Source organism: Roseovarius albus (assembly GCF_900172335.1).
GTDB lineage: Bacteria > Pseudomonadota > Alphaproteobacteria > Rhodobacterales > Rhodobacteraceae > Roseovarius > Roseovarius albus.
Window position 1 is genome coordinate 110513 of record NZ_FWFX01000007.1, and the last position, 92785, is coordinate 203297.

The following is a 92785-nucleotide window of genomic DNA, read 5'->3' on the forward strand; positions in this document are numbered from 1 at the left end:
ATCACGCCCGTTTCCTGAAGACGCTTGATCCGCCGCCATGTTGCGGGTTGCGAAAGGTTTAGTTTACGCCCGATCTTGCTGGCGCTTTGGGTGGCATCTTCGATCAATTCACGCAGGATGAGGTGGTCAGTGCTGTCCAGTTCGATCATAAGGGCAGTACCTCGTCTGATTTCAGGTGGGCAACGTGCATCAAGGCTTCAATGTCCGCGATGTGGGGTAGGGTTAGAATGCTGCTGCGATAGATGCTTTGATAATGCGCCATGTCGCGCGCAATCACAGATAAGCGCACATCGACCCGACCCAAGAAGGTCTGGATCTCGACCACATGGGTGATCGCGCGCGCCTCGAGGATGAATTCATCAAAAGCGCGAGGATTGGTCTTGTCGAGAGTTATGCGAAGCGAGACCTCTACCTCGTAGCCTAAAGCATGCCAGTCTATCACTGCACGATTGGCGCGGATAATGCCTGCAGCTTGCATCTTCTCTAGTCGCCGGGCACAAGTTGCCGGTGTTACATTGGCCAGTTCTGCCAATTCTGCTGGGCCAAGGGTTGCGTCATGCTGATAGTGGCGCAAGATTCGGCGGTCGGTATCGTCAAGCATTAAATTTTACCATTATTGAGTAAATGAGAATAATTAATCCACAAAACGTGTAATTTCAATAAATATTAAAATCTCTATCACCGCAAAAGCGCTAAATTGACCTCATCAAGACCCGATATGTCAAAGGAGACGGAAATGCGCGTCTATTATGATCGCGATTGCGATGTAAACCTGATCAAAGAGAAAAAAGTGGCCATCCTTGGCTATGGTTCCCAAGGCCACGCCCACGCGCTGAACCTGCGCGATTCTGGCGCGAAAAACCTTGTTGTTGCCCTGCGCGAAGGCTCGCCAAGCGCGAAAAAAGCCGAAGCCGAAGGCCTGACCGTTATGGGTATCGCCGAAGCGGCAGCATGGTGCGACGTCATTATGTTCACCATGCCTGATGAGCTGCAGGCAGAAACATACAAGAAATACGTTCACGACAACATCAAGCCGGGTGCCGCGATCGCATTCGCCCACGGCCTGAACGTACACTTTGGCCTGATCGAGCCAAAGGCCGGCGTTGACGTGATCATGATGGCGCCCAAAGGCCCAGGCCACACTGTACGCGGCGAATACGTCAAAGGCGGCGGCGTGCCTTGCTTGGTTGCTGTTGAAAACGACGCAAGCGGCAAAGCGCTTGAAGTTGGTCTGTCTTACTGTTCCGCTATCGGTGGCGGCCGCTCGGGCATCATCGAAACCAACTTCCGTGAAGAGTGCGAAACTGATCTCTTTGGTGAGCAGGCGGTTCTCTGCGGTGGCCTTGTTGAGCTGATCCGTTGTGGATTTGAAACACTGGTCGAAGCTGGCTACGCACCTGAAATGGCCTATTTCGAATGCCTGCACGAAGTAAAACTGATCGTTGACCTGATCTACGAAGGCGGCATCGCCAACATGGACTACTCGATCTCCAACACCGCGGAATATGGCCAGTACGTTACAGGCCCGCGAATTCTGAAGTACGACGAAACCAAAGCACGTATGAAAGAGGTTCTGAACGACATCCAACAGGGTAAATTCGTTCGTGACTTCATGCTGGAAAACGCGGTTGGTCAGCCAACCATCAAAGCGTCACGTCGTCACAACGATGAGCACCAGATCGAAGCAACCGGTGCAAAACTGCGTGGCATGATGCCCTGGATTTCTGCTGGCAAGCTTGTGGATCAGGAAAAGAACTGATCTTCAAGACATGAAGTTGATGGGGCATCCGGCAACGGATGCCCTTTTTGTGGAAAGGCCCCTGGATATGCAGACCATCGCCCCAATCAATTGGATCAAGCTTGCCATTCTTGGTGTGATTTGGGGGGCGTCGTTTATGTTCGTTACCATAGCGTTGGAAGGCACGGGGCCTTTGTTTCTGGTCGCGACACGCCTGTGTTTGGGGGCGGCATTTTTGCTTATGATTATTCGTGCCAAGGGTGTGAGTTTGCCCGCACGCAAAGGTGAAAACGCAGGGAAAATTTGGGTATTCATTCTGTGCATGGCATTGCTGTCAAATGCGCTGCCCTTTGCGTTGCTGTCTTGGGCGCAGGAATCTGTGGCCTCGGGCTTTGCCGGGGTCTGTATGGCGGTTGTGCCACTATTCGTATTGCCCTTGGCGCATTTTCTGGTGCCCGGTGAGGCGATGAAACTGCGCCGATTTATTGGATTCGTCATTGGCTCAATCGGCGTCATGGTTTTGATCGGGCCTGCTGCTTTCAATTCGACCGGAAATGAATTGGAAACACTGGCGCGTCTGGCTTGCGTCGGGGCCGCATGTTGCTATGCGCTGGGCTCGATCTGTACCCGCCTTTGCCCGGATGTGGACCGTTGGTCCTTGGCCGCCGCGACACTGGTTGTTGCGGCCCTGATCTTCACGCCCTATGCGCTGATCGCCGAAGGTCTGCCGCAAAACCTGACAGCCACAAGTGTCCTGGCTTTATTGTATCTGGGCATCTTCCCAACCGGCGTTGCCCAAATCCTGCTGGTGCAAGTGATCCGCGATGCGGGGCCTGTCTTTATGAGCTTGGTGAATTATCAGGTGCCGATCTGGTCAATTGTATTCGGAGCCGTGGTCTTGCTTGAACCCTTACCACCCAGCTTGTTACTGGGCATGGGGCTCATTCTTGGCGGTGTTGCCCTCAGTCAGCTTGGCGCGCTTCGGCGTTTGTTTGGCAGGGGGCGAAAGACGGGTTTTATTGAATAAGTGCAGCTCAAGAGCAGTTTATATTGAATTTAAATTCTAAAACATCGAATATGAATAATTCTGTCGTCTTTGGCAATCGACGTTCAAGCACTCCATTTCGCTTTTTTGGGGCAGATTTTTGCATCGTCTCTTGAGCGCGTGTTACGACCACTGATGCAACAGGCGCTCTTGTTAAGACACAGATCCAAGTGTTGAGGCTTGCCACAGTTTCAGGGCCTCATTGGTCTCACCCACGTCATGCACGCGCAAGATTTGCACCCCTTGCGCCACACCAGCTAGTGCTACAGCAATGGAGCCGGGCGCACGGTGGCGGGCTTCTTCTGCGCCACCAATTGTACCGATAAAACGCTTGCGCGATGCCCCTAGAAGGATTGGGCAACCAAGGCTGTGAAACAAAGCCAGATTTTGCAAAAGCATCAGATTGTGGTCCAGCGTCTTGCCAAAACCGATGCCCGGATCGGTGATGATTTGGCTGCGCGGTATGCCAAGCCCGACCAGCACGTCAATGCGATCAGACAGATAATCATAAATATCCAGCGCAACATTGTCGTAACGCGGGTCATTTTGCATAATCTCAGGCGTACCCTGAGCGTGCATGACACAGACCGGCAGGTTTTGTTGTGCACAATAGGGGGCAAGGTCTGGATCGAATGTAAATCCAGCGACATCGTTCACCAGATTTGCCCCAGCTTTATGCGCTGCGCCAGCAACGGGTGCTTTGCGGGTATCGATTGAAATCGGCACGTCAGAATTTTTACGAATGGCGCTAATCACGGGTGCGGTGCGGTTGATCTCTTCAGTGATGTCTACTTCTTCCGCACCGGGACGAGTGGATTCCCCGCCGATGTCGATGATCACAGCCCCATGCGCAATCATCTCTTGCGTACGTGCCATCGCTGCTGCGGGGGCATTGTACTGACCACCGTCAGAAAAGCTGTCTGGGGTGACATTCAGGATGCCCATTAATTGTGGGCTGTCCAGCTGTAGCCTGGCAATATCGGTACGGGGTGCCGTCATGCGCGACAAAATCTCGGCGGGCGTGTCCTCTGCCGCAATTACCCGCGCAGGCGCATCGCGGTGAATCTCTTCGACCTGATCAAACCAAAGCCATCCCCCGGCCAACGTATAGGCACCAGAGGGGCGAGCGCGATCAGAACGGGGAATAGGACGGTAGTAGATCATAGACCTGATTGCGCGATGTCCTGAATGAGCACGGGAACCGGCGAGGCCTTCGGAGGTGCCACGCCAATAAGCAAAAGATCCGTGCCTTCAATATGGCCTGCAAACCACGCTGCCAATGCAACAGGATCATCGGGGCCGATTGTTGGGCCATCCACGGCGTCCAGAACAATCTTGGATGGGGCCCAGACGCTGATCTGGCCGTTTTTCATCGCCCAGTCCAGCTCGGTTTTGGTGTTGACCACGACACAGCGATCATCGCGTCCCCCCAAAACCCAGGCATTTTGTTCCAGCGCCAACAGGTCGACCCGGCGTTGGGTCATCTTGTGGCCAGTTTGCGGGGCAGGGGTATCTGAATGGCCGACGCACAGGATCACCGGTTCAGCCCGCGCCTCAAGTTGATCCAGCCAACGCGGCAAGTTCGGCGAGGTCACCGCCTCATTACTCAGGAACACAACGTGCGGGTGGGGTGTAATGTCGGTATGTGCAGCAATCGGGACGGCCTTGAGGTCTTCGACAGAGCGGACAATCTCCACGCCCAAAGCACCCGGTCCACGGTCCAGCTTTTCAATCCGCACAAAAGTCCGCATCGCTTGCGGTTCCACAAGAATGCGCTCTGCAATCCGCTCGGCCAGTGTTTCCAGTAGGTTCAGTCGCTCATCGGCCAATTCTGCTGCGATGGCTTCGGTTACCCGGTCATAAGACAGGATCCGATCAACATCGTCATCAATGATCTCTGTGATCGGGCTCACCTCGACCACGACATTGAAACACAGGCGCTGTGTCACGCCGCGTTCTGCTTGAAACGCGCCGATCTCTACCTCGACAATATGGTCGCGTAGTGAAATGCGATCCAGTGGTCCATCAGGCGCAGTGGCATCAGCTCGTGCAGCCGGGTGTTCAAAAGCGAGGCGAATTTCGTTGCTCATAGCCACGATCCCAAAGTTACAATGCGCGGGGCTTACCATGTGGCAGGGGGCGGGGGAAAGGATAAATGCGACCGCTAACAGTCGCCCGAGACGATAAGTCGCCTATAAATCCTTGCGGCTTTGCCACAAAAAAGGCCCGACGCACGTGCCGGGCCTTTTTCAATCGTTTTGTAATCGGGTGGATTACCCTTCGAACCACCAACGGCTACCGGCTCGCGCGCCATCCATCATCCAGCTGGCAGCCAGCTGTCCGGTGTGACGCACGTTTTTGCGGCGGCCGTAGACGAAGTTCGGGAAGTACGGAATGACCGAACCACCTTCGTCGCGAGAGATCATGCCCATTTCATGGTACATCTCGGCACGTTTAGCATCGTCCAACTCGGCTTTGGCCATCAACAGAAGCTCGTTAAAGCGTTCATTCTTCCAATGGGATTCGTTCCACGGTGCGCCGTCTTTATAAGCTAACGTGTACATCACATCCGGTGTTGGGCGTGCACCCCAGCTGACCAGACACCATGGCTTGGTCAGCCAGACATCAGACCAATATCCATCATTTGGTTCCCGTATGACATTGATGTTGATCCCCGCTTTTGCAGCTTGCTCAGCGTAGAGAATGCACATGTCAATGGCACCGGTTGTGATCGATTCCGCTGCGCTCAGATTGAAGGTGTGCCCCTCCATGCCAGCCTTTTTCATCAAAGAGCGGGCTTGGTCTGGATCGTATTCCCGCTGGGGAATATCGGCCGGGAAGTATGGCATTGCCGAAGAGTGGTGGAAGTCATTACCAACGGTCGCCGCGCCATATTGAACCTTCTCAACCAACTCGTTCCGGTCAATCGCCAGTTTAAGGGCCAATCTTACATCGTTGTTGTCATAAGGTGCCACATCTGTGAACATCGGGATTGTGATTGCCGACGCAGAAGGGACGTTATCGATTTCAATATCTGCATTGCGAGACAGCAATCCGAGAGTTTTGTTTTCAAGCAGTGAACAGGAATCCACATCGCCCGTGACCAACGCCGTCTGGCGCGCGTTCGGGTCATTGATGGCCAGCATTTCGATCTCATCGAAATACGCGCCTTCACCGTGCCACTCATCAAAACGGACCAAGCGTGCACCGACACCGGGTTCATATTCAACCAGTTTGTAGGGGCCACAACCATCACCGGATTGCCAGTTCAGCGTACCATCAGCGTTCGCCGGGCAAATGGGCAAGTGATAGTCCGGCATGATCCAAGGCAAGTCAGCATTCGGGCTATCGAGTTTGAACGTGACCGAGTGGTCACCGTTATCAACGATTTCAACCACGCTATCGAGGAGAGCCTTGGCTGCTGAAGCGGATTCTTCGCCGCGGTGGTGGTTCATAGATGCGATGACATCCGCCGCCGTTACTTTGGCACCTGAGTGGAAAGTCGCCGCCGGGTTCAGAACAAATGTCCATTCTTGTGCGTCCGGGGTTGCGCTCCATTCTGTCGCAACATCCGGCCCAAGCGATTGATCCGTATTAATCATCGTTAGATACGAACGGAATGTGTGTGCCATAACAATGGTGAAATAGGACAGATATGTACCCGGATCATGCGTATCGCTGGTGTTACCATCGTGTTGTGCTAGGCGCCACTTTCCGCCCCGCGTAGGGGCCGCATTGGCAGTCGTGCCCCAAAGACCCGTCGCAGCGCTGGCACTCATGCCGGCGGCCATGGAATAATTCATGAAAGACCGGCGGGATATGCTGCCCTCTCGGGCGGCCTGAGCCAATCGGTCCATCATCATTTTATCTTTAATCGTAGACATGAAGTCTCCCTGAAGTTTTTAAGTGATTATTGATGCCGACGCACATCGATGACGCGAGAGGCGTTCCGTGTGTCAAAAGTGTTGTCATTCGGCATGTCGGCAATAAACCAGAAAATTTCGCTTTTGGCCACGACTATATTTGTGACCGGAAAATCAGTTTCCCAAAAAGAAAAAGCCCCGGATGTTTCCAGGGCTTCTTGTGCTGTTTTCGAAACTGAGATTAGTGCGCGTGGCCTTTGTCCCAGTCTTCCTGCTTTGGCAGGATTTCGAATGTGTGCTCTGGTGGAGGTGACGGCAGGGTCCACTCCAGCGTGTCAGCATATTCGTTCCAAGGGTTGTTCTCGGTGACGCGTGCGCCACGTGTCAGGGTGTAAAGGATCACACCAAAGAAGAACACGAAGCTTGCGAATGAGATAAATGCACCAACGGACGACCAGTAGTTCCACAGAGCAAAGGCCTCTGGATAGTCGATGTAACGGCGTGGCATGCCTTGACGACCCAAGAAGTGCTGAGGGAAGAAGGTGATATTGGCCCCGATGAACATCGCCCAGAAGTGCAGCTTGCCTGCCCATTCAGGGTACATGCGGCCAGACATCTTTGGCAGATAGAAATAGATCCCTGCGAAGATGGCGAAAACAGCACCCAGTGACATCACATAGTGGAAGTGTGCAACCACATAGTAGGTGTCGTGATAGGCACGGTCGATCGCGGCTTGAGACAGAACGATGCCTGTTACCCCACCCACGGTGAAGAGGAAGAGGAAGCCAAAAGCCCAAAGCATTGGGGTTTTGAATTCGATCGAACCGCTCCACATGGTGGCAATCCAGCTGAACACCTTCACACCTGTCGGAACCGCGATGACCATCGTGGCCAGCATGAAATAGCTTTGCTGCGTCAGTGACATGCCCACGGTGTACATGTGGTGTGCCCAAACAACGAAGCCAAGGAAGCCAATTGCGATCAGAGCCCAAACCATTGGCAGGTAGCCAAAGACAGGCTTGCGCGAGAAGGTCGCGATCACATGGCTGATGATACCAAAACCGGGCAGGATGATGATATACACCTCTGGGTGGCCAAAGAACCATAGAATGTGCTGATACAGGATCGGGTCACCACCGCCGGAAGGCTGGAAGAAGGTTGTGCCAAAGTTACGGTCTGTCAGCAGCATGGTAATCGCACCGGCCAAAACGGGCAGGCTAAGCAGGATCAGCCACGCAGTGACAAAGATCGACCAGGCAAACAGCGGCACCTTGAACATGGTCATGCCAGGGGCACGCATGTTTAGGAAGGTGGTGATCATGTTGATCGCACCTAGGATCGAGCTGGCACCGGAAACGTGAACCGCGAAGATCGCCAGATCCATCGAGATGCCGCCCTCGGATGTGGATAGCGGTGGGTACAGAACCCAGCCCACACCGGAGCCGAGTTGGCCGTTACCGCCAGGGGCCAGAAGCGAGGCAACACCCAGCGAAGTACCAGCAAAATAAAGCCAGAAGCTCAGGTTGTTCATCCGTGGGAACGCCATGTCGGGCGCACCGATTTGCAGTGGCATGAAGTAGTTACCAAAGCCGCCGAACAGCGCCGGAATAACAACAAAGAACATCATCAAAACACCATGATAGGTGATCATAACGTTCCAAAGGTGTCCGTTCGGAGTACATTCAGTCGCAGAATCTGCGATGAAACGGGCGCCTTCAAGGCACATGTACTGAACGCCTGGTTCCATCAGTTCGAGCCGCATGTAAACGGTAAACATGACCGAAACCAACCCTACGAGGGCTGAAACGAACAGGTAAAGGATGCCAATGTCTTTGTGGTTGGTGGACATGAACCAGCGGGTGAAAAACCCGCGCTCATCATGGTGTTCGTGGCCGTGAATGGCTGCGTCTGCCATCTGATGCCTCCTGCTGGTATGTTACTGGGCGCGCGATTCCATGGAAACGCACGCACTTGATCAGGTTTGGTTTTAGATTGTGCTGACGCTCGGGGCAATGCGAGAGTTTGACCCAGATCAAATATTTTGTCGCAGCGAAGGTGAAACAAGCCCCAATCGCAACAAAATCGGCCCCTAGGCAAGGATTGGCAGGCAGTTTTGGGCTGGAAAAATGAAAACGCCGGGCAATTACACCCGGCAAAATCTTGACTTAGGGTAAAGAGAAAAGCGTTAAAGCTGCTCCATCACCTCGTCAGAGGCGTCGAAGTTGGCTGTGACGCGTTGCACGTCGTCGTCATCTTCCAGTGCATCAATCAGCTTCATCAGCTTTTGCATGCCTTCAAGGTCCATTTCCGTGGTCGTCGTGGGTTTCCAAACCAGTTTGGTCGACTCGGATTCACCCAAAACGGCTTCAAGTGCGTTTGACACTTCATTGAGGTCGGTATCGGTGCACCAAATGATGTGGCCATCTTCAGAGCTTTCAACATCATCGGCACCGGCCTCGATCGCGGCCTCAAAAACAGTATCTGCGTCACCAACTTCGGCGGGGTAGGTAACTTCGCCGGTGCGGTCGAACATAAAGCCAACACTGCCGGTCTCGCCAAGGTTGCCACCGCATTTGCTAAAGGTCGAGCGCACAACACTTGCGGTTCGGTTGCGGTTGTCGGTCATTGCCTCAACGATAACAGCCACACCGTTCGGGCCGTAACCCTCGTAGCGGATTTCTTCGTAATCGTCGCCTTCACCGGCTTGCGATTTTTTGATCGCGCGGTCAATCACGTCTTTTGGTACTGATTGAGATTTGGCTTCTTTCACGGCCAAGCGTAGCCGTGGGTTCTTGTCAGGGTCCGGATCGCCCATTTTGGCCGCTACAGTGATTTCTTTTGACAGCTTTGAGAAAAGCTTGGAGCGCGCGGCGTCCTGACGCCCTTTGCGGTGCTGGATATTTGCCCATTTTGAGTGGCCGGCCATCGTCTGCCTCCGAGTGAATGTCTGGTTTCCGTCTCTATAGGACAGGCGCAGCCGGACGTGCAACCCGGTTGCATTTACGCGGCTGATGAGGTTGGCTCAACTCAACCAAGGAGGGGCACGCGTGACGACTGACCAGATTATCTTGTTTTCCTTGTTTGGAGCAGTGTTCGGGATGTTGCTTTGGGGGCGATACCGATATGATCTGGTGGCGTTTTCGGCACTTTTGATCGGTGTCATTCTGGGGGTTGTTCCCGAAAAAGACGCCTTTTCGGGCTTTGGTCATCCGGCCACATTGGTGGTTGCATTGGTTTTGGTGGTTTCAGCGGGTTTGGTGCGATCAGGTGCCGTGTTCTTGATTACCCGCACGCTGGTGGACAGTAGCCGTGCATTAGGAGCTCACATTACATTGATGGGGGGAATCGGCGCGGTTCTTTCTGCATTTATGAACAATGTCGCTGCCCTTGCGCTCTTGATGCCCGTGGATGTACAAACCGCACGCAAAGCAGGCCGGGCTCCGGGTTTAAGCCTGATGCCGCTGTCATTTGCGACGATCTTGGGCGGGATGGCCACACTGATCGGCACGCCGCCAAATATTATTATCGCCGCGATCCGGGGCGAGGCGACAGGCACCCCCTTTGCAATGTTCGACTTTGCCCCGGTTGGGGGAATTGCAGCACTGGCGGGGTTGGCCTTTGTGGCGTTGATCGGTTGGCGTCTAATTCCAGAACGCAACAACGGGGGGCTGCAAGCCTCTGAACTGGCAGGATATATTGCTGAGCTGGTTGTGCCAGAAGGGTCCTCTCAAATTGGCAAACGGCTCGCAGAGCTGGACGAGACAGCGCAAAAAACTGATGTAGCGGTGCTGGGCATTATCCGTGATGGCAAACGTCGCTATGGCACCGGGCGAAACGTAACGATCATAGCGGGTGATGTTCTTGTCCTAGAGGCCGCCCCCGAGGCTTTGGACGAATTCCGCACGGCCTTGTCATTGTCTTTGTCAGACAAAGAGCGCGAAGAACGCCTAACCGCGAGCGGTGATGGCGTTGATATCATCGAAGTGGTCGTGTCTGCGCATGCGCGCATTGTGGGTAAAACCACGCAATCCATCGGCCTGCATTGGCGGCGGCGTTCCGTTTTGCTGGGCATTGCGCGCGAAGGGCGCAAGATCACCAGCCGGGTGCGCCACACACCGATACAAGCAGGGGATATCCTGTTGTTGCTCGTGCCCAAGGATACTGGCCCAGATGTCACCGATTGGTTGGGCTGCCTTCCTCTCGCGGATCGCGGTCTTGCTGTGACCGAAGACAGCAAAACCTGGATGGCCATCGGTATGTTTGGGGCGGCCGTTTTGGCGGCGAGCTTTAGCTTGATCTACCTGCCCATCGCGCTTGGGCTGGTTGTGGTGGGCTACGTTGTGACCAAGATCATTCCACTTAGCGAAATCTACAACCATATCGAATGGCCGGTCGTGGTGCTGCTGGGGTCGATGATCCCCTTGGGCGCAGCGCTGGAAAGCGCTGGTGGAACCGAATTGATTGCCAACAGCTTGATCTCTTTGACACAAGGTCTACCCGCCTGGGCGATTCTGACAGTGTTGATGGTCGTCACCATGACGCTGTCAGATGTGCTCAACAACACCGCAACAACGATTGTCGCAGCCCCCGTCGGAATTCAGATGGCAAATTCCTTGGGCGTTTCAGCCGACCCCTTCCTTATGGCCGTGGCAATTGCCGCATCATCCGCATTCCTCACTCCAATCGGTCACAAGAACAACACACTGATTCTGGGACCAGGCGGCTACAGTTTCGGCGACTATTGGCGCATGGGGCTTCCGCTTGAGATCATTGTCGTCGCGGTATCAATCCCGGCGATCCTTGTTTTCTGGCCTATGTAAGCCTACAGGTCCTGCGACAATTCACCCACCGATGTTACCCTGTTCATCTCGAATAAAACGCTACTATCATCTGTTATTAGATGTGAATGAAACCTGCGCTTATTAAAATAGAGGTCCAATATGAAACCCATTGTGCCAGCAATCATTGCCAGCTTTGCTTTTGCTCTTCCTGTGTCTGCACAGGATATTGAAAAAGGTGAAAAGGAATTCAAACGATGCCGCGCGTGCCACGCCATCGCGTCCGAAGACGAAACCTTTGTCAAAGGCGGAAAAACCGGGCCAAACCTTTACGGTATCATCGGCCGCACAGCCGGAAGCGTCGAAGGCTTCAAATACTCTCCCGAGCTTGTTGAGCTTGGCGGAGGTGGGCTTGTCTGGGACGAGACCAACTTGCTTGAATACATTGCCGACCCGAACACATTCATTGGTGGACGGTCAAAAATGACAAAGCAAAAGGTCAAGAATGGGCCTGATCTTGCGGCGTTTTTGGCGACCTTCTCGGAAGGCGCGTCCAGTGATCCGGGCGAAGCCGCCGAAGAAACCGCAGACTAAAGCGATCCGGTCCCACTGAGGGGCCGGCTTCGTTTTATAAGTCGTGAAAGACTATTCTTCTTTTGGCGGCGCACCACCGGCAAAGAAGTTGGCGTTCACGTAGTCACAAGGTGCTTCCTGCATCTGCAGATGCAGACCGTCATCGGTGTAAGGATTCGCGCGCGCCAGATCTTCATCGACCTCAATACCCAAACCCGGGGCCTCTGGCGGCGTGATAAAGCCGTTTTCCACGCGAATTGTGCCTTTGATCAACTGATCATGGAACGGAGTCTCGATGGTTTCGCACATCAAAATATTCGGGATCGACGCCGCCAGATGAATGTTGGCCGCCCATTCCACGGGCCCCGCGTAAAGGTGCGGTGCCATCTGGGCATTGTAGACTTCAGCAATTGCCGCGACCTTTTTCATTTCCCAAATTCCCCCAGCCCGTCCGAGGGCGGGTTGCATGATGGTGGCTGCCCCTGATTTCAGAACCTGTGCAAATTCTGCTTTGGTTGTCAAACGCTCACCAGTCGCAACAGGAATGCGTACTGCTTGAGCAACTTTTGCCATCTCATCGAAAGAGTCCGGAGGAATCGGTTCCTCGAACCACAGCGGCGAATAGGGTTCCAATGCCTGACCCAGTCGGATGGCCCCGGCGGTTGTAAATTGTCCGTGCGTGCCGAAGAGCAGATCAGCTTTATTGCCAACCGCTTCGCGGATGGCTTTGCAGAAATCAACAGACATTGAGATGTCATTCATCGCAGGCATATGACCGCCGCGCAGGGTGTAAGGCCCGGCGGGGTCGAATTTCACGGCTGTAAACCCGCGTTCCACGCAATCCGCTGCGGCCTCGGCCGCCATTTCAGGTGAGCTCCAAAAAGCAGTGATGTCATGCTTGGGCAGGGGATATAGATATGTATAGGCGCGGATGCGATCATTCATCTTGCCCCCAAGCAAGGCCCAGACCGGACGTTCCCGAGCTTTGCCAAGAATATCCCAACAGGCGATCTCCAACCCTGAAAACGCGCCCATCACCGTCAGATCAGGGCGTTGGGTAAAGCCCGAAGAAAACGCGCGCCGGAACATCAATTCGATGTTTTCCGGATTTTCCCCCAGCATGTGGCGCTCAAACACATCCCGAATGACCGGTTTCATCGCCTCTGGGCCGATGCTGCTAGCATAGCATTCGCCCCAACCGGTGATCCCGGTATCGGTGGTGAGTTTGACCAATATCCAATATCGACCACCCCAGCCGGGCGCAGGCGGTGCGGTGATGATGATGTCGAGATCTTGAAGTTTCATGCGGGGGCTCCGTACTGCATGAAAACAGCGTGGCCTGCACGGGTGGGGCTGACAAGACTGAATACGTCAAAGATGTCGCAAAGTCACATGCACAAAGGTTTTTACGAAAGCGAAGCGTGTAACAACGCCGAACGTTGATCAGTCAGAACGTTGATGCGGGGGAAGGGTGGAATGCAAATTCCCATTTTTTAAGCAGCGGGTGATCAGCTTTTTCTGTTGTTTACCTGTTGGGATAAATCGGGCGGGTTGGTGACCTCGTTCAGCGTTGTGCAGATCCGGAAAGATTGTAGTGAGTTCCGCAAGAGCTTCGTTTGATAGTGTTTTGAACGCCTCTGGTCCAAGATAGAAGCTCTCTGTTGCGCTGCCTTCTGCGAAAACGATCTGATGTTGTTCAAAAACCAGATGGAAATATTCGACTTCTTTTATGTCGCAGTCGACAAATATGCCGGGCAGCTCTGTCAGGCGGATAGCGGGGATCAACACCTCGCTGGTCCCGAACATCCGCTGCGCGACTTTGGACACGATCTGCATTCGGTGCTGGCGTGACACCAGCAGATCCTGCTTTGGCAAGCCTTGCCCCAACGTGCCTGCCATGATTCGAACAGGACGAAGATTTTCATGTATGAGCAACTCAGAATGGCCAATCTTTCGCGACAGACACAATCTGATCGCTTGGGCGTCGTGGTCCGATGTCGTGACCATATCGCCGGGCCTGAGTCGTTCAACTGGGATTACCCCATTTGGGGTTTCAATCAATGTGCCAGAAGTAAAACACGCAGGGGCACCCGGATTGGGGTTATCGTCAACGAAGAAGTTTTCACCATCGGTAGAACTCAAAGACGCTGTGCTGTCATTCCCGTTCGTTCCGATGATGGTTGACGTCAGCTCATCGGGGGTGCCGGCATTGATGGTGACAGTGTCATCGAAGGATACGAAACTGCTGATGGTCCCATCTTCGACAAGGCTGACAGCGCCAAAGCGATTGATGCGTGCCGTAACAATATAATAGTCGAAGCCACCGACCGTGGTCGGCGGGTTATCCAGAGTGTTCGAACTGCGCAGGGAGCCGTTTGGGTTGTAGATATCCACCTGAATGTCGGACACATCTGTGCCTGTGGGAACGCGCACTTCGACGTAGTCGCTATCAGGATCGAACCCGGGCCCATTCCGATAACGGATTTCAGTAATGATCGCGACCACTGTGTTCTACTGCTTCCTTGCTCAGCGCTGCGGATTAGCGCGTCAATAGGTGCCTCATATCCCGCTGAAATATGGACTTCGTTTGAATGTCGGGCAAGAGTTAAGACGGATTAACATGGTAATTACATGAAAGGGACTTGCCGATTTTACGGCAAATCCCAAAAAAACCTAGTCAAAATGATAGGTCTTGCAGACCTAAAATAGGATGACGTTTCGTTTTGCAGCACCTGATTTTGTATCTTCAATCGCATCATTGATCTGATCCAGAGACCAACGGTTGGAAATCAGCTCATCCAGCTTCAACCGGCCTTGTTGATAGAGGTCGATCATCCAAGGAATATCCCGGCGGATCACCACATCGCCCATTTTTGAGCCGATCATCCCTTGGCCTGCTGCCGCAAAATTCACTGGCTCATAGGACGAAGCTCCTCCGACATGCGGCATACCAACCATGATCACGCGTCCACCGCCAGCCAGATATTGTGGTGCTTGATCGTAGGCTGGAATGGCACCGACAGTGACAATAACGGCATCCGCGCCTCGACCCATCGCAGCCTTGGCGTCACGCCATGGTTTGTCTGATGTTGCCAAAACGCCGTCCGTGGCTCCAAACTCGCGCGCAATTTCCAGTTTATCTTCGGTCATGTCCACCGCAACGATCCGGCGTGCTCCGGCAATCCGCGCCCCCTGAATGGCGTTGAGCCCGACCCCACCCGCACCGATGACAACCACATCCTGACCTGCACGCAATCCAGCAGCATTGACCACAGCACCGACGCCGGTGATCACGCCGCAGGACAGCAGACTGGCCGTGTCCATGGCGAATCTTTCCGGCAGTTTGACCAACTGGCTCTGATCGACAACCACCTTTTCGGCAAAGGCCCCGCAGGCCATCGCCTGATGCAGCATGCCGCCATCTTCGGTCGACAGCGGGCCGAGATCTCCATCATAGGGCGTTTCACACCCGGTCGGACGGCCCCCACCACAGCTGGGGCATTGTCCGCAGGCGCGGATCAGGGTCACCACGACAGGGTCGCCCACGCTCAGCCCGTTCACACCCTCGCCAACGGCGCTGACATGCCCAGCAGCCTCATGGCCATAGACCGCAGGCAAAGACCCACCCCAGGCCCCCCCGGCATACGAAATATCCGAATGACAAATCGCGACGGCCGAAAGGTCGACCTGAACCTCACCCGCTTCCGGCGCGCGCAGTTGCACGTTTTCAACAACAAGGGGCTGACCAAACTCATGGCAGACGGCGGCTTTGATGGTTTGCATGATCTGTATTTCCATTCTGAACAGACGTGGTTTTGCAAGTGATGGCGATTCTGGGCGACCTTGCAAGGCCGAATGCGGCGCGCGTGTCGCTCGTGGACAACTCTGACGTCAGATATGGCCAATCGTTTTGAGAAACTTGGTCAGATGGTCTGCAAATGCTGAAGGCTGCTCCACAAATGGCAAATGCCCGGCACCACGAAAAAGTTGAAACTGGGAACCGGGGATCAGATCAACGGTCTCTCGCATCAGATCGGGCGGGGTGATCCGATCATCGGATCCCACCAAGCCAAGTGTGGGAAGGCGCAGGCCAGATGTTGGAGTATAGAAATCGGTTCCCGAGATGGCTTGTACACAGCCGATGTAGCCATCGGGATTTTGTTGCAAAACAGATTGATGCCAACGCTGCAAATCACAAGAGGCCAAAAACTTGCGCGAAAAGCTGCGTTTTAGCACCTCTGTGGCAATCGCCTCGATACCATCAAGACGCACCGTTTCAATGCGAGATTTCCAATGTGCTGGATAGCCGATCTTGGCCGCAGTGCCACACAACACCATCGCACGGATCTGATCGAGCCGTTTGACAGCCAAGCCTTGCGCGACCAATCCACCGATGCCGGCGCCGAGAAACACGCAGTCGCGGATTTCGAGATGATCCAAAAGTGTTTCGGTATCCCGGATCAGGGTTCCCATCGAATAGGGTGGCTCTGGGCAATCAGAGCCGCCATGCCCACGCAAATCATATGTGATGACCCTAAGCTGACTGTGCAGTTCCGACAAAACGCCGTGCCAGACATGTTGGCCGAACCCCAGAGGATGCGCCAATATCAAGGCTGGGGCATCACTTGGTCCGAGATCCTGATAGGCAAGTTTGCATTCGCCACTGTCAAATCTGGAAGTCATTTGATCGCCCATGTTCAGAATAGCGTCATATGAGCCATAATCTGACCATGGTCCGAGGCTAGTTTGTTGTACGGGGCTTCGGTGTGTGATCCATCGGTCAGGTGGTCATTAAAGGCATTAAAATAGGTCATTTCGCCGATACGGCTTGCAAAATCCGGGTGGAAATGGCGTGACATGAAGATCTGGTCAATCGATTCAAACACCCCCCCAAAGACAGAGGTGAAGACCATGTCACGCAGGGAATTGCGGACAAACAGTTTTTCGGCGGAGTGCAGCTGCATGGCATTCACCGCTTCGGTGATCTGGGTGTTCTCCACGTCGCTGTAACGGTCTGATTTCTGTTTGGCATCGTGACGCTGCATCCACGCATAGTTCTTAAATGGGGTTTCGCCGGTGATAATTTCCGAACTCACCGCGTCTTCGCCGTCGTTGAAGTCTCCCAGAACCATGACCGGGTTGCCAGCGTTCAATTCGTGTACGACTTCGCGGCGCAACACCCAAGCTTCGGCCATGCGACGTACCGCAGAACGCATGCTGCCGAGGGCACGGCTCACCGCGTCATATTGGGTCAAGTCCTCTTCTGGTGCAAAGGGTGCTCCCTGTGGTTTGATGAATTCACCCAGTTTGGACTTCAAGTGGCAATTAAACACGGTAATGGTTTGATTTCCGATAGGAATACGAGCCTTCAGAATAGGGCGCGACAGGCGTTTTAGTCTGTAGTGGCCGGCATCTTGTGAGCCCTCCATGCCACGCAAGGGTGGGAAGGGGATATTCAGGGGTTCTTTGAGGTCCTGAATGATTTCGGGCGTGCCGGCAAAGCCGAATCGCGACAGGATCGCCACACCGGGGCGGCGCTGGCCGGGGATACCCTCATCTGCGGCATTTGGGGCAAAGGCGATGGCGGCAGTATCATAGGGGTCAATTCGGAGTTTCCGAAAAATTACCTTTTTATGATAGCGCTTTGATTTGTCAGGAATTTTTGCGTCATTGTGGACCTTTGCACGGGTGTTAAACTCGTCAATCACACCTTTGAGCGCTTCTTCCTCAAAGATCTCTTGGAACCCGACAATATCGGCATCCATGGTGAGAAGCTGATCCGCCAGCCAGTCTTGTTTCCATGCAAATTCTTCAGGCGTGTAGGTCTGAAACTCGTAATATTCTTTGTCTGCGCCAATCAGGTTTTTGACGTTAAATGAAGCAATCGTAAAATCGGTCATGAATTAGGTTCCGTATTGGTTAAGAGCACGCTCGAACATATTTGTGTCCACATTACCCCCAGAAATGGTACACAAAACAGCTTCGCCTTCAATCTGATCTTTGCGGAAGAGAGCGGCGGCCAACGCCACAGCACCGCCCGGCTCAATCACCAGTTTCAAGCGTTGAAAAGCCAAGGCCATGGTGCGCAGGCATTCGTCTTCTGTGACCACGAGGCCAGCGCCGCAGAGACGCTTCATGATCGGAAAGGTGATCTCGCCCGGGGTGGGGGTGACAATGGCGTCGCAGATGCTACCCGAAGGCTGAGCATTGCTGCGGTGCTCGCCAGCGGCGAGGGATCGGGTGGCATCGTCAAAATCTTCGGGTTCACAGGGGCGAGCGCGCAGACCGGGGGCTTCAGCTTCAAGCGCCAGCGCAATGCCCGAGGTCAAGCCACCACCACCGCAACATACCAATACATCGGCCTGTTCCACGCCTTCGGCTTTGGCCTGTTCTGCAATCTCCAGTCCGGTGGTGCCTTGACCGGCGATCACCTGCGGTTCGTCATAGGGGCGGATCAGGGTGAGGCCGCGCTCGACTTGTAATTGTTCACCCAAAGCCTCGCGGCTCTCACCATCGGCACGGTTATAAAGCACGACCTCAGCACCCAAAGCGCGGGTATTGTCGATTTTCAACTTCGGCGCATCCTCGGGCATCACAATCACGGAGGGTATGCCGTATTGGCGAGCGGCCAGAGCCACGCCTTGCGCGTGGTTACCACTGGAAAAGGCGATCACACCCTTGGCTCGCGTCGTGTCATCCAATGCCGATACTGCGGAGCGCGCACCGCGATATTTGAAACTGCCAGTGTGTTGCAGGCATTCAGGTTTGATCAACACGCGACGCCCAGCAATCTCATCCAGAAACGGGGAAGAGAGCAGGGGAGTGCGCCGGGCGTGTCCATTCAGGCGGTCGGCAGCGGCTCGGATCATCGAGATATTGGTCATTGGGTCTTTTCCAGCAGTTTGGTGATGGCTGCGAGCGATTCCAGCTCGTCAAGGAAGGGAACGTGCCCGCGATTGGGTACAGTGGTGGCCTGCAGATTCGGATTGTGCGCCTGCATTTGCTCCAGTGTTTCAGCGCTTAGAAGGTCCGAGTTTGCTCCTCGGATCACGGCTAAAGGAATATCGCGCAACCCGTCGAACAGCTGCCATAGGTCTGGTATGGCATCACCAGCACCAGCTTGTCCCACTAACGCATCACGCAGGTGCGGATCGTATCGCAGGCCAACGCCACCACCGGGTTTGTTGGACCACATGAATTCGGCTTGCTCGCGCCAACGCGTTAGCGGCACATCGGGAAAACCCTGCGCATGTCCGATCATCAGCGCCCCGGCCGCTTGATCAAGGTCTGCAAACGGTGGTTCCTTGCCGACATAGTCCATGATCCGCTCGATTCCGTCGGGCGATACCACGGGGCCGATGTCATTGAGCACCACGCCCGCCAGCCGTGCCGGGTGGCTGTGCGACAAGGCCATGGCGATCAGCCCACCGCGTGAGGTGCCTATCAGCGAGAAACGGTCGATGCCCAGATGGTCCATCAGCTCAATCGCATCCAGCGCCTCGCGCCCGATGTTGTAGTTCGAATAAGTGGCGTCGTAATCGGATAGGCCGCGCCCACGATAATCCATACATATCAATCTGTTGCCGGTCATGTTTTCAGCCAAATAGGTGAAATCTGATGTGTTGCGCGTCAATCCGGCCAAACACAGAACAGGCGCACCTTCACCCTGATCCGTGTAAAATAGTGACAGCCCATCGGTGGTGGTGAACTTCGGCATCAAGCCCTCGCGAGTTTTGGAATGCCGGTCAGATCCGACAAGAAATGGTTGGGTCTGGCTGGCAGCCGGTCTACCGGATCGCCCATGCGATTGACCCAAGCGGTGGTAAAGCCATATCCGGCAGCGGCTCCTGCATCCCAGCCGTTGGAGGAGACAAACAGAACTTCGTCCTTGCTGCATGCAAATCGCTGTCCCACAAGGTCATAGACCACGGACGCGGGCTTAAAAATGCCGACTCTTTCCACCGACAGGACATCATCCAGAACGTCGCCGATGCCTGCCGATTGCACCGCACCATTTAACATATCTGGGGATCCGTTGGAGAGAATTGCCGTATTGAGGCCTCCCTGTTTCAGCGAATGCAGCATTGCTGGCACCTCGGGGTAGGCTTCCAACTCCCAATAAAGTTGCAGTAAGCGGGCCCGTAGATCGGGGTCTTTGTCCAACCGCTCGGCTTCCAATGCCCAATCCAGTCCATCCTGCGTCACTTGCCAGAAATCGGTGTGCTGGCCAATTACGGCGCGCAACCACGTGTATTGCAACTGCTTGAGGCGCCAGTGTTCCGCGATCTTGGGCCAATGCCTGGCAAAATCCTCGCGACCCGGCTCGCTCGCCACGATGCGGGCGGCGGACGCGACATCAAACAGGGTTCCGTAGGCGTCAAAGATACAGGTGGTAATGGCCATGATTTCGTCCTCTGATCGGCGGCAGACTGGCATGGATCGCCGAGCGGTGAAAGCCTTGCATTGTGTCCGGTACAATCTCGTGAGCGCGGGTTCAATGCGTTTGCAATTCGGGCCTGTACCAGCTAGCGTTTGGCCCTTCATATCAAGCACCCTGGCGCATCGCCCGGCCTTGCACATTCACACCCAGTCAGGATTGGAAATTTCATGACCCAGGTTCAAGCGGGCGATACCGTTCGTATTCATTATACCGGCACCTTGGCCGACGGCTCTGTCTTTGACAGCAGCGATGGCGGGGAGCCGCTGGAGTTTGTTGTTGGCTCAGGCCAAATTATTCCTGGGCTGGATGTGGCGTTGCCGGGCATGGGCGTGGGCGACAAGAAAACTGTCGAAGTGCCCTCGGATCAGGCTTACGGCCCGGTTGAGCCGGCGGCGCGTCAGGCGGTGCCACGTCAAGAAATACCGGCAGACATCCCGCTTGATTTGGGAATGCAGCTTCAGGTTCAGACGCCTGATGGTCAGACCATGGCGGTCACAGTGGTTGAGATGAGCGATGATGAGGTCATTCTGGACGCCAACCATTTTCTGGCAGGCAAGGATCTGACCTTTGCGATTGAATTAATTTCAATCGGTTAAAAGAGATGGCGGCACGGACGTGAGTGTCATCCGTGCCGTCTTGCGTTCGTCTTTAGAGTTCCGAGCAGGTTCCCGAACCGTGACCGTTTTTGCTGCCGGAGGCTGAGTATTTGACGGTGCCTTCCTCAATATTGACGTCGTAGCTCATGGTGTAGCCGTCGCCGATGTGCAGAAAGTTGAAGCCGCCCAGCGAGCCAAACACCTGTGCCTCCATCTCAGTGCCGTCCACCGTGATCTGGCCCTTGTCCGCTTCGCCGAATTTGACCAGCTTAGCGGTCAGTTCAGGCAGGGGGCTCTTTTCAGGAACACATTCAAAAGTGCGATCAGCAGCAAAGGCCGCAGTTGGGGCGAGGACCGCCAGGAGGCAGATAATTTTTTTCATGGGGGCTCCGGTTAAGAATCAATTCACTTCACGAATCTTCCGCTATTTGTGATTTGCGGCGTGATTGTGTTGGAATTGCGGGTACGGAATGACTACCTTGAGATGAGTGGATTTTTTATGCTCAGGTGGTCTGCATATCCAGCAGAACAGCGCCTGTGCGTCCAGACGTCATTACGGCGTCTTGGGCCTCGGCGCAGCTCTCCAGTGGATATGTTGTGGCGATGGCGGGCTGTAAGGCGCCGTCACTCAAGGCTTGATGCAATCGCACGATGGCGGCGGCGCGTTCAGGGGCCGGAAGAATGTAAATCAGGGTGATGTCAATCTTGAGGGCCTTGAAGAGATAGGGTCCAAAAGGCAGCTCTGGCGTCAGAGCCTTGCCCGACCCATAGGTGGCAACGGTGCCCAGTGGTTTCATCACCTCGGCCAGTAAGGCAGCATTGGTGCCAAATTCGACCTCGATAGCGCGATCTACCCCTCCGTTGCTGAGGTCCATGATCTTCTGTGGCAATTCGGGATCATTGTAATCCAGCACATGCTCGGCCCCCGCAGCTCTCACGCGATCATTGCCACTTGGCGAGGCTGTGGCGATCACGGTGGCACCGGCCCATTTGGCCAGTTGCACGGCATTATGACCGACGGCACCAGCGCCGCCAGAAATCAGCAAGGTTTTTCCTGTTACATCACCACCACCAAAGACAGTTTGCGTAGCGGTCAGACCGGGGATGCCAAGGGTGGCCCCGGTCTCAAGCGAGACATCCTCGGGCAGGGGAACGGCCTGTTCCGCTGGCAGGGCGATGTATTCGGCGGCGGTGCCGAATGCGCGCTGCCATTGGCCGTTGTAGATCCAGACTCGCTGCCCAATCCGAGATTGATCAACGTCATCGCCAACAGCTTTAATCACACCGGAGCCATCGGAATGTGGGATGATCTGGTCAAAGGCGGGCTTGGTGACGCCGGGACGGGTACCTGCACGCGCCTTGGAATCAGACGGGTTTACGCCAGAATAGGCAAGCCGAACCAGCACTTCACCAGCAGCTGGGCTTGGAGTATCCACTGTTGCAAGTTCCAGAACGTCGGCCGCAGGGCCAAAACGGGAATAGTGCATGGCGCGCATTGAGTAATCCTTTGAGATCAGGTGGTTGCGGGCGTTACGCAGTGATCTGCAGAGCAGAATGGAGTGAACTGTATGTTTAGACCTTCGGACCGGATGTCAATCACCCCAAGATCGGGTGCCTCGGGTGCGGGGTTAAAACTGTCCCAGTCCCATGCCGGCATTGGTGGTGGGGCTTGATACAGTACGGATCGGATACTGGTATACGGTAGGCCGTTGAAGCAACCTGTGACGGGACGGTGAACATGCCCGCAGAACACATGCTTGACCATCGGATATTGGGCAAGAATCTGCATGAGATTCTCACTGTCTTCCAGTCGATCTGGGTCCAACATCGGCAAGTCCAGCGGGACAGGGGGATGATGCAGGGCGACGGCGCAGGGCGTATCTGTGCGTTCAAGTATGCCTTTGAGCCAACGCAGTCTTTCAGCGCACAGCTCCCCGCTGTCGGCGCCTGTCTTGAGGCTGTCGAGGCAGATCAAGCGTAGGTTTGGCAGATCAACCGTGTATTGCGCGAAACCAGATTGAGCACTGTCCGGTAGGGGCATGTATTGCAAAAACAAGGTGCGCTTATCGTGATTGCCGGCCATCGGAAGCCAGGGCATGGGCAGGGCGTCCAGCGCCGTGCGAACTGCTGTGTAATTTTCGACTGTGGCCGTTTCTACCATATCTCCAGTAATCATACACAGGGCCGCATCGGCATAATGTTGGGTGATGAATTCTATTGCTGCGTTCAGCCGGGCAATGGGGTCGTGCCCCAGAACCAAGTTCTGAAGATCAAAATGTAGATCGCTGAGCCATAGTATGCGCGTGCTTAACTTAGCGCTCATTTCCGCCGCAAGCGGATGACAACATCAACTTTGGAAATTTCCGTGCCCTCAGGGGCATCCGGCAGCTGTACGATTTCCAACTGATCCGCAGGGGCGTCCGACAAGCTGTTGTCGTCTTCCCAGTAAAAGTGAGGGTGATCATGTGTGTTGGTGTCAAAATAACTTTTTGAGCCGTCGACTGTGACTTCTTGCAATAGACCCACATCGCAGAAGGCTCGCAATGTATTGTACACGGTTGCAAGCGAAACACGCTCTCCGGATTCATTGACGGAAGCGAATAGGCTCTCTGCGGTGACGTGGCGATGTTGTCCATCACCAACCAACAAAGAGGCAAGTGCAACTCGCTGACGGGTAGGGCGCAGGCCCGAACCAGTTAGCCATTCTATTTCACGAAGTGTTGCTTGTGAGGGTATCACGGGCTTCATCCATTTTAGTCACAATAGATATTGGACCTGCTTTACAGGAATTTCAAATGAAAATCGCATAGCATATATAAGGGGATAATGACCGGTCGGGCTTGCAACGAGGTTTTGACGGGTGCTAGAGGAAGCGGTAAGATGATGACCCGACTACAGAAAGGCGTGCTCTGAATGGCCGAATATCCAAGCAGTTTCGACAAAGAAGAATTGCTGAAATGTGCCCGAGGGGAGTTATTTGGCCCCGGAAACGCCCAATTGCCCGAACCGCCCATGCTTATGATGGATCGGATCACCGACGTCAGCGGTGATGGCGGCGAGAATGGCAAAGGACATATTGTCGCAGAGCTGGATATCACACCGGCCCTTTGGTTCTTTCCATGCCATTTCCCCGGTAACAATGTGATGCCCGGCTGTCTGATGGTGGACGGCCTGTGGCAGCTCACCGGCTTCAATCTGGGTTGGCGTGGCTGGCAGGGGCAAGGCTTTGCCCTTGGTGCGGGTGAGGTCAAACTCTCCGGGATGGTGCGCCCGGATCGAAAGTTGGTGACCTATCACATAGATTTCACCCGCGTGATTGATCGCAAGCTGAAAATGGGTGTTGCCAACGGCGTCGTGAAAGCCGACGGTGAGGTTGTCTGCGAAGTGCGCGATATGAAGGTCGGGCTGGCGCAGGCAGCAAGCTGAAGACTGGCGCCGGAGATCTAACCGGACACTAAGGAGTGGGCGCATGCGTCGTGTTGTTGTAACCGGATTGGGAATTGTTTCGAGCATTGGCAATAATGCCGAAGAAGTGGTGGCTTCGCTCAAGGCGGGTCGCTCGGGAATTACTGCCAATGAATCCATGGCAGAACATGGGTTCCGCAGTCAGATCGCTGGTGCATTGGATATTGATGTGTCTGAACACATCGATAAACGCGCATTGCGGTTTATGGGACCAGGCGCGGCCTATGCCCATATCGCGATGGGGCAGGCGATTGCCGACAGTGGATTGAGTGAAGACGTCATTTCCAACCCACGTACAGGCTTGGTTGCTGGCTCTGGTGGACCATCAACATCAGCGATGCTGACCGCACATGAAACTGTAAAGAAAACCGGTGCAACCAAACGGATCGGACCCTTTGCTGTGCCAAAATGCATGTGCTCGACCATCTCGGCGAACTTGGCGACAGCCTATAAGATCAAAGGCATCAATTATTCGATCACCTCGGCCTGTTCGACCAGTCTGCACTGTATCGGCAATGCGGCCGAGCAGATCATGATGGGCAAGCAGGACGTGATGTTTGCCGGCGGCGGTGAAGAATTGGATTGGACACTGTCGTGTCTGTTTGATGCGATGGGCGCGATGTCGAGCAAATATAATGATACGCCAGCGAAGGCCTCGCGCGCGTTTGATGCAGATCGCGATGGATTCGTGATTTCTGGCGGTGGCGGCATTCTGATTCTAGAAGAGCTGGGGCATGCCAAGGCGCGCGGCGCGAAGATTTACGCTGAGGTCACAGGTTATGCAGCCACAAGTGATGGCCACGATATGGTGGCTCCATCCGGTGAGGGTGGCGAGCGTGCCATGCGACTGGCATTGAGCCAGCTGCCAGAGGGTCGCAAGGTAGGTTACATCAATGCTCACGGCACAAGCACGCCGGTTGGTGATGCAGGTGAGGTCGCGGCCGTGCGCCGGATCTTTGGCGAAGGTAACGTGCCGCCGATCAGTTCGACCAAGTCGATGACTGGCCACGCACAAGGCGCAGCCGGCGCGCTTGAGGCGGTGTTCTGCCTGCTGGCATTGCGCGATGACTTTATCATTCCTTCGATCAATGTCGAAACTCTTGATCCAGAGCTGAACGCAGAAGAAATCGCGACAGTTCGGGTGGATGATGCGGGGCTCGATACGGTTATGACAAACAGTTTTGGCTTTGGCGGGACCAACGGGTCGATGCTGCTGAGCAAATATCACGGGTAGAATTCATATGACAAAACCAATGCAGGGCAAGCGCGGGCTGGTAATGGGCGTGGCCAATGATCGGTCGATCGCCTGGGGGATTGCCAAGGCGCTGCACGACGCAGGTGCAGAATTGGCGTTCACCTATCAGGGTGAGGCTTTTGGAAAACGGCTGGAGCCTTTGGCGCAAAGCGTTGGCAGCGACTTTATGGTGGATGCGGATGTTACCGATGATGCGTCGCTGGACCGCGCGTTTGACGAATTGGCTGCCCGTTGGCCGACGATTGATTTTGTGATCCACGCCGTGGCCTATTCGGACAAGTCCGAGCTGACCGGCCGGTTCCTGAACACATCACGTGCAAATTTCAAGAACTCGATGGACATCAGTGCTTATTCCTTCATCGAAGTGGCGCGTCGCGCTTATCCGATGATGAAGGAAAATGGCGGCTCGCTGACTACATTAACGTATCAAGGCTCTAACCGTGTTGTGCCGAACTATAACGTCATGGGTGTTGCAAAGGCAGCCTTGGAGGCGGCGACGCGGTACTTGGCAAATGATTTAGGGCCGGATGGTATTCGTGTGAACGCCATTTCGCCGGGCCCGATGAAGACGTTGGCCGGGGCGGCGATTGGTGGGGCACGCAAGACCTTCCGTCATACTGAAGACAACGCGCCGATGCGAGCCAACGCTACCTTGCAAGCCATTGGCGGCACCGCAGTCTATCTGGCGTCAGACGCCGGAGCCTGTACATCAGGTGAAATTATCCGGGTTGATGGTGGTTTCCACGTGTTAGGGATGCCGCAACAAGATAATCTTTAAATTGCAGGTGGATTGATCACCGATTGGTCCGCTTTGTGCCTTATTCTTGCCATTTGTGAGTCGCAGCGTCAGAATTATGGATTTTCGACGCACCAGCCCTGAGCAAAATTATGACCGCTTCCTCGCGCGCGGAAAACGCGCGCGCAAGTGGGCCAGTTTGACAATGTTCGTGATGACCGGTGCCGCTTTGACTGCTATCTGGCAAGAAAAACGTCTGGCGCCACCGGTTCATGATGGCATGCAGGTGACCGCGGTCAAAGTGCTTGAATTGATAGAAAGTTCTGAAGGTGCCAGGAGCTTTGTGACTGCCGCTGTATCGAAAATCTCCGACAATAGTGACCGCAGTGGATCCCCAGTCACCGCCGCATTATTGAAGCTAAGACAGTAAATACTTACCAGCAATAGATTTTGTTTCCTGCAGTATTAGGCAGGCTTGAACTTGCTTTGCGTCGAGATGTTTAGTTCATCGCTCAGGTGTTTCAAGCAGACTTATAATTCTCAGAACCATTGCCCAGGTTCTATCACTCCCAAATCAAGCAATTGACGTGAATCCCACTCAAACAGAATGGAGTTCTGCCATTTTAATGTGTTAATATAACAGGAAGATCCCGGGTTTCTCTTGAGCGCCTTGGCTACCCGAAAGGACATGATTGCGGCCGTGAGATTGTGATGCCAAGGGCAAGCATAGGTGTTGTACTCTTCACTGTTGAAAGTGTGATTTTCGCGCAAGACCAATCCAGGTTGCGATTTGAAGAGGGCAATCCGGTCTATTTTGCGGCGAGCTTGGGGAACGTGTTCTTCAAATCTCCAGCGTAGTCCACCATGAAAGTCCAATTGCCGCTCTTTCGGGTGATTATGATTGGCTGGGTCAAGGCGGGCCAAGGCGTAGTAGCCGGACTTATCCAGATGCGCTGTTTCCAAAGAAACGGCATTGGGGAATTGGATCAAATCTTCGGCGTACAGATCGACAACGTAGCAAACCATGGCGTCGCGCCGCTCTTCAGTATGAAAAGCCAACATTTCGCCAATCGTGCGAGTTTCGCAAAACGGAAAGAACAGGTATTCGGCGTTGAAGCAGTAATACATCCAAGTGCTCGGAAACGCCGTGATCATCTGGTTGACGACAGAAGGTACATCGTGGGTTTGCGCCAAATCGTGATCTATGCGATGGATTTTACCTGACAGTTCTTCAGACAATTCAAAACTCTCAGGCATGAACACCAGGATTGGATTGAAGCCGCTGTTCAAGTGATGCCGAACGGTCGTGTCGATCTCGACTTCATCTTCAACGAAGATCATTGCAATGGGGGCTTTGACAGAAACTTGATTCTGCGAGGATAAAAAAGCATTCAAACTGCTGTGATGCATTCGATGATCCCGTGATGTGTGTCGTCAGATTTGGCTATATCGTCTTGCATTGCAAGTCACCCCCTATCTGATGTAGGCAGTCGCCCTGAAACCGTGAACAGAGACCCGGGGCGCAGACGCATGTCCGAAGCGAAGAAACTGTATATCAAAACCTATGGCTGTCAGATGAACGTCTATGACAGCGAACGCATGGCCGAGGCGCTGGGCGGGGCCGGGTATGTCGAGACAAAGACCCCCGATGACGCGGATATGATCTTGCTCAATACCTGCCACATTCGCGAAAAAGCCGCAGAAAAGGTGTATTCCGAGCTTGGGCGTTTCAAGGGTTTAAAGGCGGAAAAACCGGATTTGAAAATCGGCGTGGCGGGCTGCGTGGCTCAGGCCGAAGGCGAGGAAATCATGCGCCGCCAGCCTCTGGTTGACTTGGTGGTGGGGCCGCAAAGCTATCATCGTCTACCTGAGATGGAGGCGAAGACACAAGAAGGTGTCAAGGCGCTTGATACGGAATTCCCCGAAGAGGACAAGTTTGAGCGCCTGAAGTCGCGCCCCAAGGCCAAACGTGGACCAACTGCATTTTTGACAGTGCAGGAAGGCTGCGACAAGTTCTGCGCCTTTTGTGTTGTGCCCTACACGCGCGGGGCCGAGGTAAGTCGTCCGGTAGATCGCATCCTGACCGAAGCCCGTGATCTGGTCGAACGCGGCGTGCGCGAAATTACTCTGCTGGGGCAGAACGTGAATGCCTATCACGGGGCAGGGTCTGATGGGAGCGACAAAACCTTGGCACAGCTCATCTGGGAGCTGGATAAGATCGATGGGCTAGAGCGCATTCGTTTCACCACGAGCCATCCGAACGACATGGATGATGCGCTGATTGAAGCACATGGCACCTGTAATAAGTTGATGCCTTATCTGCATCTGCCGGTACAGTCAGGAAGCGACAAAATTCTTAAGCGGATGAATCGCAGCCACACAGCTGAAAGCTATCTGCGTTTAATTGAACGTATCCGTGAAGCGCGCCCGGACATCTTGATGTCGGGGGACTTCATTGTGGGCTTCCCTGAAGAGACAGAAGAGGATTTTCAAGCCACACTCGATCTCGTGGAAGAGGTTCGGTATGGCTACGCTTATTCATTCAAATACTCGACGCGGCCTGGGACCCCGGCGGCTGAACGTCCATTGGTGGATGAAGATGAAGCATCCGAGCGCCTACAACGCCTTCAGGCTTTGATCACGCGAGATCAACGGGCCATCCAAGATGAAATGGTTGGACGTGAGGTAAAGGTGTTGTTCGAGAAACCTGGTCGTTTCGAAGGCCAGATGGTCGGAAAATCAGAATACCTTCATGCCGTCCATGTTGATAAGGCGAATGCTGCGGCAGGTGATTTGTGTGCTGTTAGAATTGTGGAATCAGGAACGAATTCTCTCAAGGGGATACTTGCCTAGCGTCAAATTTGCCAGTTTTCTGCGCTGAACCCCGATTCTTCGCGAATAATCCATTTTATTTTTGGATTTTTAGCCCCGGTATATTATGCGGGGCTCCATTGGTGGCATTTACATTTCTGTGATGATGTGGGTCATGCCATAGGTGGTGTTGCGAATTTTATGCGTCAGCATGTGGGAGTGGTGAAATATGTACATGGTAAACACTGAAGCAAATCGGCAGTACAAGAATGCTGCGAAAGCACTAACAATGACAGTCGTTCTGGTCGCCGGAACAGAACTAAGTATTGCAGGGAATTTGGAAGAGATTGCCGAACCGACCGTGCTCGCCCCTGCTCCTGCAACGGAACTCGACCTTAATGGTTTCTATGCAGGCGGAAGCTTGGCTTATGCCTTTGGGCAAGATGATGAAGTTGGGCATACAGACCCGAATGGAAGGTTTGTGGCAAATGCCGGCACCTTTGAACCAGAAGGTTTGAACTATGGGCTGCGCTTAGGTTGGCGCAATAATTTACCTTTGCCCAGTGGCGGCAGGTTGTTCGTTTATGGTTTCGAGTTGGGATATGACTTTTCGGATATCGAAGATTCATTTTCGACAGCAGCATATGATGCGTCGACCGAAATAGAGAGTGTCCTCTCGCTAAAGTACAAAGGCGGGATCACCAACTCTAAAAAGAATACGCTTTTTTATACGACACTAGGCTATATTAACACTGAATTTGATTATGATGTGAATGGCGCTACCGGTGGCGACACGATCGCTCTGAATGGGAGCGACAACCAAGGCGGCTTAGTATTTGGCCTGGGGGTTGAGCGCGCGATCAATCAAAACCTCTCTGCTTTGTTGGAATGGGAATACAACTACATCAACAGCTTCACACTACGCGACAGTGCTGGTGCAAGTACGGTCGTGACCCCGAGTTTCAATAATATTCGTTTAGGGCTGAACTACAGCTTCTGAAACGGGGTCTCTGGAATTATTTAAATAGCGCATCCGGTTAAAATGGTCGGAAGTTTTTGTCCGACTTTTTCATGGCGAGGCGCATTGCCTCTTGCGCTGACAAGCACAACTTGGCACGATTTCATCAAGGACCTCGTTTTAAGGAGATAGGATTGGTCACCAGCGTGCTGCCACCGCAATCCGGACCGGACGAATTGCATGAAACGGTCATTGAATTTCCAGATAATCGTTTATTGATAGATCTTTGCGGCGAATATGACCGCAATCTTACCGAGATTGAACAAAACCTAGGGGTGCAGATCTTGCGCCGGGGGAATCAGTTGGCCGTGATGGGACCAACTGACGCTGTTGAGGAGGGCGCGCAGGTTCTGCAGGCGCTTTATGAGCGGCTTGAAGATGGGCGCTCGGTCGAACATGGCGATGTCGATCGGGAACTGCGAATGGCACCTGACGATGGCGAATGTCATGACGGCGATCAGCTTGAAATGTTTCAGGGCGGCCGCGTTGAGATCAAGACCCGCAAAAAACTGGTCGAGCCTCGGACAGATGCACAGAAAGCCTATGTAAAGTCATTATTTTCTAAAGAACTGGCTTTTGGTATCGGGCCCGCGGGCACCGGTAAGACTTATCTCGCGGTCGCAGTGGGCGTTTCTATGTTCATTGAGGGACATGTTGATCGAATCATCCTCAGCCGTCCGGCGGTCGAGGCTGGGGAGAAACTGGGCTATTTGCCCGGTGACATGAAAGACAAAGTCGACCCTTATATGCAGCCTCTCTATGATGCGTTGAATGATTTTTTGCCCAGCAAGCAAGTTGCGAAACTAATCGAGGAAAAGCGAATAGAGATCGCACCGCTGGCCTTTATGCGCGGGCGTACATTGGCCAATGCCTTTGTTGTGTTGGACGAAGCGCAAAATGCGACGTCGGTGCAGATGAAGATGTTCCTGACGCGCTTGGGCGAGGGTTCGCGCATGGTTATCACCGGCGACCGCAGTCAGGTGGATTTGCCGCGCGGCGTGGCCTCGGGGCTACATGACGCAGAACGATTGTTGAAAACGATCCCGGATATCGCGTTCAATTACTTTACGGCCAAAGATGTCGTTCGACATCCGCTTGTCGCGGCCATCATCGAGGCCTATGACGCGGGTCAGTGATGGCCCGATGGTGAGGCGAATTGGATGCTTACGGATACAATTGTTGAAGACGTGCGCTGGGATGCATTGGATCTGCCTGCTTTGTCAGAGCAAGCAGCGCAGGCGACCCTCAAGTATCTTGGCCTGGATCCATCGAAGTTTGAAATTGTCGTTATGGGTTGCGATGATGCACGTATTGCGGAACTTAATGCTGATTTTCGCGACAAGCCGCAGCCAACCAATGTCCTGAGTTGGCCCAGCGAAGAGCGCGGAGTTGAGTTTGACGGTGATCGACCTGAGTTGCCAGACACCGGCCCAGATGCAGAGCTTGGGGATATCGCCATTGCTTATGAGACCTGCCTACGCGAGGCCGGGAACTCTGACAAATCAGAAAAGGACCATGTGACGCATCTGATCGTGCATGCGGTGCTTCATTTGCTGGGCTATGATCATATTCGTGACAAGGATGCCACTTTGATGGAGGGAATTGAGGTGGCGGTACTTGGCAAACTGGGTCTGGAAGACCCATATTAGACGATGTGGGGCAATTTCGGCCCCGGCCAATGGAAAGAGAGAATGGGCGACAGTATCGAAGACTCCTCTAACGCAGCGCATCGCGCGCAGGCGTCTAGCCAGGACAATGATGATGAACAGGGTGGGTTTTTCAGACGCATTTGGGGGGCGATCAGCCCTGGAGAAGAAAGTTCATCCGACCCATCTGATAATGGAAACGGTAGCAAGCCAGAGGCCCCAGGTTTGGGAAGCCTTGGTGAAATTCTGGTTGAAGATGTTGCGATCCCTAAAGCTGATATCGTTTCCGTGCCCGAGAGTATAACCAAGGATGAACTGGTAGCGATCTTTCGCGAAAGCGGTCTGACGCGATTGCCGGTGTTTGACGGCACGTTGGATACGCCGGTTGGACTGTTACACCTCAAGGACTTTGCACTCAAACATGGGTTCAATGGGGGCGGCGCAAGATTTTCGTTGAAAAAAATGTTGCGGCCTTTGCTGTTTGTCCCACCTTCAATGCCAATTGGCGTTCTTTTGCAGAAGATGCAAAGCGAGCGTCGGCATATGGCTTTGGTCATTGATGAATACGGCGGCGTTGATGGTCTGGCCACCATTGAAGACCTGATCGAACAGGTCGTTGGCGAGATCGAAGACGAGCATGACATTGATGAGGGCACGTGCTGGAGCAATGAAGGACCAGGAAACTATCTGGTATTAGCCAAATGTCCTCTTGATGAGTTCGAGGAGGAGACAGGCCTATCTTTGACAGACGCCGAAGAGGTGGACGAAGAAGAAATCGATACCATGGGCGGTTTGATCTTCATGTTGTTGGGGCGTGTTCCTGTCCGTGGTGAAGTGGTGGAGCATCCCAGCGGTGCTGTAATCGAAGTTCTGGACGCTGACCCGCGCCGAATCAAACGATTGCGCGTGCGCCTCCCACAATCTCAGACACAAGGCTGACGATTTGATGGTAGTGGCAGCGCAGATCCAAAATTGGGCTGCTAACCTTTCCACGCGAAGGCAAATGCTCTTGGCAGCAGTGCTTGGGGCCATGGCGGCGTTGGGACAGGCGCCGGTGGGGCTTTGGCCTGCGACGGTGTTTGCATTTGCCGTTGTGTTTGGACTGTACCAGCAGTCGCGCGGTTGGCAGCATGCTGCGATGCTAGGCTGGGCGACAGGCACTGGTTACTTCATGCTAGCGCTAAGCTGGATCGTTGAACCGTTTCTGGTTGACGTGGCACGCCATGGGTGGATGGCACCGTTTGCCTTGGCTGGACTAAGCTCGGGGCTGGCCTTGCTTTGGGGGGCAGGCTTTGCGCTTGCGCGTTGTGCTGGGCCAACGGCCGGTGCGTGGATTGCAACCCTGACCTTGATAGAAGCTGCGCGTACTTACATTCTGACTGGGTTCCCGTGGGCACAGCCAGGACATGCCCTAATCGATACGCCTTTTCTTCATTGGGCCTCATATGGTGGCTCCTTGTTCCTGACGGCAATAGTTTTGCTCGCGGCAACAGCACTATGGCAGTTCATGACGGATCGAAGAGGCCATGGAATTGCGGGAATGATTTGTGTCGCCCTAGCATATGTCGCAGGGACGGCTTTGACACCTGTGAACGCAGCCGCACCTGATGCACCCGTTGTTCGGCTGATCCAACCGAATGCAGCACAGCATGAAAAATGGAATCCCGACAAGGTTCAGATCTTCTTTGACCGGCAGATTGACTTTACACGTGATAATGGAGCGTCTGTGCAGCCCGATCTTGTGGTCTGGCCAGAAACGGCCATACCTGTTTTGTTGAACAACGCAGGGCCGACGCTTGATGCGATTGCAGATGCGGCACAAGGAGCATCAGTTGTGTTGGGGGCGCAGCGATACGAAGGTGTTCGGTTTTACAATTCCATGGTAGTGCTTGACGGGCAGGGAGAGGTGACTTCGGTTTACGACAAGTATCACCTTGTTCCGTTCGGAGAGTATATGCCCTTTGGGAACTTTCTGTCCCAGTTCGGAATTTCGGGTTTGGCCTCACGCGAAGGCAATGGCTATTCATCCGGCTCAGGCATGCAAGTGATGAACATAGACGGTCTGGGCAAGGCCTTAGCGCTAATTTGCTACGAAGGTGTTTTCCCTCAAGATGTAAATGCAGCACCGTCGCGACCTGATTTTTTGTTGTTGATCACCAATGACGCGTGGTTCGGTCAGGTTTCAGGTCCCTATCAACATTTAGCGCAAGCACGCCTGCGAAGTGCGGAACAGGGACTGCCGATGATAAGAGTGGCCAATACAGGGGTATCCGCCATGATCGACGCCACGGGTCAAGTAACAGCCTCGATACCGCTGGGTATAGCAGGCTGGCAGGATGCTGCATTGCCGCCGCCTTTACCTGCGACGCTCTATTCACGAACAGGCGATTGGCCTGTCATCATTGGACTTTTGCTATTTTTTTCCTTGTCATTCCTTGCGGAAAAGCGCACAGGAAGAGAAACGAGCTGAGTAACCTGCGCGATGTTCGCGCGCATTGGCTTTAATCCCCGTCACAACGGCTTCCTGACGTGACGGCAGTCATTTTTAGTGGAGCGACTTTCATGACCCGCCAAAACTATGTTTTCACTTCTGAGTCCGTTTCAGAAGGGCACCCCGATAAAGTTTGTGACCGTATCTCAGACGCTGTTCTGGATGCGTTTTTGTCCGAAGAACCCGAGGCGCGAGTTGCCTGCGAAACCTTTGCAACAACAAACCGGGTCGTGATCGGTGGTGAGGTTGGATTGTCGGATCAGGCGCGTCTCAAGGAATACATGGGCCGAATTGATGATATCACCCGTGCCTGCATCAAAGACATTGGCTATGAGCAGGACAAGTTTCACCACGAAACGGTGGAAATAACCAATCTCCTGCATGAACAATCTGCGCACATTGCACAGGGGGTGGATGCAAACGCGGACAAGGAAGAGGGTGCTGGTGACCAAGGGATCATGTTTGGCTATGCCACAACTGAAACGCCTGAATTGATGCCAGCCCCGATCCAATACAGCCATGCCATCCTGCGCCGCTTGGCCGAGGTTCGTAAATCTGGAGCAGAGCCCGCGCTCGGTCCCGATGCAAAATCACAATTGTCTGTGGTTTATGAAGGTGGCAATCCTGTCGGTGTCAGTTCGATCGTTCTCAGCACGCAACACCTTGATGAAAGTCTGAGTAGTGATGCGATCCGCGCAATTGTCGAGCCCTATATCGTGGAAACCTTGCCCGAGGGCTGGTTGACCGACGCCACAGAATGGCATGTGAACCCAACTGGAAAATTTGTCATCGGTGGGCCGGATGGCGACGCTGGACTGACGGGGCGTAAAATTATTGTGGACACCTATGGTGGTGCGGCCCCTCATGGTGGCGGGGCATTCTCAGGTAAAGATCCAACAAAGGTCGACCGCTCGGCTGCTTATGCCGCGCGTTATCTGGCGAAAAACGTGGTTGCCGCTGGCATGGCAGAGCGCTGCACAATTCAGTTGTCCTATGCCATTGGTGTCAGTAAGCCATTGTCGATCTATGCTGATACTTATGGAACCGGAGACGTATCCCCGGCAGATATTGAACGGGCGATTGCAGCATCCATGGATCTGACGCCCAGAGGTATTCGTGAGCACCTGCAGATGAATAAACCGATCTATCAAAGAACCGCGGCTTATGGCCACTTTGGCCGTGCGCCTGAGGCAGATGGCGGTTTCAGTTGGGAAAAAACTGATCTGGTTGATACATTGAAGGCGGCTGTTTGATCAAATCGACGTAAGGTAAGGTTCTGCAGACTTTGAATTCCCTCAATTTGGTTATATATTTGCGTTATCGCGTGATGCTGTAACTTGATTGGGTGCTGAAATGCGCTGGTCTGTCTTACCGATTGTCCTGAGTGGATCCCTTGCGGGATGTGCTTCTGATGTTGCCATGAATGGCAGCAGTAGCTCGGCTGTTTCCAGAGCCGCATGTGGTGAGGGCAATAGTGCGGGCTGCGCGTTTAGCAATAGTCCAGTGCAACTGGATCGATCAAAACCTCTGCGGATACGCGAGCGCGCGAATACGTTTTACCGTGTGGCTGAACCGCTCCAATTCGTTGACGGCCAAGGATCTAGCTGGATCGCTGATTCTGGAACAATTACTGATGGGGCTTCAATTCCTGACATATTTATTCCTATTGTAGGCTCCCCTACGACGAAGGAGTTTGTGAACGCAGCCGCTATTCACGATGCATATTGTGGTGTTGGGAATGAAAACGGGCTGCGGTTCCATTCGGATTCCTGGAGGCGCGTCCACGTCATGTTTTACAACGCGCTGCGTGCTGGTGGAACATCGGCGATCAAAGCTAAAATTATGTTTGCCGCAGTGTATTTAGGCGGGCCGCGTTGGGGGGAACCGTATCGCAGACCGCAGGAGGTTGCGACAACCGCAGAACTGCAAGAAGTCATGGTTCTGGCAAAAGAATACGTAGAAGTTGAAAATCCAACCCTTGATGAGCTGATTTGGTGGCTGGATGGTGTCGAAGGTGGTTTTGCCACTGCCGCGACTAGTGGGGGCACCGGCGGTCAGGATGACGGCAACGGTGGCTCGGGCGGCAGCGGTGGTTCGGGCGGCAGCGGTGGTTCTGGCGGCAGCGGTGGTTCGGGCGGCAGCGGTGGTTCTGGCGGCAGCGGTGGTTCGGGCGGCAGCGGTGGTTCGGGCGGCAGCGGTGGCTCGGGCGGCAGCGGTGGTTCTGGCGGCAGCGGCGGTTCTGGCGGCAGTGGTGGCTCGGGCGGTAGCGGTGGCTCAGGTGGCAGCGGTGGTTCGGGCGGCAGCGGTGGCTCAGGTGGCAGCGGTGGTTCGGGCGGCAGCGGTGGCTCAGGTGGCAGCGGTGGCTCGGGCGGCAGCGGTGGCTCAGGTGGCAGCGGTGGCTCAGGCGGCAGCGGTGGCTCGGGTGGCAGCGGTGGCTCAGGCGGCAGTGGTGGCTCGGGGGGCAGCGGTGGCTCGGGCGGCAGTGGTGGCTCGGGGGGAGGAGATCCTAACGGCGGCGGCTCCGGTGGCTTTGGTTAGAGATCGTGTGCAGTACTTTTTGCAGGCTATGGTCCGCCGCATAAAACAAAATTTAACATGTGTTTTTGTGTGAAATACACTTTCTGATCTCCGGTTCGGCGACTGAACTTGCTCACACTAACTTTGTGACGCAGAGTTCCATTTGGGATTCGCTTGCCTGTCGTGGCAAGGTCTGGCCAACGACAAGGGAGATCCAAGAATGATCGTCGACGTGGCGCTGCCGCTTTCATTGGCCTTTATCATGTTTTCATTGGGATTCGGTTTGACACCTGCCGATTTTGGCCGTGTGCTCACCATGCCCAAGGCCGTTGCCACTGGTGTGGTCATGCAAATCGTCGCGGTTCCGCTGACTGCGTTTGTCTTGTTACAATTGTTTAATTTACCTCCGGCGTTGGCCTTTGGCGTTATGCTTTTGTCGTTTTGCCCCGGGGGTGTGACATCCAATGTTTTAACCAAACTGGGAGCTGGAAACGTTGCCCTTTCCATAACGCTGACGGCAGTTGTCAGCCTGTTGTCTGTGGTGACCGTTCCACTACTGGTATCTTGGGCCGCAAGTGCATTTCTGGAAGCGGAAGCTCCGGACATTAACGTCACCTCCATCGCGATTGCGATGTTTGCGATTACAGTATTGCCAGTACTGTTGGGTCTTGGAATGCGGAAACTGGCAGCGGCTAAAGCAGAGAAATTGGAGCGCGTGATGTCCAGAGTTGCGGTTGTACTATTTGCAGTGATCGTCTTTGCCGCGATTGGCACAAACTGGGTCTTGATCACCGAAAACTTCGCTCATCTGGGGCCTTTTTTTGTAAGCATGAATATTTTGCTGTTGGTTGTCGGTGTTTTGGTCGCGCGTGTGATTGGATTGTCTGGGGCAGATGGTATTTGTATTGCCATCGAGATGGGTGTGCAAAACGCAGCCTTAGGGATCGCTGTGGCGGGTCTTGTGGCCAATGCCGCGGGCATTACGGAATATGCAGTCCCTTCAGCGCTTTACGGCATCATCATGTATCTGGTGACGATCCCCGCAATCTTTATCTTGCGCAGGCTGTTTAATCCAGTCAGCGTTCCAGGCCGAGGCATGACTTGACTCCGCAAGCCGAGTTACGGCACAGGGGGCGCGACCTCCAGCACCATTCGCCTTGCGCAAAGAGAGCACCATGTCCGACGATACGGCTAAGACCGACAAGCATCCCACTGGCGCCCCGTGGCGGAATTTCTATGGCCGGCTCAAAGGGAAGACCCTGAAGCAGAGCCAGCAAACTTATCTGGAAGAAGACCTGCAAGCTCTGTCCCCCGGTGCAGTGGATTGGGACGCTAATCCCGAACGCACGCCAATCGATTTGAACGCGCTATTTGGGGATAAACCAGTTTGGCTTGAGGTTGGGTTTGGCGGAGGAGAGCACATGGTGCATCAGGCCGCACAGAATCCGGATACCGGCATTATCGGCTGCGAGCCATACATCAACGGCGTCGCCATGCTCTTGGGCAAGATTCGCAAAGCGGGCGTTGAAAACCTTGCGGTGCATCCGGGCGACGCGCGTGACATGTTTGATGTGTTGCCCGAGGCGTCAATTTCCCGGGCCTTTCTGCTCTATCCGGATCCATGGCCCAAAAAGCGCCACCATCGTCGCCGGTTTGTGACGGCAGAGCATCTTGAACCTTTGGCACGCGTGCTGAAACCCGGGGCGATTTTCCGCGTCGCAACTGATATCCCAGACTATGTCCGCCAGACGATGCAAGAGGTGCCCAAGCACGGCTTTGACTGGCTGGCGGAAGGACCGGATGACTGGCGCAATGCTTGGGATGATTGGATTTCCACACGCTACGAGCAAAAGGCCCTGCGCGAAGGGCGCACGCCGCATTACATGACGTTCCGCCGCAAGGACACTTAGGTGTAGTTGCCCAGCTTGTCCCCGAGGCGACCCAACATGTCGACGCATTGCTGCATCTGATCAATGGACACATATTCATCGGCCTTGTGTGCCTGCTCAATCGAGCCGGGCCCACAGATCACCGCAGACATGTTATAGCCTTGGAAAATCCCGGCCTCGGTTCCAAAGGCCACCAGATCGGTGCCATTCGCACCGGTCAGCTCCATGATGATGTCGCGGGCCTCGTTTTCATCCATCGGTTCCAAGCCATCAATTTCCCCGATGCTTTCAACGCGGATGCTGGCATCCGGCGATACCGCTTGCATGGCGGGCAATAGCACATCGTTGCAATAGCGTTGCAGATTTTCGTTCACGAATTCTGCGTCTGACATTTGCACCGGGCGCATGTCCCAGTCGACCTGCGCGCGCTCTGGAATGACATTGTGCGCAACGCCCCCGTGCAGGGCTCCGGTGCTGATCGTGGTCCAGGGTGGGACAAAGCGGCTGTCTTCTGGGGCCATGCCACGTAACTGCTCTTTGAGTTCCAACAGGCGGCCAATGTAGCGCGCGGCATATTCGACCGCGTTCACACCCAAATCAGGGGCGGACCCATGACCGGCAAGGCCGCAAAAATGCGCGCTGTACTCATAGCAACCTTTGTGGCCTTCGATCACTCGCATGGATGTGGGCTCGCCGATAATAGCCACGCTGGGCCGGATGTCGTTGGCCTTCAGGCTCTCAATCAGATCAACCGCGCCAAAACAACCGATTTCCTCGTCATAGGTAAAGGCAAAGTGCAGCGGGCGGTTTTTTATTCGCTGGGCCAGCACCGGTGCCATGGCGACTGTTGCGGCTATAAACCCCTTCATGTCGCAGGCTCCGCGGCCATAAAGCAGGCCATCCCGCTCGGTCATCTGGAACGGGTCACTGGTCCAGTCTTGCCCGTCAACCGGGACAACATCGCTGTGTCCGGACAGCACAATGCCACCTTCGACGTCAGGGCCGATGCTGCCGAACAAGTTTGCTTTTTTTCCAGTGTCATCTTGAAAGATCTTCACCGTCGCGCCGGCATCCTCAAGCCGCCCGGCCAGATGGTTGATCATGTCGAGGTTGCTGTCTTTCGAAACAGTTGGAAATGCGATCAATTCGCCCAGAAGGTCGATGGTGTTTTCTAATTCTGGCGTCATAGGGGGCGTCCACTGCTGAGGGTGTTTCGTGGACTGTGTGAACATAACTGCTGGTCGTCAACTTAATTGTGGTGAAAAAGCTCGAGCTACATTCACTTCAGTGTGCAACGCATAAGTCGCTTTCGATCATGCCGGTCGCAAAACTCCGACGTTCCTTGAAACATTCAACTGTTCTGTTGCCTTCAGGGCCGTCGATGATGCAACGCACGTTGCCGCGGCCGCTTTTCATGAAGGCATTCAGCAAAGCCTTTGCATCCCGGCCTTCTGGCGTGCTGACAGGCGGACAGAGCACCCCTTTGAGCGTGGCGAACTCCCCTCGGATCAGCATCTGATGGCCTGACATCGCTTTCCATGCGACTGCGCGGCCATCAATGACGCGTGTCGATTCGGCTTGGATCAGCGATGGCCATAAAACGGCTGTGATCAGGAGAGAGAGACGCATGGGCTCTCAAAGATATGTTCTTTCACAACAAGTCAACTGGCAAGAGCGGAAGAAATGCGCGGAGGGCCTATAAGCCGGAAACTTTCAACAAGCCCTTGTATGGTTGAGTCTGGAATGGATTTTCCAATCTTCAAAACGTTTTAGATTGTTACTGTCCGTTTTTGTCCGTTAATGTTGGGTGGAAATAGTGCCCATTTTGAGCACATGTGCCCAAGTCAGTGCTCGAAAAATTGCCATTGCTAAGAAGGTCGAAGTTGGATGTTTAAGGCACAATTTTTTGGAGTAGTTTGCGAAAAATTTTTGTAGCCTTGTACGATAAAAATCCACTAAAGGCTGTCCATGAATAATGAGATATTATGGCAAGACAAGAGGTGCATTGTTTGCCTCAGCGAAGAGAGTTTGACTGTTGAACACATTATACCGAAAAGCATAGGAGGAGTTCTGACATGCCGGTTTTTGTGCAAGGCATGCAATAGTCGTTTCGGTTCAGGATTTGAAGCTACGGCCAAGCTTGCTCCTGAGTTAAGGATCGCAGCTTTGAAGCATGGTAGTGTATTAGCGGAGTTGCAGAACAATCTTGAGGTTGGAGCAACGTATGAACAATCCTTCGGTAACATCAAAAGAAGCGTTAAAGTACGCAAGTCAGGAGGTTTACCTACGTCGTCTCTAGACGACAATTCACTTATTGTTCCCCAGAATGAAGCTGAAGGCATACTGCGCTCTATGCTTAATAAGCGTGGTGTAACGGAGTGCGATCTTGGAGAAAGTATTGATAGGTGGAAAGATGGACCAATCAATCAGATTATTGAGCTTAGCGCTGGAATTGTTGTACGCAAATGGCAGGAGCACCCGGCGAAGCCTTCTTTTTCAGAAAGCGCGATTAGTACACTTTTGTCATTAAAAATCGCCTATGAATTTGCAGCTATAATTTGTGGTTCAGCAATTTACGCCAAAGAAGAAGGCCTACAAAATGTTCGGAAAATCTTAATTGAACAAGACGAAGAGCAGGCTGCAAATATAGTGCAGCGCTATAGCGCAGATCGAGCTGAAGCCATTCACGGAATTGCGTTCATGGGAAACAAGCCATCTGCCCAATTTCAAATACGGTTGTTTGGACATCTGGCATTCGTAGTAACGATGCCAAACTTCGGGATCGTAACAGACGAAACTGTATATACTCTAGATCTCAAAAATGGTGATCACTTCTTAACTCGTTAGCGGGGAGATACGTTCATCAATAAAGGTGAGGAGCGCACTCTTTGGGCGCCATCAATTTAAGCAAATTACGTATGGGGTTGGCCTTAAAGCTGTTGGTAATGTTTATAATCCGTTGTTTCAGGGTAAGATGGTGCCCATTTTTGCGCATATATTTTTTTCAAAGTATCTCTCAAGTTTATGTTATTAAATGAAAAAAATGCGCGGAGGGCCTATAAGCCGGATTCTGTCCGGGGGCGGACCCCCTGGATGACCATTCATCTAGACCTGCTGTTGCCAACAGATCTTTAGCTGCCAACCCGAACGGCCGGGCCAAGGCTGGCCCATATGCTGTCCCTATTTGGCATTGCTCCCGGTGGGGCTTGCCGTGCCGGTCCGGTTGCCCGTCCCGCGGTGGGCTCTTACCCCACCGTTTCACCCTGACCCTGATATTGTCGGAAGCGAACCTCTGACGCTCTGGGCGGTCTGTTTTCTGTGGCGCTTTCCCTCGGGTTTCCCCGGCCGGGCGTTACCCGGCACCGTTGCCTTGTGGAGTCCGGACTTTCCTCGTGGTGTTGCCACCCCGCGGTCACCCAGCCCTCCGCGCAAGGGCGGTTTAGGGCTTTGGCACAGGGTGGTCAATGATTTGAATTACTCCGGAACGTAGCGTGGGTAGGTGGTTTTGCTGTGTCGTGCGAAGCCCAGATCAATCTCGGCAGTGGCAAAGGGCTGCTCAACGCTGGTCGTGGCCAGAATTTCCCCTTCCGGATCTACAATCCAGCCCAAACCACCCGCATTTAATTTCTCGCCTTCGGGCGCCCAGAGGTTTGACGACAGGCAATAAGCCCCGGAACACACCGCGACAGCTTGCCCACCGGCGAGCCATTTGTCTGTGGACCCGTGCGGCGTGGCGCGCGGCACACACAAGAGGTCAGCGCGCGAGGCCCCATAATGGCGTGCCCACTCAAAAAACCACATCTCGGTGCAGATCTGAACGCCGATGCGCATGTCCAGCGCTCGCCCGAGATCAAAGGATTTGTGACCACGGTCGTACCAGCTGTGCTCCCAATAGCCTTCTTCATCGGGCAAATAGTATTTCTCATGCACTGCTGCGGCTTCTGCCGTGTCAGCAGACCAGAGGTAAGCTAGATTTCGACGACTGCCATTTGACTTGATAATCGGTCTTGTACCCATAACCGCACGCGCGCCGAAATTGGACAAGTTAGCGATGTGTCGGTCGTGGTCTTCTACGGCTTGGTTCCAACGATTGGCATCGGGGATCGCATCGGCGGCAAGCCAATCAGAAAAACCCATTTCAGGCAGAAGCAGGAAATCCGTTTCTTGTTCCTTTACGTGTTGCTTCAGGCCTTGCAGGTAATCATCAAGAGCGGGGCCGCGCGGGTCGAGTTGGCAAACAGTCACTTTCATTGTTGGTCATCCTTCGCTGAACTTTGAGAGAAGTGTCGGGAAGAATGTACTGACGTACTAGAAATAATTTCTTTCGTTATGAATTATGGATTACGTATTGTTCGTCAATGAGTGTTATTAGAAAGTAACCTTGAAGATATGGACGAAATTGACCGTCAATTGATTTTCCTGCTGGGGGAAGATGCACGGCGTTCTGCTACCGATCTGGCGACTGAATTGGGAGTGTCGCGAGTGACGGTGCAAAACCGTATCGATCGCCTAATTGAAAGTGGCGCGATCAGGCGCTTTACCGTCGAGCTGGGACAAGGTGGACACAGTACGGCAATCGAGGCGCTGGTCTTGCTGAAATTGTCCAATGGGGATAGCCGCAAGACCATAGCGCGGCTCAAAGAGATGACCGAAGTGCATTCTTTTACTTCCGCCAACGGCATGTATGATTTCATTCTAGAATTGCGTGTTTCAACGTTGCCGCGGCTGGATCAGGTTCTTGCGGATATTCGGCGCTTGCCGTTGGTTTTGGAAAGCAATAGCTGCATCCGGATGAAACGCTTCAAGTAGCTTCAAGCTTTCTGAGCGCTACGAAGTCTTCGGGAGTCATTGGCCCCTTTGCATGAGGGCGATATCTTAGTCGCACGGTGCTCAGTAGGGTATCGTCGTCTGCATCGCACGTGTAACCGGCACTTTGCGCCAGCAAGCGAAACTGCTCCTTCGATGGATGTTGTGGACCATCATTTTCGGATCGTGGTGCAGCCAGTCCCAATCGCTCCAATCTTAACCAGTCAAATTTTGGGCCGGGATCAAATTTACGGCCGGGTGCCATATCAGAGTGGCCAATCACACCAGCGGGGGAAATATCCCACCGAGCCATGATGCCCTGCATCAGACCCTCCAGTGCGGTCATTTGCTGCTCGGAAAAGGGCTGGTCCCCAGTATTGGCCAGTTCAATCCCGATAGAGCGCGAATTGATATCTTCCTGACCGCACCACTCCCCGGCACCCGCATGCCATGCGCGCATATCTTCGGCCACCATCTGCCAGACGGTACCAGATTCCGAAATTAGGTAATGCGCTGAGACCTCAAATTTCGGATCACACAGGCGTTCTAGTGCCGCTTCGGCCGTGTCCATGGCCGTGTAATGCAGAACAATAAGTTCTGGCCGCAAGTCATTGCGACGTGGCCCATAATTTGGGGAAGGGTGGTGAATGATCGAGCTGTCCACTGATGCGGACATGAAGGTTACCCGCGAACCTTGCGGAACGGACGTGGGTCCCATGAACAGGCAAAACCATCACCGTCCGGATCAAGACCCAGACGGTCACTCTTCGGTCCGCCTTTGGATAGGAATTCTTCCTGTGCCTTATCTGGCGAAGGATACTTTGCACAATTTTTCTGGAACCGAGCCTGTTTGTTGATACCGGGGCGGCTGTAGACCTGAGTGCCGGGTGCATTGCTGGTGTTCAGGGCATAGGCTACGATGTTTGGTCCGCCGCTGCCCGAGCGTTGTGGTAGCGCAGTTGGTTGCACAACTTTGTACTGCTGCTTGTTCGCTGCAATCAGGGCCGCATCGCTTTCAATCGAACGCTGCGCACCAACTGCATCGAAATCGTTCTCGCTCGAGATACCCGCAGCACCGCTTACGGTTTGCGGCACTGGGACATTCGATGCGGTTTGCACAGGGGTAGCGCCAGAGTTGGCCTGCGTACGTAGCAATGCCGCTTCGGCCTCAGCCGCCAGTGCTTCGGGCGAAGAGCCGCGGCTTTCACCGGAAATTGCGGTGGCAGGGGGGATAGCTTGACCGGCCAAAGCCGCATCACGCGCAGCTTTCTCAGCCTGATACTGATTGTAATCCTTGAACCCGACACCGGCCCCGCTGTCGGGGACGGTTGTCTGACATGCTGCCAACCCAACAAGGGCCATTGAACCGATCAAAATACGCATCTGCTGTTGTCCTGCCTACTGCTTTGCCGCGTCTTACCACCATTTGGTGGGTTTGGCTACAAACCCTGCGGCTTCCTCCAGCACGTAGGCGGTATTGAGCAGGTCACCTTCTTCCCACGGACGGCCGATCAATTGCAGACCCAGTGGTAGACCTTGTTTGTCCAGACCGGCAGGCACGGAGATTCCGGGCAGACCTGCAAGGTTTACGGTCACGGTGAAGACGTCGTTGAGGTACATTTGAACGGGATCGGCGTCTTTCATTTCACCCAGACCAAAAGCGGCTGACGGTGTCGCGGGTGTCAGAATCGCGTCCACACCTGCAGCGAACACGTCGTCAAAGTCTTTCTTGATTAGTGCACGAACCCGGCGGGCACGGTTGTAGTAGGCGTCGTAGAAGCCCGCAGACAACACATAGGTGCCAATCATCACTCGGCGTTGAACCTCAGGACCAAAGCCTTCGGCGCGGGTCTTTTCGTACATTTCGGTAATGCCATCACCTTGCGCCAGCTGCGCACGATGTCCGTAGCGAACACCGTCATAACGAGCAAGGTTCGAAGAGGCTTCCGCCGGGGCAATTACATAGTATGCGGGTAGGGCGTATTTGGTGTGCGGCAGCGAGATGTCGACAATCTCAGCTCCAGCAGCCCTGAGCATCTCTGCGCCGTCGGTCCAGAGTTTTTCAATCTCGGTAGGCATGCCGTCCATGCGATATTCTTTAGGGATACCGATTTTCTTGCCTTTGATATCGCCGGTCAGCATCGCCTCGAAATTCGGCACGGCCAGTTCCGCGCTGGTCGAATCCTTGGGATCATGCCCACACATCGCCTCAAGCATGATCGCGGAATCGCGTACGGTTTTTGTCATTGGGCCAGCCTGATCCAGCGAGGAGGCAAAGGCGACGATGCCCCAACGAGAGCAACGACCATAGGTTGGTTTGATACCTGTGATACCAACAAATGCGGCAGGCTGCCGAATCGAGCCACCGGTATCTGTGCCTGTCGCGCCAAGGCACAGGTCAGCGGAAACCGCACTGGCAGAACCGCCCGAAGAGCCGCCCGGTGTCAGGGCCGCCTCTTCATTGCCGCGGCGCCACGGGTTAACTGCATTGCCGTAGACAGAGGTCTCGTTCGAGGAACCCATGGCAAACTCGTCCATATTGAGCTTGCCTAGCATCACAGCGCCTGCATTAAACAGGTTTTGCGAGACGGTGGATTCGTATTCGGGAATGAAGCCTTTAAGAATGCCACTTGCGGCCTGGCTTGGCACACCCTTGGTGCAGAAAAGATCCTTGATGCCTAGCGGGATGCCGCACATTGCGGGGGCATCGCCTTCGGCTAGACGCGTATCGGCGGCTTTGGCTTGTTCACGGGCCAGTTCTGGCGTGTTGTGCACAAATGCGCCCAGAGCGTCGGCACCCTCGATCGCGGACAGGCAGGATTCGGTCAGTTCAGCGGCGGTGATCTCTTTAGTACGCAGTTTGTCGCGAGCGTCAGAAATAGTTAAGGTATTGAGATCAGACATTATTCCACCACCTTCGGAACTGCGAAAAACCCTTCGCGCGCATCTGGCGCATTAGACAGAACTTTATCTTGATAGCCGCCGTCAGTCACTTCGTCCTTGCGACGCTTCAGGCGCTGTGGCGTAACGCTGGTCATGGGTTCAACGCCCTCAACATCAACTTCGTTCAGTTGCTCGATGAAACCCAGGATATTGTTGAACTCCTGCGCCAGTGCTGGCAGGTCGTTTTCCTCTACCCGGATGCGGGCCAGCTTGGCCACGCGGGCAGCTGTATCTCGGTCGATGGACATGGGTCTCTCCGTCTGTCTTGTCGGTTCAGCATTTAGCGCTCAAGGGGGCAGGGCGCAAGCGGGTTGGCGTGGACTGTGAACCGGTTTTATAGTCAAGGCGGAAGAATTGACACATCATGATTTGCAGGAGGATTGCCATGGATATCATCTGGCTGGGACATAGTGGATTTCGGATCGAAGTCGGGGGGCAGGTTTTGCTGATCGATCCATGGTTCACGGGAAATCCCATGTTGGACGAAAGACACCACGAGGCGATCACGGAGGGGGTCACGCATATCCTGTTGACCCATGCCCATTTTGATCATGCCGGTGATGTTTTGACATTGGCGCGAGAGCAGGGCGTGCCGGTGGTCGGGCAGTATGATCTGATGTCGTGGTGGGAAGAGCATGAACATATTGCCACCGTTGGGTTTAATAAGGGCGGTACGGTGGACTTGGGCGGGGTCATGGTAACCATGGTGAACGCGACGCACTCCAGCTCTCTGGCAACGCCCGAGGGGCCCAAAGTTGTTGGCAGCGAGTGCGGCTACATGATCGAAGGCGAAGGGCGCACAATCTATTTCTCAGGCGATACCGATGTGATGGCGGATATGAAGATTTTCAACGATTTGCACGCACCAGAGATTGGTATTCTTTGCGCCGGCGGGCACTTTACCATGGATATGAAACGTGCGGCCTATGCTGCCAAAACGTTCTTCAATTTCCAGACTCTTATTCCCTGTCACTACAAGACCTTCCCGATCCTCGAGCAATCTGCCGATGTTCTGATCGATGCTTTGCCGGATGTGGATGTGGTTGAGCCACAGGTAATGCAATCGATCACCCTGTAAGAGCGACGCAGGAGGCTAGACGTTCACCACGCGGCGCTCTCGGATCATGACCGCGTAAATCGTCAGAACGCCCAGAAATGACGAGATGAACATGATCCAGAGCAAGGGGAAGGCCTCACTTTCCACCGTCAGCATAATTCCGGCCAGAGCGGAGAGGGCTGCACCTCCGCCGATCAGCATTGCGCCGGACAAGCCGCTTGCGGTTCCAACAAGGCTGGGATGCACGGACAGTGCACCCGCCGTGGCGTTGGGGATGGTCATGCCATTGCCCAAACCCAGCAGGGTCATCAAACCAAAGAAGCTGATAGCGGATCCTATGCCGAATTGGAACATTAACAGGTTCAGCGCCATACCGAAGCTGGCCACCAAGGTGCCCCAGAGCACCATGCGGTTGACACCAACGCGCACCGAAAGCCGTCCGGAGAGGAAGTTTCCAAGGAAATATCCGATGGCAGGGGCGCCGAAATAAAGGCCAAGTTCTGCCGGGGTGAGACTGAACATATGTGCGCCGACAAATGGTCCGCCGCCAAGGTAGGCAAAGAACGCACCCGATGACAACGTGTTGGCCATCGTATAGCCCCAGAACCGGTAAGATTTCAGGAGCACGGGATATTCGCGAAACTGCTGGCGCATGCTACCGTATCCAGTCGGGGCGGTTTCGCCAAGATCCGCCCAGGCGAGCCATGTCACCAAAGCGCCAAGAATAAAGAGAAGCCAGAAGTTCGCATGCCAATCAAAGAGCTGATCCAAAATGCCACCGATTGCTGGACCCACCATCGGCACGACGGCCATGCCCATTGTGACGTAACCAATCATAGATGCAGCCTGATTTTGAGGGACGACATCACGTACGATGGCGCGGCTCAGAACCATGGCGGCAACAATCGCGGCTTGAAGCATGCGAAAGGTTAAAAAGACGTAGACATTTGTCGATATGATACAGCCCAGTGTTGCCAGTAGGAATATGGCCATACCAGCCAGCACGACAGGACGGCGACCAAATCGATCAGAGATTGGCCCCAGCACAACCTGCATCACCGCATTGACGGCGAGGTAAAGTGCTACCGAAAGTTGTAACAACCTATAGTCGGTGTCAAAGTAGACTGCCATGCCGGGCAAGCTGGGCAAGAAGATGTTCATGGCAAGCGCAGATATACCAGCCAGCAAAATCAAAGTTGAAATATGCGGCGGTGTCGAACGATTTAAAAAAATTGCCTGTTTGGAATAATCCATAGTGAAAGGGTTATGGGCTGCCTCTTATGAAGTCCACTCAAATAAATGTAATTCGCAATTTTGCAGTTTAATAAAATATTATTTCCAATAGTTTGCAAATTTGCTGGAATTTACTTTTGTCACCCAAAGCTTTTCCCTATGGTGCCCGAAATCTCAAAGGGGTCCGTCATGAAAGATATCTTGCAGCAACTTGAAGATCGCCGTGCGGTTGCGCGCCTTGGCGGGGGAGAACGCCGTATTCAGGCGCAGCATGGCAAGGGTAAACTGACCGCGCGTGAGCGGATAGAGTTGTTGCTGGATGAGGGCAGCTTTGAAGAATTTGATATGTTCAAGGCGCACCGCTGTACTGATTTCGGCATGGAGCGTGAACGCCCTTATGGTGACGGCGTTGTGACAGGGTGGGGCACGATAAATGGGCGTATGGTTTATGTCTTCAGTCAGGACTTTACCGTATTTGGCGGGTCGCTGTCTGAAACCCATGCGGAAAAAATTTGCAAGATCATGGATATGGCGATGCAAAATGGTGCGCCAGTGATTGGCATCAACGATTCGGGTGGTGCTCGTATTCAAGAAGGCGTGGCTTCTTTGGCTGGCTACGCCGAAGTGTTCCAACGCAACATCATGGCGTCTGGCGTGATTCCACAGATCTCTGTTATCATGGGCCCCTGTGCGGGCGGTGCGGTGTATAGCCCTGCGATGACCGACTTTATCTTCATGGTGAAAGACAGTTCTTACATGTTCGTCACCGGCCCCGACGTTGTTAAAACTGTGACGAATGAGGTGGTGACTGCCGAAGAATTGGGTGGGGCTTCAACGCATACCAAAAAATCCAGTGTTGCCGATGGTGCGTTTGAAAACGATGTCGAAGCTTTGGCGGAAGTGCGCCGCTTGGTAGACTTCCTGCCGTTGTCCAACCGCGAAAAGCCTCCGGTTCGCCCATTCTTTGACGAGCCAGGTCGAGTTGAGAAAAGCCTTGATACGCTAATCCCTGACAATCCGAACACGCCTTACGATATGAAAGAACTGATTGAGAAGATCGCGGATGAGGGCGACTTCTACGAAATTCAGGAAGATTACGCCAAAAACATCATTACCGGATTTGTGCGTCTGGAAGGGCAGACCGTTGGTGTTGTGGCCAACCAGCCCATGGTTTTGGCCGGTTGTCTGGATATCGACAGTAGCCGCAAGGCTGCGCGCTTCGTGCGGTTCTGCGATTGCTTTGAAATCCCAATCCTGACGCTGGTCGATGTTCCCGGATTCCTGCCCGGCACTTCGCAAGAGTATGGCGGCGTGATCAAGCACGGTGCGAAGCTGCTCTTTGCTTACGGAGAGGCGACTGTGCCGAAAGTTACTGTTATCACCCGCAAGGCCTATGGCGGCGCTTATGACGTTATGGCCTCCAAGCATCTGCGTGGCGATTTCAACTATGCCTGGCCCACAGCCGAGATCGCGGTGATGGGCGCGAAGGGTGCAACCGAGATCATTCACCGCGCTGATCTGGGTGATGCCGAGAAGATTGCAAAACATACCCAAGACTACGAGGATCGTTTCGCCAATCCCTTTGTGGCGGCAGAAAAGGGCTTCATCGATGAGGTGATCCAGCCGCGCAGCACCAGAATGCGGGTCAGTCGCGCTTTTGCGTCCTTGCGCAATAAGAAGCTGACCAACCCTTGGAAAAAGCACGACAACATCCCGCTGTAAAAGCGTGGGTGTTAGGTAGCAGAGCGAAAATATGGCCAAGCGAAAACTTTGGAAACCAGGACTTGCGAACGCGTTTTCCAGCGCGCGCGCGGTCGTGGCTTCAACGCTAGGCCGGGTTCCCAAAAAGATCGCTTTTTGTGGCAGTGCGCTTGTCGCAGCTTCTGTAGGCTGGGCTCTGGAGCCAAAACAGCGACAAGCAGTGACATTGCCTTCGGGCATTGAGGTGTACCTGCAGGAAATGCTCTGGGACCGCCCCGGAGAAGGGCTCGCTTATCGGTTCCGTTTTGTCAGCCCCGAGTTTGTAGACGATGGTGCAGCATTGGAAAACATTCAGGCAGATCTTGAGTACCTGTGTGAGCGCTTTGCTTTGCCGCGGGTGTCGAACGATGTGGGCCCCACGCCATCTCAGATCATCGTGTCACTGGCCGACAGACCGTCCGAATTCGGTGTCTTTGACGAAAACGTCGCGCAAGTGTTCGAGGCTTATCGTGTTGAAAATAACTCCTGTGTTTGGGAGGCCTTCTGATGGCATTGCGACACACTGAAAGACTTGACAGATTGCGGACATTTGTTGAATGCATCGATGAGAGTTTGGCAGGGCAATCCTATTTGCCGGCGGCGCCAACTAGGGATAGAAAACGAATATGTCGTACTCGATCAAAGTTTTGTTCGCTTTTACTGCGCTGGCGGCCCTTGTGGGCTGCGCGCCGCCAGATGAAGAGTTCGTTGTCTATAACACGGGCACCTTGTCGGACGAGTAACGCCAACCGGGTGTGTTTCAATCAATTCACGGCAGAAATGTTAAAGCAAAACGGGTGCTTTGCTGGAGCGTCGCCGTGTGCTTTGTCGATCAAGAGGGCAGCATGCTAAAACATCGCGGATTTCCAGGGCGTCTTCCCGGATCGGATTACCAATTTGTCATTCGGCGGGCCAACCCCAAAGGGGTTACGCCTCTGGTCGTACGTGAGCGCTACCGTGACCGAAGACCAGCCGACCGCAGAGCCGACACGGCCTTTTTGCGTGCGTTGTGGGAGCACTTTGGAGATCAGCCATTTGAGCGTGGTAATCTGGATGCCGGTCGCCTGAGTTGGCTTTTTGGGCGAGAGGTTGTCGCTGCTGCTGATGATTTTGACCCAGAAAGCTATGAGGCGCTTCTGGTTGTGGATGTCGCTGTTGCGCAGTCGTCATTTCCCGATGTTTTTGACGGAGAGTATTGACCGATGTCGGGGCTGTTGAATCTTGCAACTTTCTGTAACGGCATGTTTTTGCCTAATGGTTGCGAAAACGCGCAAGATACAGCCGATGCGGGCGCGCATCGTGGAACGCACTTTTACTCGATGCAACGTGGCGGCAAAGTGGCGGAAGTAATGGAGGTCCTTCCCCAAGGGGCCGGGACGTCTTGTCTGATCCGTTACCCTTCCCCTATTGGGCGGCCCTGTGATCCCAAACACAGGCCGCCCACTTTTCACGAAAAGTTGCACAACCCTGTTTTTCAGCGGAAGGTTGCCCAAATTAAGCATATGAGCGATGTGAGTTTTGACCATTCTCTCAAGGTCGGATTTTATGCGCCCAGATATAAAAGAGCATACGCAATACGAGGCAGTCATAAATGCAAATCAAACGTTTCACGATTCCACTATTGGCAGCCCTTACAGGGCTTTCCGCCTGCGGCGATACCATTGCACAACAGGGGCTTATCGGTGCCGGTGCCGGTGCGGGTACGGCGCTTGTACTCGGTGGTAGTGTCGGGACAGGTCTGGTTGTCGGCGCGGCCGGCAATGTCGCCTACTGTCAGGCTACAAAAAGATGCTAATCTGAACGAACGCCTCTTTCGGGGCGCTCGTTTCATGTCACAACAGGCCATCGGCGCGTTGCGTTCCGGTGGCCTTTCTTATGTTGCGTCGAGGTCGCGAAAAGCGCGGCTGCGAACCGGAGGAAGGGACACCTATGTTCGATAAGATTCTGATTGCCAACCGGGGCGAGATTGCCTGCCGCGTGATCAAAACAGCCCGTAAGATGGGTATCAAAACGGTTGCGATTTATTCAGATGCTGACCGCAATGCATTGCATGTCAAAATGGCGGACGAGGCGATTCATATCGGCCCTCCACCAGCGAACCAGTCCTATATCGTGATCGATAAGGTAATGGAGGCGATCCGTAAGACCGGCGCGCAGGCGGTGCATCCGGGATATGGTTTTCTGTCTGAAAACAGTAAGTTTGCCGAGGCGCTTGAGGCGGAAGGCGTGGCCTTTATCGGACCCCCAGTTGGTGCGATTGAGGCGATGGGCGACAAAATCACCTCAAAGAAAATTGCGCAAGAAGCGGATGTGTCAACAGTCCCGGGTTACATGGGCTTGATTGAAGATGCTGACGACGCGGTCAAAATTTCCAACGAGGTTGGATATCCTGTGATGATCAAGGCCAGTGCTGGCGGCGGTGGCAAGGGCATGCGGATCGCGTGGAATGATGAGGAAGCGCGCGAAGGGTTCCAATCGTCCAAAAACGAGGCGGCGAACTCTTTCGGTGACGACCGGATCTTTATCGAAAAATTCGTCACCCAACCACGCCATATTGAAATTCAAGTGCTGTGTGACAGCCATGGCAACGGTATTTATCTGGGCGAACGCGAGTGCTCGATCCAACGTCGAAATCAGAAGGTTGTGGAAGAGGCCCCAAGCCCGTTTCTGGACGAAGCCACACGCAAGGCAATGGGCGACCAGTCGGTCGCATTGGCGCAGGCAGTGGGGTACACCAGTGCAGGTACGGTGGAGTTCATCGTTGATGGCGAGAAAAATTTCTACTTCCTCGAGATGAACACCCGTCTGCAGGTCGAGCATCCGGTGACAGAGTTGATCACTGGCGTTGATCTGGTAGAGCAGATGATCCGCGTCGCGGCAGGTGAAAAGCTGACAATTGGCCAAGACGATGTGCAACTGAACGGCTGGGCGATTGAAAATCGCCTTTATGCGGAAGACCCTTATCGTAACTTCCTGCCCTCAATTGGTCGCCTGAGCCGTTATCGCCCGCCATCCGAAGTGTCCGCAGGGCCAATGGTCGTAGCGGGAACTTGGCAAGGTGACGCGCTTGTGGGGGAAACTGCTGTCCGTAATGACACTGGCGTTTACGAAGGAGGCGAGATCAGCATGTACTACGATCCGATGATCGCCAAACTGTGTACATGGGGGCCGGATCGGGCCTCGGCCATCGAGGCGATGCGCGTTGCTTTGGATAGTTTTGAAGTCGAGGGCATTGGCCACAACTTGCCGTTTGTGGCTGCGGTGATGGACCACCCAATCTTTATCGCGGGTGAGATGACAACAGCCTTTATCGCCGAAGAGTATCCGGAGGGCTTTGAGGGTGTTACATTGCCCGATGACGCCCTGCGTCGGATTGCAGCCTCAAGCGCAGCGATGCACCGTGTTGCAGAAATTCGCCGCACCCGCGTTTCTGGCCGTATGGACAACCACGAACGCAAAGTCGGAACCGAATGGGCGGTTTGCTTGCAGGGGCAGCGCTTTGATTTGACCATTGATGCCGACCAAGATGGGTCAACCGTCACCTTTTCTGATGGTACGCAACACCGTGTGTCCTCGGACTGGACACCGGGGGATCAACTGGCCGTGTTGGACGTGGATGGCGGGCCATTGATATTGAAGGTCGGCAAGATTTCAGGTGGGTTCCGTATTCGCAACCGCGGTGCGGATCTTAAGGTTCACGTGCGAACCCCGCGCCAGACAGAACTCGCCGAACTGATGCCAGAGAAACTGCCACCTGATACGTCAAAACTGCTGCTCTGCCCGATGCCGGGCCTGATTGTCGGCGTAAACGTCGAAGTTGGTGACGAGGTGCAAGAGGGCCAAGCGCTGTGTACCGTCGAAGCGATGAAGATGGAAAACATCCTGCGCGCCGAAAAGAAGGCTGTTGTCACGAAAATCAACGCTGTGGCGGGTGACAGCCTCTCGGTTGATGAAGTGATCATGGAATTCGAATAGAAGGCTGTGACGTAAATATGGCTGAGATCGACCCCAATGAATGTCCAAGGAGCGCGCCGCAGGTCACTGCGGTGTTCTCTGAGGTCATTTCGGGTGGGTCTTGGGGGCACGATACCTATCGACCTTCGCGCCGGTCGCGGATCTCCTGCTGGCGCAATGGCATCTTGTCGATAGCACGGGTAATCTCGCGGATGTCCCACGGCACTGGTTTACGCAAATATATGCTCCCGTCCTTGCCCATCAGGACCAGCATGAAGCCACGCGGGCGCAATTCCTTGCGTAGGCTGCTGAGCGGTTTGGGCGTGGTGTCGGTCAGGACGATGACATCACGCTCGGCAAGCTCATCGAGCCCGTCGGTGATGTATGCCATCTGCTGCTCGAACCGTGGGTCATTGTCGCTATCGGCAAAAACCACAAGTGGGCGTTTATCCCAGGAGTATTCGGCTAGGTCCGCAGTTTCCCCCTCGACGATGATCGCGGGTACGGGAATATCTGTGCTTTCTGAAGCCTCCTGTGCAAAGGCAGTGGAAGCAGAAACTGCCAGAACGAAAGTTGCGAAAAATTTTACCATTACGGCTCCTGTCGCCACAGATATAGTCTTATGGATACGAAATGCTATGGCAGAAGGCCATACAAACCTCAGAAAATTCATAGAGATAGCGAAGGCTTTGCACGGCCTCACGGCTGACAGCGCGATGGCTGCTGAAACATCAACGAATACTAGATTTAGGGCCGCGTGCGCGCGCCATGTGAGATGAAAGAGGACGATCTGATGACTTCCAAGAAAGACGAATGGCGCAAGATTGCCGAAGGGGAGCTGCGTGGCAGGCCGGTAGATGATCTGACGTGGAACACACTTGAAGGCATCGATGTTCAGCCGCTTTATACGGCGGAGGATACGGCTGATCTGGATCACATAGGGACAATCCCCGGGCAGGCACCTTTCACGCGCGGTGTGAAGGCCACGATGTATGCGGGGCGTCCTTGGACCATCCGCCAGTATGCGGGATTCTCGACTGCAGAAGAATCCAACGCCTTCTATCGGCGCAATCTTGCTGCGGGTCAGCAAGGGGTTTCGGTCGCCTTTGATCTGGCAACACACCGTGGCTATGACAGCGACCATCCACGTGTGGTAGGGGACGTAGGCAAGGCTGGCGTGGCTATTGACAGCGTTGAGGACATGAAAATCCTGTTCGACGGTATTCCGCTCGACAAGGTGTCTGTGTCGATGACCATGAATGGCGCGGTGATCCCGGTACTTGCTAGCTTTATCGTCGCAGGCGAAGAACAAGGACATGATCGCAGCCTGCTGAGCGGGACCATTCAGAACGATATTCTGAAAGAGTTCATGGTGCGCAACACCTATATTTATCCACCAGAGCCATCGATGAAGGTCGTCAGCGACATTATCGAATTCACGGCCAATGAGATGCCCAAGTTCAACTCGATCTCGATTTCGGGCTACCACATGCAAGAGGCGGGTGCGAACCTGGTGCAAGAGCTGGCCTATACACTGGCGGACGGGCGTGAATATGTCCGCGCTGCGATCGAGGCGGGCATGGACGTAGATAAATTCGCCGGGCGCCTAAGCTTCTTCTTTGCGATTGGCATGAACTTCTTCATGGAAATCTCAAAGCTACGAGCTGCACGGACGTTGTGGCATCGCGTAATGACAGAGTTTGGCGCTAAGAACGAGCGTTCCAAGATGCTGCGCACGCACTGCCAGACGTCTGGTGTGTCGCTGCAGGAACAAGATCCGTATAACAACGTGATCCGTACCGCCTACGAGGCGATGAGCGCGGTTTTGGGGGGCACGCAATCCCTGCACACCAATGCTCTGGACGAGGCGATAGCTCTGCCAACGGACTTCTCGGCTCGTATCGCGCGGAACACACAGCTGGTCCTGCAAGAGGAAACCGGTGTGACCAACGTGGTCGATCCGCTGGCTGGCTCTTACTACGTTGAAAGCCTGACGGGTGAGTTAATCGACAAAGCCTGGGAACTCATGCAGGAAGTCGAAGAAATGGGTGGCATGACCAAGGCGGTTGCCAGCGGAATGCCCAAACTGCGGATCGAAGAATCTGCTGCGCGTCGTCAGGCGATGATTGACCGGGGTGACGAGGTCATTGTTGGTGTGAACAAGTATCGCAAAGACAAAGAGGACATGATCGACATTCTTGATGTCGACAACGTAGCCGTTCGCGAAGCACAGGTTGCGCGGCTGGAAAACATCCGGGCCACCCGCGATGCTGCGGCTTGTGACGCAGCCCTGAAGGAACTGACCCGCCGCACCCGTGATGGCGGCAACCTGCTTGAGGCTGCGATTGAAGCCGCCCGGGCGCGTGCATCTGTAGGAGAGATCAGCATGGCGATGGAAGAAGAATTCGGCCGCCACCGCGCCGAAGTGAAAACCTTGGCCGGCGTCTATGGTGCGGCTTACGAAGGCGACGAAGGATTTGCTGAAATCCAGAAATCCATCGAAAGCTTTGCCGAGGAAGAGGGCCGCCGCCCACGTATGTTGGTGGTCAAAATGGGGCAGGATGGTCATGACCGTGGGGCCAAGGTGATTGCAACCGCCTTTGCCGACATCGGCTTTGACGTGGACGTCGGCCCGCTGTTCCAGACGCCTGAGGAGGCGGCGCAAGACGCAATTGACAATGACGTGCATGTCATCGGGATCTCGAGCCAGGCGGCGGGTCACAAGACACTGGCCCCCAAGCTGATCGAGGCGCTGGAGGCGCAAGACGCAGGGGATATCATCGTTATCTGTGGCGGTGTGATTCCACAGCAAGACTATGATTTCTTAAAAAATGCTGGTGTGAAAGCGATCTTCGGGCCTGGCACCAATATACCCAAAGCAGCACAGGATATTCTGCAGCTTATTCGCGACGCACGGTCATAAATTGAATATGGCGGGGTTATTGCCCCGCCATACATGTTTTTGAGAAGTATAATTCGATGTGCACTCGAAATGCAGGATTCTCTGGCACATGATCAGCGAATACGAGCGATCCAACAAGCCATGACATGGTGTAAAGGGCATTCGGGAGGCAGGTCTTACCTGCGACAACTAATGTAAATTCGCATGGGCGAAAATCGAGGCATTCCGCTAGGGTAAGCAAGGCGACTCCGCACTCGACGTTGCGAGTGGGGATTTACTCTGTTTATCCCTGCGCGAAACCTTAGCGCGATAACAAAAAGTACCCAATTTGGCCGATACCTTCGATTTTGACGTCATGGTCAATAAGATTGACCCCACCAGAATGGCCATAGCCATCTTATACGCGACACTTATGTTGAGTTGAGCCAACGATACTAATGACAGCAGGATCCAATTGCTGATTAATAAATATGACCAGTGGCATGCAAAATTGCGAAAATGATGAAGCTGCCAGATAGATTCCGCCGGTAGTTTCAAGCGGAAAGAACAGCTCCATGAGACATAGCTGCAATGATTTTGCCCAAATTAAGGATGCACTTTCGTAATATAAGGTGATTCTGAAATGATCGCATAATGCGGAGGCGCATCAACTAAGATGGTTAACTTATTGGAATTAGATCATATTGCCATTGCTTGCGAAACGCTTGATGAAGGGCAGGCATGGGTTGAGGAGGCGCTGGGAGTGTCGTTGCAAGCTGGTGGTCAGCACGCTCATTTTGGCACCCACAATATGCTTTTGGGGTTGGAAGATGGGCTCTATCTCGAGGTCATTGCAATCGATCCCGAAGCGCCAGTCCCAGGCTATCCGCGCTGGTTTGATCTGGATCGATTTTCTGGGCGGCCAAGACCGGCTTTTTGGATTTGTCGAACAAAGTCTTTGCAGTCTGCAATTGCAACCTATGAAAAGGCAGGATTCGCAGTGCCACTGACACGTGGTGATCTGAGTTGGCAGATGGCGGTACCGAGTTCGGGTATTTGGCCATATGACAATATGTTTCCGGCTTTTATTGAATGGCAATCCTCACCGCACCCGGCAACGCGATTGCCGCCTTCGGGCTGCCGATTGACACAGATCACTGTCCGCCATCCAAATGCTGAAGAACTCGCAGGTGAATTACACGGAAATTTCGCGGATACTCGAGTGGTTTTCGAACAAGGAGAGGCGGCTTTGCAGTATAAGTTTGAAACACCTTCAGGTGAGCGCATTTTGCGATGATATTACGTGCTGCAGAACCTCGTGATGCAGGTGAAATTTCAAAGATATGGAATGTTTACATACGCGACACATCGGTCACCTTTACGACAACTTGGAAAACGCCTGATACCATTTCCACTGTGTTGAAAGACAAGGCACAAGCTAAGTTGCCGTTTTTTGTTGCCGAAGACGAAGGCAAAGTGCTGGGCTTTGTCACGTACGGCCCTTTTCGGACGGGGCCGGGATATGTTCACACAATGGAACACAGCATCATGCTCTCTGACGCAGCTAAAGGGCGCGGGACCGGCCGTGCATTGATGCAGGCCATCGAAGAGGAAGCTTGCCGGAAAAACGTACATACGTTGGTGGCAGGAATTAGCGCAGAAAATCCGAATGCGATTGCCTTTCATCAGGCGATCGGGTTCAAAAAGGTCGGGCATGTCGCCCAGGCTGGTCGCAAATTTGGCCGTTGGATGGATTTGATTCTTTTACAAAAAATGCTGGATTGCCGCACTGACAAGCCCGATCAAAGCTTATAGGTTATTCTTATGTCTTTATGGACTCGCATATCAGAAGCTCTTTCAGCCCTTGCCAATGGTGAGTCGCTGACAGACATCCTTGATCGTCTGCGCACACCGCCGCAACGCAGCGTTGCTTTCGCCATCGCCGTGATCGGCTTGGGGGCTAAGATGGCCAAAGCCGATGGGTTGGTGACCCGCGACGAAGTGGCCGCCTTTCGTGAGGTGTTTCAGATTGCCCGTGATGATGAGGCAGGGGCGGCACGTGTGTTCAACCTCGCACGGCAAGATGTGGCCGGGTTTGAGGAATATGCAGAACGCATCAAAAATATGTTCAAAGATGAAACCGGTACACTGTGTGATTTGATGGAAGGGTTGTTCCATATCGCAGTGGCCGACGGAGTCTATCACCCCAACGAGGATCTGTTTCTGGAGCGAGTGGCTGAGATCTTTGGCATTTCCCAGGCGAGTTTTGCTGCCATGCGCAGCCGCTATGTACCGGATGCGGAACCTTGCCCCTACATGGTTCTGGGGGTCACGCCAGACACGCCAAAAGAAGACATTCGCAATGCCTGGCGCAAGTTGGTGCGCGACAATCACCCCGACCAGATGGTTGCGCGTGGAGTACCGAAAGAGGCGGTACAACTCGCCGAAAAACGTATGGTGGATATCAACCGTGCGTGGGAGGAGATCAATCAAGGGGCCTGACTGATGCGGATTGCAACCTATAATGTGGAATGGTTCAACGCCCTTTTCAATGATGATGGTGCTGTACTTGATGACGGGGCATGGTCTTCGCGTTACGATGTGACCCGAGGTGATCAGATCGCAGCATTAGGCATTGTTTTCAATGCTCTGGACGCCGATGCGATCCTGATTGTTGAAGCGCCGGACCAGAATAGGCGTCGAAGTACGATCACCGCACTTGAAGGGTTCGCTGCAAAAATGGGGATCCGAGCGCGCCGTGCTGTCATGGGCTTTGCCAATGACACGCAGCAGGAAATTGCCCTATTGTACGATCCCGATCAGATGACTTGCGCGCACGACCCGAAGGGGCAGGAAACCGGCAAGAAAGGCTCACCAGATGCTCCAAGGTTTGATGGCGTGTTTCGGATCGATCTGGATATTGATGCATCCGAGGATCTGGTTGTGTTTTCCAAGCCACCATTGGAGCTGCAGATCACGACTAAGGGCGGCATATCCTTTCATTTGATCGGGGCACATCTGAAAAGCAAGGCCCCGCATGGCGCTCGGGGGCGGGATGAGGCGATCCGTATGTCGATTGCCAATCGACGCAAACAACAGGCTCAGGCAGTCTGGCTGCGGCAACGGATTGATCAACTCTTTGTAAACGATGAGCCACTGATCGTACTGGGCGACCTTAACGACGGCCCGGGACTGGACGAGTTTGAAAACCTGTTTGGGCGGTCTTCAGTCGAGATCATTTTGGGGCAGGGGGAAGAGTTGGATCGTCGGCTTTATGATCCACACGCCCAGCAGGCGCTGAACCGCCGATTGGGCGCACGGTATTCGTCTGCCAGATTTTTTATCTCCAATGAAGATCGCTATATGCAGGCGCTTTTGGATTACATCATGGTGTCACCGCAATTCAGAGATAAAAACCCGCGTTGGCGGATTTGGCATCCATTCGACGATCCAGGGTGCTGGCGTGTGCCTGAGCTGCGCGAAGCGCTGATCATGGCCTCAGACCATTTCCCGGTGACTTTGGATGTCGATGTGTGACCTTAATTTTTCTCAGTGTTCGACTATATTAATATCATGAAACGTATATTGCCTACCACTGCCATCATCGCCGCGTTAGCCGTTCCCACGTTTGCGCAGGAGGCAGAAGGGGATGAAGATCCATCCCTGATGGAGCAGGGCATGCAAATGCTGCTGGAGGAGTTCCTGAGTGAGATGGGGCCCGCCCTGAAAGACCTTGAGGGGATGGCGGATGAAATTGGCCCTTCCCTGCGCAGCTTTACAGAGGAGATGGGGCCCGCTCTAGTGGACCTGCTGGGGAAGATCGAAGACTTCAGCGCCTATCACGCACCCGAGATTTTACCCAATGGTGATATCATTATCCGCCGCAAAACCCCCGCAGAAAAGGCCGAAGAGAAAAGCGGAGAAGATATAGAAATTTGAGCCGAGTCTGCTTAGAAGGTGACTTTTGTTGAGGCCTCAAGCGTTTCGGCCAACGAGGCAAATCTGGCTTGTGCGACTTCGCCAAATAGTGGTGATATATCTTCAGACAATTTTAATTCGATCAGACGTTTCTTTGGAAACCACTGAAGCTCTGCCGAGGGCCTTTCGGTATCAAACCAGAGCATCGCCGCCAGACGCATGGCCTTACCAAGGATTTTGGCTTCATAGGCTTCCTTGGGGCTGACCAAAGGCAGCAGTTTTTCAAAGCGAGTGCCCGAACTGCTGTTGGAATAACGATAGTGAAGAGCAAGCCCCAAAAAAATCCGCTCAGAATGTTTCAGACCACCTAGATTGGAGCGTGTGGCATTTTCAAAGCAATCCTCGGCGCGGTAGTCGGGATGCGAACGCCAGCTGACATCATGAAGTAAGCAGGCTGCTTTAATCAGGCGAATACGGTCAGCCGAGGCTTTTCTAAATAAAGGCTCAATAAAATTATAGGTTACCTTGCCCTGACCGGGGCGGCGTGCATCCTTGGATTCTGCGAAGTGACAGGATTCAATCAGTGGATCGCGGTCGCGCAGGCGTTGCGGCATTTGCTCATATAAAAGCCCTTCGCGAATGCCATAGCTCGAAACTGCGATGTCGTGCGGTTTGAACATTTTTACGATCTCACGCAGCACTTCGGCGGCATGTGGAACAAGTGATATCCGGGCAGATGACACGTCAGCCTGCGCTTTCAAGGATTCTAGATTGGTCAGCGATATATAGTCCGCCGTATCGCGCACCGCTTTGGGGGTCATGCGATATTCGTGCAAGACCAGCAGAGGATAGCCCCGGCGCGCCATGTCAATCTTGGCAATTGCACGCCATGAACCACCAACGAGGAAAAGCCGGTCTTCCTGGGGGCCAAGCGCTTTGTGCATGTCAGATAGCGTATCGCGGATCAGTTCCTTGCGGGCCTTCTTGCCGCCTTGAAGTTCTCTCAGTTTCAGGGGGCCAAGGTCTGAGCTGATGCGATTGCCAACTTCACCGCCGTTGATCTCGGCCAGTTCCATTGAGGAGCCGCCGATATCACACACCAAGCCATATGCGCCGGGCCATCCGAGCAAGACACCCTGCGCCGATAGCCGCGCCTCTTCCTGACCATCGACCACCCAAAGCTTGATACCGGTTTCGCGTTCGACCTCATCCCTGAACGACGGGCCATCCTCGGCTTCGCGCACTGCAGCTGTGGCCACGGCACTAAGCGGGCCGGTGCCCATGGCCTCACCCAACATCCGAAAGCGTTTGAGCGCGGCTAGAGCCCGAACACGACCTTCTGGGTTGAGTCGCCCGGTTTGCGCCATGCCAGAGCCCAGAGCGCACATGATCTTTTCGTTGAAGAAATAGGCCGGGCTGCGTGCAGCCCCATCAAACACCACCATCCGAACAGAGTTGGAGCCCACATCAACCACACCAACACGGCTAAGCGCCCGTGCGGAGGGATCATTGAAGAGAGGACGCCGGAAAGGCCCCCAGTCATTTTGCGCAGACGCCACCGTCTTGTTCATGTGGTTCCCCGGTCGTGTTCTTTTTATTTCGTGTATGCGCCAGAGGCGATGATCGGTCAATCTTTGGTATGCGTCAGTTTTGGCACGTCCGAGGCTCCGGCGGATCCGCGACCAGACAAAGAAGGGTTCTCCATAAAGAACCTGTGGCAATTGAACGCGAACTTCCCCTTGGGCGGTTCAGGGCGGGTAAAGCTGCCATCGGGTGCCATGACCCAGCTTTGCGCCACATCGGCAAGGTTTGCTGCCATGACCTGGCTCACAATCTGTGCTTTGACCGTGGCGTTTTCGATCTCGACCAAAGTTTCCACGCGGCGGTTTAAATTACGGCCCATCCAATCGGCGGAGCTGATGAAAACTCGGGCTTTTTTCGAGGGCAGGCCGTGACCGTTGCCAAAGCAGACAATGCGGGAATGTTCCAGAAAACGACCAACAATGGATTTAACGCGAATGTTTTCACTCAGACCTTTGATTCCGGGCTTCAAGCCGCAAATGCCGCGTATGACGAGGTTGATTTTCACCCCTGCGTTCGAGGCTTTGTAAAGTGCATCAATGACGTCCGGGTCGATCACGGAATTCATCTTGGCCCAGATCTCTGCAGGTTTTCCGGCCTTGGCGTGTTCGATCTCTTTGTCGATCATCTCAAGTAGTTTGGGTTTGAGGGAAATCGGAGAGATCGACAGGTTGTCCAGTTTCTCAGGTTGGGCATAGCCGGACAGATAGTTGAACACCTTGGTGGCATCGCGGCCCAGCGAGGCATCACAGGTAAAGAAGCTAAGATCAGTGTAGACCTTGGCTGTAATCGGGTGGTAGTTCCCCGTGCCATAGTGGGTATAGGTCACCAAGCTATTACCTTCGCGACGCACAACGGTTGAGATCTTGGCGTGGGTTTTCAGGTCAAGGAAGCCATACACCACATGCGCACCGGCGCGTTCCAATCGACGAGACTGCCGGATATTCGCGGCTTCATCAAATCGAGCTTTCAGTTCAACCAGCGCCGTGACAGATTTGCCGTCTTCTGCTGCTTCGCACAGCGCTTCAACAATCGGAGATTTTTTCGAGGTGCGGTAAAGTGTTTGTTTGATAGCCACGACATCAGGATCTCGTGCGGCCTGCGCCAAAAAACGGACTACCATGTCGAAGGTCTCATAGGGGTGGTGTAGCAGCATATCTTTTTGCCGTATGGCGGCAAACATATCCCCGTCATGGTCTTGTACACGTTCAGGAACGCGCGGCACGAAACTTGGCCAAAGTAGATCCGGGCGGTTGTCCAGAACCAACTCTCCAAGATCGGCCAAGCCGATCATTCCTTTGACCTCGACCACCTCGTCAGTAGAGACGTGCAGTTCATGCATGATCGTCTGGCGCAAGGCAGTGGGCGCATCGGTCGAAATCTTCAGACGTACCACCTCTCCGCGACGGCGGCGTTTGAGCGCAACTTCAAATTCGCGCACCAGATCTTCGGCTTCGTCTTCAACCTCAAGATCGCTGTCGCGCAGGACACGGAAGGTACAGTGCGATTTGTATTTGTATCCTGGGAACAGGCTGCTGAGATGAAGCAGCAGAAGTTCTTCCAGTGGCAAGGCGCGGTGCGTGCCGTTTGAGGAGGGCAGCGTGACAAAGCGGTCAATCTGATGCGGGATCGGCAGCAGCGCCATCAAGGGTCTTTTGTCGCTCGACCGCTCAAGCTGCAGGGCAAGTGAAAAACCCAAGTTTGGAATAAACGGGAATGGGTGCGCTGGGTCAATCGCCAGAGGGGACAGAACCGGGAAAACCTGATTTAGAAATACATCCGACAGATAGGCTTTGTCGTTTTTTCCGACGCTGTCTTTGTCGAGAATGGAAATATGTTCATCTTCCATCTCGCTGCGCAGCGCTTCATAGGTCGTTTGCTGTGCCTCGAGCAATTTGCGCGCGTCCTCGTTGATCAGCACTAACTGTTCGACCGGGGTTAATCCGTCGTGCGCGGGTGTTGTATTGCCGGCACGGGCCAGTTCGCGCAGACCTGCCACACGGACGTTGTAAAACTCATCAAGATTGTTCGCCGAAATCGACAGAAAGCGCAACCGCTCTAGCAGAGGCACGCGCGTGTTCTGCGCTTCCTCCAAGACACGCCAATTGAACCCGAGCCAGCTCAGTTCACGATTGTGAAATCGACCAGGGCCGGATTTGTCGAAATCCGGAATCTCTACTGCTTCAAGTAGCGGGGAAGATAAAAAATCAGCGTTTAACATGCGTTCCGTCTAGTGGGCGAATGTGACAGTTTTTATAAACTAACAGCTTAATTGCCTTCATCCAGCAATTTCGCTGCCATATTGCGGGTAATTGGGCGACCGGTTTGCAAAGCATAGGCATCCAGCTGGGCAATGACCTGCCGGGCTGCGTCAAATGAACGGTCAATACGACGTGCCAAATAGGGAATAGTTTCGGGGCTGGGCATCAACTGCCGGTCGGACAGATGCTTCATCAAAACAGCGGACAATAGCGTATCATCCGGTGGTCCCAGCGTGATGGTCGGCGTGCCCTGCATTCGGCTGGCTAAATCCGGCAATGCCAAGGACCAGCGAGACGGAGCCTTTCGCGCGGTGAACAGCACGGAATGCCCTTCGGCCAGTGTTAGATTGTGCAGATGAAACAAGGCCTCTTCGATTTCAAGGTTGCCTGCGATGCTGCATACGTCTTCGACGGCAACGGAACCGCTGGCCAGGACGGGGATGTTTTCTTTGACAAGGCTCCTGGCCCGAACAATTTTGGCACCAGAAAGCGCGGCCCAAACATGGGTGAGGTGCGTCTTTCCGGACCCGGGATCGCCCACCAGACACAGTTTCCGTGCAGGCCAGTCATACCAACCTTCGATCATCGCGACCGCAGTTGCGTTGGAGGGGGCGACAAAGAAGTCCTCTCTCCCCAGTGCCTGTCGCACTGGCAGATCAAAACTGAGTTGTTCGGCCATTAGTCGGAGCCTTGCCCATCCAGCCCGATGTAAAGAAGACTGGTTTTATATTGGCCTATAGCAAATCGGGCGATGACACCTATGGCAGCGGCGAGCGGGACGGCTATCAACATGCCCACAAAACCAAACAAGGCACCAAAAACTGAGAGGGCGAATATAAGCCATACCGGGTGCAAACCCACAGAGCTTCCCACTAGTTTTGGCGTCAAGAAATTGCCTTCCATCATTTGACCGATCATGAAAATTCCCGCCACCAATGCGACCATGAACCAATCACCCCAAAACTGGAATAATGCCAGTCCAATCGCCAGTGATCCGCCGATCAAGGCACCAAGATAGGGAATAAATGTAACCAAGCCAGCGACTGCGCCGACCAAGAGTCCGAACTGTAGCCCAACAAGCACGAGTGCAATGGAATAGTAGGTCCCCAATATCAGGCAAACGGTTCCCATGCCGCGGACAAAACTTGCCAGCGTACTATCAATCTCTTTGGCGAGTTGACGGATGATGGCAACGTGATCCCGGGGCAGCATATCGTCGATCTTGGCGATCATCCGATCCCAATCATACAATAGATACACTGCCACGACCGGGGCAATCACCAACAGTATTATTACATTCACAATTGAGGCCGCGGAGCCAAGAAGGGCGTCAACGAATTCGGGCCCTTTTTCTTTCAAAGTTGCGCCGATTGAATCAAGAACTTCGCGCAGAGCAGAGTTTCGATCATCAAGCTGCGGCAAGCGTTCAGATATAAATGTGTGCAACTGTTGAAATGCTTCGGGTGCTGCATGAAACAGGGCAATCGCCTGTTCAATCAGTGCCGGAATAAACATCAGTATCGCGGCAACAAAAACAACAATTGAAAGCAAGGTAATGATGCCAACTGACAGAGAGCGTGAGCATCCCATGGCCTCGAAACGGTCGGCGATGGGATCAAGCATATAAGCGATGCCGGCGCCAAGAACGAATGGAAGCATGACATCGCCAAGAAGCCACATCAAAAGGAGAAATACTGCTGCAGTGACGCCCCAGGCTTTTAGTTGTGTTTTTGCTGATAGTGCCATTGTGGTCTCTTTGAAATGTATAACTCAGTCATCGCCCATGCCGGACGGGTATGCAAGTAACCTCTTTATATGAAAATTTCTTCCAATGCCTTAGAAATGGCCGCCTGATTGCGTTTCGAAGTTTACGCACATGATGGCTTGTCTGAAGCCCTACAACACCATAAACGGGGCCAAATACCAATTCTGCCGAGGTTTGACATGCGCCTGTCCCGATATTTTCTGCCGGTTCTGAAAGAAACGCCCTCCGAGGCGCAGGTCGCTAGCCATAGGTTGATGCTGCGTGCCGGTATGATCAAGCAATCCAGCGCCGGGATTTATTCTTGGCTGCCTTTGGGTTTCAAGGTATTGCGCAAGCTTGAGAATATCGTGCACGAAGAACAGGTTCGTGCCGGCCACGTACCTATGCTGATGCCAACCCTGCAGTCGGCAGACCTTTGGCGCGAGTCTGGGCGTTATGATGACTACGGTCAGGAAATGCTGCGCATTAAAGATCGTCATGACCGTGACATGCTCTATGGTCCGACCAACGAAGAGCTAATTACGGACATCTTCCGCAGCCATGTCGGTAGTTACAAAGACTTGCCGCTGACGCTCTATCACATTCAGTGGAAATTCCGCGATGAGGTTCGCCCACGCTTTGGCGTAATGCGGGGTCGTGAGTTCTTTATGAAAGACGGGTATAACTTCGATTTGACCAAAGAGGACGCGTTGCACGCTTACAACCGCCATCTGGTGAGCTATCTGCGCACCTATGAGCGCATGGGGCTGCAGGCCATTCCTATGCGTGCTGATGGTGGTCCGATTGGAGGCGACTATACGCATGAATTCCTTGTGCTAGCTGATACGGGCGAATCTGAGGTCTTCTATGACAGTGCAGTAACAGACCTGACTTTTGGCGATCGTGACATTGACTATGATAATGTTGCGCAATGCCAGTCGATCTTGGAAGAATTCACCTCGAAATACGCCCGCACCGACGAAACTCACGATGAAGCAAAGTTCAATGAGATTCCCGAAGAGCGCCGTTGCGTCGCACGTGGTATTGAAGTCGGACAGATCTTCTATTTTGGCACTAAGTATTCCGAGGCGATGAATGCGGTTGTTCAGGGGCCAGACGGGAAGCAAACACCTGTTCACATGGGTAGCCATGGCATTGGTGTGTCGCGCTTGATTGGGGCAATCATTGAGGCGAGCCACGATGACAAAGGCATCATCTGGCCCGAGGGCGTCACGCCGTTCCACTGTGGGATCGTGAACCTCAAACAAGGCGATGAGGAAGCCGACGCTGCTTGTGATGCTCTCTATAAATCCTTGACGGCGTTGGGACTGGAACCGCTTTATGATGACCGCAACGAGCGGGCAGGTGGAAAGTTTGCCACGATGGACCTAATCGGCCTGCCATGGCGGATCACTGTTGGGCCACGCGGTTTGAAAAATGGCGTGATCGAATTGACCAGCCGTCGCACCGGTGAAAGCGAAGAACTGCCACCGGAAGAAGCGGTCAAACGTATCGCTGAGATCTACGCAGGGCTTTGACCGATTGGCGGTTCGGAACCGCTGGCGCAATGTCTGGCTGATATCTACCAAGTGATCTGAATGTTCACTGCAGCTGGGATTAACCCCACCTGTTGCCATGTGCGCCGGAACGGTGTAGGAGCGGCCCGTCGCGGTCGCAGCCTACCCGCGCTAAAAAAACAAGGACGACATCATGAAGACGATTGTGATCTGCTCAGGCGGGCTGGATTCTGTATCATTGGCGCATAGGGTGGCGGCAGAGCATGAGCTTTGCGGTCTGCTGTCGTTTGATTATGGTCAACGTCACGCCAAAGAAGTTGAGTTTGCCGCTGATTGCGCCAAACGTTTGGGCGTGCCGCATAAGGTGGTCGATATCCGTAGCATTGGCGCGGCACTCAGCGGGTCGGCGCTGACCGATGATATTGACGTGCCAGATGGGCATTACGCCGAAGAGACGATGAAAATCACTGTTGTGCCCAATCGGAATGCGATCATGCTGGCGATTGGCTTTGGAATGGCGGCGGCGCAACAGGCCGATGCGGTCGCTGTGGCGGTGCATGGCGGCGATCACTTCATCTATCCGGACTGCCGTCCGGGCTTCATTAATGCGTTTCAGGCGATGCAGACTGAGGCGCTTGATGGCTACGCCGATGTGCAGCTTTATGCGCCCTATGTGAACATCTCAAAGGCGCAGATTGTCGAAGATGGGGTCAAACACAACACGCCGTTCGGGGCAACATGGTCCTGTTACAAAGGCGGTGATCGCCACTGTGGTCGCTGTGGCACCTGTGTCGAACGTCGAGAGGCTTTTCATTTGGCTGGAGTTGCCGATCCAACTGAATATGCCGATCCAGATTTCTGGCAGACCGCTGTAGAAGGGGCACAGTAATGTACCGGATTACCAAGGAATTTGCCTTTTCAGCATCTCACCAGTTGATCGGGCTGCCTGAGGACCATCAGTGTGGGCGGATGCACGGCCATAATTACATTGTGATGATTGAGCTATCTGCGAACGAGTTGAATGAAAATGGTTTTGTGCGCGATTATCAAGAATTGGCGCCGCTGAAGGCCTACATCGATGACAACTTCGATCACCGGCATCTGAATGATGTTCTCAGCAACGACATGGTAACGGCCGAGCGTTTGGCCAAACATTTCTTCGATTGGGCGAAAGCTCGGTGGTCTGAAGTGAGCGCTGTTCGCGTGTGCGAAACCCCGAAAACTTGGGCGGAATACAGGCCGTGAGTGAAAAAATCCGAGTTTCGGAAATCTTTGGTCCTACAATTCAAGGCGAAGGGGCCGTCATTGGTGTGCCAACGGTGTTTGTGCGCACGGGGGGCTGTGATTTTCGCTGCTCATGGTGCGACAGTCTGCATGCCGTCGATCAAGAATATCGCCATACTTGGGCGCCAATGACCTCGCAATCGGTGCTGGAGGCGGTTGCCGATCTGTCTGAGGGTGAACCATTGATGATCACCCTGTCAGGCGGGAATCCAGCCATTCAGCCGCTTGGCGAGTTGATCAATCTGGGGCAGGCGCAAGGGTATACCTTTGGTATGGAAACCCAAGGCAGCGTGGTCAAAGACTGGTTTGCAAAGTTGGATATGCTGGTCCTCAGCCCCAAACCGCCTTCCAGCGGGATGGAGACCGACTGGAAGATGCTGGCCAGATGTGTCGTGCAGGGGGCTGCGCAGACGGTTTTGAAAATCGTGGTGTTTGATGATGTGGATTTTAGCTACGCGCAGGAGGTGGCCAAACGATTTCCTGACCTGCCGATTTATCTGCAGCCGGGGAACCACACACCACCACCGCCCGAGGATGATGACGCTGAAGTGGACATCGAAGGTATCGATGATCGTATGCGCTGGTTGGTGGATCGGGTTGTTGAAAAAAAATGGTATAGCGCGCGGGTGTTGCCGCAACTGCATGTCATGTTGTGGGGTAATAAGCGCGGCGTCTGAAAAGGAACGGATATGAGCGATATCTACAAAGATCTGAAACAGCTGGGCGGCGCAACGATCCAACCGCAAAGCCCGGAAAAGGCCGAACTGGAGCGGGTGCAAAACCCGCAGGCGGATGTTTCGTACAACGTGCGTTTTACCGCGCCCGAGTTTACTTCACTTTGTCCAATGACCGGCCAGCCAGATTTTGCTCATCTGGTGATCGATTACGTGCCGGGGCAATGGCTGGTAGAAAGTAAGTCACTTAAACTTTACCTGACATCCTTCCGTAATCACGGCGCTTTTCATGAAGATTGCACCATCAGTATCGCGCGTCGTTTAACCGAATTCTTGGAGCCACAATGGCTGCGCATTGGGGGCTATTGGTACCCACGTGGTGGCATCCCGATTGATGTGTTCTGGCAAACTGGTGCTATGCCCGAAGGTGTTTGGATCCCGGATCAAGGTGTGCCGCCATACCGCGGACGCGGATAATCGATCTGTTTAGATCGCAGGCGGGATAGGCCGACGGCGGGTGCTGAAAGCGGTGTTGCCTGCAATCGCCAAGAGTAAGATTGCGCCCCCCAATAGGGTGTAGGTGGAGATCGTCTCACCCAAAAACAGCCAGACCCAGAACGGGCCGAGGATCACCTCGGCCAAAGACAGCAATGTTAGCTCCGCTGCGGGCACTGATTTTGACCCGAGGGTGTACAGCACCAGCCCGGCACCAACCTGAAACACGCCCATGGTTAGGGCGATGCCACTGTCACGCGGCGACATGATCAAGGGCAGTTCAAGTATCAGGCAAATTGTGCCCATGATGAGGATGGCAAAGAGGCCGGACAAGAAGACGACAGGCAGCATTTCTCCGCTTTTGCCCCACCGTAGGGCGATGGTGAATACGGCGAAACCAAAAGCGGAAAGCAATGCGGCGATGTTGCCGGTCGTCGCAGTGCCGCCGTCCTTGTCCCAAACCATGATGCCAATGCCTGCCAGAGCCACGGCAATTGCAATCCAAGTATGGGGTTTGACGCGCTCTTTCAGGATAACAAGACCCAATATTGCGGCCATAAATGGCGCACTTGCAAAAAGCAGCATGGCGTTCGCCACAGAGGTCTTTTGCATAGCATAGATGCCGCCAGAGTAGGCCGAGACGAGCGCCAGCGCCCCGATCACCCCAGCCCAACCGGTAAGATACGCCAGTTTGAAAGGGCTTTGCCCGCTGCGTAGGCGGATTACCACATATAGCAAGGTAGACAGGCCAAACGACCGAATAAACAGGATTTGCCAAGCCTGAGCATCTTCGATCAGGCGAATGCCAAGTCCAACAGTTGACCAAAGAACCCCGGCTAGACACACAAACAAGATGCCTCGCCGGTCACGAAGGTCCTCGGTAGGGTTGGCCGTTGCAGTGCTCATAGCAGTTCTTCATCATACGCGTTCTGGGCTGTTAGCGGATTGCCGGGGGCATAGGCTGTTTCCGCAACAAAGAGCTGCTCTTTTGACGCTCTTGCGGCTCGAATTTCGCGCATGCCAATGTAAAGCCCGCTGGCGATGATGATCCCCATGCCGATGAATGTCTCGGTTGGTGGGACTTCGCCCCAAACGAAATAAGCGAAGATCGTTGCCATTGGCAGATAAGAATAGTCGAAGGTTGCCACCAAACTGGGATTGGCGATCTGATAGGCGCGAGATAGCAATATCCAACCTACGGTCCCAAACAGTCCGAGGATGACAAGCATCAGCAGATCATGGGCATCGGTGATGCCAAAACCCCAATGCAAGTGGCTGTATTCAGGGCCAAATGCAAAGATCTGATTAACACCCCAGCCCATTGGCAGGATCATGATGCCGGACATGGCGAGTGTATAAAGACCTACCGTAAGCGAGCTTTCCCGTTCGCCAATTTTGCGCGCCAGAACCTGTGAAGCAGCATAAGTCACTGCGCAGGTCAGAGGTAAAACTGCAATCCAGCTGAATTCACCACCAAATGGGTTCATCGCGATCACGATGCCGATGAAACCCACAATAAGTGCACCGATACGGTGCGGGCCGATAGATTCTTTCAGAAACACCACGGCCATGAGTGCCGTGAACAACGGGGCTGAGAAGAAAATCGTTGTCACCTCGGCCAACCCCATGAAGGGGAAGGCGGCATAAAACATGCTGAATCCGCAGGCAAAGAGGAAGGCGCGTAAAAGATGCAGAGGCCACAAAGGAGTCAGAAGGCGATGCGGTTTGCCAAGGATTGCAATTGTCGGAACCAGAAAAAAGACAGCTACTGATGCCCGCATGAAAATCAAAAACCAAACCGGGTGTACTTCCAGCATGGATTTCATCATCGCGTCCTGAAACACGAAAACGATCATACCCAGTTCAATCGCGATGATGCCCTGAACAGAGCGCGAAGGAGCATTGACCACGGGTGGTGTAATTGACGTCATGGGGCACCTATCGGTTAAAGCGGCCTGAATTTCCGCTGCGATGATGGTGCGTGTGTCACGCGACGATTTCGCGCTTATTTGCGACACTATGTCGCTTCTGAACCGCGGGGAACTTTAATGTGATGAAAACATGAAAAAAGGGCCGATACGAAATCGTATCGGCCCTAAGGGTCTGTCCTCTCAAAAAAAGCGAGAGAGACAGGAGGGTCAGCGGTTCATTCGATTGTCGATCAGGTCGTCCACAACAGCGGGTTCCGCTAGCGTTGATGTGTCACCCAAGCTGCCATAATCATTTTCGGCGATCTTGCGCAGGATGCGGCGCATGATCTTACCCGAGCGGGTTTTGGGCAGGCCCGGCGCCCATTGGATAAGGTCCGGTTTGGCAATCGGGCCGATTTCCGAGCGCACCCATGTTTCCAGCTCTTTTCGCAGCTCTTCTGATGGCTCTTCACCCGACATCAGGGTCACGTAGGCATAGATGCCTTGTCCTTTGATATCGTGCGGGTAGCCCACGACGGCAGCTTCAGCCACTTTGGCATGGGCGACAAGGGCGCTTTCGACCTCGGCTGTGCCCATCCGGTGGCCAGAGACGTTGATCACGTCATCGACGCGACCGGTGATCCAGTAATAGCCATCCGCATCGCGGCGGCAGCCGTCGCCAGTGAAGTAATAGCCTTTGTAATCAGAGAAATAAGTCTGTTCGAACCGCTCATGATCTCCGTAAACCGTCCTCATCTGGCCGGGCCAACTATCTTTGATGCATAAAACACCCTCGGCTTCGGTGTCATGGATTTCTTGCCCGCTCTGAGCATCCAAAATGACTGGCTGAATGCCAAAGAACGGCGTGGTGCACGATCCAGGTTTGGTCGCGGTGGCACCAGGCAGCGGGGTCATCAGGTGGCCGCCGGTTTCGGTCTGCCACCAGGTATCAACAATCGGGCAATTCCCTTTGCCAACCACATCGTTGTACCAGTTCCAGGCTTCAGGGTTGATCGGCTCGCCAACAGTGCCCAACAGTTTCAGGCTGGAAAGATCGCAGTTTTCCACAAATTCAGGCCCTTGCCCCATCAACGCTCGAATGGCGGTGGGAGCAGTGTAAAACTGATTGACCTTGTGCTTTTCGCACACCTGCCAGAACCGGCTGGCGTCGGGGTATGTGGGTACACCTTCGAACATAAGTGTCGTGCCACCATTGGCCAGTGGGCCATAGACGATATAGCTGTGACCGGTGACCCAGCCCACGTCAGCAGTACACCAGTAAACATCGCCATCATGGTAGTCGAACACCAACTCATGCGTCATCGAGGCATAAACCAGGTAACCTCCTGAGGTGTGTACAACCCCTTTGGGTTTGCCAGTGGATCCTGAGGTGTAGAGAATGAACAGGGGATCTTCGGCGTTTACTTCTTCTGGGGTACAGTCCGTACTGGCAGCCGCCATCAACGCTGTACAGTCGCGATCACGCGCATCATTCCATGCAACGTCACCATTGGTGCGACGCACTACAAGCAGTTGAACATCATCACCACAAGTGGTCATCGCCTTGTCGGCATTGGCCTTGAGCGGGGTCGCGCGACCGCCACGTGGCGCTTCGTCCGCTGTGATCACAACTTTTGCGCCGCAGTCGTTGACACGATTGGCAAGGGCATCAGGAGAAAAGCCGCCAAAGACAACTGAATGGATTGCTCCCAAACGGGCGCAGGCCAACATGGCATAGGCCGCCTCTGGGATCATCGGCATATAGAGAATGACGCGGTCGCCTTTGGAAACACCTAGATCTTTCAGAACGTTCGACATCTGACAGGTTTTGTCGTGCAATTCCTGATAGGTGATGTGTTGCGAAGCCTCGTCAGGTGAATCCGGCTCCCAAATGATAGCGGTTTGATTGGCGCGGCTGGCAATGTGGCGGTCAATGCAGTTGGCGGCGACGTTCAACGTGCCATCAGAATACCAATTAATCGAGACATTGCCGAAGCCGTAGTTGACGTCCTTTACCTTGGTAAAGGGCTTGATCCAGTCAATGCGCTTGCCATGCTCGGCCCAGAAACCTTCGTTGTCCGTGACGGAGGCGTTATACATGTCCTTGTACTTGGCAGCATCAATATGGGCGTTCCCGGCGAAAGTAGCCGAAGGGGCGTAGGTCGTGTCAGACATATCATACCTTTGTTGGTCTAATTTTGTTTTGCGGTATCTTTGCCTGCCCGTTGCCGCTAGGGCAAGGGGCGGCACCGCAGTTTTAAATCGCCAGATACTCGGCGCGCAGTTCTTCGTTTTCGAGGACCTCTTCGGCGGTACCGTCAAAGACGATCCCACCTGTATCCAGAATGACGGCACGGTCTGCCAATTCCAGCGCTCGGATGGCGTTTTGTTCGACGATTATCGTGGTGATGCCCTGTTCCTTGATGATCCGTAGCGTTTTTTCGATTTCATCCACGATCACCGGTGCTAGGCCTTCGTAGGGTTCATCCAACAGCAGGACTTTGATGTCACGCGCCAAAGCCCGTGCTACGGCCAGCATCTGTTGCTCGCCACCCGATAAGGTAACACCCTCCTGTTTGCGGCGCTCAGCCAATCTCGGAAAAAGCGTGTACAAACGATCCAGTGACCAGCCAATTGGCGGAGCGATTTGAGCAAGTTGAAGGTTCTCTTCGACCGTCAGGCCGGGAATAATACACCGATCTTCGGGGACAAGACCAATGCCTGCAGCCGCCGCTTGGTGGCTGCTCATTTCATGAAGCTTCTGGTGGTCCAGCCAAATCTCGCCGTGATTTACTTGAGGATTGTCCATCCGGGCAATTGAGCGCAACGTAGTGGTTTTGCCTGCTCCGTTACGTCCAAGAAGGGCGAGTATTTCTCCCTCGTGGACGTTGAATGAGATGCCCTGCACGATGTAGCTCTCGCCATAGTAGGATTGCAGATCCCAGACCGAGAGGAAGGCTGGAGAAGTTTCAGCACGATTTCGGCCTTTAGCAAAGTCGGGTTTAGCGTTCATAGTTTTATCCTTCCTTCACTCAGGCAGACTCGCCCAGATATGCTTCGCGTACTTTCGGGTGGCCTTTGATTTTGTCTGGCGTGTCCTCGACCAGCGGGGTGCCCTGCGCCAGAACGGTGATCCGCTGGGCAAGCGAGAAGACAACATGCATGTCATGCTCGATGATTGCGATGGTGATATTGCGCTCGTCGCTGATCTGTTTAAGCAAATCGATGGTATTGTTGGTGTCGGCCCGTGCCATCCCGGCCGTGGGTTCATCCAGTAGTAACAGGCGTGGCTCTTGGGCGAGGCACATGCCAATCTCAAGTCGGCGTTTATCGCCGCGTGACATGGCCGCTGCATGCATGTGCTGCTTGTCGATCATGCTCATGTCTTCAAGCATGCTTTCTGCTTGCTCAATGACGCCCTTTTCATTGGCCGTGCTTTCAATCGCATGCATGCGAAAGGCGCCATCCCGTTTGGCAAAAATTGGTATCATCATGTTTTCCATCACGGTCAGATCACCAAAGATCTCAGGAGTTTGAAAAACGCGGCTGATGCCCATTTGGTTGATTTCATAGGGTTTGCGCCCCAAAACTGATTGCCCGTCAAACATCACCGATCCGGTGTCGGGGGTCAGCTTGCCGACCAAGCAGTTTAGAAGGGTGGATTTGCCTGCCCCATTGGGGCCGATGATGGCATGTACCGAGTTTTCCTCGACGCTGAGGTTCACATCGCCCAGGGCCTGCAGGCCGCCGAAGCGTTTGTTGACGTTTTTGACTTCTAAAATGGCCATTGGTGACGTCTCCTTATTCTGCAGGGGTGGATTGTGCGGATTCATCCGACGGTGGCGTTTTGGACTTCTTGCGCTTGACGAAATCCATAAAACGCTTGCCGCCTTCGACCAACCCGCCGGGCAGGAAGATGACCACAGCCATAAAGATGATGCCAAGCGTCAGATGCCAACCTTTGCCGATGAACGGATAGACGATGGTGACGAGGAAATCCTCGATTCCATCAGGCAGGAAGGCAAACCATTGGTGCAGGATGTCCTTGTTGATCTTCGACAGGATGTTTTCCATATACTTGATTAGGCCCGCACCCAAAACTGGGCCAATCAATGTGCTTGCGCCACCGAGGATAGTCATCAAAACTACTTCGCCTGATGCGGTCCAAAACATTCGCTCTGGTCCCACCTGGGTATCCATCGCTACCAGCAGGCCACCGGCGAGACCGGCATACATGCCTGAGATGACGAAAGCTGCCAGTGTATACGGACGGGCGTTCAGACCGGTATAGTTCATCCGCGTCTGGTTGGATTTCACTGCCCGCAGCATGGTCCCAAACGGAGAGCGGAAAATGCGGATGGACAGGTAGAAGGCCAATATCATTACAATCGCAGCGATGTAGTAGCCTGTGTTGAATGTGAAGGCCCAGTTGCCAACCTCCAACTCATAACTGCTTCGCATGTCCAAACCAAAGAGGTTTGCGCGACCAATCTCACCCTCCTCAAGATTGGAGAAGATCGGCCGGTCAGTTGGTTTGATCTGTAGACCGGTTTCACCGCCGGTGATCGGAGTCAAAACCGAATAGGCCAAGGCGTATGACATCTGCGCAAAGGCCAGGGTCAGGATTGAGAAGTAGATTCCCGAGCGGCGCAGTGAGATAAACCCGATGGCGAGAGCAAAGACACCGGAGACGATCACACCCATGATGATGGCGGGAATGACGTTCAACGTGACCAGCTTCATCATCCAGATGGCACCATATGAACCCACTCCCAGAAATGCGGCATGGCCAAAGCTTAGATAGCCTGTCAGGCCAAAGAGGATGTTGAAACCAATGGCAAAGATACCAAAGATCACAAAACGTTGCATCAAGTCAGGATAACCTGCGTTAAACTGTGCCATTCCAGACCCGGCGGGGAAGGGGTTCAGAATGAAGGGTGCAAGCATTGTCAACGCGATGACGATGAGAAACAGGTTGAAGTCTTTTTTGTTCAGTCCAAACATATCTTATTCCTCCATCACGCCTTTTTTGCCCATCAATCCGCGCGGACGTGTCAGCAGGATGATGATCGCGACAAGGTAGATGATGATCTGGTTGATGCCGGGCAGCACATCGAGGATCTCGCGCATCGAGGCGAAACTTTCCAAGATTCCTAAAAGAAACCCGGCCAGCACGGCACCGGGCAACGAGCCCATGCCGCCCACAACCACCACAACAAAGCTGAGGACAAGAAAGTCCATGCCCATGTGGTAATTGGGGGAGTTAATCGGGGTGTACATCACACCGGCGAGCCCTGCGACAGCGGCGGCAAGACCAAACATCAGGGTAAAGCGGCGGTCGATATTGATGCCTAGAAGCTGTACGGTTTCGCGGTCCGCCATGCCAGCGCGCACAACCATGCCAAAGGTGGTGAATTGCAAGAATGCAAAGACGGCACCGATGATCAGCGCGGCAAATACAAAATAGATGATCCGCCAGTAGGGGTAGATGATCAAGTTGGGATCCATACCGATCAGAGCGCCGAAATCCAGAGATCCGCTAAAGGCTGAAGGGGCGGGGGTCGGGATTGGGTTGGCACCGTAGTAGAACTTGATGATTTCCTGCAGAACAATTGCCAGGCCAAAGGTCACAAGGATCTGGTCGGCGTGCGGACGCTTGTAGAAATGCTTGATCAACCCGCGCTCCATGACGATACCCACCAGGATCATTACTGGAATCGCGAAGAGTAGTGACAAGGGAACTGCCCAGTCGATGATAGTGGCCCCGGTTGCTTCGCCAAAGAGGTCATTAACGTAGGGTACATTTACCTTCAGCGGATTGCCTAAAAAGTCGGTTTTGCTTTCATCGACCACTTCTTTTGATAAGGTCAGGAACTTGCTGAGCGTCACCGCGCAAAACGCGCCGATCATGAACAGCGCTCCATGCGCAAAGTTCACCACACCCAATGTCCCGAAAATTAGCGTCAGTCCAAGGGCGATCATAGCATAAGCCGACCCTTTGGATAGACCGTCCAGCGTTTGCAGAAGCACGGCGTTCACACCAACGAGCCCAATCATCAAAACGAAGAAGCCAATAAGGCCTCCTGCCGTGATCGCAAGACTGGTCAGCGGTGTCCCCGATTTAAACATTGTCCCACCTCTATTGAATAAAATTGGCCTATTTCTCTGGCCGGTAAAGAAAGGGCGAAAACATCCGCCCTTTCTTCAAGGGTTGGCTTATGCGCCTGCGTTGCAGGTGCCCAGTGTGGCCTCAGGTCCACCCATTTGTGGGTGATCAGGCGCGTACATCACTTGATCAACCGGTGTGACTTCAACGATTTCAAGCAGGTCGAATTCGCTGTCAGGGTTTTCTTTCCCTTTCACAACCAGCACATCCTTGAAGCACTGGTGGTCGTCCGCGCGATAGAGCGTCTTGCCGTTGCCCATGCCGTCGAATTCGAACCCTTCAAGTGCCTCGGCAACCGCGCATGGGTTGAACGAGCCAGCACGCTCTACCGCATCCGCATAAAGCAGCGCTTGCACATAGGTGGTGTGCGCCGCCTGACTTGGTGGGAAGCCATATTTGGTGCCAAAGGATTTAACGAAGGCTTTGGAGCCCTCATCCGTGAGTGTCCAATGCCAGTTGGTGGAGCCAAAGATCCCCTTAACGTTCGCACCCGCACCTTTCGCCATCAAGCGAGAGTAAAGCGGAACGATGATCTGGAAGTCTTTGCCGTTCACCTGCTTGTCGCGCAGACCGAACTGAACCGCATTGGTGAGCGAGTTCACCATGTTGCCGCCATAGTGGTTTAGAACCAGCGTATCAGCGCCTGATTGCAGAACCGGCGCAATGTAGGATGAGAAGTCAGTTTGTGTTAGCGGCGTTTTCACAGCCGCGACTGTTTCCCAACCCATAGCTTCGGTGGAAGCTTTTACCGCTTCTTCCGTGGTGTAACCCCAGTTGTAATCAGCCGTCAGGTGATAAGCCTTTCGGTCAGTGCCGTAGGCGTTGGCCAGAACCGGCGCAAGCGCGGCGCCTGACATGTAAGAGTTAAAGAAGTGGCGGAAGCCGTTGGCTTTGCGATCTTTACCTGTGGTGTCGTTTGAGTGTGTCAAGCCGGCCATGAAGATCACGCCAGCCTCTTGGCAGAGGCCTTGAACAGCCACAGCAACGCCCGAGGACGAGCCGCCGGTGATCATGATCGCGCCGTCTTTTTCTATCATCGACTTTGCCGATGCGCGAGCCGCATCTGATTTGGTCTGTGTGTCACCGGTGACAAACTCAACCTTCTTGCCCAGAATGCCGTTGCCTTGCAGAGCCTTGGAGCTGAAGGTGTTCATCATACCGCCGTCGCCGCCACCATTGAGGTGCTCGACCGCAAGCTCATAAGCGCGCAGCTCGTCCGCACCCTCGTCAGCATAGGGGCCGGTCTGTGGCACGTTGAAGCCCAGTGTCACTGAGCTGCCGGTTGGTTCATTTGTAAAAGCCGCCGCCGATGATGCTGTAAAGATCGTTGGCAGTGCCAAGCCGGCACCTGCAAGGGCGCTGGTTTTAAGCAAACCACGGCGTGTCAGTCTCGAATTGGACATTGATATCCTCCCGTTTGATAAAGTGCCGGCCGCATCTCCTCCACGGTTCCGGCGAGCACAAATGTGCAAGCTAATTATCGTAGCGAGTTAGAAAATTTCTCAACAACTGGTTTTTATTAAATGATTATTTTGTAAATAAAGTTTCTGATATTGGTATTTGATTTGTAAATAAATTTGCTAAACAATGAGGATATGCCTGAATTACATGGGGATAATGGATGTCCGTAAAGTTGATGGCTGGAACAAGAATCCGCGAGCGACGCCTTTTGCTGGGAATGAAGCAGTCTGATCTGGCTCGGCTTGCGGGTGTTTCTGCGTCATATCTCAACTTGATCGAACACAACCGGCGCAGAATCGGCGGCAAGACACTTCTGAAATTGGCTGAGGCCTTGGAGGTGGAGCCGACATTGTTGTCAGACGGCGTGGGTCGGCGGCTCGTTGACGGACTGCACGGAGCCGCAGGGCGCCACAAAGAATTTTCTGCCGAAGTGGAGCGTGTTGAAGAATTCGCTGCACGTTTTCCGGGGTGGGCCGAATTGTTAAATCGCCTGAGCCACGAACGTGAAGAACTGATTCAAACAGTGACGTCCCTAACGGACCGGATGGCGCACGATCCCCAGCTTGCCGGGTCGCTGCATGAGGTTATCTCAACCGTGACCGCGATTCACTCTGCGGCTAGTATTTTGGTTGAAACCAAGGAGCTTGAGCCAGAATGGCAGGGACGGTTTCATCGAAATATTAACGAAGACAGCCAGCGTCTCGCTGAAGGGGCCGAAGCCTTGGTGCGCTATCTTGAAGGGGCGCCTGAAACAGGACGAGACATTCGGTCTCCTTATGATGAGATGCATGCCTTTCTCGAAAAGCGGGGGTATCACTTTCCGGAACTTGAAAACGATTCTGAAGGCGGCGATGTCGCGGCATTGCTTGATGACGCAAGAACGGTCTGCAGTCCGGGATCCGTAATTTTGCTGCAAGACTTGCTGATGACATACGTTGCAGATGCCCAAGCACTGCCAATGAGTGATGTGGAGCAATTGATTTCGCAGGGAGCATGGACACCCGAGCGCATTGCCACGACGTACAAAATGACTTTGCCACAGGTATTTCGCCGATTGGCAATGTTGCCAACCGACCTGGTCGGTCCTGTCGGCTTATTGGTGAGTGATGTGACAGGAGCAGTTTTGTTCCGCAAACCCCTAGATGGGTTTTCCTTACCCCGTAGCGGGGATGGTTGTGCGCTTTGGCCAATTTATCAGGTTTTGAGCGCGCCGCAGACCCCGGTGAGCGTTACCTTGCGGCAAATAGGGATGGATTCGGAACGGGTTCAGGCCCTAGCGGTTAGTGAACAGATCGAGCCTGCCAGTTTCTCAACTGCTGCGGTGACTAAGGCCTATATGCTGCTATTGCCCGATATGGACCCTGGCGGGGCTCAGACGGCACGGGACGTCGGTCTCAATTGCAGCATTTGCGGAATTTCACAGTGCAAAGCGCGACGCGAGCCCTCAATCTTGACAAAGGCATTTTGACAGCAGGGTCAGGTTTGAGGATAGTGCAACAATGCGCGCGGCGCAGATCCGGGGGAGGCCGATTTCATGAGTAAGCAGGTTCTTGTCATTGAGGATGAGCAAAACATCATTGAAGCGATCAGCTTTATTCTGGCTCGGGATGGTTGGGATGTAAAAACGCATTCCAACGGACATGATGCCGTTGATGTGGTGCGCGTACGCAATCCCGATTTGATTATTCTGGATGTCATGCTGCCAGGGAAAAGTGGCTTCGATATACTGTCTGAGCTGCGTCAGGATGCGCAGATGGCTCACACTCCGGTTTTGATGCTGACCGCAAGAGGGCAAAAGAAAGATCGTGAAATGGCCGAACGCGCAGGGGCGAATAAGTTTATGACCAAGCCGTTTTCAAACGCGGAGGTTCTGGAAACCGTGCGCGCGATGATGCCGTCATGAGCGGCAAAAAGACCGCAGTTTTTGTGGACCGTCGTGGATATCGACGGCGGCGCATGACCGATGCGGCCCGGCTTTTGCCGATATTAGGGGCAGGTTTGATTTGTATCCCGCTGCTGTGGAAGCGGCCGGAGGGCACCGAAATCTCAACCAGTTCCGTGATGATTTATCTCTTCCTCGTGTGGGGCGGTCTGGCCCTCCTTGCAGCAGTGATTTCTAGATACCTGGCGCCAGAGGATATCTCCCAAGATCGCGAGGGAAATGTTCGGAACGATGAGGCATAAAAGATGGCAACGTTGAACATCTTGATTGTCGTTTGTGTACTATATGTCGCCTTCCTGTTTGCGGTGGCATTTGGTGCAGATCGGGCCGCGCGCCAAGGACGAGGAGCGTGGCTACGCTCGCCAGTGATCTATACACTTTCGCTGTCTATTTATTGCACAGCATGGACTTTTTATGGCGCTGTGGGTTTCGCAGCGCGTTCTGGGCTGGAATATCTGACGATCTATCTGGGACCGACTTTGGTGATGATCGGCTGGTGGTGGACCTTGCGCAAAATGGTGCGGGTGGGACGCAGTCAGCGGATCACTTCGATCGCGGATTTGATTTCTTCACGCTACGGAAAATCTAACTTGTTGGCGGTATGCGTGACACTGATCGCCGTTATTGGCACGACGCCTTACATCGCGCTTCAACTTCAATCTGTGACCCTGTCATTCGAGGCCTTTGCACAAGCAGATCCAAGTCAGGTCAATGCACCCAATCCTCAATCTACGGCGCTTTGGGTGGCCTTTGGTTTGGCCTTGTTCACCATTCTGTTTGGCACACGCAATCTGGATGCCAACGAGCGTCACCACGGTGTGGTCATGGCGATTGCGCTTGAGGCGGTGGTCAAGCTCTTCGCCTTGTTGGCAGTTGGCGTGTTCGTCGTTTGGGGATTGGCTGGGGGGATCGAACAAACCTTTGCCCGTATTGATGCGTCTAACATCGCGCGCTGGGATGTGCCCGGTAGCCGCTGGGTCGGTCTGACGCTCTTGTCCGCGGCCGCCTTCATCTGCCTACCGCGCATGTTTCAGGTAATGGTCGTGGAAAACGAGGACGAAGGGCACTTGCGCACGGCTTCGTGGGCGTTCCCGGTCTACCTGATGATGATCAGCCTTTTTGTCGTGCCCATCGCGGTGTTGGGTTTGGACCTGCTGCCACAGGGGTCGAATCCCGATCTTTTTGTTCTGACGCTGCCACTGCACGAGGGGCAAGATGGTCTGGCAATTTTATCGTTTCTGGGAGGATTTTCGTCTGCAACTTCGATGGTCATTGTTGCTTCGATTGCCCTATCGACAATGGTCTCAAATCACATTGTAATGCCGATCTGGCTTTGGTCGACCGGGGGCACCGCGATCATGTCAGGCGATGTGCGCCACGTGGCCTTGTTGGCACGGCGTCTGTCCATCGCAGGGATTTTGTTTTTAGGGTATCTCTATTATCAAATCTCCGGTGGCGGCACCGCTCTTGCCGCGATAGGATTGGTGTCTTTCGCAGGCGTTGCGCAATTTTTGCCAGCGCTCATGGGGGGCTTGTTCTGGCGCGGTGGGAACCGTGTTGGTGCGGTGTCTGGTTTGGGTGTTGGTTTCTTCCTTTGGCTTTATTGCCTATTCCTTCCGAGCTTTGGGCCAAATGTTTTATTGCCCCAATCCGTTATGGACTTAGGGCTGTTCGGGGTCTCATGGCTGAGACCCGAGGCGATGTTCGGTGCTGAAGGTTTGAACCGCGTCGTGCATGCCGTGATGTGGAGCCTGTCCTTTAATACAATGGCCTATGTGCTTGTTTCTATGATAAGTTTTCCGGAACCTCTAGAGCGGCTGCAAGGTGCCCAATTTGTCAATGTATTCCAACATTCAGCGACTGCTGGCAGTTGGAGCGGCAGTATGGCCCGCAGTGAGGACCTGTTGATCATGTCGCAACGTATTCTGGGTGCAAAAGAGGCGCAGGCTTTTTTTGCACAGGCAGCGTCCGAGCAAGGGCTGGTTGGATATTTGCCCGAACCAACGCCAGATTTTTTGCTCCAACTTGAACGCGAACTATCTGGCTCTGTCGGGGTTGCCACGGCACACGCGATGATTTCGCAAATTGTTGGTGGGGCAGCGGTCTCTGTCGAGGACCTGCTGGCCGTTGCGAATGAAGCAGCCCAGATCATGGAGTATTCCAGCAAGCTCGAAGCCAAGACCGAGGAGCAGACACGAACCGCCCGGCAGTTACGCGAAGCCAACGAAAAGCTGACGCAGCTTTCACAGCAAAAGGACGAATTTCTTTCACAGATCAGTCACGAGTTGCGCACGCCCATGACATCCATTCGTGCTTTTTCCGAAATTCTAAGGGATGCGGACGAGTTGGATGCTGACAAGCAAACGCATTATGCGTCGATCATTCATGATGAAACCATTCGTCTCACACGACTATTGAACGATTTGCTGGATCTTAGCGTTTTGGAAAATGGCCAAGTTGAGTTGAGCCGTCAAGAAGGACAGTTGATCGATTTGCTGGATCGTGCTGAATCTGCGGCGGGTGATGTTGGGCATAACATCACCATCCAACGATCCCGCGAAGTTGAGGAGATCACGGTTTACTCTGATCTGGATCGATTGGTGCAGGTGTTCATCAACCTGATTTCAAACGCACGTAAATATTGCGATGCAGAAAGCCCTGTTTTGTCGATCAAGGCTGCGGATCAAGATGATAAAATCACACTGGACTTTCATGACAATGGCAGCGGAATAGCAGTGGATCAACAGGCGGTGGCGTTTGAGAAGTTTTCCCGTATTGGTCAAACCGGGGCCGATGGGGCAGGACTGGGGCTCGCTATTTGCCGCGAAGTTATGTTGCGGCTCGGGGGTAGCATTTCATACCTGCCCGGGCAAAATGGGGCCGCGTTTCGGCTGGTGCTGCCCAAGGCCGAAACGTGATGTTTCACAAAAACTATCAGAGTTTGTCCACAGGCACCTTTAAATAAACATTTCCGTCGTCGTCTGCTGGGGGCATCTCACCGGCTCGCATATTGACCTGAAGCGAGGGGATAATCAGCTTCGGCATTGGTAGTGTCGCATCTCGATTGTCGCGCATTTTCACGAAATCTTGCTCATCATGCCCTGTGCCAACATGAACGTTTTTGGCCTTCTGCTCTCTGACGGTGGTCTCCCATGCAAAGTCATCCCGGCCGGGTGCCTTGTAATCGTGGCCGACAAAAACGCGGGTATCCTCCGGCAGGCTCAGGATTTTTTGAATTGACGCATAAAGCGTTTCAGATGACCCACCTGGGAAATCGCAGCGCGCCGTGCCGAAATCAGGCATGAACAAGGTATCGCCGACAAAGGCGGCATCGCCAATCACATATGTCAAACAGGCGGGCGTGTGGCCTGGTGTGTGGAGGACGTCGACACGCAACTGACCGATTTGAAAACTGTCACCTTCTTGAAACAACTGATCAAACTGAGAGCCATCCCGTTGAAATTCGGTGCCTTCGTTAAAGATCTTCCCAAAGGTTTCCTGAATGGTGCAAATGTTTTCGCCGATCCCCAGCCGGCCACCGAGAGCGTCTTGGAGATACGGGGCGGCTGACAGGTGATCGGCATGTACATGGGTTTCGATAAGCCACTGAGCCTTCAGATCATTCTCTTTCACAAAGGCAATGATCCGATCTGCTGACGTGGTATCGGTCCGCCCCGATGCATAATCGAAGTCGAGAACCGAATCTATGATCGCGCAGGCGCTGCCCTGTGGGTCTTTCACCACGTAGGAAATGGTGTTGGTACTTTCGTCGAAAAATCCGGTGACTTCTGGTGACATTGACACCTCCCTGACATGTTTCAATGGTATCGTAAGAATCCAAGCTGTCTAGTGAACTTTGATTCAGCGCAATGCGGAGACCCAACGAATGGGCTAAACTCAACGTGTAGGATTGAATGCGGCATAGATGTTCACGCTTTATTATAGAACTGAAGTTGCGATAGGGGGCAACATGGTAAAGCAAATAGATCAACTGGAAACGTTTTGGCAAAAGATCATGTTGACGAACGTGGATGAGCGATATCGCTACGCGTCCCCTTGGTCATGGATGCTATCTGAGGCGCGAACCGAAGGACTGGATTTGCCACCAGAGTACGAGGCGTTGCGAAAAGAGTTAGATGAGCAAGCAATAGAAGCACAGTTCGACAACATGCCCATCTGAAGAGGTTCTTGCGTCCTGCAGGGGGTTTCGTGTTTACTGAAACCAACAAATGCTGGGGGGCAGTTTGGTATCCGAAGTTTATTCTGAGTTTCGAGAAGGGGTGGCAATCCTGAGCCTGTGCCGCCCGGTGGCGAATACATTGTCGCCGACAATGAGAGCAGAACTGTTCCAGCACCTAGAGCAAGCCTACAGCGATGCAGCTCTAAAGGGCGTAATCTTACGTGGGATCGGGGAGTGTTTTAGCACTGGGCTTGATCTTGCGGAATACGATGATGGTTTAGCTTCACCGGATGTGTCCGAGTTATGCACATTGATCGAAGATGGGCCCAAACCCGTTGTGATGGCCCTTCATGGTTCCGCCTTTGGAGCAGGCTTTGAACTGGCCTTGGCCGGATCCGTTCGGATCGCTAAGACGGAAACAACGGCGGCGCTTCCTGAACTATCTTTTGGCTTGATCCCCTGTGGCGGTGCCACGCAGCGTTTACCACGCTTGGTTGGGGCGCACAGCTCTTTGGATTTCATGCTGACAGGAAGAGTATTGGATGTCAGCGACCCTCTGCTTGAGGGTGTCTTTGACCTTGTTACGGAACTGGACCCTACAGAGCTTGCGCTGCAGTTGGTTAAAGAGCTCTCAAGTACCGGCCAGTGGCCACGGACGAAAGAGAGTGTGGCAGGCCTTGCCGACCCTTTCGCTTATAGACAGGCGATCAATGAAGCATCCTTGCGGCTTTTGAACCGAGGAGATGCTGTTGATTGTTTGTTGCGTTGTGTCGAGGCTGCGCAATTACTGCCTTATTCACAAGGACTGGCTCTTGAAAAATCTGCTTTGGAAGATTTACGCACATCCAAATCGGCGCGTGCGCAACGCCACCTCTATTTGGCCGAAAAGAAAGCCACTATGGTTCAGGTGGCGGAAAATCCCGTTCAGCACGAGCAGACGGTCGTTTTTTTAGGCCACAACAAGCATTTAGGGGCCTTGGTGTCGCTGTGTCACAGCCGTGGGGCTGACGTTGTCTTGTTAGATGCGGATGCCGAACAGGCCTTGAATAAGCACCAGCGCATCAAGGCGGTTTATGAGCAGGCCGTTGAAGCAGGCCAATTGAGTGCTGCAGCATGTGAAAGTAACCTTTCCAAGCTTTCTGCTGGCACAGGTTTTGATGCTTTGAAGCATGCCGATATCGTCTTTGATATGCAGAAAGGGGCTGCAGATTCTGACCTTCCATCACTAAAGGAAACCTGTGTCTGGATTGCGATTGACGGAAACGAACCCGGCGATCGATTTGATGAAAATCCGGTTATGACCCTTAGTTTTCCACAATTTGGCGAAGGGATACGGTTCGCTGAAATCGCAATCGCCGATGGGGCTGGCAAAGATGCGGTAGATACCGTGGCACGTTTCTGTAGCGGCCAAGGAAGAACCTTGCTCAAAACAACTGCAGCCTCCGGAGGGATAGCCAACCGATTACAATCGGCACTGTTTCTTGCTGCGTTGGAAATGGTCGCAGCAGGACAGTCTCCGGAAGAAGTGGATGATGCCGCCGGGTTAATTGGACTGTCGCTTGGGCCATTTCATCAGATTGATGAGATTGGTTTGTCGAATGTCGCCATCCAATTGGATCGTTTCATGGAACGGCATGGCTTACCGAGAACATCAGGCTTGTCCCTTTTAGTATCGCGTATTTCGGACAGCAGGGAGCATTCCGGCGCGGTGCGTGGTTTTTATCTCCTCGGGGCGGCAGACCCTGCGCTGTTGTCTTGGCTGGAGGCCTGGCGCCGGAAACATTCCCATCCGTCAGCTGTTTCTTGCAGTTCCCGAGATGTTGCGCTGGCGTTGCATGGTGCCTTGCTGAACGAGGCAGTCAGTTTGCTTGAAGAGGGCGCCGTGCAGCGGGCGTCAGATATCGATGTAACAAGCGTTGCTGCTTTGCGGATGGGGCGCGACACCGGCGGTCCATTGTTTCTGTCCGATCTACATGGCCTCTTGCCGATTGTTTTGACCATGCAGGAGTGGGAGAATGTTGTGCGCCCGCTGTGGGGACCCCACAAAACCCTTCGGGAAATGGTCAACAACGGCAGGAGCTTTTATTAGGATTCAGAATTCCAATGGATCAGCTTAATGCGATCCCGACGATAACAATCATCAACCCAAGAACCGACAGGAACAGGGCACCGGTGTTCCACGGCATGACCTGGCGCACAGCTTCGCGCAGTTCATCGTCGCTGATGCCTGCATTCCGCGCTTTCCAGACTTTGAAGATGCACCAAAACAAGCCTACAAGACCCGCCAAAGATACAGCGGCACCAATCCAGACCAGACTACCCATCTCGTTAACCTCTTATGTGTTGTGCGCCTCTGCGCTAAAACAACTGAATAGAAACTGCAAGCGCGACCACTCTGCAATTCTTCGGCGATCGTCGGCTTTGAGACTTGCAGCACGCTTGATGTGTCAGTAGTGAAAGGGCCAGAAACCGAATTTGACTGCAATGAGGCCGAGATGAACGATATGAACCCAGATGCAACCTATCGCGTCACCGCTGATGAACTGCGCCAGTTTGTTGAACGGTTCGAACGTCTTGAAGCCGATAAAAAAGATCTCGCCGAGCAGCAAAAAGAGGTTATGGCTGAGGCGAAGTCACGTGGTTACGATACAAAGGTGTTGCGAAAAATCGTTTCGCTTCGCAAACGAGACAAAGATGACATTGCCGAAGAGGAAGCGGTGTTGGAATTGTACAAAGAAGCCTTGGGAATGTGAGCGCTGTGTCGAGTTATTTCAAAAAGCCGAGTTGTTCACCACGCATCAGTATCATTGCATAGGATCAGGCAATATCACATTGAGATTAGGGATGTGTGCTAATCGCTCCAGATCGTCCTCGTAGGTCTCTGTCATTGCGTCGGTCAATTCGTCATTCCAATTGGGCAGATCTATTTCTTGCTCCAATGCTTCTTCACGTCCAAACTTCTCGATAAATGCGATTATTACTTGCTGTTTTTGCTCTTCACTCAGTCCTTTGTGGTTTTGCATAAATGATTGAAATTGTTCGAGCCCAACTTCGCTCAATATGTCATTCAACAATGTGAACTGTCCTTCAAATTCAATCGAAGCATTAATATTTGCAAATGTTTGCAAAATCTTGCCCCAAATCACTGGGGTGTCCTCGTTGCACCAGACCGTAATTGGAATGTCAGGGAAGGCTTGATGAATTCGCATAAAAAAATCTGACCACCGGACAGAAGTGAGCATGTTTTCGTACAAGCGTTTTTGCCCGGTGAGATCAAAATATTTGTAGTAAATTGTTGGCAGGAAAGATGCGGGGTTTCGAATGGACATGAACATTTCTAGCTGTGCGCTTGGAAAGAGTTTAGACATCGCGTCGATCCGGTGTTCTGCCATGCGGTAGAACTGTCCATTTCTGAAGCTCATTTTTTCGGTGCCAAAAAACCCAGGATTTGAAATGATGTGCCGATTGGCACCGGAGCGGCCAACAACAGATTCGTACACTTCTTTGCTCACCATGGCTGAAATGTTTGATGATTCATTTTCCCCAAACGCGGATCTTATCCACTTTCTATAGGCCGCCAGACCGGGCACATTCACATCGTGTTTTTCCAGCATCTCACGGTTTCGTTGCAGACATTTAATCAGCCTGTCTTCGTCAGTTAAATGTGCGCCGGTGTGAAAGACGATCTGCATGTGCGTTCCATTTGGGGGTATGTGCAGATGTACAATAAATTTATTTAGACAAAGATAAACCGTCTTCTGTTCGTGATTTCACGCATTTTCTATCTTGAAGTAGAAGGGTGATATGCGTATGTGCTTCCGCAAGCCCCTATAGCTCAGCTGGTAGAGCAACTGATTTGTAATCAGTAGGTCCGCGGTTCGAGTCCGTGTGGGGGCACCACTTAAACACCAGTCAAACACCGAAAACTCTCGCTTAGCAAAACTGCCGCTCTGTCTCAAAGGCCGTGACGGGATACACATCGACCGGTTATGCCGCGATGCAGCTTCTGTAGTTCAGTCTTTCGTGCATAACGCAGCATTTCAAGAATATGAATGACAGCAGCGCAGCTCACAGAATCAGAATTGTCCACAACAAAATTCTTCCCAATAATCACGCCTGTTTACAAGTCAATCCAAATGTCCGTCGGCGTAATCATTCTACGGCTTTGCAACTATTTTTCCTGTTGCTCACGACGAACCTGGATCAAAACGTAAATTGGTAGTCCGGCGAGAAGCAGCAAAAATCCCCACATAGCAGCTTCTGCCCCGGCCCCGTAAATTGTGAACATTGAGAAGACAAAGGCAATGGTTGCGATTGGCAAGTACGTGAGGGGGTTGAGGTATCCTATGCGCTTACCAAGTGTGATGAGTATAATGCCCTCGACAAAGCAACAGAACACATAGGGCACCATATCTGCGACGGTCGAAAGTCGGACAACGAAGTCGTACACGCTGATCAGAGCTTTGGAACCTGAAGCTTGCATCACCAAAATTGCTACTGAAAGCGAGACCGAGATGACAATGCCTTTTGCGGGGACACCGTTCCGATTGAGGTCGGCAAAAATCTGGGGAAGCAATCCGTGTCGCGCCGCTGCTAATGGAATTTGCGCCATGACCAATGTCCAACCGTTCAACGCTGCGATAGAAGATAGAACCGCAGCTGCAGCAATAACGTATCCGGCCCACCCCCCCCACATCAGGCTGGCCGCATCGGCAAATGGTGCGCCCGACTGTTCAAGAGCAACACGTCCCATTACGCCCATGACTGACATAGTTCCGAAGGTGTAGATTGCGGCGGCGATAAGGGTGCCTGCGATTGTCGCAATTGCAATTGTACGCTTTGGGTTCTTAACTTCCCCAGCTGGGACTGTGGCAGATTCCACACCAGAAAAAGCGAACATGATGAACGGCGCGGTACCCGCAAGGGCAAGGAAAAACGACATTTTGGTCGGATTGATCGGTGTGAAGTGCCCCCATTCCACCCAGAACAGACCGAGGAATGATACAGCCAAAAATGGGATCATTTTTATGCTCACAACAATGAGTTGAAATTTTCCAGCTTCCTTTGTGCCCATGAGGTTTAGCAACGCGACACCGATCATCAAAGCCAGTGCAATTGCTAAATTGGAAATTGGCGCGCCCGAAAGAGCCGGGATGAGTACTTGAAGATAGTCTGTCGCTGCGATCGCGATGGCGGGAAGTGACGCCCAGATCGAAATCCAGTATCCCCAAGCAACGAGAAACCCGGCAAAGTCACCAAACCCTTTGCGTGCAAAGGCATAAGGTCCACCGGTTTCGGGAACTATTCGGCTCAACCGGGCAAAGACCAACCCCAAACACAATGCCCCTATTGACATCACCACCCACCCAATAAGGGCGACAGAGCCAAAGACCGCCAAGGCAGCGGGTGCCAGAAAAAAACCGGATCCGACGACATTACCAACAACCAAAGCGGTACAGGTCCAAACGCCTAAGGATGCAGTCTTTTCAGTGCTCACGTTGTCCCCTTCGGTTGATCGTGGGATGTTGCCCGGACTTCAATTTACCATAATCCGGTTCCGACGATGCCCGTAAAGGTTAGAATAATGGCAAGGGCAAGGATAGCCAAAGCGGTAAGACCACCGGCGACCAATCCGTTACGGTCAAAAAACAAGGGCGCGCCCACAGCACGGTCTTTGTGCGCCAAAAGGTATATAAAGATCTCCACCGCGAAAAGAAGCAAAGATATCAACAAGAAACCGGGGCCCGCCGCATATGTAACCCTTACATAATCCGATGGTGCAGATTGCTTGAGCAGACATACAAGCAAGCCCCCGAAATCTTGGTGCCTACAGACCAGAAATATCGACATAGATTCTGTAGTCGGTTATTTTTCCATCTTGCACCTCAAACCTCGTGGCGAAGGGAACGTCATGTTCGCTAAGATCTTTACGAGTGTGGTGAACCAGACCGTCGCAAAAAGCAGTCAATCCGCCTTCCCAGATCCCCGAGATCGTATGTTGCATAGCTTGTATCATCTCGAAGAATGGCGCATTTGCGTTTGAGCTTCACCTGTCCGTCGTCAGAGATTTTGGCACCAAGAGCGGCGTAAACTAAGAGAGAGTTCGGCTCATCTTGTTGGATTGATTATGCGGCGCGTTTTCTGTGATGCAAGCGTCGCGTTTCGAGCGTCTTTCGT

91 protein-coding genes, 1 tRNA gene, 1 other RNA gene and 1 riboswitch (1 of these 94 only partly in view) are annotated in these 92785 nt (G+C 53.6%); of the genes, 46 read left to right on the plus strand and 47 right to left on the minus strand.

What is annotated here, in order from left to right:
• Both ROA7450_RS12345 and ROA7450_RS12350 read right to left on the minus strand, forming a co-directional pair.
• Positions 1 to 149 carry the beginning of an Lrp/AsnC family transcriptional regulator gene (locus ROA7450_RS12345; protein ID WP_085806150.1) on the minus strand. Its footprint begins 310 nt before the window's first position, so 149 of the gene's 459 nt are visible here — the first part of the coding sequence; its start codon is at positions 147 to 149; its stop codon lies beyond the left edge, outside the window.
• Complete coding sequence (locus ROA7450_RS12350) at positions 146 to 601, minus strand: Lrp/AsnC family transcriptional regulator (RefSeq protein ID WP_085806151.1); 456 nt, start codon at positions 599 to 601, stop codon at positions 146 to 148. Before ROA7450_RS12350 ends, ROA7450_RS12345 begins: the two co-directional genes overlap by 4 nt.
• A gap of 135 nt (positions 602 to 736) precedes the next feature.
• On the opposite strand from ROA7450_RS12350, the gene ilvC reads away from it, so the two are divergent.
• Positions 737 to 1759, plus strand: a complete 1023-nt coding sequence (gene ilvC, locus ROA7450_RS12355) for a ketol-acid reductoisomerase (protein WP_085806152.1) — start codon at positions 737 to 739, stop codon at positions 1757 to 1759.
• Positions 1760 to 1826: 67 nt separating this feature from the next.
• The gene (locus ROA7450_RS12360; protein WP_085806243.1) at positions 1827 to 2765 is read left to right on the plus strand and encodes a DMT family transporter; all 939 of its coding nucleotides are present in this window, start codon (positions 1827 to 1829) and stop codon (positions 2763 to 2765) included.
• A 171-nt stretch (positions 2766 to 2936) separates the two neighbouring features.
• Here ROA7450_RS12360 and folP read toward each other — a convergent pair whose 3' ends face one another.
• The 5 genes from folP to ROA7450_RS12385 all read right to left on the minus strand — a co-directional run bounded on the left by folP (position 2937) and on the right by ROA7450_RS12385 (position 9572).
• Entirely contained in the window at positions 2937 to 3947 is a 1011-nt protein-coding gene (gene folP, locus ROA7450_RS12365) for a dihydropteroate synthase (RefSeq protein WP_085806153.1), read from the minus strand.
• Positions 3944 to 4873 (minus strand): dihydroneopterin aldolase, encoded by a 930-nt coding sequence (locus tag ROA7450_RS12370; protein WP_085806154.1) that lies wholly within the window; start codon positions 4871 to 4873, stop codon positions 3944 to 3946. Before ROA7450_RS12370 ends, folP begins: the two co-directional genes overlap by 4 nt.
• Before the next feature lie 183 nt (positions 4874 to 5056).
• Positions 5057 to 6667: an ABC transporter substrate-binding protein gene (locus ROA7450_RS12375; protein WP_085806155.1), complete on the minus strand. Its 1611-nt coding sequence runs from the start codon at positions 6665 to 6667 to the stop codon at positions 5057 to 5059.
• A 220-nt stretch (positions 6668 to 6887) separates the two neighbouring features.
• A complete protein-coding gene (gene ctaD, locus ROA7450_RS12380; RefSeq protein WP_085806156.1) occupies positions 6888 to 8561 on the minus strand; it encodes a cytochrome c oxidase subunit I in 1674 nt (557 codons plus the stop codon).
• Between the two features lie 270 nt (positions 8562 to 8831).
• A complete protein-coding gene (locus tag ROA7450_RS12385; RefSeq protein WP_085806157.1) occupies positions 8832 to 9572 on the minus strand; it encodes a YebC/PmpR family DNA-binding transcriptional regulator in 741 nt (246 codons plus the stop codon).
• Positions 9573 to 9693: 121 nt separating this feature from the next.
• On the opposite strand from ROA7450_RS12385, the gene ROA7450_RS12390 reads away from it, so the two are divergent.
• The gene (locus tag ROA7450_RS12390) at positions 9694 to 11466 is read left to right on the plus strand and encodes an SLC13 family permease (protein WP_085806158.1); all 1773 of its coding nucleotides are present in this window, start codon (positions 9694 to 9696) and stop codon (positions 11464 to 11466) included.
• A gap of 120 nt (positions 11467 to 11586) precedes the next feature.
• Positions 11587 to 12018 carry a c-type cytochrome gene (locus ROA7450_RS12395; RefSeq protein WP_085806159.1) on the plus strand — a complete coding sequence of 144 codons (432 nt, stop codon included), beginning with the start codon at positions 11587 to 11589 and terminating at the stop codon, positions 12016 to 12018.
• Between the two features lie 51 nt (positions 12019 to 12069).
• Here ROA7450_RS12395 and ROA7450_RS12400 read toward each other — a convergent pair whose 3' ends face one another.
• From ROA7450_RS12400 to ROA7450_RS12435, 8 genes are all read right to left on the minus strand, one after another.
• The gene (locus tag ROA7450_RS12400) at positions 12070 to 13302 is read right to left on the minus strand and encodes a mandelate racemase/muconate lactonizing enzyme family protein (protein ID WP_085806160.1); all 1233 of its coding nucleotides are present in this window, start codon (positions 13300 to 13302) and stop codon (positions 12070 to 12072) included.
• Positions 13303 to 13440: 138 nt separating this feature from the next.
• Entirely contained in the window at positions 13441 to 14502 is a 1062-nt protein-coding gene (locus ROA7450_RS12405) for a Hint domain-containing protein (RefSeq protein ID WP_085806161.1), read from the minus strand.
• Positions 14503 to 14697: 195 nt separating this feature from the next.
• Entirely contained in the window at positions 14698 to 15780 is a 1083-nt protein-coding gene (locus tag ROA7450_RS12410; protein ID WP_085806244.1) for an alcohol dehydrogenase catalytic domain-containing protein, read from the minus strand.
• 108 nt (positions 15781 to 15888) lie between these two features.
• The gene (locus ROA7450_RS12415; protein WP_085806245.1) at positions 15889 to 16680 is read right to left on the minus strand and encodes an alpha/beta fold hydrolase; all 792 of its coding nucleotides are present in this window, start codon (positions 16678 to 16680) and stop codon (positions 15889 to 15891) included.
• A 14-nt stretch (positions 16681 to 16694) separates the two neighbouring features.
• On the minus strand, positions 16695 to 17897 hold the full coding sequence (locus ROA7450_RS12420; protein WP_085806162.1) for an endonuclease/exonuclease/phosphatase family protein: 1203 nt from the start codon (positions 17895 to 17897) through the stop codon (positions 16695 to 16697).
• 3 nt (positions 17898 to 17900) lie between these two features.
• A complete protein-coding gene (locus ROA7450_RS12425; protein ID WP_085806163.1) occupies positions 17901 to 18881 on the minus strand; it encodes a threonine ammonia-lyase in 981 nt (326 codons plus the stop codon).
• Positions 18878 to 19714 (minus strand): alpha/beta fold hydrolase, encoded by an 837-nt coding sequence (locus tag ROA7450_RS12430; protein WP_085806164.1) that lies wholly within the window; start codon positions 19712 to 19714, stop codon positions 18878 to 18880. Before ROA7450_RS12430 ends, ROA7450_RS12425 begins: the two co-directional genes overlap by 4 nt.
• Positions 19714 to 20400 carry a haloacid dehalogenase type II gene (locus tag ROA7450_RS12435; RefSeq protein ID WP_085806246.1) on the minus strand — a complete coding sequence of 229 codons (687 nt, stop codon included), beginning with the start codon at positions 20398 to 20400 and terminating at the stop codon, positions 19714 to 19716. The genes ROA7450_RS12430 and ROA7450_RS12435 overlap by 1 nt, the downstream gene beginning before the upstream one ends.
• Before the next feature lie 204 nt (positions 20401 to 20604).
• Between ROA7450_RS12435 and ROA7450_RS12440 the strand changes: the two genes are divergently transcribed.
• The gene (locus tag ROA7450_RS12440; RefSeq protein WP_085806165.1) at positions 20605 to 21033 is read left to right on the plus strand and encodes an FKBP-type peptidyl-prolyl cis-trans isomerase; all 429 of its coding nucleotides are present in this window, start codon (positions 20605 to 20607) and stop codon (positions 21031 to 21033) included.
• Between the two features lie 52 nt (positions 21034 to 21085).
• On the opposite strand, the gene ROA7450_RS12445 is transcribed toward ROA7450_RS12440, so the two are convergent.
• From ROA7450_RS12445 to irrA, 4 genes are all read right to left on the minus strand, one after another.
• Complete coding sequence (locus ROA7450_RS12445; RefSeq protein ID WP_085806166.1) at positions 21086 to 21415, minus strand: hypothetical protein; 330 nt, start codon at positions 21413 to 21415, stop codon at positions 21086 to 21088.
• A 121-nt stretch (positions 21416 to 21536) separates the two neighbouring features.
• On the minus strand, positions 21537 to 22529 hold the full coding sequence (locus ROA7450_RS12450) for an NADPH:quinone reductase (RefSeq protein WP_085806167.1): 993 nt from the start codon (positions 22527 to 22529) through the stop codon (positions 21537 to 21539).
• A gap of 17 nt (positions 22530 to 22546) precedes the next feature.
• Complete coding sequence (locus ROA7450_RS12455) at positions 22547 to 23356, minus strand: phosphodiesterase (RefSeq protein ID WP_085806168.1); 810 nt, start codon at positions 23354 to 23356, stop codon at positions 22547 to 22549.
• Entirely contained in the window at positions 23353 to 23769 is a 417-nt protein-coding gene (irrA, locus tag ROA7450_RS12460; protein WP_234999511.1) for an iron response transcriptional regulator IrrA, read from the minus strand. Before irrA ends, ROA7450_RS12455 begins: the two co-directional genes overlap by 4 nt.
• A 177-nt stretch (positions 23770 to 23946) precedes the next feature.
• On the opposite strand from irrA, the gene fabA reads away from it, so the two are divergent.
• From fabA to ROA7450_RS12480, 4 genes are all read left to right on the plus strand, one after another.
• A complete protein-coding gene (gene fabA / locus ROA7450_RS12465) occupies positions 23947 to 24459 on the plus strand; it encodes a bifunctional 3-hydroxydecanoyl-ACP dehydratase/trans-2-decenoyl-ACP isomerase (RefSeq protein ID WP_085806170.1) in 513 nt (170 codons plus the stop codon).
• A gap of 43 nt (positions 24460 to 24502) precedes the next feature.
• Positions 24503 to 25732 carry a beta-ketoacyl-ACP synthase I gene (gene fabB, locus ROA7450_RS12470; protein WP_085806171.1) on the plus strand — a complete coding sequence of 410 codons (1230 nt, stop codon included), beginning with the start codon at positions 24503 to 24505 and terminating at the stop codon, positions 25730 to 25732.
• Positions 25733 to 25739: 7 nt separating this feature from the next.
• On the plus strand, positions 25740 to 26531 hold the full coding sequence (locus tag ROA7450_RS12475; protein WP_085806172.1) for an enoyl-ACP reductase FabI: 792 nt from the start codon (positions 25740 to 25742) through the stop codon (positions 26529 to 26531).
• Positions 26532 to 26607: 76 nt separating this feature from the next.
• The gene (locus ROA7450_RS12480) at positions 26608 to 26919 is read left to right on the plus strand and encodes a hypothetical protein (protein ID WP_085806173.1); all 312 of its coding nucleotides are present in this window, start codon (positions 26608 to 26610) and stop codon (positions 26917 to 26919) included.
• A 110-nt stretch (positions 26920 to 27029) separates the two neighbouring features.
• Here ROA7450_RS12480 and ROA7450_RS12485 read toward each other — a convergent pair whose 3' ends face one another.
• Positions 27030 to 27899, minus strand: coding sequence for a hypothetical protein (locus tag ROA7450_RS12485; protein WP_085806174.1), 870 nt, complete (start codon positions 27897 to 27899; stop codon positions 27030 to 27032).
• Between the two features lie 120 nt (positions 27900 to 28019).
• Between ROA7450_RS12485 and miaB the strand changes: the two genes are divergently transcribed.
• From miaB to trmB, 10 genes are all read left to right on the plus strand, one after another.
• Positions 28020 to 29342: a tRNA (N6-isopentenyl adenosine(37)-C2)-methylthiotransferase MiaB gene (gene miaB, locus ROA7450_RS12490; protein ID WP_085806175.1), complete on the plus strand. Its 1323-nt coding sequence runs from the start codon at positions 28020 to 28022 to the stop codon at positions 29340 to 29342.
• 193 nt (positions 29343 to 29535) lie between these two features.
• The gene (locus ROA7450_RS12495) at positions 29536 to 30300 is read left to right on the plus strand and encodes an outer membrane protein (RefSeq protein ID WP_159454041.1); all 765 of its coding nucleotides are present in this window, start codon (positions 29536 to 29538) and stop codon (positions 30298 to 30300) included.
• Between the two features lie 152 nt (positions 30301 to 30452).
• Positions 30453 to 31454, plus strand: a complete 1002-nt coding sequence (locus ROA7450_RS12500) for a PhoH family protein (RefSeq protein ID WP_234999507.1) — start codon at positions 30453 to 30455, stop codon at positions 31452 to 31454.
• Between the two features lie 24 nt (positions 31455 to 31478).
• A complete protein-coding gene (gene ybeY, locus ROA7450_RS12505; protein ID WP_085806178.1) occupies positions 31479 to 31967 on the plus strand; it encodes an rRNA maturation RNase YbeY in 489 nt (162 codons plus the stop codon).
• Positions 31968 to 32009: 42 nt separating this feature from the next.
• Entirely contained in the window at positions 32010 to 32903 is an 894-nt protein-coding gene (locus ROA7450_RS12510) for a hemolysin family protein (RefSeq protein ID WP_085806179.1), read from the plus strand.
• Positions 32904 to 32967: 64 nt separating this feature from the next.
• The gene (lnt, locus tag ROA7450_RS12515) at positions 32968 to 34434 is read left to right on the plus strand and encodes an apolipoprotein N-acyltransferase (RefSeq protein ID WP_234999508.1); all 1467 of its coding nucleotides are present in this window, start codon (positions 32968 to 32970) and stop codon (positions 34432 to 34434) included.
• A gap of 35 nt (positions 34435 to 34469) precedes the next feature.
• A riboswitch (SAM-SAH riboswitch) is annotated at positions 34470 to 34520 on the plus strand.
• Between the two features lie 6 nt (positions 34521 to 34526).
• Positions 34527 to 35708: a methionine adenosyltransferase gene (gene metK / locus ROA7450_RS12520; protein ID WP_085806181.1), complete on the plus strand. Its 1182-nt coding sequence runs from the start codon at positions 34527 to 34529 to the stop codon at positions 35706 to 35708.
• A 166-nt stretch (positions 35709 to 35874) separates the two neighbouring features.
• The gene (locus ROA7450_RS12525) at positions 35875 to 36993 is read left to right on the plus strand and encodes a DUF1353 domain-containing protein (protein WP_234999512.1); all 1119 of its coding nucleotides are present in this window, start codon (positions 35875 to 35877) and stop codon (positions 36991 to 36993) included.
• A gap of 199 nt (positions 36994 to 37192) precedes the next feature.
• Positions 37193 to 38077 (plus strand): bile acid:sodium symporter family protein, encoded by an 885-nt coding sequence (locus ROA7450_RS12530; protein WP_085806183.1) that lies wholly within the window; start codon positions 37193 to 37195, stop codon positions 38075 to 38077.
• 70 nt (positions 38078 to 38147) lie between these two features.
• Complete coding sequence (gene trmB / locus ROA7450_RS12535) at positions 38148 to 38882, plus strand: tRNA (guanosine(46)-N7)-methyltransferase TrmB (protein ID WP_085806184.1); 735 nt, start codon at positions 38148 to 38150, stop codon at positions 38880 to 38882.
• Here trmB and argE read toward each other — a convergent pair.
• Together argE and ROA7450_RS12545 are read right to left on the minus strand one after the other, a co-directional pair.
• On the minus strand, positions 38879 to 40048 hold the full coding sequence (gene argE, locus ROA7450_RS12540) for an acetylornithine deacetylase (RefSeq protein ID WP_085806185.1): 1170 nt from the start codon (positions 40046 to 40048) through the stop codon (positions 38879 to 38881). The two genes, trmB and argE, sit on opposite strands and share 4 nt — an antisense overlap.
• 97 nt (positions 40049 to 40145) lie before the next feature.
• Positions 40146 to 40490 carry a hypothetical protein gene (locus tag ROA7450_RS12545; protein WP_085806186.1) on the minus strand — a complete coding sequence of 115 codons (345 nt, stop codon included), beginning with the start codon at positions 40488 to 40490 and terminating at the stop codon, positions 40146 to 40148.
• Between the two features lie 339 nt (positions 40491 to 40829).
• On the opposite strand from ROA7450_RS12545, the gene ROA7450_RS12550 reads away from it, so the two are divergent.
• Positions 40830 to 41708 carry an HNH endonuclease gene (locus ROA7450_RS12550; protein WP_085806187.1) on the plus strand — a complete coding sequence of 293 codons (879 nt, stop codon included), beginning with the start codon at positions 40830 to 40832 and terminating at the stop codon, positions 41706 to 41708.
• A gap of 196 nt (positions 41709 to 41904) precedes the next feature.
• On the opposite strand, the gene rnpB is transcribed toward ROA7450_RS12550, so the two are convergent.
• Both rnpB and ROA7450_RS12560 read right to left on the minus strand, forming a co-directional pair.
• Positions 41905 to 42289, minus strand: an RNA gene (gene rnpB, locus ROA7450_RS12555) — RNase P RNA component class A.
• 46 nt (positions 42290 to 42335) lie between these two features.
• On the minus strand, positions 42336 to 43112 hold the full coding sequence (locus ROA7450_RS12560) for a carbon-nitrogen hydrolase family protein (RefSeq protein ID WP_085806188.1): 777 nt from the start codon (positions 43110 to 43112) through the stop codon (positions 42336 to 42338).
• 138 nt (positions 43113 to 43250) lie between these two features.
• On the opposite strand from ROA7450_RS12560, the gene ROA7450_RS12565 reads away from it, so the two are divergent.
• Positions 43251 to 43670 (plus strand): Lrp/AsnC family transcriptional regulator, encoded by a 420-nt coding sequence (locus ROA7450_RS12565; RefSeq protein WP_085806189.1) that lies wholly within the window; start codon positions 43251 to 43253, stop codon positions 43668 to 43670.
• Here the strand turns inward: ROA7450_RS12565 and ROA7450_RS12570 are convergent.
• The 4 genes from ROA7450_RS12570 to gatC are packed head-to-tail and all read right to left on the minus strand — an operon-like array spanning position 43663 to position 46858.
• Entirely contained in the window at positions 43663 to 44343 is a 681-nt protein-coding gene (locus ROA7450_RS12570; protein ID WP_085806190.1) for an N-acetylmuramoyl-L-alanine amidase, read from the minus strand. The genes ROA7450_RS12565 and ROA7450_RS12570 overlap by 8 nt on opposite strands.
• Positions 44344 to 44348: 5 nt before the next feature.
• The gene (locus ROA7450_RS12575; protein ID WP_085806191.1) at positions 44349 to 45050 is read right to left on the minus strand and encodes a hypothetical protein; all 702 of its coding nucleotides are present in this window, start codon (positions 45048 to 45050) and stop codon (positions 44349 to 44351) included.
• A 33-nt stretch (positions 45051 to 45083) separates the two neighbouring features.
• On the minus strand, positions 45084 to 46571 hold the full coding sequence (gene gatA, locus ROA7450_RS12580) for an Asp-tRNA(Asn)/Glu-tRNA(Gln) amidotransferase subunit GatA (protein ID WP_085806192.1): 1488 nt from the start codon (positions 46569 to 46571) through the stop codon (positions 45084 to 45086).
• Positions 46571 to 46858 carry an Asp-tRNA(Asn)/Glu-tRNA(Gln) amidotransferase subunit GatC gene (gatC, locus tag ROA7450_RS12585; RefSeq protein ID WP_085806193.1) on the minus strand — a complete coding sequence of 96 codons (288 nt, stop codon included), beginning with the start codon at positions 46856 to 46858 and terminating at the stop codon, positions 46571 to 46573. The genes gatA and gatC overlap by 1 nt, the downstream gene beginning before the upstream one ends.
• A 137-nt stretch (positions 46859 to 46995) precedes the next feature.
• Between gatC and ROA7450_RS12590 the strand changes: the two genes are divergently transcribed.
• Positions 46996 to 47688: a metal-dependent hydrolase gene (locus tag ROA7450_RS12590; RefSeq protein ID WP_085806194.1), complete on the plus strand. Its 693-nt coding sequence runs from the start codon at positions 46996 to 46998 to the stop codon at positions 47686 to 47688.
• Between the two features lie 15 nt (positions 47689 to 47703).
• Here the strand turns inward: ROA7450_RS12590 and ROA7450_RS12595 are convergent, their stop codons facing one another.
• Positions 47704 to 48852 carry a multidrug effflux MFS transporter gene (locus ROA7450_RS12595; RefSeq protein WP_234999513.1) on the minus strand — a complete coding sequence of 383 codons (1149 nt, stop codon included), beginning with the start codon at positions 48850 to 48852 and terminating at the stop codon, positions 47704 to 47706.
• 237 nt (positions 48853 to 49089) lie between these two features.
• Here ROA7450_RS12595 and ROA7450_RS12600 point away from each other — a divergent pair, with 237 nt between their 5' ends.
• From ROA7450_RS12600 to ROA7450_RS12620, 5 genes are all read left to right on the plus strand, one after another.
• Positions 49090 to 50622, plus strand: coding sequence for an acyl-CoA carboxylase subunit beta (locus ROA7450_RS12600; protein WP_085806247.1), 1533 nt, complete (start codon positions 49090 to 49092; stop codon positions 50620 to 50622).
• Between the two features lie 31 nt (positions 50623 to 50653).
• Positions 50654 to 51148: a DUF6497 family protein gene (locus ROA7450_RS12605; RefSeq protein ID WP_234999509.1), complete on the plus strand. Its 495-nt coding sequence runs from the start codon at positions 50654 to 50656 to the stop codon at positions 51146 to 51148.
• Positions 51149 to 51485: 337 nt separating this feature from the next.
• Positions 51486 to 51839 carry a hypothetical protein gene (locus ROA7450_RS12610; protein ID WP_085806249.1) on the plus strand — a complete coding sequence of 118 codons (354 nt, stop codon included), beginning with the start codon at positions 51486 to 51488 and terminating at the stop codon, positions 51837 to 51839.
• 392 nt (positions 51840 to 52231) lie between these two features.
• Positions 52232 to 52435 carry a hypothetical protein gene (locus ROA7450_RS12615; protein WP_085806196.1) on the plus strand — a complete coding sequence of 68 codons (204 nt, stop codon included), beginning with the start codon at positions 52232 to 52234 and terminating at the stop codon, positions 52433 to 52435.
• A 134-nt stretch (positions 52436 to 52569) separates the two neighbouring features.
• Entirely contained in the window at positions 52570 to 54615 is a 2046-nt protein-coding gene (locus tag ROA7450_RS12620; RefSeq protein ID WP_085806197.1) for an acetyl-CoA carboxylase biotin carboxylase subunit, read from the plus strand.
• Between the two features lie 115 nt (positions 54616 to 54730).
• Here ROA7450_RS12620 and ROA7450_RS12625 read toward each other — a convergent pair whose 3' ends face one another.
• Entirely contained in the window at positions 54731 to 55186 is a 456-nt protein-coding gene (locus tag ROA7450_RS12625; protein ID WP_085806198.1) for a DUF4174 domain-containing protein, read from the minus strand.
• A 201-nt stretch (positions 55187 to 55387) separates the two neighbouring features.
• On the opposite strand from ROA7450_RS12625, the gene scpA reads away from it, so the two are divergent.
• The 6 genes from scpA (at position 55388) to ROA7450_RS12655 (ending at position 61414) form a co-directional block, all read left to right on the plus strand.
• Complete coding sequence (gene scpA, locus ROA7450_RS12630; protein WP_085806250.1) at positions 55388 to 57517, plus strand: methylmalonyl-CoA mutase; 2130 nt, start codon at positions 55388 to 55390, stop codon at positions 57515 to 57517.
• Between the two features lie 634 nt (positions 57518 to 58151).
• Positions 58152 to 58772 carry a VOC family protein gene (locus ROA7450_RS12635; protein ID WP_085806199.1) on the plus strand — a complete coding sequence of 207 codons (621 nt, stop codon included), beginning with the start codon at positions 58152 to 58154 and terminating at the stop codon, positions 58770 to 58772.
• On the plus strand, positions 58769 to 59290 hold the full coding sequence (locus tag ROA7450_RS12640; RefSeq protein ID WP_085806200.1) for a GNAT family N-acetyltransferase: 522 nt from the start codon (positions 58769 to 58771) through the stop codon (positions 59288 to 59290). Before ROA7450_RS12635 ends, ROA7450_RS12640 begins: the two co-directional genes overlap by 4 nt.
• A gap of 9 nt (positions 59291 to 59299) precedes the next feature.
• The gene (locus ROA7450_RS12645) at positions 59300 to 59977 is read left to right on the plus strand and encodes a molecular chaperone DjiA (protein WP_085806201.1); all 678 of its coding nucleotides are present in this window, start codon (positions 59300 to 59302) and stop codon (positions 59975 to 59977) included.
• A 3-nt stretch (positions 59978 to 59980) separates the two neighbouring features.
• On the plus strand, positions 59981 to 61012 hold the full coding sequence (locus ROA7450_RS12650) for an endonuclease/exonuclease/phosphatase family protein (protein WP_085806202.1): 1032 nt from the start codon (positions 59981 to 59983) through the stop codon (positions 61010 to 61012).
• Between the two features lie 36 nt (positions 61013 to 61048).
• Positions 61049 to 61414 carry a hypothetical protein gene (locus ROA7450_RS12655; RefSeq protein WP_085806203.1) on the plus strand — a complete coding sequence of 122 codons (366 nt, stop codon included), beginning with the start codon at positions 61049 to 61051 and terminating at the stop codon, positions 61412 to 61414.
• Positions 61415 to 61425: 11 nt separating this feature from the next.
• Here ROA7450_RS12655 and ROA7450_RS12660 read toward each other — a convergent pair whose 3' ends face one another.
• Genes ROA7450_RS12660 through ROA7450_RS12675 form a run of 4 tightly spaced genes read right to left on the minus strand, consistent with a single transcriptional unit; the run spans position 61426 to position 66981 of the window.
• Positions 61426 to 62964 (minus strand): Ppx/GppA family phosphatase, encoded by a 1539-nt coding sequence (locus ROA7450_RS12660; protein ID WP_085806204.1) that lies wholly within the window; start codon positions 62962 to 62964, stop codon positions 61426 to 61428.
• A 56-nt stretch (positions 62965 to 63020) separates the two neighbouring features.
• Positions 63021 to 65195 carry an RNA degradosome polyphosphate kinase gene (locus ROA7450_RS12665; protein ID WP_085806205.1) on the minus strand — a complete coding sequence of 725 codons (2175 nt, stop codon included), beginning with the start codon at positions 65193 to 65195 and terminating at the stop codon, positions 63021 to 63023.
• A 47-nt stretch (positions 65196 to 65242) separates the two neighbouring features.
• Positions 65243 to 65914, minus strand: coding sequence for a P-loop NTPase family protein (locus tag ROA7450_RS12670; RefSeq protein WP_085806206.1), 672 nt, complete (start codon positions 65912 to 65914; stop codon positions 65243 to 65245).
• On the minus strand, positions 65914 to 66981 hold the full coding sequence (locus tag ROA7450_RS12675) for an AI-2E family transporter (protein WP_085806207.1): 1068 nt from the start codon (positions 66979 to 66981) through the stop codon (positions 65914 to 65916). The genes ROA7450_RS12670 and ROA7450_RS12675 overlap by 1 nt, the downstream gene beginning before the upstream one ends.
• 198 nt (positions 66982 to 67179) lie before the next feature.
• Here ROA7450_RS12675 and proS point away from each other — a divergent pair, with 198 nt between their 5' ends.
• The 5 genes from proS to queF all read left to right on the plus strand — a co-directional run bounded on the left by proS (position 67180) and on the right by queF (position 70931).
• Positions 67180 to 68517, plus strand: coding sequence for a proline--tRNA ligase (proS, locus tag ROA7450_RS12680; RefSeq protein WP_085806208.1), 1338 nt, complete (start codon positions 67180 to 67182; stop codon positions 68515 to 68517).
• A gap of 172 nt (positions 68518 to 68689) precedes the next feature.
• Positions 68690 to 69385 carry a 7-cyano-7-deazaguanine synthase QueC gene (queC, locus tag ROA7450_RS12685; protein ID WP_085806209.1) on the plus strand — a complete coding sequence of 232 codons (696 nt, stop codon included), beginning with the start codon at positions 68690 to 68692 and terminating at the stop codon, positions 69383 to 69385.
• Positions 69385 to 69741: a 6-carboxytetrahydropterin synthase QueD gene (gene queD, locus ROA7450_RS12690; protein WP_085806210.1), complete on the plus strand. Its 357-nt coding sequence runs from the start codon at positions 69385 to 69387 to the stop codon at positions 69739 to 69741. The genes queC and queD overlap by 1 nt, the downstream gene beginning before the upstream one ends.
• Entirely contained in the window at positions 69738 to 70457 is a 720-nt protein-coding gene (queE, locus tag ROA7450_RS12695; protein WP_085806211.1) for a 7-carboxy-7-deazaguanine synthase QueE, read from the plus strand. The genes queD and queE overlap by 4 nt, the downstream gene beginning before the upstream one ends.
• A gap of 12 nt (positions 70458 to 70469) precedes the next feature.
• On the plus strand, positions 70470 to 70931 hold the full coding sequence (gene queF / locus ROA7450_RS12700; RefSeq protein ID WP_085806212.1) for a preQ(1) synthase: 462 nt from the start codon (positions 70470 to 70472) through the stop codon (positions 70929 to 70931).
• 9 nt (positions 70932 to 70940) lie between these two features.
• Here the strand turns inward: queF and ROA7450_RS12705 are convergent, their stop codons facing one another.
• The 8 genes from ROA7450_RS12705 to ROA7450_RS12740 all read right to left on the minus strand — a co-directional run bounded on the left by ROA7450_RS12705 (position 70941) and on the right by ROA7450_RS12740 (position 80428).
• Positions 70941 to 71855: a DMT family transporter gene (locus ROA7450_RS12705; protein ID WP_085806213.1), complete on the minus strand. Its 915-nt coding sequence runs from the start codon at positions 71853 to 71855 to the stop codon at positions 70941 to 70943.
• Positions 71852 to 72880 carry a DMT family transporter gene (locus tag ROA7450_RS12710; RefSeq protein WP_085806214.1) on the minus strand — a complete coding sequence of 343 codons (1029 nt, stop codon included), beginning with the start codon at positions 72878 to 72880 and terminating at the stop codon, positions 71852 to 71854. Before ROA7450_RS12710 ends, ROA7450_RS12705 begins: the two co-directional genes overlap by 4 nt.
• A 207-nt stretch (positions 72881 to 73087) precedes the next feature.
• Positions 73088 to 75034 carry an acetate--CoA ligase gene (acs, locus tag ROA7450_RS12715; RefSeq protein WP_085806215.1) on the minus strand — a complete coding sequence of 649 codons (1947 nt, stop codon included), beginning with the start codon at positions 75032 to 75034 and terminating at the stop codon, positions 73088 to 73090.
• 82 nt (positions 75035 to 75116) lie between these two features.
• Positions 75117 to 75872, minus strand: a complete 756-nt coding sequence (locus tag ROA7450_RS12720; protein WP_085806216.1) for an ABC transporter ATP-binding protein — start codon at positions 75870 to 75872, stop codon at positions 75117 to 75119.
• 19 nt (positions 75873 to 75891) lie between these two features.
• A complete protein-coding gene (locus tag ROA7450_RS12725) occupies positions 75892 to 76647 on the minus strand; it encodes an ABC transporter ATP-binding protein (RefSeq protein WP_085806217.1) in 756 nt (251 codons plus the stop codon).
• 13 nt (positions 76648 to 76660) lie between these two features.
• The gene (locus tag ROA7450_RS12730; protein WP_085806218.1) at positions 76661 to 77863 is read right to left on the minus strand and encodes a branched-chain amino acid ABC transporter permease; all 1203 of its coding nucleotides are present in this window, start codon (positions 77861 to 77863) and stop codon (positions 76661 to 76663) included.
• Between the two features lie 3 nt (positions 77864 to 77866).
• Positions 77867 to 78898 (minus strand): branched-chain amino acid ABC transporter permease, encoded by a 1032-nt coding sequence (locus tag ROA7450_RS12735; protein ID WP_085806251.1) that lies wholly within the window; start codon positions 78896 to 78898, stop codon positions 77867 to 77869.
• A gap of 177 nt (positions 78899 to 79075) precedes the next feature.
• Positions 79076 to 80428, minus strand: coding sequence for a substrate-binding protein (locus tag ROA7450_RS12740; protein ID WP_085806219.1), 1353 nt, complete (start codon positions 80426 to 80428; stop codon positions 79076 to 79078).
• Between the two features lie 218 nt (positions 80429 to 80646).
• Here ROA7450_RS12740 and ROA7450_RS12745 point away from each other — a divergent pair, with 218 nt between their 5' ends.
• The 4 genes from ROA7450_RS12745 to ROA7450_RS12760 all read left to right on the plus strand — a co-directional run bounded on the left by ROA7450_RS12745 (position 80647) and on the right by ROA7450_RS12760 (position 85346).
• A complete protein-coding gene (locus ROA7450_RS12745) occupies positions 80647 to 81954 on the plus strand; it encodes a helix-turn-helix domain-containing protein (RefSeq protein ID WP_085806220.1) in 1308 nt (435 codons plus the stop codon).
• Between the two features lie 66 nt (positions 81955 to 82020).
• Positions 82021 to 82389 carry a response regulator transcription factor gene (locus tag ROA7450_RS12750; protein ID WP_085806221.1) on the plus strand — a complete coding sequence of 123 codons (369 nt, stop codon included), beginning with the start codon at positions 82021 to 82023 and terminating at the stop codon, positions 82387 to 82389.
• Positions 82386 to 82670 carry a hypothetical protein gene (locus tag ROA7450_RS12755; RefSeq protein ID WP_085806222.1) on the plus strand — a complete coding sequence of 95 codons (285 nt, stop codon included), beginning with the start codon at positions 82386 to 82388 and terminating at the stop codon, positions 82668 to 82670. Before ROA7450_RS12750 ends, ROA7450_RS12755 begins: the two co-directional genes overlap by 4 nt.
• A gap of 3 nt (positions 82671 to 82673) precedes the next feature.
• Entirely contained in the window at positions 82674 to 85346 is a 2673-nt protein-coding gene (locus ROA7450_RS12760) for an ATP-binding protein (RefSeq protein WP_085806223.1), read from the plus strand.
• A 16-nt stretch (positions 85347 to 85362) separates the two neighbouring features.
• Here ROA7450_RS12760 and ROA7450_RS12765 read toward each other — a convergent pair whose 3' ends face one another.
• On the minus strand, positions 85363 to 86226 hold the full coding sequence (locus ROA7450_RS12765) for an MBL fold metallo-hydrolase (RefSeq protein WP_085806224.1): 864 nt from the start codon (positions 86224 to 86226) through the stop codon (positions 85363 to 85365).
• Positions 86227 to 86398: 172 nt separating this feature from the next.
• Between ROA7450_RS12765 and ROA7450_RS12770 the strand changes: the two genes are divergently transcribed.
• A complete protein-coding gene (locus ROA7450_RS12770; RefSeq protein ID WP_143534441.1) occupies positions 86399 to 86608 on the plus strand; it encodes a hypothetical protein in 210 nt (69 codons plus the stop codon).
• Between the two features lie 49 nt (positions 86609 to 86657).
• On the plus strand, positions 86658 to 88697 hold the full coding sequence (locus ROA7450_RS12775) for an enoyl-CoA hydratase-related protein (RefSeq protein ID WP_085806226.1): 2040 nt from the start codon (positions 86658 to 86660) through the stop codon (positions 88695 to 88697).
• 19 nt (positions 88698 to 88716) lie between these two features.
• Here the strand turns inward: ROA7450_RS12775 and ROA7450_RS12780 are convergent, their stop codons facing one another.
• Positions 88717 to 88932: a carboxymuconolactone decarboxylase family protein gene (locus ROA7450_RS12780; RefSeq protein ID WP_085806227.1), complete on the minus strand. Its 216-nt coding sequence runs from the start codon at positions 88930 to 88932 to the stop codon at positions 88717 to 88719.
• A gap of 171 nt (positions 88933 to 89103) precedes the next feature.
• Between ROA7450_RS12780 and ROA7450_RS12785 the strand changes: the two genes are divergently transcribed.
• Positions 89104 to 89361, plus strand: coding sequence for a DUF2312 domain-containing protein (locus tag ROA7450_RS12785; protein WP_085806252.1), 258 nt, complete (start codon positions 89104 to 89106; stop codon positions 89359 to 89361).
• A gap of 51 nt (positions 89362 to 89412) precedes the next feature.
• Here the strand turns inward: ROA7450_RS12785 and ROA7450_RS12790 are convergent, their stop codons facing one another.
• Positions 89413 to 90300 carry a hypothetical protein gene (locus tag ROA7450_RS12790; RefSeq protein WP_085806228.1) on the minus strand — a complete coding sequence of 296 codons (888 nt, stop codon included), beginning with the start codon at positions 90298 to 90300 and terminating at the stop codon, positions 89413 to 89415.
• 132 nt (positions 90301 to 90432) lie between these two features.
• Here ROA7450_RS12790 and ROA7450_RS12795 point away from each other — a divergent pair.
• Positions 90433 to 90508, plus strand: a tRNA-Thr gene (locus tag ROA7450_RS12795).
• A gap of 271 nt (positions 90509 to 90779) precedes the next feature.
• On the opposite strand, the gene ROA7450_RS12800 is transcribed toward ROA7450_RS12795, so the two are convergent.
• Positions 90780 to 92105: an amino acid permease gene (locus ROA7450_RS12800; RefSeq protein ID WP_143534442.1), complete on the minus strand. Its 1326-nt coding sequence runs from the start codon at positions 92103 to 92105 to the stop codon at positions 90780 to 90782.
• Between the two features lie 330 nt (positions 92106 to 92435).
• A complete protein-coding gene (locus ROA7450_RS20990) occupies positions 92436 to 92612 on the minus strand; it encodes a nuclear transport factor 2-like protein (RefSeq protein ID WP_159454042.1) in 177 nt (58 codons plus the stop codon).
• Positions 92613 to 92785 lie beyond the last annotated feature (173 nt).

Bases quoted from the DNA above. Each gene is read 5' to 3' on its own strand.
- ROA7450_RS12350 (WP_085806151.1), bottom strand. From the start codon at position 601: ATGCTTGACGATACCGACCGCCGAATCTTGCGCCACTATCAGCATGAC.
- ilvC (WP_085806152.1), top strand. From the start codon at position 737: ATGCGCGTCTATTATGATCGCGATTGCGATGTAAACCTGATCAAAGAG.
- ROA7450_RS12360 (WP_085806243.1), top strand. From the start codon at position 1,827: ATGCAGACCATCGCCCCAATCAATTGGATCAAGCTTGCCATTCTTGGT.
- folP (WP_085806153.1), bottom strand. From the start codon at position 3,947: ATGATCTACTACCGTCCTATTCCCCGTTCTGATCGCGCTCGCCCCTCT.
- ROA7450_RS12370 (WP_085806154.1), bottom strand. From the start codon at position 4,873: ATGAGCAACGAAATTCGCCTCGCTTTTGAACACCCGGCTGCACGAGCT.
- ROA7450_RS12375 (WP_085806155.1), bottom strand. From the start codon at position 6,667: ATGTCTACGATTAAAGATAAAATGATGATGGACCGATTGGCTCAGGCC.
- ctaD (WP_085806156.1), bottom strand. From the start codon at position 8,561: ATGGCAGACGCAGCCATTCACGGCCACGAACACCATGATGAGCGCGGG.
- ROA7450_RS12385 (WP_085806157.1), bottom strand. From the start codon at position 9,572: ATGGCCGGCCACTCAAAATGGGCAAATATCCAGCACCGCAAAGGGCGT.
- ROA7450_RS12395 (WP_085806159.1), top strand. From the start codon at position 11,587: ATGAAACCCATTGTGCCAGCAATCATTGCCAGCTTTGCTTTTGCTCTT.
- ROA7450_RS12400 (WP_085806160.1), bottom strand. From the start codon at position 13,302: ATGAAACTTCAAGATCTCGACATCATCATCACCGCACCGCCTGCGCCC.
- ROA7450_RS12410 (WP_085806244.1), bottom strand. From the start codon at position 15,780: ATGCAAACCATCAAAGCCGCCGTCTGCCATGAGTTTGGTCAGCCCCTT.
- ROA7450_RS12415 (WP_085806245.1), bottom strand. From the start codon at position 16,680: ATGACTTCCAGATTTGACAGTGGCGAATGCAAACTTGCCTATCAGGAT.
- ROA7450_RS12420 (WP_085806162.1), bottom strand. From the start codon at position 17,897: ATGACCGATTTTACGATTGCTTCATTTAACGTCAAAAACCTGATTGGC.
- ROA7450_RS12425 (WP_085806163.1), bottom strand. From the start codon at position 18,881: ATGACCAATATCTCGATGATCCGAGCCGCTGCCGACCGCCTGAATGGA.
- ROA7450_RS12430 (WP_085806164.1), bottom strand. From the start codon at position 19,714: ATGCCGAAGTTCACCACCACCGATGGGCTGTCACTATTTTACACGGAT.
- ROA7450_RS12435 (WP_085806246.1), bottom strand. From the start codon at position 20,400: ATGGCCATTACCACCTGTATCTTTGACGCCTACGGAACCCTGTTTGAT.
- ROA7450_RS12440 (WP_085806165.1), top strand. From the start codon at position 20,605: ATGACCCAGGTTCAAGCGGGCGATACCGTTCGTATTCATTATACCGGC.
- ROA7450_RS12445 (WP_085806166.1), bottom strand. From the start codon at position 21,415: ATGAAAAAAATTATCTGCCTCCTGGCGGTCCTCGCCCCAACTGCGGCC.
- ROA7450_RS12450 (WP_085806167.1), bottom strand. From the start codon at position 22,529: ATGCGCGCCATGCACTATTCCCGTTTTGGCCCTGCGGCCGACGTTCTG.
- ROA7450_RS12455 (WP_085806168.1), bottom strand. From the start codon at position 23,356: ATGAGCGCTAAGTTAAGCACGCGCATACTATGGCTCAGCGATCTACAT.
- fabA (WP_085806170.1), top strand. From the start codon at position 23,947: ATGGCCGAATATCCAAGCAGTTTCGACAAAGAAGAATTGCTGAAATGT.
- fabB (WP_085806171.1), top strand. From the start codon at position 24,503: ATGCGTCGTGTTGTTGTAACCGGATTGGGAATTGTTTCGAGCATTGGC.
- ROA7450_RS12475 (WP_085806172.1), top strand. From the start codon at position 25,740: ATGACAAAACCAATGCAGGGCAAGCGCGGGCTGGTAATGGGCGTGGCC.
- ROA7450_RS12480 (WP_085806173.1), top strand. From the start codon at position 26,608: ATGGATTTTCGACGCACCAGCCCTGAGCAAAATTATGACCGCTTCCTC.
- ROA7450_RS12485 (WP_085806174.1), bottom strand. From the start codon at position 27,899: ATGCATCACAGCAGTTTGAATGCTTTTTTATCCTCGCAGAATCAAGTT.
- miaB (WP_085806175.1), top strand. From the start codon at position 28,020: ATGTCCGAAGCGAAGAAACTGTATATCAAAACCTATGGCTGTCAGATG.
- ROA7450_RS12495 (WP_159454041.1), top strand. From the start codon at position 29,536: ATGGTAAACACTGAAGCAAATCGGCAGTACAAGAATGCTGCGAAAGCA.
- ybeY (WP_085806178.1), top strand. From the start codon at position 31,479: ATGCTTACGGATACAATTGTTGAAGACGTGCGCTGGGATGCATTGGAT.
- ROA7450_RS12510 (WP_085806179.1), top strand. From the start codon at position 32,010: ATGGGCGACAGTATCGAAGACTCCTCTAACGCAGCGCATCGCGCGCAG.
- lnt (WP_234999508.1), top strand. From the start codon at position 32,968: ATGCTCTTGGCAGCAGTGCTTGGGGCCATGGCGGCGTTGGGACAGGCG.
- metK (WP_085806181.1), top strand. From the start codon at position 34,527: ATGACCCGCCAAAACTATGTTTTCACTTCTGAGTCCGTTTCAGAAGGG.
- ROA7450_RS12525 (WP_234999512.1), top strand. From the start codon at position 35,875: ATGAATGGCAGCAGTAGCTCGGCTGTTTCCAGAGCCGCATGTGGTGAG.
- ROA7450_RS12530 (WP_085806183.1), top strand. From the start codon at position 37,193: ATGATCGTCGACGTGGCGCTGCCGCTTTCATTGGCCTTTATCATGTTT.
- trmB (WP_085806184.1), top strand. From the start codon at position 38,148: ATGTCCGACGATACGGCTAAGACCGACAAGCATCCCACTGGCGCCCCG.
- argE (WP_085806185.1), bottom strand. From the start codon at position 40,048: ATGACGCCAGAATTAGAAAACACCATCGACCTTCTGGGCGAATTGATC.
- ROA7450_RS12545 (WP_085806186.1), bottom strand. From the start codon at position 40,490: ATGCGTCTCTCTCTCCTGATCACAGCCGTTTTATGGCCATCGCTGATC.
- ROA7450_RS12550 (WP_085806187.1), top strand. From the start codon at position 40,830: ATGAATAATGAGATATTATGGCAAGACAAGAGGTGCATTGTTTGCCTC.
- ROA7450_RS12560 (WP_085806188.1), bottom strand. From the start codon at position 43,112: ATGAAAGTGACTGTTTGCCAACTCGACCCGCGCGGCCCCGCTCTTGAT.
- ROA7450_RS12565 (WP_085806189.1), top strand. From the start codon at position 43,251: ATGGACGAAATTGACCGTCAATTGATTTTCCTGCTGGGGGAAGATGCA.
- ROA7450_RS12570 (WP_085806190.1), bottom strand. From the start codon at position 44,343: ATGTCCGCATCAGTGGACAGCTCGATCATTCACCACCCTTCCCCAAAT.
- ROA7450_RS12575 (WP_085806191.1), bottom strand. From the start codon at position 45,050: ATGCGTATTTTGATCGGTTCAATGGCCCTTGTTGGGTTGGCAGCATGT.
- gatA (WP_085806192.1), bottom strand. From the start codon at position 46,571: ATGTCTGATCTCAATACCTTAACTATTTCTGACGCTCGCGACAAACTG.
- gatC (WP_085806193.1), bottom strand. From the start codon at position 46,858: ATGTCCATCGACCGAGATACAGCTGCCCGCGTGGCCAAGCTGGCCCGC.
- ROA7450_RS12590 (WP_085806194.1), top strand. From the start codon at position 46,996: ATGGATATCATCTGGCTGGGACATAGTGGATTTCGGATCGAAGTCGGG.
- ROA7450_RS12600 (WP_085806247.1), top strand. From the start codon at position 49,090: ATGAAAGATATCTTGCAGCAACTTGAAGATCGCCGTGCGGTTGCGCGC.
- ROA7450_RS12605 (WP_234999509.1), top strand. From the start codon at position 50,654: ATGGCCAAGCGAAAACTTTGGAAACCAGGACTTGCGAACGCGTTTTCC.
- ROA7450_RS12610 (WP_085806249.1), top strand. From the start codon at position 51,486: ATGCTAAAACATCGCGGATTTCCAGGGCGTCTTCCCGGATCGGATTAC.
- ROA7450_RS12615 (WP_085806196.1), top strand. From the start codon at position 52,232: ATGCAAATCAAACGTTTCACGATTCCACTATTGGCAGCCCTTACAGGG.
- ROA7450_RS12620 (WP_085806197.1), top strand. From the start codon at position 52,570: ATGTTCGATAAGATTCTGATTGCCAACCGGGGCGAGATTGCCTGCCGC.
- ROA7450_RS12625 (WP_085806198.1), bottom strand. From the start codon at position 55,186: ATGGTAAAATTTTTCGCAACTTTCGTTCTGGCAGTTTCTGCTTCCACT.
- scpA (WP_085806250.1), top strand. From the start codon at position 55,388: ATGACTTCCAAGAAAGACGAATGGCGCAAGATTGCCGAAGGGGAGCTG.
- ROA7450_RS12635 (WP_085806199.1), top strand. From the start codon at position 58,152: ATGGTTAACTTATTGGAATTAGATCATATTGCCATTGCTTGCGAAACG.
- ROA7450_RS12640 (WP_085806200.1), top strand. From the start codon at position 58,769: ATGATATTACGTGCTGCAGAACCTCGTGATGCAGGTGAAATTTCAAAG.
- ROA7450_RS12645 (WP_085806201.1), top strand. From the start codon at position 59,300: ATGTCTTTATGGACTCGCATATCAGAAGCTCTTTCAGCCCTTGCCAAT.
- ROA7450_RS12650 (WP_085806202.1), top strand. From the start codon at position 59,981: ATGCGGATTGCAACCTATAATGTGGAATGGTTCAACGCCCTTTTCAAT.
- ROA7450_RS12655 (WP_085806203.1), top strand. From the start codon at position 61,049: ATGAAACGTATATTGCCTACCACTGCCATCATCGCCGCGTTAGCCGTT.
- ROA7450_RS12660 (WP_085806204.1), bottom strand. From the start codon at position 62,964: ATGAACAAGACGGTGGCGTCTGCGCAAAATGACTGGGGGCCTTTCCGG.
- ROA7450_RS12665 (WP_085806205.1), bottom strand. From the start codon at position 65,195: ATGTTAAACGCTGATTTTTTATCTTCCCCGCTACTTGAAGCAGTAGAG.
- ROA7450_RS12670 (WP_085806206.1), bottom strand. From the start codon at position 65,914: ATGGCCGAACAACTCAGTTTTGATCTGCCAGTGCGACAGGCACTGGGG.
- ROA7450_RS12675 (WP_085806207.1), bottom strand. From the start codon at position 66,981: ATGGCACTATCAGCAAAAACACAACTAAAAGCCTGGGGCGTCACTGCA.
- proS (WP_085806208.1), top strand. From the start codon at position 67,180: ATGCGCCTGTCCCGATATTTTCTGCCGGTTCTGAAAGAAACGCCCTCC.
- queC (WP_085806209.1), top strand. From the start codon at position 68,690: ATGAAGACGATTGTGATCTGCTCAGGCGGGCTGGATTCTGTATCATTG.
- queD (WP_085806210.1), top strand. From the start codon at position 69,385: ATGTACCGGATTACCAAGGAATTTGCCTTTTCAGCATCTCACCAGTTG.
- queF (WP_085806212.1), top strand. From the start codon at position 70,470: ATGAGCGATATCTACAAAGATCTGAAACAGCTGGGCGGCGCAACGATC.
- ROA7450_RS12705 (WP_085806213.1), bottom strand. From the start codon at position 71,855: ATGAGCACTGCAACGGCCAACCCTACCGAGGACCTTCGTGACCGGCGA.
- ROA7450_RS12710 (WP_085806214.1), bottom strand. From the start codon at position 72,880: ATGACGTCAATTACACCACCCGTGGTCAATGCTCCTTCGCGCTCTGTT.
- acs (WP_085806215.1), bottom strand. From the start codon at position 75,034: ATGTCTGACACGACCTACGCCCCTTCGGCTACTTTCGCCGGGAACGCC.
- ROA7450_RS12720 (WP_085806216.1), bottom strand. From the start codon at position 75,872: ATGAACGCTAAACCCGACTTTGCTAAAGGCCGAAATCGTGCTGAAACT.
- ROA7450_RS12725 (WP_085806217.1), bottom strand. From the start codon at position 76,647: ATGGCCATTTTAGAAGTCAAAAACGTCAACAAACGCTTCGGCGGCCTG.
- ROA7450_RS12730 (WP_085806218.1), bottom strand. From the start codon at position 77,863: ATGTTTGGACTGAACAAAAAAGACTTCAACCTGTTTCTCATCGTCATC.
- ROA7450_RS12740 (WP_085806219.1), bottom strand. From the start codon at position 80,428: ATGTCCAATTCGAGACTGACACGCCGTGGTTTGCTTAAAACCAGCGCC.
- ROA7450_RS12745 (WP_085806220.1), top strand. From the start codon at position 80,647: ATGTCCGTAAAGTTGATGGCTGGAACAAGAATCCGCGAGCGACGCCTT.
- ROA7450_RS12750 (WP_085806221.1), top strand. From the start codon at position 82,021: ATGAGTAAGCAGGTTCTTGTCATTGAGGATGAGCAAAACATCATTGAA.
- ROA7450_RS12755 (WP_085806222.1), top strand. From the start codon at position 82,386: ATGAGCGGCAAAAAGACCGCAGTTTTTGTGGACCGTCGTGGATATCGA.
- ROA7450_RS12760 (WP_085806223.1), top strand. From the start codon at position 82,674: ATGGCAACGTTGAACATCTTGATTGTCGTTTGTGTACTATATGTCGCC.
- ROA7450_RS12765 (WP_085806224.1), bottom strand. From the start codon at position 86,226: ATGTCACCAGAAGTCACCGGATTTTTCGACGAAAGTACCAACACCATT.
- ROA7450_RS12770 (WP_143534441.1), top strand. From the start codon at position 86,399: ATGGTAAAGCAAATAGATCAACTGGAAACGTTTTGGCAAAAGATCATG.
- ROA7450_RS12775 (WP_085806226.1), top strand. From the start codon at position 86,658: ATGCTGGGGGGCAGTTTGGTATCCGAAGTTTATTCTGAGTTTCGAGAA.
- ROA7450_RS12780 (WP_085806227.1), bottom strand. From the start codon at position 88,932: ATGGGTAGTCTGGTCTGGATTGGTGCCGCTGTATCTTTGGCGGGTCTT.
- ROA7450_RS12785 (WP_085806252.1), top strand. From the start codon at position 89,104: ATGAACGATATGAACCCAGATGCAACCTATCGCGTCACCGCTGATGAA.
- ROA7450_RS12790 (WP_085806228.1), bottom strand. From the start codon at position 90,300: ATGCAGATCGTCTTTCACACCGGCGCACATTTAACTGACGAAGACAGG.
- ROA7450_RS20990 (WP_159454042.1), bottom strand. From the start codon at position 92,612: ATGCAACATACGATCTCGGGGATCTGGGAAGGCGGATTGACTGCTTTT.